Raw genomic sequence first — 115,343 nt, forward strand, 5'->3', positions numbered from 1 at the left:
TTTTGGTTCTGACCCGAAAAGCAGTATTCAACTCCCGGTCCGGAGAACCGCACCGGGACGAGAACACTGTTTTAGACGTCCGCTACCTTGCGGCCCTTGTATTCAAGGAACAGCGCGGTACCAGCTGAGTCGGTCACGACCTTGGCCTGGTGAGGCAGGCTGTAGGTAACGCGGCCGTTCTCAACGGTCTTCACCAGGTTGGGGGCAGTTGCCTTCCACTGGGACCGGCGTGCACGCGTATTCGAGCGGGACATTTTCCGCTTGGGAACAGCCACGACTAACTCTCTTCTCTCTCGTCTGACTCTGTACTTGTTGCCGCAGAATTGTCTGCGGCGCTGCCAGCCAGCCCGGAGAGGGCTGCCCAGCGAGGATCCACTGTTTGGTGGTGGTGACCCGGATCCTCCTCAAGGCGCGCTCCGCATTCGGAGCAAAGGCCTTCGCAGTCTTCCCGGCACACCGGCTGGAACGGCAGGGTGGTGACCACTGCGTCCCGCAAAACCGGTTCAAGATCGATGACATCTCGCTCGATCCGGTGTTGCTCTTCTTCCTCTTCTGTTCCGAAAGACTCAGCGTCCTCGTAGTAGAAGAGTTCCTGCACATCGACTTCCTCGTCGTACGCGATGGGCTTCAGGCACCGTCCGCATTCTCCCTGAACAGGAGCAATGACGGTTCCGGATACCAAAATCCCCTCGTGCACGGCTTCGAACCTCAGGTCCAGATCAAGATCTGATCCTTCCGGTACGCCGATAAGCGCAACACCGAAGTCCTTCGGTGCCGGAACATGTTCCTGCATTGTCCGCATAACCCCCGGGCTGCGCCCGAGATCCTTGACGCTGATGGTCAAGGGCGACGAACCCGGATAAATCCGCGACTGAACGCTAATGAGAACTCCTGTAGAACATAGACCGACATATCATCTTAGCCTGATACGGCCGATTCTCTCAAACGGCGGCGCACCAAGCCCCAAATCAGGGCAGGGCACGAGCTGCTCCTTCCAGTTTACAGGCCAAGCGCCCGCTGGTTTACCGGCGGGCATCCTGCTCGCATAGGCTGGCTTGATGCTTTCCTTCCTCCGTGCCCTGCCGCGCCGCCTGGTGCTGCGGCTCCAGCGCGGAGTTCCGCGGGGCGTGGACATAGCAGTGACCACCATTGTTTCGGTCCTGCTGATCTGGCTTTTTGCCGCCGCCAATCTCTTCTTTTATCCGCAGGCCGCCGGACTGGCAGACATTGAAAACCCGGCGCAGGCGGGCGGCCCCGGAACGGCCGACGCCGTGGTGGTCCTCGCCGGCGCGGCCGCCGAGCGCTTTCCGGTGGGACGCGAACTGGCCCGCGAAGGCCGAGCCCCGGAGCTGGTGCTCTCCAGCACGGAGACGCCCGGCAACGTGATCACTGATCAGTACTGCGACTTCATGGCCGGCGACACCGTGAGCGATGATCCCGCCAGCGCCGCCGTAACCTGCTTCTTCCCCGAGCCCATGACCACGCGCGGCGAGGCCCGCGCGGTCGCCCGCCTTGCCGCGGACAACGGCTGGGACGAGCTCATTGTCGTCACCTCCCGCTACCACCTGCTGCGCGCGGAAACCAACATCAGCCAGTGCACGACGGCGAAGATTACCATGGTGGCTTCGGAACCGGATTTCTCGGCCAAGCAGTGGCTGGACAGGTTCGTGGAGGAGACCGGCGGTCTGGCAGCCGCTCTGCTGCGGCCGGCCTGCGCCAGCGCGATCTAAAGGAGCGAAACCAGCTTTTGCGCTGAGAATCACCGACAGCAGTCGCTGACCCGTCCCACAAGTCCTTTCCCTAGTCCACTCGGGGTGCTGTTTCGATGATGACCTCGCTTCCAGATCACCGCTTCGTCGAACGGGATCCGGGACTCCCTACCCCACCCTAGATACACTCCGACACCGCATTTGCCTCTTGAATAAAGCGTTTTCTGTATGCGCCCTGACCCCAGCCGGAAGATTGATCCTGATCCAGCGCGTCACCTCCGGCCTGCCGGTCGCCCACGTCGCCAAAGAAAGAGGCATCTCCTTGCCCGCCGCCTGCCAGTGGGCGAACCAGCACCAGGATGAAGGTCTGCTCGGGCTGAAGACCGTTCCTCCCAGCCCAAACCTGCCCACATGCCACGAGCCCGCAGAAAACCGCCGAAGTTATCTAAACCCGTATTGAGCACCGTTCTGGCCCCTCGAACCTTGCAGCACGCACCGTGGTTGGGTCCCGGAAAATCTCAAGGATCCTATCCCGCTCCGGGATGCCTAACCTCTGGGATCTGGACCCGCTCACCGGAATCCGAATCCGCGCCGCACGTGCGACTGACGGCAGGCATGAACGCGACGCTCCCAGAGACTTGATCCACATTGACGTGATGAAATCCCGGAGAATCCCTGACGGAGACCGTTGGCGGGCGGACCCAAACCAGTCCGCCCACAACCATACTGCGGGACATGCCCGGGCTGGTTTCGATTACGTGCCGCACGGTACAGGAAGGCTGGGCCTACCTGCAGGTTTTCGCTTCGCACCAGTCTCTTACCGATGCCCTTCAACCTTGGTTAGACTTCTATACCCTTCAACGTCCGCACGGCAGCCTCGGAGGAAAAGCACCCATCACCCGGCTGTGATCAACGTGCTGTCTGAGCACACCCAGCGGACACGGTCGTGCGACGGGGCCCACTGCCACCCGGCACTGCACTCGGTGAAGTTTGGTGCCGACCGCATTTTCATGGAGGCACGCTCAGCATCGTCCATCTTGGCTATCGATCTAACTCGGCCGAGGTCCGCTCCGGGGTGCCATCGCATTGTTTCCATGCGCCAAAGCGAAACCGCCCGCCGTGTCCCTTGGACGCGGCGGGGCTTTGTCGTCCGTCGGGCATAGAGTTGACAGTTGCAGCACCGGACAACAGAGACGCTCGATAGAAAGTGAAGTCCTCAAATGGCTCTTGGCGTGAACATTTGGTCACCACCCACGGCAGAGGCTGCCCATGATTACTACCAATTCTCAGTCGAAAACCCAGTGGAAAAGATCCTAGATCTCTACGCTTCGGAGGAGAATGGTGGCGTCCTTAATTCCGACAATAAGGCCAAGGAGATAACAGGCCGCATCGTTGAGGCGATTCAAAACCGGGCCAGCTTCAGCATGATACGAATGGGTGATGGCGAGGGTAACTGCCTTTTCGACTTCGATCAGTACCCGACCCTAAAAAGCTACATCCTCGACCGCATCTCTTACATGCACTTCGGTGAAGGCTCCATCGTCCCAGCGCACGACGAAGAGTTCCTCCGTATGATGATCCAGGCGATTGACTCGTCCGACGTTATAGGCGTTCCGGAGCGTGATGCGGTGGCGAAGGGCTTCAAGACAGTTGACGATGACTTGGACGTCCGAGCTGTTGTCGGCAACCGTACCGCCGCCCTGAAAGTCGCCGCTAGGGTTGGCCTTCAGACGACCGCTTCAGCATGGACAAACCGCCAGCTACTCCCTCATTACGAGGAGATACTCACTGGCCGCGACGCCGTTGGCGTTATCAGCAGCCACCCGAAACTGGGAGATCTCATGAAGAAGCGATTCGGGATCGGTAAGGTAGTGGAGCATCTGATCCCACGGCAGGCTGTCTTCCTAAAGACCTCAGACCGGAAAGACTCCGGACATTTCCCCGACGTCTTCCGCGATATCGTTGACAGTATCTCCCCAACCCCAGGTATGCCCTACTTGGTATCGGGGGGGCTGCTGGCAAAACATTACTGCCACGTCATCAAGTCCCGAGGAGGCGTCGCTATCGATGCCGGCTCCGTCCCAGAAATTTGGTTGAACATTCCGAACCGTGGCTTGTCTCAGGACTTCCTTGATCGGTGGAAGCTGGTTTAGACCCCAGCGTGCTACCGCGAGGTCAGGTTTGCTTAAAGGTCCGGGTCGAGACCTGGACGGGCGAGCGAAAGCGCTGGAGCGCGAGCGGCAGCGCACATGTGGTCGGCGGATACTGGGCCACGTCTCTGGCTTGGGCCAGCTTGTCCTAGCTGGCCCGCGGCCCGAAAACCGTCATTTCGGAGGCGAGTGGAAGTTTGCCCACCCCGTTACCTAATGGGAGGTGAGGGAGCTAGACGGTGAGCGTGGTGGTCCATGCGCAGGATATTCGCCAGTGCGCGGCGTCTTGGGGGTCGGATTTCTTGCGGGAGACCCTGTGTCGTTCGCGGTATCGAGCCACGGCCATCGAGTTGATGGCGTAGACGTCCCCGCCGCTGGAGCGCAGCGCCGCAACGAGGAGCCCGTGTGTTGTTTCGATGGCCACCGGAATGCGGTCCTCAATCCGGACCCCGTCACAAGCCACCGCCGTGACCGGGTCCCGGGTGCGACGGATCCTGCTCAAGTCCGGCCGAACCCGGAACATCGAGGCCACCGTGGCCCGCCTCCCCCGATCCGCCGCGAAGCCGCGAAGCATCAATTACCAAGAGTGGAAGTCGCTTTCGGCACTCAGCTCACCGCCTTGCTTGGCCAGCTCGACGCAGCCTGCGCCAGCCTTGATACCCTGGCTCGGGCCGTCGAGGAGCTATTTGGCACGCACCGCGATGCCGGAATCCTCACTAGTTTCCTCGGCCTCGGATGGATCGCCGGGGCGGGTCCTGACCGAGATCGGTGATGACCGCCCCAGGTTCGCTACCGCAGGCTCGCTCCGGACCTACGCAGAGGCGGCCCCGGTGCCCCGTGCCAGCAGCAAGTCACGAACTGTCTTGGCAGGACGGGTGAAGAACAACAGGCTTGCCGCAACCGGCTACGTCTGGGCCTTCTCCGCACTGACTCCTTCACCCGGTGCCCGTGCCCACTACGATCGGGAAAAAGGGCCGGCGACAGACACACTGCAGCTCAGCGCAACCTCTTCAACAGGCTCCTCGGCTGCCTCTAGTACTTCCACCGAACAGGGCACGAATACAATGAGGCGGCCGCATTCCCATCAACCGCCGCCAGCGCCGCACCTTGACCGCTTAGTCCCATCACATGTCTACTTCCTGGCCCAAACCAGCCCGGACGCAGCGATCATCGCCGGGACGAGACCACGTCCCAGCTTGAAGCCCTCGTGGATGCCCACCCCTCTTCACGATCGCCCCGGTCACTCGCCGTTCCAGGACATCCATCCCCGATGAGCATCGAGCCAGCGGGGCAATAAGACACCCAAACGCGCACTGTCCCTCTCGGCCTTCGCCGCACTACATCACGCACCATCGAAACCGTATTGCGACCGCAAACTTGCCGAGGGCAAACGCCCTAACCAGCCAACCTGGTACTAAACAACCTGCCCTCAGCTGTTTGACCGATACCATAGGGACACCCCCGGATTGGTTGCTTCGGGGCACTTCCAAGGCAAGGCAAGGCCCGGATGGCAATGCGTGCGTTTTACGTATCTGCTGGGATTACGTGATTCATGTCCAGTCCGATTCCCCAATCCGGACGGAACACCCGGAAAGGCACCCCGCATGCAACTCTCCCCCGGAGACTAGGCGAGTTCAATCGATCGACTCTTGTATGTCTGTCAAGCCCCATCGCTGTCGCTCAGGTGTTGAGCGTACGGTATGTACGGCGAGCCAGATAGCGTATGATTCAGCGTCGGATTTCCTTGTCGGTACGTCCTTCGGCGCATCGCTTTTCAACGTACTCGCGGGCTACGCCATCATGGGTCACCCTAGTGACTGCGACGAGGCGCAGGGCACTGTTCAGGTCCCTGCACCGCCCCGGTTCAACCGGCGTCTGACGTGTTGCCCGAGGAAGTAGCGATCGGATTTACCCCGGCCAGGGAAGCGAACGCCGCCTCGTTACGAACTCGGCCCCCGTGTGGCCAAGCGGAGAGGCACTTCGCGGCGCTGATCGCCCTGGCTGCCCCTTCTCCTCCAGCAACGGTGCAGTTTCGCTGACCCTGACCAGCTCGCTCAGCTGTTTCTCGTTGGCTGCCAGCCGCTCATCGAGCTCCACGGCGTGCTTGGCCAGCTGCACTGCCTCATCAGGGGCAATGGACAAGGAGAGTCCCTCCTCGCGGGTCACGTGGGCCGGCCGGGTGCAGGCTGGCCCACCACCGTGGACGGGCACTCAACCGAATGACACCTGAATGTCAGTTGCAACACCGTTTTTTGGACTGAGCGAATCTACTCCTCGGGGACTTCGTTCGGGGTTCTCCATCCGAGAATCTTGCGGGGCTGATTATTGAGCGTGAGCGCGACAGTTTCAGGGTACTCGGCGGACCACCTGGACAGGCCGATGTCTTTCGGGAAATGCTGCCGCAGGAACGCGCTCGTGTTCTCTTTCGTTAGTCACCAACGCCTCGAAACTGCGGGCCCGGATACCGCCAGCGGCAGGCGGCATGACAACCGGGAACATGGCGAAGTTGAAGTCCTCGATCCATACCGCCTCCCCTTCGGAGGGTATTTCTTGCGCCAAATGCTTCCACCCGTGGCTCGCGCCCCGAAATGAAGTCGCACTGATCACGGTTGATTAGAAAACACATCGACGATCCTTCGAAGCTCGCCGCTGTCGCGAAGATGTCGCCCTGTGAGATGGCCGCAGTCAAGCGGCAAAGTGCTTGAGTGGGCGGGCGCTCGATGTTAGAAGCGTGATGCTTGTCCACGGGATGCTGCGTCCCGAAGTAAGTCAGAAAGCCAGCACGCGGAAATTCGCCCGAAAGTGCGGAGCTCAAATCCAGGTATTGGGGCGTGTTCGTTGACTTCCAAATTCGGCAACCGAGTATCCGATTGGATGTACTCAACTTCGATTTCCAGTCCGATGCCATCCCCTGCGGCCCAGCGCATCCGGCTTTTCGATGTCATTAACGAATACACCTGCACAGCACTGGCGATTATCCCGCGGCGGTCGGTCAATGCCACCGATGTTATCGGTGCTGGAGGGCATCATCGCGGAGACCGGCGTCGAACCCAAATATGTCAGGTGCGACGAAAGGCCCGAGTTCAACCCCGGCGCCCTGACCTACTGGTGCGCCACTGCCGGGAGAAAACAGCGCTCGTTGACGTGGGATGACCGTGAGTGAACGGGTTCGCTGAATCCTCTAACATTTTAACATTGAGTTCAGAAGGGAGCAGCCTTCCCGAGAGACCATCGACATATAAGATCAAGGGAAATAGTTGGCTGGGTAATGGAAAGCTACTTACAACCCTGAACGGTATGACGACGAAACGCTACTGGGGAAATGGGCGCGCCGAAACCGATTAGCTAGCGCATAGGCACTCGTGACAACCGCTACACCCCCACAGGCACGCTTGTCTCGGCGGCCACCCCAGTCACGTCCTAGTCCCCGCATCTGTGGGCGGTCCCGCCGGACCGAGCAAGATCAACGGCCCATGATCCTGTCCAAACGGAAACGCTAAGGCACTTACTCATACACCAGGGCCACGGACCCTTTTGCCGCTAAAAACATAAACGCGATTCCGGGCACACTGGCAAGGTCGCCCAAACCACTACTGAACGGTGGACTAGAACGTTTATCAAGGACTGTTTCTAACTGTTGGCTTACCAGAAGACAAGTTCCCCGCCCCAATGGTAAAAGAGATTTTCCAAAAAATCCTTCGCCTGAGCGGTCAAGCGCATTCGGCTAAACCAAAATAACGTTGGGTCACTCCGTTGACGAGTCAGTGGACCTCAGTACGGACCAAGGTGCAACTGCTTCGATCATTTCCAAGTACTGATCTTGGTGAGAGAGGTCAGGCTCCTGCACTTCACTAGCCTCACAAACAAGTTCGTTTTTCCAAGACAAGAACCGATTGGATACCTCCTCAAAAAATTCAGTATCGGACTCAGCCACGCTAATTGTGGTTATTTCCGGATCAATCCCTTCAACACGCGTAGCCACAATAGGTACACCAACCGCTTTATACATATGCAACTTCATGGGATTCATATAATTTGAAACCTCATCGGAAACATGCGGCATTATCCCCAGATGCGCGCCAGTGAGGAGACGTAGTGAGTATCTTTCAGTCTGCGGTCCGTGATACACAACATTCTTCAACTGCAGAGTTTCGTAAAAACCCTCGGGGGCGCGCTCTGCTGCGCCTATCAAGTGAACGATAATATTCTCGTTCATCATAGCCACTGTTCGAATTATTCCCCAGTTAATGCGATCATTCATGTTACCGCTGTAGACAATATCGAAGGAATCTCTTGTTTTGGACTCTGAACTACCTGAAATTTCGACGCCCAAAGGTGGGCGATACCAGTTAGGCACCACACTAGCCGCGGTATCTTTCGTGATAAAACCGGCTTCAAGGAAGTACTGCATGTTGACCGCTGAATTGAACACAACTGCATCAGCAGTGGCCATCATCGCGTTGTACTGTACAGAAATTTGCCGACTTCGATCTGTACGTGCCACACTCCAAGAGAATTGATTGTCCACGACATCAACTATCTTAATATACGAAGACAAAAGATCCTGGATGACCTCATAGAACTGAATAAAGGGATACAGCACTAGCACGGAGTTGGATGGTAGAATTGCGCTATCAGTGAGATACTTGAATATCGATTCCTCCAAAGTGGCACTTGAACGAAACCTAATCATGTCGTAAGCAACGTCATCAGTCCCGCCTCCAGTGGAACTACGGAGCTTTTCAGATACTCCACCAAGAACATTTGTTGCATCGGAGAGATGGTTTATTGACCGCTGTACGTATTGTTCTTCCTGGCGCTCATGCAGCAATTCCAGAACTCGAACATGATGGTCCGGATAACGTGCTTTGTAGGCGCGTGCTACCTGGTCTATGCGGCGACCATATATAGAAGCATCATGCTGCTTCCATATCAGAAGCAGTGTGGGTCGTTTTGTGACCGCGTTGTCTCGCTCCTGCCAATGCACAGACCGCTCAAAGACTTCGGACGCACGAGGCTGTTGTCCGGCCTCAATTTCTGCTAGTGAAAAGTTGTCATATGCCCCACTCAGTGTGAATTCTTGGGGTAAAGAAATATCTTCCACCGGCAAGGCTAATGCTTCGATTAGCTTTTGTGGGAAGTTGGTCTCGTCAAACAAGAAGAGGCCCGGCACACCGGCTAGGTCCGCTACACTGGGCCCCATCGGAGTCAAGACTGGTTTTTTAGCGGCAAGACCGTCACCAATCTTCGAAGTGATTTGGTATTTTGTAACCTCGTTATCCATCTCATTTGATGAAGGAAATCCAGTCAGAACTACGTCCATATCAGACAGACACGCTTGTAGTTCCCGAGCTGGCACAATTCCTCCTAACTCAACTCCCTGCTCTACTAACTGCTTGCGTAGCGACTCAGGTTGCACATCCCCATAGACGTGAAACTTGACGTTGAGATTGTAGCGCCAATTAAATACAGAAATCGACTTGGCCGCTGCAAGAATATTCTTATGCGGTCTTACTGTCCCGATGAACGCAACGAGTTTTTCTGAATCGCTCGGCGTCACGGCGCTTAGCGTTTCTTCAATCAGTCTCGCGTGGCGAACCATCTCACCGCCGAAAGACTCTTGAAGGGTCGTACTGGCAACGGTTCTAGCGTGGACGCGAGCCTGAAAGTACTTGCTATAGCCAAGTCCTGTCAACCCGTAGATCTTAGTGCGCGAGGCTTGAGATCTTGAAAAGTAATCTTCATTATCATCGAAATCTAAAATCAACTTTGCGTCTTTGGAAGCTAGGTGCGACGCCAGTTCAAAGTTCGGCAGTCTTGGTTTACAAATCCAGACTGTCGGAAAATTAACGTTCATCTGACGCAATATTCGATGGTAACGAGCACGATCATCCCAGGGAATTGTCAACAGATCGATGTTACTGTCGCGTATGGGTTCCCACAGTTGCCCTCCGAACTCCTTGAAGAGATAGGTTATTAATGCCGTTGGTCGTCTAGTTTTAGCGATATCATAAAGCACTTTTGCTCGTCCAATAGGATTATGAGCACCGTCCCATGAGGTCACGGCTACTGAATCTTTTTCTCGGGCGATACTAGCAATGTTGTCGAGCTGTCGGAAGATATTCGTATCTGAAATTGCGTCTTCCAGACGCCGGTGGTGAGTCTTATAAAGCATTTGGCCATTTAGTGCGAAGAGCTCAATTTCAGCGCCCGAATCCGCACCATCCACTTGGAACTTGAACCCCGTATTATCAGCGACTCCTAGCGCTTTAGAAACATCTCCTCTTGCTGTCGGCCATTCAACAAGTCGAGCAGGGCGTCCGTCTACCATAAGAAATGGAGTTACATCCCGAGTTGGCGAGTACAACCAGCCCGAAATACTGTTCTGACTGATGGAATCAATACGCCCGTGGGCTATGTTGACTTCGGGAATTTCTCTTATTGAAGATAATTTATGATTTGGTTCCGTTGTCGACGACGACATGTTACATCCCTAGTATTATATTGATCAGGTCAAACTAATGATATCAATGATTTATGATGTACTGGTTTCGTCGTGGCGAGAGTCAACGCGAGTCGCGGAGGCAAATCGCTGAGAGTCTGTCCGATGATACTTCCGGCCTATGTGCCGCGTAGACCGTATGCAACGACGGCGGTTTGATGAAGGGGTCTGCGACAGACCCAATGTGTCCTTGGTAGGTTGCTTGGAAGGCAGTCCAGTCTGGGCCCAACGTCGTACGGAAGCAACTAGTTGGATATTATCTATTCAGCTCGCAGGAGCGAGGTGTGCTGCGGGGCCACTGCTCAAGGCCGCAGATCACTGCAGCGACTCGCCTCAAACTGCATAGGTCGGCCGATGATGCTGGCTAGACCGAGTTTGGCGGGATCTCGAGTTCCCCTTTTTCGTATCTGGTACCTGATTGAGGTCGCGTTCACAGAGAGGGTCCCCCAAGAGAGCCTCAGCCCGGGATGCGGTTTCGTCGCCCTGCCGGCGAAGGGCCAGGAGCTTCTACCCTTACGAAAACTCGCTGTGCCAGAGCCGCAACACCGAGTCAGATGGGCGGTCCGCGGTGCGTGGGTAGGAAGTAGACACGACACGTCCGGCCGCGGAACGACGAAGCAAATGTCCGTGATGTCCTTACTGTTGTCGCCACTGTTGTCGCCGTTCTGGTGGGGATCAGGGTCGTGCTACAACGAGCCCGACGATCGGCGCGCTGCTTGTAGCGGGCACCCTCACAGTCGGAGCACCAATAGGCGAGTTTTAGAACCCGGCGGCGCGCTGGATCGCTTACCTTCAAAGGCACCGCAGCCGACGCCAGAGACGCGACTATTATCCCTGAACCCGGACCATCCATGCCGCATACGCTGCCCTGGGGCACTGAAATATGCGATGGTCCCCTCAACTAGGAGCCTCTGCGCTTCGAGAGCCACTTTCACCTCCATGCCGCCTCCTGCCACCCCCGATCAGCCAGCAAGTCAGCAGGCATGTGGAGACATCACCACAACGCTACGGCAAGCCTTCATCACGCCGGCCCATCCGAGGCCCGGAACCGGGTCTGCGGCATCAGACCCGGGCATCGGCGCGCCTAAGAGCCTCAGGCAGAGCGGGACAACATTGACTTGGGCGACTCAGCCGAATCCGCACACCGACTCGAGCGGGCGTGGTTTACCAGCCCTAGGCTTGACCGCGGCGCTTTCCACTAAGAGCGTCCACCGTTATTGGACCACCGCGGGATCCCTATCAGCAGGCGACCTGGTCCTAAGCCAACGCGTCATAGCTATGGTCATGCTTTCAGCGAGCGTGCCACCCCAATATGTTCAGCAGCCCCGACGCCCGGCCTGCTCCTAGACGAGACGTGGGCAGCTGCAGGAGCAGGTGCAGGGGCAGGTGCAGGTGCACCCAGCTTGCGTAGATGTGCTGCCAACCCAACCTGAGACTCTGGATCTTCGAAAATCACTGCAAGGTCCTTTGCTAGTGTATGACGTTGCACTGTTCACACTGAAAGGTAGCCGGTGACCTCCACCACCTTCGATCACATGTCCGATCTTGATCTTCTAATCGAGTCGGGAATATTCAACCGCTACTGGTATTCCGCTCAGAGTGACCGTTACTTTTCGAACGATCTCGCGGCTGGGGAAGATTTTCTCAAATATGGTATGTCGAAGGAGATGTCACCGCATCCCCTGATGGACTGCAGGTCGTGGCCATCTCACCTGCGCCAGGAATGGAAACAGGGAAAGTTTAAGGCTGTGATGAAATGGTTTAGAAAGCCTCTCAATCTACAGCCCGCAATCGGCCCACTCCTTTCACCACAAAGCATGCTTGCAAAGCCCGATATATTGTTGTCTGTTGACGCGATAAATCATCCAGGTGGAACACTTGGATGGCTTATCGAGCATGCTTCAGATGACTTCGTAGTAGAAACCAAATTTGGCGATCTACTATGGGGCAATCTTTGTCGCTCTTGGAAGACTGTTGTGGACACGATCAAGGTCCAAACATTCAAATCCCGTCCCCGACTCACGACGACATGGGACTCGGATAAGGAAAGAGTATGGCGCCGGCGGGTTAATGGCGTGCTTCTTCCTGAGGTTTCGGAGAGTGAGCCGTTAGTAAGCGTCATCATGCCCGCTTGGGACCGATCTGACGTCATCGCACAAGCGATAAGATCTGTTCAGCGTCAGTCCATTGAAAATTGGGAACTGATCGTCGTTGACGATGGTTCAACCGACTCTACCTGCGAAGTTGTTCGGCTTCTCGCGGAGGCAGACAAAAGAGTTAAGCTTATCCAGGCTCGTCATCAGGGTGTATGCGCCGCACGCAATCTTGGATTACAGCAGGCGAACGGTATATGGGTTTCCTTCTTAGATACAGACAATTTGTGGCCCTCAGATTATCTGGAACTTTCGGTAAAAGGAGCAATGGAGTCAGGTGCACGCGCTGTGTACGCCGGGCTTGAGCTGCACAACGCAGGCAATGTCACCTATAGAGCACATGCGGGCTCTATTGAAGATTTGATGATCATCAATCATATTGATCTCAATGTTTTAACTGTGGAACGCGAGCTGGCCCGCACAGTTGGCGGGTTTGACGAATCTCTAAAGCGCTGGGTTGATCATGACTTTGCTATTCGTTTAGCTAGTGTTACGGAACCCGTGCTCCTGCCCTTTATTGGATGCCGATACTTCGATGATCGCAATGAAACCGACCGAATCACGACAACCGAATCTGATGCATGGCAGTGGGTCGTTCTGGGAAAGAACCTCGTTGACTGGGAGAAGATGAGGAACCGAGCGTCCGTTCCCGGGCGGGTAACTATTTCCATACCTGTTTACCAAGACTGGTCGATGACAGCACGTGCAGTGCATAGCGTCCTAGAGTGTTCAGGGGACATGGATGTTGAAGTCGTCATAGTCGACAACGGGTCCGCTTACTACTACAGCGCTGCCCTAGGCCAATTATTCCACGGGAACCCAAGGGTTCAGTATGTTCGATTGCCTCGAAACCTAAACTTTAGCATTGGGTCGAATTATGGTGCGTACCTGGGGACAGGCGAGTACACATGTTTTCTAAACAACGACACTGTCGTGCGCGAGGGCTGGTTGCAACCGCTTGTTGATCGGCTGAAAGATCCTGCTGTTCTAGCTGTTCAGCCGCTGTTGCAGTACCCCGACGACTCGATCCAGACGGCCGGTACGATTTTTATGGCCGAAAACGCGCTTCCGGGTCATTTCCTCGCCAACCACCCAATGGAAGATGCTCACGCCGCGGGCCAAGAGCATTTTTCCGCTATCACGGGAGCCTGCATGGTGTGGAGGACGAGTGACATAGCACGTCTTCAGGGCTTCGATCCGTTTTTCATCAACGGCATGGAGGATATTGACCTCTGCCTGCGAGGCATTCGAGATCTCGGCGGACACTTTGAGGTTGAGCCCGCGTCGAAGGTCACGCATTTTGAGAGCAAGACTCCTGGTCGTGGAATGAACATCGCTGCAAACCGGCGCTCCTTCATGCAACGCTGGAACGGGCTTCTCCCCTGCTCTGAGGCTGACAAGTATGAGCGTTCGGGTTTCAGCCTCGCGCACATTGGTGGAGACAATCATTTGATCCCAGCCCCTCGTCCCGTCGTCGTGCGCTCTCAGGCAGCTCAACTCGAACGCTGGGGGATCCGGTACGCTTCAACCGGCGGGGACGCGGGAGACCGGTGGGGTGATACCCACTATGTCGGATCACTGGCAGGTTCACTCCGCCGTCAGGGCCGGGAGGTGGTTAGCTACCGACATGGTCACAATATGGACCGAAGCCAAGTTTTTGATGACGTTAATCTTGTTATCAGAGGGCTCGATATGGTCTACCCAATTCCCGGTGCTGTCAATGTTCTCTGGGTCATAAGCCATCCGGAACTTGTGACGATAGAGGAAATACGAGCCTTTGACCTCGTTTATGCCTCATCCCACACCTGGGCTACAAAGATGTCAGCACTCAGCGGGCGGGAGGTGAAACCGCTCTTGCAGGCCACCGACGTCACGCGCTTCCATATGGCCTCACCGGAGTCAAAGAATCGATGGCGTCCGACTACATTCGTTGGTGCTAACACCCCCAACCGAAGCCGGCCTGTAATTAGTGATGCTCTGCGTTCCGGCGTAGATTTGCGGATTGTGGGACATGGGTGGGAAAACGTACTCGAACCCCGCATGCTTGAGGCAGAGGGTATAAGAAACGAAGACCTCGGCGACTTCTACCGTTCATCAAAACGCGTACTGGCGGATCATTGGCCTGAGATGGCAGAACAGGGGTTTATTCAGAACCGAATATTTGATGCCGTCGCGTGTGGAACGCCCGTGGTAAGTGACGAAGTGACTGGCCTCCACGACGTTTTCGGAAGCATGGTACAAGTTTACAAGTCCGTAGATGAACTTCGATGGCTTTGTAGTCCGGACGGGTTGTCCGCTTTTGGTACGGCCGAGGAACGATTTATCCAAGCTCAGGAAGTGGGCAAACTTCATTCATTTGATGCCCGCGCCGAAGAACTTCTACGCGATGTTGAAGTCTGGCGAAGCTCTCTCTCCATGCCGCGCGCGCTAGTGGTCTAAATCCGAAATCCGAGGACCCGTTCCAACCGGATTTCGTGCAGCCCGGTGAGTGAGGACTGAACTCTCACTCACCGGGCTCTACGGCAGGCCGCTAGGTGTACTCAGACAGGAGTTGATCACACCGAGTGACGGGTGCTTTGCCTCCGAGGCTGCCCTGCGGGAGGGACGGTTGTAGAAGTCTAACCACGGTGGCAGGCATCGATGCGCACCTGGTTCGAGGTGAAAACCTGCCGGTAGGCCCAACCTTCCTGCAGGGTCCGGTTGAACCGTTCGGCTTTACCGTTCTGCCAAGGAGGGCGGGGTCTGATCAGGATGTGCTTGGCTCCAAACCGGCCAGCACGGACTGGAAATCTTTGGAGAGCCGGTAGGCGAACGCGTTACCGGTCATGACCTGTTTCACAGGGGCACCGTGGGAGGCCATGAATGCTGCCGCCCAGGCGAGGAACCCGGCGCAGGTGGCACCTTTCTCACCCGGATGGACTTCGACGAAAGCGAGCCGGGAGTGATCATCCACGGCAACATGGACGTAGTCGAAACCGACTTTCTGGTGACCGATGTTGTGGTTGCGGGCCGATTGATTCGGGTCTGCCCGCCAGCCGCCTCCGTCGGGGATTCTCCCGAGTTCTTCACATCAATGTGGACATGTCTCCAGGAGCGTCGCGTTCATACCTGCGGTTAGTGGCAGGTGCGGCACGAATCCGGATTCCGGTGAGCGGGTCCAGATCCCAGACGTTGGGCATCGCGGCGCTGGCAAGGATCCGAGAGATCGTGCGGGCGCCGAGCTCGGTGCGTGCTGCCAGATCCGGTCCGGTGCTCCGTACGGGCTTGGATGACTTCGGCGGTTGTCTCCGGGCTGGTGGCGTGCGGGGAGCTTTTGGGTCGGGAAGAACAGTCTTCCAGACCGGGCAGGCCATCAACTTTGTAGCGGTTCACCCATCGGCAGGCGCTGGGCCGGGAAATGCCCATTTCTTTGGCGACGTGGGCCACCGGCCGGCCTGCGGTGACGCGCTGGACCAAGATCAATCGTCTGGCAGGAGCCCGTCTGGGATTACGGTGAGACATGAAGGCCTCCTAGTTCTGGGTGTGTGGTAACCACCAAATCTAAGAGGTCTTCATCTATTTCCCGTGTAACTAACGTCCTGTCTCAGTAAAGCTAAGCGCCCTGTTCCTGGTACAGCCGCCGGTACGCGGCCCGTGGCACGAGTTCCGAAACGTCACCGCCCAGGGAGGAAACTTCCTTGATCAGGGTGGAGGACAGGTGAGTGTAGCGGCTTTCGGCAGGGAGAAAGACGGTTTCGACGCCGGTCAGGTGACGGTTCATGACGGCCATCGGCAGTTCGTACTGGTAGTCCTGCACCGACCGCAGGCCCTTCACAATGGCGTTGACGCCGTGCTCCCGGCAGAAGTCCGCCAGCAGGCCCTCCCCCATCGGCACCACCGACACGCCGCGCAGGCCGCCGAGCGTCTCACGGGCCATGGCCAGCCGTTCCGGCCCGGAAAACCGGTATTTTTTGGCGTAATTCGTGGACACGGCAACGAGGACTTCGTCGAACAGGCTGGCAGCCCGCGCGATCACCTCCACGTGTCCGTTGTGGATGGGGTCATAGGATCCGGGGCATACCGCGCGTCGCATAGGTCGAATCTACCCGGTTCGAGCGTGAATACTGGAAGGCATGAGTTCACCCGACCGCACCAGTCTTCTCCGCTCCGACTCCGCCTCGGTCCCTCCGCCCTGGCAGCGCACCGCCGCGGGCGCCAACCTGCTCGGGGCGGACGGTGCACTGGGCGTGACCATTTTCGAGGAGATCACTCTCCTGTCCGGCCGGCACAACGCCATCAACCTGGGCCAGGGTTTCCCCGATGAGGACGGTCCGGCGGTCATTCGGGAAGCTGCCCGCGAGGCGATCAGCGCCGGAGCCAACCAGTACGCTCCGGGTCAGGGCCTGCCGGTGCTGCGCCACGCCGTCGCCGCCCATCAGGAGCGCTTCTACGGCCTGTCCCTGGATCCGGACACCCAGATCATTGTCAGCACCGGCGCCACCGAAGCCATTGCCGCAGCCCTGCTCGCACTCACCGGTCCGGGCGATGAGGTCCTGACCTTCGAACCGTTCTACGACTCCTACGGTGCCGTGATCGGTCTCAGCGGCGCCACCCACACCACCGCACCGCTGCGGGCTCCGGACTTCCAGCCGGATTTGGCCACCCTGGAAGATTCCTTCTCGGAGCGCACCCGCGTGGTGCTGGTGAACAATCCGCACAATCCCACCGGCGCCGTCTTTCCGGCCGAAACCCTGCAGCGGATCGTGGAACTCGCCGCCAAGTACAACGCTGTGATCGTCACCGACGAGGTGTACGAGCACCTCACTTTCGGTCCCCGGCATGTTCCGGTGGCCACCCTGCCCGGGGCAGCGGAGCGCACCCTGACGATTTCCTCGGCGGGCAAAACCTTCTCCTTCACCGGCTGGAAAATCGGCTGGCTTTCCGGTCCCGCGGACCTGGTGGCTGCCGTCCGTGCCGTGAAATCCTTCCTCAGCTACAGCTCCGGCACCCCGTTCCAAGGCGCCATCGCTCTGGGTCTGGGCATGGAGGACGAGTTCTTCACCGGCATCGCCAAAACCCTGCAGGCCAAGCGAGACGTCCTCAGCGAGGGACTGCGGGCCGCGGGGCTGACCGTCTTTGAGCCGCAGGGCACCTACTTTGTGAATGCCGACGTCGCACCCCTGGGGATCACCGACGCCACCGCGCTAGCCCGCCGGCTCCCGGAACTGGTGGGGGTGGGCGCCATTCCGGTGGCGGTCTTCTGCCACGACGACGGCGCCCGCCGGACCCGCTCACTGCTGCGGTTCGCGTTCTGCAAGAAAGCTGAAGTGCTGCAGGAAGCGGCCGAGCGCATCTCGAAGTTGGGGCAGGTGCTCTGATGGGGGCTCAGGACAAGACCCCGTCCCGGCTGCTGCGCGGCATCGGCGCCCACGCCACCATTACCGAGGACGGTTTCACTCCAGGAGCCTGGGTGCTGAGCATCGGCGGCGCGGAGCAGTCGCATGTGAATCTGGCCCACCCCGAGGAGATCTTCTACGAGTACCTGCGCCGGATCGGAAACGTGCTGGACCTGGCCGCCCCCTCCGGGCAGCCGCTGCGGACCCTGCATCTAGGCGCCGGCGCGCTGACCCTTACCCGCTATCTCCAGGCCACGCGACCCGGTTCGGAGCAGGCTGCCGTGGAGCTCGAGCGGGAGCTGCTGGACTTCGTCCTGGCGCATCTGCCGCTGCCGGAGGGCACCGTCCTGGAGACCGTCATTGGGGACGCCCGCGACGCCCTGTCCCGCTGGGAGCCGGGGTCCTTCGACGCGATTGTGCTGGATGTTTTTGCCGGTGCGGACGCCCCGGAGCATCTGACCACCCCGGAGTTTTACGCCGAGGCCGCAGCCCTGCTCTCCCCCTCCGGGGTGCTGCTGGTGAACGTGGGCGATGACCCCGGGCTGGCGTTTTGCCGGCGGCAGGTCCGCGCCCTGCAGGACGGCATGGCAGGCATTCCCGGCGCCGGGCTCGCGGCACTGGCCGAGAAGTCCATGTTCACCGGCCGCTTTCCGGGCAACATTGTCCTGGCCGCCGCCGCGTTCCCCTGGCCCGAGGAGTGGACCGCACAGCTGCTCGCCGCGGGCCCGCATCCTGCCGATGTCCTGACCGGCGAACGGCTGGACGTCTTCGCGTCGGGTTCCTAGCCGTTCGGCTCTGAGGAGGCCCCGGCGTCGTCGGCTTCTTCACCCTCGGCCTGCGCCGGCTCGGCGAACCACAGCGTGGTCTCCCCGTACTTGCGTTCACTGAAGCGTTCCATCCCCGCCGGCCACACCGGTTCCGGTGAGCGGGTGGAGCGCTCCAGGACGACGACGGCGCCCTCGGCCAAGTGCCGCGGCAGGGCACGCAGCACGGAGTTCAGGTCCTCTTCGTCCAGGTCATAGGGCGGATCCAGGAAGACCACGTCCCAGGTGACGTCGGCGGGCACGCGCAGCAGGTAGGTGTCAGCCTTGGCACGGTGCACGTTGACCACGGACCGCCCTGCGGCGTCGTTGATCAGCTTGGCGTTCTGTTTGCAGGTGCCGGCGGCCTTGTCGGCCAGCTCCACCAGGTCCACGGAGACGGCGCCGCGGCTGGCGCTTTCCACGCCCAGGGCGCCGGAACCGGCAAAGAGGTCCAGCACGCGCGCCCCGGAGAGGACGTCGTAGGACTCCAGCCGGGAGAACAGTGCTTCCTTCACGCGGTCCGTGGTGGGGCGGGTTCCTGTTCCGGGAACACTGGTCAGGGAGGTTCCGCCGGCAGTTCCGGCAATGATGCGGCTCATGGGTTCACTTTATCGGCCTTTGGCCGGTCCCCCGGCCGCGGGCGAGACCGCCGCCGAGCCCGATGCCCGGTGCCAGGCGGCTCAGCCGCGGTCCAGGAAGGCTTCCTTCTCCGGGTTCAGGTAGTCCTCGATCGCCTCGTTGAGCGCCGGGTGCTCCGTCAGGTCCGGATCCTCCGCCACCAGGGCCGAGGCTGCGGCACGGGCCTTTTCGATCAGCGGCTCATCCTGGATCGCCCGCAGCAGCTTCAGCGTGGAACGCCCGCCGGACTGCGAGGCGCCCAGGATGTCACCTTCACGGCGCAGCTCCAGGTCCCGCCGGGAGAGCTCAAACCCGTCGGTGGTTGCCGCCACGGCTTCCAGGCGTTCCCGGCTGGGATGCCCGGGTTCCAGCCGGGTGACCAGCAGGCAGGTGCCGGGCAGGCCGCCGCGGCCCACCCGACCGCGCAGCTGGTGCAGCTGGGAGATGCCGAACCGGTCGGCGTCCATGATCACCATGAGGGACGCGTTGTGGACGTCCACGCCCACTTCGATGACCGTGGTGGAAATCAGCAGGTCAATGTCGCCGCGGGTGAACGCCGCCATGGTTTCGGTCTTCTCCACGGGATCCAGCCGCCCGTGCAGCACTCCGATCCGCACCCCGGCGAGCGCCGGCACCTCGGAGAGCTGCTGGTACATTTCCTCGACAGATGCCAGATTCGGTTTGTTGGCTTTGCCCGGGGGCGCTCCGTAGTCCAGCAGGGCCAGATCGGCTCCCGCTTCTTCTTCCTTGTCCCCGATCTTGGGACACACCACGTACACCTGCCGCCCGGCGTCGATTTCCTCCCGGGCGCGCTCCCAGATGCGCCGTCCCCAGGCCGGCTTTTCCGCCAGCGGCGCCATGTAGGTGGAGATGGGGGCGCGGCCGGCGGGCAGCTCGGTCAGCGTGGAAACTTCCAGGTCGCCGAAAACGGTCATGGCCACGGTCCGCGGAATGGGTGTGGCGGTCATGACCAGCAGGTGCGGGGTGCTGCGGCCCTTGGTGCGCAGCACATCGCGCTGTTCGACGCCGAACCGGTGCTGTTCGTCCACGACGACGAGCCCCAGGTCCGCGAACTGCACGTGTTCCGAGAGCAGGGCATGGGTGCCGATCACAATGCCGGCGGCGCCGCTTGCGGCATCCAGCAGGGCGGCTCGGCGGCCGCCGGTGTCCATGGAGCCGGTCAACAGCGTGACCCGGGTGGCGTCGTCGTCGCTTCCCAGGCGGCCGCCCTGGCCCAGGGGACCGAGGGTCTTGGTGATGGATTCGTAGTGCTGGGCGGCGAGCACCTCGGTGGGAGCCAGCAGCGCGGCCTGGCCGCCGGCGTCGATCACCTGGAGCATCGCGCGTAGGGCCACCAGGGTTTTGCCGGAGCCCACCTCGCCCTGCAACAGCCGGTTCATCGGATGCGGGCGGGCCAAATCGTCGGCGAGCTCACGGCCGACGGCAAACTGGCCGTCGGTGAGTGTGAACGGCAGGGCGGCGTCGAACTTGTCCAGCAGCCGGCCGGGCTTAGGCGGGCGCGCGGTGGCGTCTTCCTGGGCGGCGAAGCTGCGGCGCCGGGCCAGCGCCGTCTGCAGGACGAGGGCCTCCTGGTAGCGGAACCGGTGGCGGGCCTTGTACGCCTCGCCGATTTCCGCCGGGCGGTGAATCTTCTCGTAGGCCTCGGCCAAGCCCAGCAAGTGCTCCGTGTTCCGGATGGGCTCCGGGATGGGATCGTGCAGCTGTTCGGTCTGCATGGTGTCCAGCAGCATGTCCACTGCCTTCTTGATGTCCCAGCTGTTGAGCTTGGCGGTGGCGGGATAGACGGGGATGGGCCGCTTGGCGATTTCCTCGTCGTCGGCCTCGTCGTCGAGCACCACGTAGTTGGGGTTGGTCAGCGTGAGCTGCTGCTTGTAAACGCCCACCTTGCCGGAGAACATGGCGCGGGTGCCCACGGTGAGTTCCTTCTGTGCGTTCCAGCCGTTGAAGAAGGTCAGGTGCAGCTGGCCCAGGGCGCCCGAGGCGTCATCGGTGACCACAACTTCGAGCAGGGTACCCTTGCGGGTCTGCATGCGCCGGGCGTTGGCGCTCTGCACCCGGGCAATGAGGGTGACGTCCTCGTCAAAGGGGATTTCGGCGATGGGCGTGAGCTCCCCGCGCTCGAGGTAGCGCCGCGGAAAATGGTGCAGCAGGTCGCCGACGGTTTTCAGGCCCAGGTGTTTCTCAAGCTTGGTGGCGGAGGGCTTGCCGATGCGCCGTTCGAGCGGGAAATCCAGTTCCGGCGGAACGTTAGACTTCATGGGCCTCATGGATTTCGCTGACGATTTCCTTGGTTTCGTGGCCGTCGGCGGACAGTTCAGTGACGGTCAGATTCATGGGCTCACCCACGGTGCGCAGCAGGTCGATGGCGGTGCCCGCGTCGGGCGTGTGGACGTGCACCCGCCAGCGGTACCCTTCCCCCACGGCGTTGACGGCACTCATGATCACCGAGTCTCCCACCTCGTCCAGCTGCAGGCGGAGTGTGGCGGCATCCAGCGGGCTCAGCGTGATGGTGCACATGACTTCCACGCCCTCCATCCGGGGCATGGCGCTGTGGATGTGCGGGGCCTGCACGTCATAGCCGTGCAACCCGTCCAGCAGCTCTTCCTGCAGTTCCTCGCCCAGGGCCGACGCGCGCAGCGCATCCAGCACCAGCAGGAAGCCGACTCCCCCGGCATCCACCACCCGGGCCTGCGTCAGGGCGTCCAGCTGGAGTTCGGTGTTGACGACGGCGGCGAGTGCGGCATTCATGACGGCTCGCAGGGTGGCGGCCAGGCCTACGTTGCTGTCATCGCCGGACTGTGCGGCTTCCTCGTCCATGGCGGCGCGGGCCGCTTCTTCCAGGACCGAGAGCATGGTGCCGGGCACAGGGTCGCTCAGGACGGACCAGGAGCGCAGCTGAGCACGGTGCAGAGCCGTGGCCAGCAGGGGCGCTGAGAGGCGGGTGCTGCCCTGCAGCGGTTCGGCCATGGCCGTCAGGAACACGGAGAGCAGTGTGCCGGAGTTGCCCTTGGCGTCCTCCATGGCCGCGCGGCCGGCGATGCCCAGCAGCTCGCCGATGTCCGTGGTGTCGACGTCGGCGATGGCGCGGGAGGCGGAACGAAGCGTGAGATACAGGTTGGTGCCGGTGTCGCCGTCGGCCACCGGGAAAATGTTGATCGCGTTCAGCCGGTCACTGTGGTTGCCCAGGGACACTTCAGCGTTGCTCAACCATCGCTTCAGCGCTTGTGCGTTCGCGGTGATTTTGGTCTGCAAAGTGATCCCGTTTCCGTGCTGGCGCCTTGATTCGGCTCGCGGCGTCATTGCCTGCGTGCCGGTTTGGTCAGTAGGAACTCTACCGCAGGCACCTTGGCGGCGCCGATAACGATTTGCATAAATGTGGGAAAGTTGAGGGATGGCCAACAAGCGGTACGCGGATATTGCCGCGGCGAGACACATGAGCGATGCGCCCCTTGCAGCGGAGCCGGAGGCCGGCACCGGGAAGCGGGTTGACGGAGCACCGAAGCCGTCGAAGGTTCGCCGCGGACATCTGTCCGAAAAGGAAAGGTCCTACCGGAAGAAGCGTCTCATTGCTGTGACCTTGACCACACTTGTGTGCCTGACGGTTCCCACACTTATCGCGCTTCTAGTGTTCTTCGGCTAAGTAGCAAGGCTCGAAAGCGCGGCCCAATTACTCACGGCCCTACTCTTAAGACTTTTCCAATTTCACGGTTCCGCTAGACTCGACCCAGTTAGCGGTCCTTTTTGTCAAGGTTTTGTAGGGGAATCTCATGCCAGTCATCATGCCAATTTATGGAACTCGTCCCGAGGCCATCAAGATGGCTCCCATCGTGGCGGCCCTTCAGGAATCGAAAACCCTGGACTGTTTCGTAACGGTCACCGGACAGCACCGATCGATGCTGGATCAGGTGAACAGCCTCTTTGACATCGTTCCGGACCACGACCTGAATATTTTCGCCCCCGGACAGACCCTGAACGGAATCCTCACAAAGACCATCGATGGCTTGGACAAGCTGTTCAGCGTCAACAAGCCGGACGCCGTGATTGTCCAAGGAGACACCACCACGTCCACCGCCGGCGCCATTGCGGCCTTCTACCATGGGATTCCGGTAGTCCATGTAGAGGCAGGGCTGCGTAGCCATGATCTCTTCTCGCCGTTCCCCGAAGAAGCCAACCGCAAGATGACCTCCCAGATCGCCAGTCTGCACCTGGCTCCCACCACCACCAGCCGAGACAACCTCCTCGCGGAAAACGTCACCGCGGAAGACATTGTTGTCTCCGGCAACAGCGTCATTGACGCCCTGTTCATGACGGTGGACAAGGAAATCCCGTTCACCGACCCGAAGCTGGAAGAACTTGCCGCAGCCGACCGACGCATCCTGCTCTCCACCACCCACCGCCGCGAGAACCAGGGCGAGGCCATGCGCGGCGTCGGCCGGGCACTGGCCCGGATCGCCGCTGCCGAACCTGAGCTGACCATCGTGCTCCCCCTGCACAAAAACCCCGTGGTGCGCGACGCCGTCATGCCGTTCATCGAAGGCATCGACAATATCGTGGTCACGGAGCCGCTCGCCTACGGCGAGTTCACCCGCATGCTCTCCCTCTCGCACGTGGTCCTGACCGACTCCGGCGGAGTTCAGGAAGAAGCCCCGAGCCTCGGCAAGCCTGTGCTGGTGATGCGTGAGAACACCGAGCGTCCCGAAGCCGTTGTTGCCGGCACGGTCAAGCTGATCGGCACGGACGAGGACCGCATTGTCTCGGAAGTGGACCGGCTGCTGAATGACCAGGCGTACTTCGATTCCATGGCCAATGCCGTGAACCCCTACGGTGACGGCAAAGCTGCCGAGCGTACGGTTGCCGCCATCGAGCAGTTGCTCGGCCTTGGTGAGCGTGTTTCGGACTTCGCCAGCTAGCCCCGAGCCGTGTCGAAGAATGCTGGCCCTGTGAACGTCATCACATATGGCTCCGGAGCTGCATGGGAATTAGTCCATACTTACAGCCTCGGCTCAGTCCACCCACTCGGACACATCGGTCGGCAATCCCTGATCAGTGCCATGAACGGCGCGAGCCTGGATCTCAACCAGACGGCCGATAATGCAGGCTCCCGCATCGACCGTGTAGTCCGAGAAGACATTCAAGCGTCGCTTATGGAACGCATCCGCCAGCAGGCAGAAGCCACTGACCTTTTGATCTGGGACATCAACGATGAACGCTTCGGCGTAGTGGGGACTGGGAACTCAACCTACGTAACCCGTTCCCCGCAGCTAACTGCCGCGCACCTATCATTGCCTCGCGAAACCACCGTAATAGTCTTTGGATCGGACGAACACTTCGCTCTGTGGCAGCAGGCTAGCAATGAGTTCGTCAGCTTCCTCAAAGAGCAAAATCTGCTGGAGAAGACCGTCCTTCTGGATATTCCTTGGGCATCCCATGATGAGAGGGGCAATGACATCGCCCTCTCCTATGGCCTGTCACCCTCGGAAGCAAATTCTCACTTTGAGCGCTATCACAGGCATCTTGCAGACCTCGGCGTTCAGATTCTCTCAGAGAGCAAGACGGTATCGGCAGCCGACCACCGGTTTGGTCCGGCCCCGTTCAACTTTCACGACACGGTCTATCACTCCGTAGCACAGCGGCTCCACCAGAGCCTTGCCGAGACGGGACGCTCGACCGGCACCCCGGGCTGGAATTGGGATGAACAGCATAAGACTGAGATCAAGATCTGGACATCTCCCCAACACGCCAACTTCGGAGCGCCAGGACGAACCGAACACCTGATTCGTCCCCGCACGAAAAAAACAGAGGTCTTTCCAGCACGGCTTCTGGTAGAAAACACGGGTTCGGACACACTTTTGGTCATTAGCCACGGAGCCCTCCCCCGTTCCAAGTACACCCTCCCCCGGTTCGAGTGGATGGCTACACTTGCCGCCCGCGATGAGAACAGAATCTTCCTAAGCGACACCGCCCTTGAGGGAGATCGCGACTTCGAACTCGCCTGGTTCACCGGAAACGCGGCAGATGACCTGACTTCCCGCTATGCAGATTTAGTTCGGAAGGCGGCAGGGGAACTGGGTGCTACCAAAATAGTCTTTATGGGGGGATCGGGAGGAGGCTTCGCGTCCTTATCTCTAGCCGCCAAGGTTCCTGGATCTCGCGCTTTGGTCTTCAATCCACAAACAATCATCCGGAACTATTGGCATAAATCAGTAGATAAGTATCAAAAAACACTGTTCCCGGAGTTGAATGACCGAACCCAATTGGCATCCTTCGGAACCCGTGTTGACGTCACACGCGTCGTCACGCCTGCAGCCAATCAGATTATCTACGTGCAGAACGATAACGATACCCTGCACGTAGAAAAGCACCTTTCCCCCTATGCTGCAAGGAACGGATTGCCGGCAGAGACCGGGGTTTCCTCCACTGGAAACGTCTCAGTGGTAATGGAGCACTTTGCCGAAGGTCACAATATGCCCTACCGTGAGGTGCTACTCGATTTTGTCGACATCGCTGTCTCCGGGTGGAATCAACCGCTACTATCTTGGGATAACTTCCCGGAATCTTCCTTGACCCGAACCTACCGTACCGTCTCATAGGTCACGCTGGTGCCTGGCCATAAACGTCACACGCTGATGGATTTCGAATAGAACCAAGCGAAGGGGCGATTCTCACCGGGGCACCTCCGGAAGATCCTAAATCGTACTTCATCACCCGGAACGACAGAAAAAGTAAATTCCTCACGCTTTGAGTATGCCTTTTTTCCAACTAACTTGGAGCCCTGGTATAAATGGCATGAGATAAGCTCACCTTTCGGCTTCCAAACTTTGATCCGCAAAAGGTTCCCCTCAACGTTCTCAATTACATGCGGAAGGACATCCTCAGTTCGAGAACGAGGTTTCTGATCGACGACGTTTCTCAAATAGTGGCGATACACGGACCCAATATCGCTGTGAGTAAGGTCTGGCAGAGTCAGAGCCTGAAAGTCTGAATCATGGGAATCCACCAACTCGAGCAAGGGTCGAATATGTCGCTTCCAGTGATGGTCTTTCTCTCCAACAAGAATCCGCACTGAGGTTTCAGCCGGCGGGCGGCTTATTCTCGATACCACCGCGTTGTCCAGCCATTTCTTCGCGCCGCTATCCCGGCCACCCGCAATGAATTCCAAGACCGCCGGGGCACTATCTTGGAGGTAGCTGCCGGGAAACACCTGCGGTGCACCTACGATAATTTTTCCCACCCCTAGGCCAACGCCGTGAATCAAAGCGCCGGTACCGCCTTTTGATGACCCTGCAAAAGTCACTCGGTCCATCGCAACTCCAAGTTTTTCGATAATTTCAGTGAGAAACTTTTGGACCTCCCGATGGATTGTCAGGTCCCTATGGTTGGAAAAGTAATACGAGCCCCGCATACCGAAGTCATCCAGCAAAAAAAGTCGATAAGAATCGCTTCCCTGCAATGCGGATCTGTAGTTGTAGGTGAAGTCATACTCCCTGCCCAATGAAGAGAATACAACAACCAGATTCTTGCGACCTGCCGCAGTTTGGGGAACGTCTAGCAGATAATTGAGGTGGACAATGTTCTGCCAGGACATCCAACCGAGGTCTTCGCGTCCCACGCTCCGTTCAACGAGTTGAAACTGTGAACGCCGGACGTTTATCGATACACCACCAGCACCCCCCGCGACTCTAATTTGCGGATAGGGGCGCTCATTCCCACTTGCCACGAGACGGATCGTTGACGGACCATCCGAAGTAACTTCAAGCTCGGCAACTCTACGGTTACCTTCGAACGCGGCGATGAGTTGGCCATGAACCTCAAAGCGATTAGTCCCTGCAGGCGCCCATCTTGCTTCAAGCGTGCCGGAGAACTGACGTCCTCCAAGAATCCTGTAATAGTCTCTATACGAGCTTCGGCGGACCCCCAATGTGGACGTTCCGACTCCGTTGCCTTCATACTCGAATTCCAACTCGGAAGCATGGCGGCCGTTTGGTCTTTCGTATGCTTCGGACAGGCGCACGACCGGCTGGCCCATAGGCAGCCGGTCCGCGAGGCGAGTAAGAAGCGGACCTAGAATTTTTGATACTCGCGTCGAGAGACGGGGCTGATTGCAACGAATCCGATTGACAAATCGGTTTGAGATCACGGCTTGGTGTACCACAGCAGCATGGAATACACAGCGTATAAGTGCCGTATCTGAGGCCGTGTTCTCAGCGGTCGCTTTGCTAGAAGACGCACATAATCCGGGTTGACCGCCTCCCCCAAATCCGAGATATCGAGGTCGCGCAGTAGATCAGCAAGTCCAGCCTGGGTAGCTGCCATCGATTCAATTTGCCAGAAATTTACTTTTAATTTTCGTGAAAGGACCACATGCTTCTGACGGAGTTCCGGGTCAACGACCGCCGCAACTGGACCCCGCGCCTTAGCCGCGTGACTCTCAAACTTGGCCGAACTCGAAACAAAAGATTTAACCGCTGGAATTCGGCGCAGATTGCCGTATTCACCCCCGAAGCGGTACTTATCGAATGGGTAGGCAAGAAGGTCAGGCTGCATCGAAGCCATGACATCAAACCCTGCAACGTTAGTTTTACGAGAGTTGACAGGAAGCATTCTTGCCAAGCGAGGTCCGTGGAGGGAATACAGCGGGTCGTATCGACGGCCGACTTTACTCCAGAGCATGGACGTCTGACCAAAATGGTACCGATTACGCCCAGTTAGATAAAAGGCATCAGCGAGATAGTCATCCTCGTATCCATCGTCCTTTAATTCACGGAGGGATTCGCCGAGCCGCGCAACGATTCCCTCTTTGGAAGACTGCGTCATGAGCCCGTCGGTGGCCATCGCTGTGGCTCCCCATAGTTTCTCTGCGATCAGATCGGGGGCAATTTGATCGAGACTGCTCGACACGTATGTTGAGTATACGGATCGCAGGAGTCCCCCGTACCCACCACCTGCAACAACACGTCCGGAATATTCTTCGCCTCCCAGGGGCCCTGAACTGGTGAGCCCAGCGGAATTAGTCATGGGGGCAAGGAACTTTTCCTCCACGGAACCGGGTGTAGCCATGCTTAGCCCGGCATCGTGAGTCCTTATGATTCCCAGCGAAGCAGCGAGCCCGTCTGCCGTGTCACGGTCCACCGTACCCACGGGCCCTGAGCAGAAGTACCGAAAGCGTGACTCAAGTTGCCCGTTCATGATCCCGGCCAGTACGAGTCTGGAATCAAAACCGCCGGTAAGATGAGCAATTCTATACTCATCTATCGCGGCGATGGCCTCCAGGGACTCCAAAATATCGTGCCTGTAGTCGTCCAATACTGCTGAGTAGGAAGAACCCGGGGAGAGAAATTCCCGTTTCACCGGGTAGGAAAGAGAGCCGCTGCCTCCGAGATCTAGTTGGAAATAATCCATCATCTGCAGAGCCTCGACACCGGCGTAGCTTGCGGGCGTCAAACCACCGTTTCCTATGACACTGCGTTCAAGTTGGTAGGTGAGACTTTTTTTGGGTTTCAACCCGCGTGAATCGGCTGCCTTGACCAAACTTTCCAAGTCAGGTGAGACAAATTTGGTTCCGCCAGACTCATAAGTAAAGACGATGCACCCGCCCAAAGGATCCGGCAGCACCAATACTCGTCCGCCGGAATGATCAGCTATGATGCTCGCGCTGGGGTTCTTGGCCCGCCGCCCCCACGAGTCGACGAAACGGTCTACACTCCCAGATTGCTCTATCGCAGATACTAGTTGCGAAGCAGATAAGAGAGCTTCGTTGCCGTAGATTGCATTGCCCACGAGGGAGCAGGAGAATTTTCCGAGTTCAGTCCTGCCAACGGCCATGTCAACTGCATTATCTACGACCAGTCCTGGGCGTATTACAAGCGCGCTTGGGCTATCAATCATTGCGGCCGGTCCCGCGACAGCAACGGGAGCGAGGCGCATTGGGCTATTCACAGTTTAGTTTCCTCTTACATATTGTTTGGCATCATTGTTGCCCACGATCAGGCTTGTGATGGCGGGCAGCACGGTAGTGGAACAAAAGGAAGACCTGACGTAGGCGCGTGCATCGAAAGTCAGTTGGTCATAGAGGGCTTCTTCTTGGGTGCCCCTCCGAATTCCGTCTGCCAGCTCCGGGATCGACGCAGAAATCCATGATGCTGGGTAAATATGATCCGATCCTGGCCATCCCAAGACTGCAGGAAGGGCGCCATGCGCGGCCCCGTCGGCAATCGTGAGGTGAAAGGACTCAAAATCGCTGACCGAGAGGACAACGCCGATTTTCCCGTACCAGTCCGCCATGTCGTTGCCGAACCCGTCGAAAGCCACTGCCCCCACAAGGTTAGGGTCGGTTCTTAGCCGCGCGTACTGTTCCTCGTAGTAGGCCATTTCCTCAGGCCGGTGAGCCATCCATGAGTAGTCTTCGGGCTTTTTACCCTTGATTGAAAGGGTGTAGCGCCGGTCATTCGCTCTCAACATGCTCAGAAGATCAAGAGCCCGGTCCAGATGTTTCTGGGCAGGGACGATACCTACCATGCCGAGCCGGAACCGCGCCGAGTTATCCTTCGGCAGCGTCTCAAGCGGCACGTCAACCGAATTGGGAATTAGGACCAGTCTGTTTCGCGGTACTCCGTGGTCCCTCACTGCGATATCCGCTATGTGTCGGCCTACCACCATGATCTGGTCAACACGCTCATGTTTCAGCATCTTGAGGTACGGCGTAAACACTTCCTGCGAGTGAAGTCGGGTCACCAACCGCTGGTGCGGGCCGACATTTTCCGCATACCAGACCGCGTTTCCTAGGGTCCACTCGCAGAAGATCGTGTCAGCCTCAACAAGGAGCTTCCGGCTCCGCTCTTCGTCGTGCTGGGCATGACCGTCCCATTGGTCCACAAGCACCCTATGGCCTTGGTTTTCCATCTCCGCAATGATTCCCCGTGCAAACTTCAGGTCGTGCCCGGCAACAAGGATCGTCCTGGCGCAGAAGCCACTCGTGCGCGCCACTTCTGCAGTCTGCGCAGGGGCTTGAGCGCCGGTAAAGGAAATGCTCCGGCGCATCTGGAGGCGGTCACCTTGCCCTGCAGTAGCTTCCGCATGGATTCTGCGGAGAAGAGGGATAGCTGAATTTAGGTGAGAGATCTGCCCCTCCCCCGGTACAGCCAAAGTATGCCCGGGTACGTCCAGCTGCTCGTCAGTAAACGAGAGTTCATCCCACGTTCCGAAGCTCTCTGAGGTGAGGAGATCCTCGTATGCGGTGCGATCATCAAGATCAGCGACAAAGGGGCCCATCCATGAAACCCCGTTGCTGGACAAGACATCGTGCGTCAACTGCGAGCTGTCCACGCCAACCGTCCCCGCCGGCAAAATGACGCCCTCATCGGCCCTGTCGTACACGATTACGTTCGGCAACACTGTCAGCTTGCTGACGGAGGCAACCGCCGCCGCCGTCAGAGCATCCAGTTGGAGGGCATAGCCACTATGCTGCGGAGCTGTGACGGTCAATCCCGCGGTCCGCAGAACATAGGCAAGCCGGTGCGCGGCCGTATGCCCGCGGTGCACCAGACGGTAGGCGAGCCAGGCATCATGTATTCGCGCCTCTTCATCATTCATCCATCGGTCTGCGAGGATGGCGGCTTCACTTGAGGACTTGACCGAATATACAAGGCCCGCCATAACATCCTCGACACCACGGCCGCGCCCGCTAATGATCGTTGAACCCGATGCCGCCAACTCGACCACGCGGCGAGAGAACATTGTGGGAGATTCAGCCACGGAGTTCACATTGATATGGACAGGATGCGCCTTATAAGCCTCCACCATCTCAAGGTACCCAAGACCTTCGGACACGTACCGGTTCAGCTCAGCCGGGAACCTGTAGGGACTGTTGGGGTTGAGCAGCTGCCGGTCATAAATCGTGAGACCAAAGGGCTTGACCGCGTCCAGAAGCTGCCCCAGTTCCTGCGAGCGTTCCTTGTAGCGCTCTCCGTAGAAGGTCCCGGCGTACGCTACGGAATGGCTGTATGCCCGTCTCGAGGGCAAGGGATTGTGGATTTTAGGCTGAGCGTAAAACGGCAGGGAAGAAATGCTCTTGACGTTCGGGCCAGCGAGCTCCGCGTAGTCATTGATACAGTCTGCGTCAGTCGTGAAGATGTGATCGAAATGTTTGGCACTGTTCTTAAACCGGTTGAAGTGCACCGGGTCTTCCTTGTTCCAAAAGATTGTCGGGATTGCTCGCTCTCGACAATACGCCAGGAGATCCCGCATAGTGCTAAATTGCTCATCGCTGTAAAAGCCGACCCGCTGGTTCCATTCGTTGTCGATGCCTTCCCAAGCGGATTCCACCAGCAACGCGTCCGCAGGGGCGTCTTCCAGCTGTTCGCGCCAGGAGCCGGGACGGAGTTCCAGCAGGTCCGTTTCAGGGCGCAGACCTTCGGTTGTAAAGGTATCCGCGACGATGGCCAGCCGCATTTGTCGAAGCGTAGGAGCCGCATCGTCGGCGTGGCGGTAGCCTTCCAGGACGTTTCCATATGCCTCTATGGCCAGTTTGCCGGAAAGGTCCCATGTACGTTCCTGCACGGTCCAGAGCCGTGCACGCCGTCCTAGTACGCTCTGCAGCTCCGGATCGTCGAGTAGCCGCAGTATCCCTTCTGCCAGGGAATTAGGGTTCGAGGGTTCCACGAGGATTGCCCTGTGTTCATCCTGTCCTGCAAGGTCAATAAGTGGAGCAACCCTGGTGAGGACCAGCGCTTTGGCACATGCCATTGCTTCCAAGGGCTTAAGTGGGGACACCAGTTCCGTAACCGGCAGGCTGAGGCGGGGGCAGGGCATGACATCGAAAATACTGATGTAATTGGAGATGTCTTCGGCAGGAACGCGTCCCGTAAAGGTGACAGTTTCCGTGAGTTGGAGAGCCTCTGACTCAGCTTTCAGGCTGTCGAGCTCAGGTCCGTCTCCCACCAGCACGACGCGGAGGTCCCGCCCGGAGTCGACCATTCTGCGTGTGGCCTTCAGGAGGGCGGACAGCCCCTCGTAATGGACCATGCTCCCGGCGTACCCGATCACCGGCACATCGGCAGGCAGGTTAAGCTTCGCCCGCAGAGGAAGGTATGGCGGCATCGGGGTGAAGTCAGTTGTGTCCACTGCGTTAGGCAGCAAAGTGATCTTGTCTGCGTCCACTCCCCTGCGGACAAGCTCTTCCTTGATCTGAGCCGTGATGGCGAACACGTGATCAGCATGACGAGCAACGAGGGTCTCCATGCGTTCCGAGAATTTGTATCGCTCAGACTCTTCCCACCCGGGGCGTCCCGATGCACCGGTGACTTCCCAGAGTCCGCGCACCTCATAAACGAAGGGGATACCCAATCGGCGTGACGCTATCAACGCCGGAAGTGCGGTCACATAGTTGGATGCTGAGTGGATCAGTGACGCTCGCTGACGCTGTGCCTCCCGAACGTAAGTATCGATTGCGGCAAGAAGGTAGTGGTCGAGCCTGTCGTCGGTCCAGCTGAGGCAGGGGTTGTAAACATGTTCCACGCCGTTGATGGTCTTCGTGAAGCGACCGACCACTGGTTTCTTCACATCAACCTTGACGTCCCATGGGTATCCCGGACGGGCCATGGTCACCACGTCTTTCCCTTGGCCGGTGAGGCCGCGGATGACGCCGGCAGTTCGGGTCGAATAGCCGTTGCTGTTGAAGTGGCCGGTGCTGTGGGCACAGTAAAGTACCCGGTTCCTTTCCACTTGATATCCTGCGTTTGGCTGCCGGGGCGGGATCTGAGGCTCGTTCCGGAGGAGCTCATCAAACCCCATGATGACCCGCACCAGTCTGGCATCCTTAACGGATAGTCCGGTTAGGAGTTCGCTGTTGGCTCGGATCACCGCGGCTGGTTCGGAGATCTTCCCAAGGACGAAGTAGGAGTGATTGGCGAACCGCAGGATGTTCTCCAGTGTGCCGTTTGTTTCAATTGCCTCACGATACGTTTTATTGAGCATTACAGGGTCCACCGGCGGCGCAGCCACGATCGTGTCCCCCGCCACGCCGCCACCTACCGGTTGTGTGGCTGAGGTACTGTCAACGCTCGTCGGCAGTGCCGGCCCTGTCGGCGAAGCTCGGCGTATCGCTTTCACGACAAGCCGTGCAGGCAAAGTTACGGCCCGGCCGGCTTTGACGCTTGTGGAATTCCTTAGCGCCGTCAGAGTTTTTTTCAGTTTCAGGTTTTCCGCACGGAGCTTGTGCTCGCGCGCTTCAAGAGCAGCCAGTTGCTGTTTGTACTTCGCGAGCTCACTTCGAAGCTGGACAACTTGTTGGGAATCACGTCTGCTTCGAATCAGCAGGTGCTCGTAGTCGCTGACCAACTGATCGAAGTTTGGCATGTACTTTGCCCGCTGAGCTTCCTTCTGCGGAGAGAAGGCCTGCTGTTCATCCTGGTGCTTCATTAATAACCCTGCCGTTACTTTGCCTGCCTGTACTGACTGCTTTTAGCGCCAGATGCCGCGTGTATCGATGACCTTCTTGTTTCGCAGCAGTTCCATATCCAGCTGCTTGAACGAATCATGGTCAACAAGCAAAAGAACGACGTCAGCTGCCTCTATGGCATCTTCCGTGGAATGGAGCTCGATGGCTCCATCCTGCGAGAGCGCCGGTGGAAGGTGGTCGACGTGGGGCTCTGCAACGAGCACACGGACGCCTTCCATCTGTGCCAGATCACGAACGATGGCGATGGCCGGCGACTCGCGTAGGTCATCGATGTTCGCCTTGAAGGCCAATCCGAGTGCGGCAACCGTTGGCGTCGGTTTTTCGGCGGGCAGGTTTTTCCGCACCTGGTCCAGGACCCACTGTGGCTTGGCATCGTTGGATTCTCGTGCCTGCCGAATGAGCTTTGCTTCTTCAGGAGCACTGGCCACGATGAACCACGGGTCCACAGCGATGCAGTGTCCGCCAACTCCCGGGCCGGGCTGCAGGATATTGACGCGTGGATGATGGTTAGCCAACTCGATGAGTTCCCAGACATCTATGTTTAGTTTCTCGCTGATGACCGAGAGCTCGTTGGCGAACGCAATATTCACGTCGCGGAACGAATTTTCCACAAGCTTCGCCATTTCCGCTGTGACAGAATCCGTCAGGTGCATCTCACCCTGGCAGAAGGATAGGTAGAGATCCCGAGCCATCTCTGCCGCGGTCCGAGTCAGACCGCCGATAATACGGTCATTAGTCACCAGCTCAATCATCACCCGCCCCGGGAGAACCCGCTCAGGGCAGTGCGCCACATGAATGACCGGCAATTCCGATTCCGGATCCAGAGACAGGTCGGGGCGCAGGGAGATAAGGTAATCGCCCAAGTGCTTGGTGGCCCCGGGAGGCGAGGTTGATTCGAGAATGATCAGTTCGTCGCCGATAAGCTGCGGGGCGATATTCCTGGCCGCTGCCTCAATGTAAGAGAGGTCTGCGCTTCTATCTGATTTGAAGGGCGTAGGTACTGCCACTATGTAAGCATCTGCCACAGGAGTGTCCAACGTTGCCTTGAGTTTTCCCTGGCTAACCGCCCCGGCAACCTGTGTAGCCAAGTCTGGCTCAACGAAGGGCACTTCGCCGCGGTTGATGGCCTCGACGGACGACGCCTTGACGTCCACGCCTATCACGTTAATCCCGTTGGATGCCAGCACAGCCGCTGTGGGCAGGCCTATATATCCTAGGCCGATAACGGCCACAGTCTCGATGGTGCGCATGTGGTTTTCCCCTATATACCTACGTGATCCTTCGGCGAACCGAAGAACACGACATTTCCCGACGCCGTGATTTTTGCATCGGGGATTTTCCATGTGTGATCCGCGTTGCCGCGGTACTGAAAGTAATTGAAGCGGTCGCCCGAATAGATTCGGCCGCCGTTGCTCCTAACCTCGCGGAGAAAAGCAGTGTCTTCCCCGAGCGAGAGTCCCTGAAATTGTACATTCTCAAAAACATCTCTACGGCCTGTAATAGTTGGCCCCATCACGGCGCTCGTGAACCGGTGCTCACGATCGGCGTACCGGAGGACGGTGACGTCGGATTCTGCGACAAACACATAGTGAGCTTGTTTGCCGACAACATCCGCCTTCGAATAGGACAATGCGTGGACCATGTCCATCATGTAGTTGGGCGCATAGAAATCATCATCATCCATTTTGGAAAGCACTGATCCCGACGAAGCAGCCACACAGTCATTGAGGCAGTCACCTAGAGGAACGGTTCGTGGCCGTTCCAGTACTTGGACCCTCTCGACGCCAAATTCACGTTGCAGGTCCCGCACTTCATACGCTGGCAGGTGGAACCCGTGTGTGGCCAGAATCAGTTCAGTCTCCACGCCGGCCAGGTTGCCTATAGATTGAAATAGACTGCGCATTTGGTGCGGTCTGATCGTGGAAACGAGCAGGGATACGTCCGGCACGCTGACCGGAATCGTATGGCTTGGCAGCACCGCTGAAATGACCTGCTCCGCTCTATGCGCGTAGGTGTGATCAGACCAGATGCGCCGCTGCGCTCTGTGGAGCTGGCGGTCCGACAGCTCTGGATTCCGAATTATGGATTCCATTACCTGTTCAGCGTGTTCAGCTGTCTCAACAATGAACTGTTCACCTGCCCCCCATGTCTGACCCAAAGCGAGGCTTGGTGTGCTGACCACTGAAGTTCCTGCAGCGGAGATCTCGAAGATCCGCCTTGCGCACATCGTCGGTGAATCCACAACGGAATTGACATTTAGGAAGACCTTGAAGGCCTTATAAGCGGTCAACATCTCGGTATAAGAGAGTGACCCCCTGACAAATTGTTCCAGGTCGCCGGGGAAGCGGTAATCAGCGCTCTTGTCCGCATGGCGCGAGAATATCTCGAGGCCAGCAGCGCTCTTGGCCTCCAGCCGCGTGGCCGCTCTGAGCAACAGTTCGAGTTGTTCACGCCGTTCAGGAAATTTGTGGGCAAAGTACATTCCGGCGAAGGCCACGCCGCGTTCGTGCCAACCGTTTCTGGGACGGACCGGGTTGTGCAGAGCGGGCTGGGCAGCAAACTGTAAGACACCTACGCGGTCGTGTCCCAGATCATTTCGATAATGAGGAAGCCGATCGGAATCGCTGGTGAACACGTAGTCAAAAAGTTTCGCAGCCGCCAGGAAATCCCGGTAATGGGGCGGATCCTCCTTGTTCCAGAAGACAGTTGGGATGCCCAAAGCTTTGCACTTCTCAAGGAGCGCTACAAAGTTCTTCTTCGGACCGGACGATCCCGCTAGCTCATACTTCCATTGCCCGCTGTTGCCGTTCCACGCCGATTCAACAAACAAAATGTCCGGCTTACTGACTTCGAGCTCCGACTCCCAAGTTGCCCGATGGAGAGAGACTTGGTTCCATTCGTATTGGAAGGCCAGGCTGGAAAATTCGTCCAAGATGACGGCGACAGTCAGGTCGCTGCGTCTGACACCGCCTATACCTACGTCGTAGGGTTCAAACGTCAGCTGCTTGCCCTTGCCGAAGAACGAAACACGGTGTCTCTTGACAGCCGCCGAAGCACCGTGCGCCACATTCGAACCCTGGTGCTTGCGCAGTTGTTCGAATCCGCCGGTCCGAAAGTGCCACAGTAGAGTTCGTAGCCTTCGTAGGTCGATTGTCACGTTGTTACCTGCTTGCGCCGACCGGCAACTTTGGGCTGAATGTCAAGTATCTGTAGGTCACGAAGCATCCTCCGCCGAATTTTCCCGGCGGCAAACCGGTCCTTTTTGGCCAGCTCCGCTGTGTACTTCCGATACCAGTTAATTCCTTGCTCAGGCTCCCCGTCGTACAGCAGGTCTCCCTTGTCCAACCAAACCAGCCGGGTGCACAGATCACGGATCGTATTAAGGCTATGGCTCACCAGGAATACGCAACCTGCTTGAGCACGGACTTCGTCCATCCTCTTTTTTGTCCTGTCCTTGAATTCATCGTCACCGGTATTCAGTGCTTCATCGATAATAAGGATTTCTGGCTCGATGGAGACGGCGATGGCAAATCTGAGGCGTGAAGCCATGCCAGACGAGTACGACCGCATGGGGAGATGGATCGATTCCTCTAAACCCGAAAGCTCCATAATGGTGTCATACTTGTCCAAAATCTCTTCGTTGGACATTCCCATGGCTAGGCAGCCGAGCATGATGTTGTGTGCACCGGAAAGATCTGGCACAAGAGCCGCTGAAACACCCAGCATCATGGGTACAGATGACGCAAAAACCTGCCCTTCCGTCGGCTTCACTTTGCCGCATATCAGCTTCATCAACGTGCTCTTACCCGAGCCATTGAGCCCGATCACGCCAATCACCTCGCCCTGCATGGCAACGAGAGAGAGTTCCTTCAAGGCCTGAACTTCTGTTCCTGAGCCTCGGCCAATTATCCGGGCAGCATTAGCTTTTATACCTCTACGACTGACGGGACCGGAGGAGTCAACCTTATAAGTCATCGAAACCTTATCGATGACAACTGCAGGCGTCCCTTGCTGAAAGTCCAAATTACTCGTCCCGTCCATACGTCTCTTCACCCCGCCAAAAGAAGAAAATACCCACACAAAGAGATCCAAGTGACCATGCCAACAATGCCGCCCAATCCTGCCAGCGCGGCGCTTGGGCATACAGTAAGCAGTCCCTCACCATCGTGATGATGATGTACATAGGATTACCCTCGACAATTCTTAGAATCACGGGCCACTGCTCGTACCGGGTGATAGAAAACATCACGCATGAGGCGAACATCCAGAAGCGCATTAGGAAAGATATAACATGAACCAGATCATTAACTTTCGCGACCATCGGGGCCAGGAGCAACCCCAAGCCGAGGTTGAAGATGACCTGAAACACAATTACGGGCAGAATCAGGACCCATAGCCACGTGATCTTTTCTACTGGAGGCATAGCAATGATGAGCATGAGCATCATAAGGATGACAGGAATATTAGCTATGAACTCTCGTATATTCACCGCCAATGCTAGTGTGGCACGTGGAAAATTGAACGCCTGGATGACATTCTGGTTCGAAGAAATAATTCGAGATGTCGACACTATGGATCGAGTACTGAGCTGAAACAGAAAGATACCAATAATCAAGTATCCGAGAAAATTCTCAATTCCTCTGCTTGAGTCGAGGAGCAGCCCAAAAATTATCAGGTAGCCTAAGCCATTAAGCAGCGGGTCCAGCAGAAGCCAGGCGCTTCCCAGGCGGTCGCGCCGATTGGCCGATTGCACGCGTGCCTTCGCGTCATAGAGAACGAAATGCCTGTAGCTCCACAGAGATACCAAGTAGTCGGTCAGCGTCGGCCTGGCACCTACTCGGGTCAACCCTTTCAAATCCAGGAGCACGGTCCGCTTGCGCGGGAGTTCTGCCGTACCTGCAGGCCGGGCGTCTGTCACTGACTTACCTTCAATCGTTCGTACATTACTGTGGTTTGAAACGCTACGGCGGTCCACGTTCGTTCGGCCAGGATCCGCTCCCTGCCGGCAGCGCCCATCCGGTGACGGAGTCGGGCATCTTCTGCAAGAGAACCAAGGGCACCAGCTAATTCACTCCGGTTGCTGGGTTCCACAGCGATCCCCTCGACTCCATCCCTGATGGTTTCCTGCAGCGCAGGCAGAGCGCTAAACACCACGGGGCGGCTCGACGCCAGTGCTTCGACAGGCTTCAACGGGGTCACCGACCGCGTGACGTGGCTGTCTTTGCGCGGGACAACAAAGATATCCAGCGCCTGGTGATACAGGTGAGCCAGTTTCCTGTCGACTCTGCCCGTGAAAATGATCCTGTGGGTGAAGCCGGATTCCTTGGCCTGTTGTCGCAGGGATGCCTCCGCTGCACCGCCGCCGACAATCAGACACATCAGGGCATCGTTGCTCTTGGCCAACTCGGCGAATGCGCCAATGAGATCGTCCAAGCCCTCATAGTCGACCAAGCTGCTCACCGTCCCGACAAAGACTCCTTCGACGGGGAGACCGAGTCGCTGGCGCGCGGCCATTGCCTTCATGGGCGCGTCAAGAAACGCTTCTCCGACCCCATTGGGCAACAGCTCTATCTCAGGGCCGTCCGATTCACGAACAATAATCGCGGATTTCATCTCGCTACCCAAAGTCGCACATTGGTCTGCTCTCAGCGTGGCTTCCGACTCCCTGGCAACGAAGGCCAGATACCGCTCGCTCGTCCTCGCTTCCGCACCCCTGGGTGAGGCCCAGGTATCCGCCAGCTGTCCCCGCACTTCATACACCCACGGGATTCCCAGTGCCTCAGCCACTGCAGCGGTGACCACAGCATTCACAAAGTGGGTTGTGGTGTGCAACACAGACGGGCGAACCGTCAGAGCCAGCTGCAAGGTTTGCTCTGCTTGATACTGCAGACGTGCCGCCATTCCTTCCGGAAGCGTGGCAGGGAGTATGCGGTGGTACACCACATCGTCGATGACATCGCTGCTCCTGGCTGCAAACATCCCCAGCTGGACCGGGTATCCCGGACGCGTTACAGCATGAACGTTCCAGCCGGACTGCCGCTGAGCCTTCAGGACCGAGTGGGAGCGCTGGGCGTAACCGCTGCCGGTGTGCGGCAATGAGTTCGTGAGGACATGCAGGACAGTTTCGGCCGTGGGCTTGTAACCCTCAACACTGCTGAGGGAAGGCTGCCACCCGTGAAAAACTTGACGTTCGCTCTCCAGCCTGTTGCGCATGTGAAGGGCACGCCTGCCGGATATGTCCTTCAGGGCCTCCACTGCGCCCTGCATGTCGCCGTTGTACCAGCGCAGGCGGGCGATGGACGGGGCCACACTTGCCTTGGTCGGGGAAGCGCCGCTCAAAAGACTCGATGCAGCATCAGGCAACCCTGCGGCAAGCGCAATGTTGGCCAGCCGAACTTTATGCGCAGATCGCGTATCGGGCTTGTTTTGCGCAGCTGTGAGTTGCGCTTGCAGCTCCTTTTGATCACCGGCGACCAAACTCAAGAGCGACCGTAATAGTAGCTGGCGAGGCAGCAGCCGGGCCACGGGGCCAATTTTGGACATCCAGCTACTCGGGAGGCGTTGCGATGCGAGTGCCAGCAGGACAATTGGATCATCAGTGAAGTGCTTGGCCGCGGTCGACGCCATAAGGCGGGCGTTGCGGACCAGTTGCGGGGAGCTCACTTTACGAGCCCTTTTTCGCTAACCATGGTGATCAGACGACCATATTCAGAAGACAATGCCGCGATATTCACGGTTGTTTCCACCCAGTCCCTCCCCGAGGTTCCCGTCAGGAGAAGGCTGCGGTCTGCTTGGAGCGCACACCACATCTCGGCAACACTTTTGGCGTTGGAGGGAACCACGGTACCGGCTCCTGATGCTTCAATAATGTCTCGGGCTTCGCCAAGAACGATCCCGGTAACATGGCGACCTACCGCCAGCACTTCGTACGTTTTCGAGGGGACTGTGGTTTCGAATGACTTCCAGTCGTCGCGCAGCGATACCACACAGGTATCCGCTGCACGATAGTGCTCCATGACTTCCTGACCGAGTGCCGGCTCATGAAAGGTGACCGGCGCATCCAACTTCCGTGCCAGTTCCATGAGGGCCCTGCGCTGAACGCCGTGCCCCACCATAGTGAGGTGGACATGGTCTCTGGCCAGGGAGGCGGCATGGATGATCGTATCGAGGCGCTGACTCTCACCGTGATTCCCCAAATACAAGACTTCGAGCCGATCAGACTCTGCCGGCGGCGGGGGCAACAATTTTCGAGTTGCGGTATCTATGCCGTTGCTGATTGTTGCAACATGCGACATGCCCCGATTGCGAAGGGTCTTCGCGAACCCCTCCGTCACGGTCACCACTAGATCAGCTTTTTGCTGAATGGCTACGATGACGGTCTCCGCGAGGCTTTTAGCACCGCCGTGCACCAGTCGGGCGTCCCGTGCAATATCGGGCCAGGCATCACGCATATCGACGATCAGCGGGACGCGTCGGAGCCTCGAGACTATGAACGCGGCTCCCATGATCGGCAAGCTGGGAACAGTGACGATCAGTACATCCGGCCGTTTGGTGCTGAGGCCGGCCAGAATGCTGGCAGCGGCTGAAAAACAATGGTCGAGCAGTCGACCCAAGCGGGTGGTTCTGTGCCACAGGAAAGGCACCCGAAGTATTCGCTCTCCGTACTTACCCATATCGGGTCGGAAGGCGCGGCCAGAAATATGTTTCGGCAATACGCGGCGTCCATGAGGTGCATGTGCAACGGGGGCGACGACATCCACGTCCCATCCGTCTGCGCGGAACATGCGGATGAACTGCGTCCATCGTCTTTCCGGGGGGCTGTGCTCCGGCGAATACGAATGCGTGAGCAAGAGTACCCGCAAAGCTGTTCCACCCCCATCATTCGGCGCATAGGTACGCCGAGACAAAATTACCTGCCAAGTCTACTCGCAAAAACGCTACGGCTTGGTCGTGATGTCAGGTGCGGGACGGCGCAGCTTCCGATAGTAGAGGACGCCAAGGCCCAGCAGGAGCAGAATGACGCCTCCGCGGACAGCCCAGTCCTGTCCGCCGGAATTGTCGGTTGCAGCGGTTTGGTCCGCTGCAATCGCAGTGTTGCTGGGGGTCGGAGATGGGCTGGGTGTGGCTGATGCGCTGGGAGAAGACGTAGATGTAGACGGAGCGGGTGTCGCCGTTGGTTCTGGTGTCGGTTCCGGTGTCGGGGTGCTCGGCTCTTCATCTGCAGACAGCTCTGTCACCAGTCCGGTCGCAGGATCCCAGCGGAAATCTGTGTACAGCATGCTTCCGGCATCAATGAGGTACCCGGTGCCAGCTTCAATTAGCCATCCAGTGCCCGGATGAATCAAAAAACCCGTGCCGCGGTCAATGACGTATCCGGTGGCGGGATCGATGGCCTGGGCCAGCGGCGCAGGTGCCGGTTGGGGCGCAGGCGCAGGTTGGGGGGCAGGCTGAGGTGCAGGCGCGGGTTCCGGCGCGGGTTCGGGCGCGGGCACGGGTTCCGGTACAGGCACCACGGGAGATGGCTCCGGTGCAGGCGTTTCAGGCGGCACAACGGGCACTTCGGGGACAGGGGTCTCCCCTGATGGAGGTGGCGTGGTCTCCACCGCAGACACGGGTGCAACGGTCGCCGACGCGACCAGAATGGCAGCCGCCGCAGCGATACCCGCGCGACGGCCCAAAGCAGCAAAACCCACGTTATTGTCCCCTATTGTTAGCGGCCAGGTATTCCCCCATGGCATCGTTGTCCAGCGCCTCCGCTATGTCCGCGATGGCTGCCTCGTCCTTGACCACAATAGACTGTCCGTCGGCGGACGTTCCCACACCGAGGTTCGGCAGAGTGAACATGGTTATGTCCGAGCTGCGGATGGTACGCAGCGAAACGGCAAGGCCGCCCACTGTTGCAGCGTTCAGGTCCTCGTCAACGCTGAGGTAGGGGGAGATCTCCGCCACGGAATCATTGATCTTGCCGGGGCTGGTCAGCGTCTCTCTGGCCAAGATGGTTCCGAGGAGGCCGCGGACAAAGGTCTGCTGGTTTCGGACCCGCTGATAGTCTCCGTCGGTAAAGGCGTAGCGCTCCCGCACAAAGCTCAGGGCGGACTCCCCCTCCAGCCGTATTTCTCCTGCCGGGAAGTACTCTCCGGTCTCACTTGCCGCAAAGGCCGCGGAGTTGTTGACCGTGACGCCGCCCAGGGCATCCGTCAGGCCCTGGAAGCCTTCAAAATCGATGATGGCCACATGGTCAATCGGCACGTCAAAGAGTGTTTGTACGGTGTCAACCACCAACGGAACCCCGCCAAAGGCCATGGCGGCATTGATCTTGTGCTCGCCGTATCCGGGTATTTCCGTCCAAGTGTCGCGCATGATGGACATGACATAGACAGCGCTTCTGTCCCCTGGCAGATGAACCAGCATCATGGTGTCGGAGCGCGCGTCAGCGCCGGCCGGATCACGGGTGTCGCTGCCAATCAGGAGGATGTTCTGAGACTCGCCCGCCGCGGGGTCCTTCAGCGGGCTGTTGGCCGGAAGCGCGTTATCGATGGTCGTGGTACCGCTGTCGAAGCTGCGTGCCAAGCTCCAGAGGTAACCGCCGGCCGCCAGGGCGGCGGTGAGCAGCAACACCAGAAGGACTATGACAGTGCTGCGGACAGGATGCCGGCGGCGGGCCGGGGGCTGCTCATAGTCCTGAAGATACTGCGTCACAAAAAACTCCCTGAAGTAAACGAGCTATGAGTTTAGCGGCCGGCAGCCGATTCTCCGATTCCAGCCGAGGGGCATTAGGCGGATAACCTTGAAGGCATGTTCCCCTCCCGCGTTGCCCTTTCGGCGGCGATTCTTGCCCTTGCCGCCGGCCTGACGGCCTGCACTCCCATTGCCGACGTGGAACCGGCTCCGGATGCGGCCAACCCGGACTGCGCCACCATTATGGTGGCCCTTCCCTCCGAGCTGGCGGACCAGCAGCAGCGCGAGACGGACAGCCAAGCCACCGCTGCCTGGGGAGAGCCGTCCAAAATCATCCTGCGCTGCGGAGTCCCCGTGCCTGGACCGACCACCGATCAGTGCGCCACCGTAAACGGCATTGACTGGATCCTGCGGGAAGACGAGTCCACCTGGACCGCAACGACGTACGGCCGCGAGCCAGCAGTTGAGGTTCTCTTCGATCCCAGCGAAGTGTCATCCTCCACCCTGCTGGTGCAGCTGGAAAACTCCATCTCGCGGATCGAGCCCACCCGCGAATGCATCAGCAGCAACGACCTTCAGCTGCCCGCGCAGTAGGTTCCCGGCGCCGGCAGCGAGGGAAAGCCGTCAGCGCAGTCCGGTTTTCCGCTCCAGCGCCAGAGAAATCAGTTCGTCAATCAATTCCGTGTACTGCAGGCCGGACTTGGCCCACATCTGCGGGTACATGCTGATCGGGGTGAAGCCGGGCATGGTGTTAATCTCGTTGATGATCAGGTTCCCGGCAGGTGTGTAGAAGAAGTCCACCCGGGACAGTCCCTCCCCGCCAACGGCTTCGAAGGCCAGGCCGGCCAAATCCCGCACCCGCGCCTCAATGTCCTCCGGCAGGTCGGCGGGGCAGCTCAGCTCGGCAGCCGCTCCGTCAACATATTTGGCTTCGAAGTCGTACCATTCGTGCCCGCCGTTCTGCACGGCAATTTCGCCCGGCGAGCTGGTGCGGGGATCCTCGGTGCCGCGGCCCTGCAGTACAGCCACTTCAATTTCACGTCCGACGATGCCGGCTTCCACCACCACTTTGGGGTCGTGCCCGCGTGCCGTCTCGATGGCGGCACGCAGGTTCGCGGGGTTGGTGACCCGGGTGATGCCCATGGAGGAACCGGCCCGGGCGGGTTTGACGAACAGCGGAAAGGCCAGCTGGGAGGCACGCTCCAGGCAGGACTCGGAGTCTTTTTCCCACTGCCGGTCGGTGATGACCTCGTAGGGGCCAACCTTCAGCCCGGCAGCCTCAAACACCACCTTCATGTAGTGCTTGTCCATACCGACGGCGGACGCAAGAACGCCGGCACCTACGTAGCGGATGTCAGCCATTTCCAGCATGCCCTGCAGGGTTCCGTCTTCGCCGAAAGGCCCGTGCAGCACGGGGAAGACGACGTCGATGCGGCCCAGGCTTCGCGGCAGCGTTCCGTCGGCGTGGGCCACCAGCTCCGAGCCGGTGCCGTCCGCGGACAGGACCACGCTCTGCTCGCCGGGAGTTACCTCCGGAAGGGATTCCGAGCGCAGCGACCAGGACGCCGGGTCAGCTGACACCAGCGACCACTGCCCGTTGCGGGCAATACCCACCGGAACGACGTCGTATTTGGTGCGGTCAATGGCCTCCAGCACACCGGCAGCCGTCACGCAGCTCACCGCGTGCTCACTGGAGCGCCCGCCAAAGAGCACGGCCACGCGGGGGCGTCTGCCGTGGGCTTCGCCGCGGGTTGTCTCGGAGATTAGGGGATTCTCGCTCACTGCGCGTGCACACTTTCGGATTTCAGTTCGCGGGACAGCAGGCGCGGTCCCAGTTCATCAACGGAGATGGCGCCCTGCAGGACGGCCACCACGTTTTCGGTAATGGGCATGTAGACCCCCAGCTGGGTGGCGCGGTCCAGGACGGCTTGGGCGGACTTGATGCCTTCGGCGGTCTGCTTCATGGACGCGTTGACCTCGTCCAGAGTGAGCCCCTGTGCCAGCAGCCGGCCGGCAGTGTGGTTGCGGGACAGCGGGGAGGAGCAAGTGGCAATGAGGTCGCCCATTCCGGCAAGCCCGGCCATGGTTTCGGCGTCCCCGCCCAGAGCCAGCGCCAGGCGGGTGGTTTCGGCAAGGCCTCGGGTCATCACCGATGCCTTGGTGTTGTCCCCCATTCCCTTGCCTTCACAGATGCCGACGGCCAGGGCAATGACGTTCTTGACGATTCCGCCGATTTCCACCCCCACCACATCGGTGTTGGTGTAGGGACGGAAATAAGGTGCGGTGCATGCCCTGGCTATCCAGGCAGCGGTCTCCAGATCTGCGCAGGCAACCACCGATGCGGTGGGCTGCCGGTTGGCGATCTCCATGGCCAGGTTCGGTCCTGAGATCACGGCGACCCGTTCCTTGGGCCAGTGCAGTTCCTCCTCGATGACCTGGCTCATCCGCGAGTCAGTGCCAACTTCTAGACCCTTCATCAGGGAGACGACGACGGCGCCTTCCGGAATCAGGTCCCGAACGCTGCGCAGCTGGGCGCGCAGGGTCTGAGCCGGCACGGCCAACACCACCAGCTCGGCGTCAGCCAGCACCTCGGCGGGATCCGCGGACGCCGTCAGGTTTGCCGGCAGGACGGTGTCCTTCAGGTACTGGGTATTGCGGTGCCGTTCGTTGATGTCAACGGCGATTTCCGGACGCCGCGCCCACACCCTGACGTCAGTGGCACGGGAGGCACCGGCGTCGGCCACAATCTTCGCGAAGGTGGTTCCCCAGCTTCCGGCTCCGAGGACCGCCACCACCTGCGGGTGTGTGTTGTTGCGCCAGTTCATTTCTTGTCCGTTCCGTCCTGCTCTAAGTCTCTGTGCTGCTCAAAATCCCTGCCGATGGCCGCCTGTCCGTGGACGGCCGGATCCCAGCGGGTGGCCGGCGGTGCTTCGTTCCGCAGTTCCGCAACCAAATCGGTCAGGGCGTCCATGATCCGATCGGTGGCGGTGTCCAGCAGCGTCTTGGTCATCGGCAGTCCCTTCAGGTCCGAGAGGTCCACGGGTTTACCCACGCGGATCCGCACCGTCTTGCGCGGAAACGGATGGATGCGCTTGCTGTAGCGCGGGAACACTGCTTCCGCTCCCCAGTGAGCCACCGGGACCACGGGGGCTCCGGTCTGCAGGGCAAGCCGGGCCGCTCCCGTGCGGCCGCGCATGGGCCAAAGATCCGGATCGCGGGTCAGTGTGCCTTCGGGGTACACAATCAGGGCCCCGCCGGCGTCGATCACTGTCCGGGCGCTTTTCAACGATGCGGAAGCGCCGCTGGTGATGCGCTCTACCGGCACCTGATTCGTTGCACTCAGTGCGGCGCCCAGCACTGGAACTTTGAAGAGCGAAGCCTTCGCCAGGTAGCGGGGCATGATCTTCTGGTTGTAGAAGAAGTGCCCCACCACCACGGGGTCGATCTCCGTCACATGGTTGGGACAGGCAATGAACCCGGTGTCCCGGGGAAGGTTTTCCAGTCCCTCCCACTGTTTGCGCATCAAGAGGTTCATAATCGGCCGCATAGTTCCCGCCAATAAGGCGAAGGCAACCCGTGACTTGACCGACTCCGACATGGCGCCGGCTACTCGGCGCCGGCCGGAACCGCCGCGGCGGCCGGTTTGCCCGATGCGGAGGTGACGTCAAAGTCGGCGCCGAGGCCTTCGAGCTTCTCCAGGAAGTGCTCGTAGCCGCGGTTGATCAGTTCGATTCCGGTGACGCGGGACGTCCCTTCGGCAGCCAGGGCCGCGATCAGGTGGCTGAAGCCGCCGCGAAGATCGGGAATATCGATGTCGGCGCCCTTGAGTTTTGCCGGACCGGAGATAACCGCCGAGTGCAGGAAGTTGCGCTGCCCGAAACGGCAGGGCACGCTGCCAAGGCATTCCCGGTGGACCTGGATGTTGGCACCCATGCGGATGAGGGCCTCGGTGAAGCCGAAGCGGTTCTCATACACGGTCTCGTGAACAATGGACACGCCCTTTGCCTGGGTCAGAGCGACCACCAGCGGCTGCTGCCAATCGGTCATGAAACCCGGATGGACGTCGGTTTCCAGGACCAGCGGGTTCAGTTCGCCGCCCGGATGGTAGAAGCGGATGCCGCCGTCGTCGACGTCAAAGGCGCCGCCGATCTTGCGGTACGTGTTCAGGAAGGCCGTGAGGTCCTGCTGGGAGGCGCCTTCCACATAGATGTCACCCTTGGTAACCAGTGCGGCGGAGGCCCAGGAAGCAGCTTCATTGCGGTCCGGCAGGGCCCGGTGGTTGTACCCGGTCAGCTCGGTAACGCCCTCAATGCGGATGACCCTGTCGGTCTGGACCGTGATGATCGCGCCCATTTTCTGCAGGACGGCGATCAGGTCCAGGATTTCAGGTTCAACCGCGGCACCGCGCAGTTCGGTGATGCCGGCGGCCTTCACCGCGGTCAGCAGCACCTGTTCGGTGGCGCCGACGCTCGGGTAGGGCAGCTCCAGTTTGGCGCCGGTAAGCCCCTTGGGCGCGGAAATGGAGATGCCGCCGGGGCGCTTCTCCACCACGGCGCCGAAGTTCCGCAGCATCTGCAGGTGGTAGTCGATCGGCCGGTCGCCGATTTTGCAGCCGCCGAGGTCAGGAATGAAGGCCTCGCCGAGGCTGTGCATCAGCGGACCGCAGAGCAGGATCGGAATGCGGGAATCGCCGGCGTGGGCGTCAATGTCCTTGGACGCCGCCGTCTTGGCGTTCTGCGGATCCATGGTCAGGTCGCCGGTCACGGGATCCTTGGTCACTTCAACGCCGTGCAGCTTCAACAGCGCGGTGACTACCTCAACGTCCTTGATTTCCGGAACGTTGCGCAGCAGGGACGGACTGTTGCCAAGCAACGCCGCAACCATGGCTTTGGGAACGAGGTTCTTCGCCCCGCGGACGGGAACTTTTCCTGTGAGAGGAACTCCACCACGGATGGTTAGAACGCTGCCCATGAACACCTAATTTCTTTTTCTGGATTGCCCCAACAGCAAAGAGAGACTGCACTCAAGCATAGGAGCAAGCGTCCACATACTGAAATATCGCCGCCCGGCCGCGGGGGCTTTTTCCCGCAGTCGAACACGTGGTGCCGGCCTGAGCAAAAGGTGCCGGTCCCCCAGCGGAAAACGCGATAGGCCCCCGTTTGGGGGCCTATCAATAATACTGAGCGTCCAATGCGGACACGAAACCGGGAGGCGGCGGCAGATGCCGCCGGAATGCAGTTTAGGTGCGGGCCGGAAGCGTTGTTGGCTTGAATGCAGGGCGGAGCGACTCGAAACGTGTGATGTCCGACTCGGTGCGCAGTGTGAGGGAAATGTCATCCAGCCCCTCCAGCAGCCGCCACCGTGTGTACTCATCGATGGAAAAGGGAGCAGTGACCGATCCGCAGACCGCTGTGCGGGCTTCCAGGTCCACCGTTACTTCAGTGCCCGGTGAGTGTTCCAGCACTTTCCAAATGAGTTCAATATCATCCTGTGCCAGCTGGGCGGCCACCAGGCCCTGCTTGCCCGCGTTGCCCCGGAAGATGTCCGCGAAGCGGGAGGACAGCACGGCGCGGAAGCCGTAGTCCTTCAGGGCCCAGACGGCGTGCTCGCGGGAGGAGCCGGTGCCGAAGTCGGGGCCGGCCACCAGGACGGACCCTGCGTTGTATGGCTCCCTGTTCAGGATGAAGTTCTCATCCTTGCGCCAGCCGGCAAAGAGCGCATCCTCGAATCCGGTCCGGGTGATCCGCTTCAGGTACACGGCGGGAATGATCTGGTCGGTGTCCACGTCGCTCTGGCGCAGCGGCACGCCAATGCCGGTGTGAGTGGTGATCTTTTCCATGGCGGACTCCTAGCGGGCTGACTGGATGGAGGCGGGAGCGGCGGTGCCCGGGGCACTGGCGCCGGGAAGCGGATCAAGGTCCGAGGGGGAACTCAGTGTTCCGCGGACGGCAGTGGCGGCGGCGACCACCGGAGACACCAGGTGGGTGCGTCCACCCTTGCCCTGCCGGCCCTCGAAATTGCGGTTGGAGGTAGACGCGCAGCGCTCCCCCGGGGCCAGCTGGTCCGGGTTCATGCCCAGGCACATGGAACAGCCGGCAAAGCGCCACTCGGCTCCGAAGTCCTTGAACACCCGGTCCAGCCCTTCTGCCTCCGCTTCCAGCCGCACGCGGGCGGAGCCGGGGACCACCATCATCCGGATGTTCGGGTCCTTTTCCCGTCCGCGGATGATGTCCGCGGCAATGCGCAGGTCCTCGATCCGACTGTTGGTGCAGGAGCCCAGGAAGACGGTGTCCACCCGGATATCCTTCAGCGGCGTACCGGGGGCCAGATCCATATAGGTCAGGGCGCGTTCCGCGGCGGCACGGGCATTTTCGTCATCAAAGTCCGCGGGGTAAGGAACGGATTCCGAGAGCGAGACCCCCTGGCCGGGGTTGGTGCCCCAGGTGACAAACGGCTCGAGCGTGTCTGCGTCCAGGAACACCTCGGCGTCGAACACGGCGTCGTCATCAGTCTGCAACGATTTCCAGTGCTCGACGGCGGCATCCCAGTCCGCGCCCTGCGGGGCGTGCGGCTTGTCCTTCAGATAGGCGAAGGTGGTGTCGTCCGGGGCCACCATGCCGGCACGGGCGCCCGCTTCGATGGACATGTTGCAGATGGTCATGCGGGCTTCCATCGACAGGGACCGGATGGCGGATCCGCGGTACTCAAGCACGTAGCCCTGTCCCCCGCCGGTGCCAATCTTGGCGATCACGGCCAGGATGATGTCCTTGGAGGTAACGCCGGGGCGCAGCGTTCCCTCTACGGTGATGGCCATGGTCTTGAAGGGCTTCAGTGACAGCGTCTGAGTGGCCATGACGTGTTCCACCTCGGAAGTGCCGATGCCCATGGCCAGGGCGCCGAACGCGCCGTGGGTGGAGGTGTGGGAGTCGCCGCAGACCACGGTCAGGCCGGGCTGGGTAAGGCCCAGCTGCGGACCCACCACGTGCACGATGCCTTGCTCGGCGTCGCCGAGGGGGTGCAGCCGGACGCCGAATTCCGCGCAGTTTGCGCGCAGGGTCTCAATCTGGGTGCGGCTAATGGGATCGGCAATGGGCTTGTCGATGTCCAGGGTGGGGGTGTTGTGGTCCTCGGTGGCGATCGTGAGGTCCGGACGGCGCAGTTTACGGCCGGCCAGGCGCAGTCCTTCGAAGGCCTGCGGGGACGTCACTTCATGGATGAGGTGAAGGTCGATGTAGAGCAGATCCGGTGCACCGTCTTCGCCCTTGACGACAACATGCTCGTCCCACACCTTCTCCGCCAGCGTTTTGCCTGCTGCGTGCTTACCCATGCCAGATACTCCTTGTGAAGTGTCCTCCGCGGACCCTAAAAAATGCAGCCGCGCAAAGCCGATGGTTTAAGAGAACCAGCCGCTGCGGCCGGGGCGCCAGTTTTTCAATTTGCATCTCAAATATTGAGACGGCAGTATCAACTTATGGACATAACTGAAAGCGCGGCCAGCGGCGTCGGCGTGATTGATAAAGCGGCTCTGGTGCTGGATGCGCTGGAAGCAGGACCCACCACGTTGGCCCAGCTGGTTGCCGCCACCGGACTGGCACGCCCCACGGTGCACCGCCTCGCCGTCGCGCTGGCACATCACCGACTGGTGGGCCGGGACATCCAGGGGCGCTTTGTCCTGGGCGGCAGGCTCGTGGAACTGGCCTCCGCCGCCGGGGAGGACCGTCTGATCGCCGCCGCAGGTCCGGTCCTGCTGGCCCTGCGAGACGCCACCGGCGAGAGCTCGCAGGTATTCCGCCGGCAAGGTGAATGGCGGGTCTGCGTGGCGTCGGCGGAACGGCCGATCGGCCTTCGGGACACCATTCCCGTGGGCACGCAGCTGTCCATGAAGGCCGGATCCGCCGCCCAGTGCCTGCTGGCTTGGGAAGACCACGACCGGCTGCTGGAGGGCCTGCACAACGCCCGGTTCACGCCCACCGTACTGGCCGGGGTGCGACGCCGCGGCTGGGCGCAAAGTCTGGGTGAACGCGAGCCCGGCGTGGCGTCGGTGTCCGCCCCCGTGCGCGGCCCGTCCGGTCGCGTTATTGCGGCGGTGTCCATTTCCGGCCCGATTGAACGCCTGACCCGCCAGCCGGGACGGATCCATGCAGAAGTGGTGGCCAAGGCGGCCGCACAGCTCACCGAAGCGCTGCGGAAGACCGCCGACTAGCCCTAGTCTGGGACTCTTCCAACGCCGAGGAGTTTCCATGAAACGGCTGCGCCTGCTGTGGAACATTGTCCGGATTATCAGCGCTGACTATGTCTTTTACGGGTTCCTGACGGTCCTCTCTGCGGCGGCCCTGCTGTTGCCGCGCTTCGAATCCGGCATACCAACCTTCGGCGACGCCCTCTGGTACCTCTTTGTCGCTTTCACCACCATCGGGTTCGGCGACTTCGCGGCAGTGTCGACGGCGGGCAGGCTGATCACCGCTGCGGTGTCCCTGTACGGGATCGTGGTGGTGGCGCTGCTGACCGGCATCGTCGTGGGTTTCTACAACGAACTCCTGAAGGTGCGGGCCAACACATCTCTTAATGAGTTCATTGCGGAACTCGAACATCTGCCGGACCTTTCCCGGGAGGAGCTGCTCGCTTTGGCCGAACGTGTCCGGAACCGGCACATCCTGCGGTAGCGCCCTGTAACCCTGGTTCCAAGGCCAGCGGCCCATCAGAAGACGATAGAGTATTTTCTAAGCAAAATATTCGAAGTGCGTTTCAGTTACAACGAAGGAAGTGGACCCATGCAGGGCCGGCATCGGGATATCAGCAAGAGAGCTGAGAAGAAATATGAATATGCGAGCAAAGAAGAGTTTCTCGCCTCTAGCGTCCTGGACGGCCTCCACACCATAGATATTGGCGGACTTCCTCTCGATATCCTCTATCGGCATCGTTCCGCGGCTACAACCCTAGTAACTTTCCATGCCGCAGCAACTTCTCAAGCAAGCATTCCGATTTTCAGCGGAACTCGCATGACCGAAGAAATAAACGCTAACGTTGTTTTCGTTTCGGACCCCAGCCTCGTTATCGATGAGAAAATAAAGCTTGGATGGTTCGCTGGAAATAGGCACCAACCGCTCCAGTCGGTACTGCCCGAAGTCATCCGCCATATCGTCAGGGACACGGGAGCACAGCACCTCATATTCTTCGGTGCCTCAGGGGGCGGGTTCGCGTCGCTCTATTACTCCTCGCTGTTCCCGGGCTCTCTTGCCATCGGGGTGAACCCCAGAACAATCGTTGACAGGTCATTTCCAACTGCGATTTCCCGCTATGCGCAACTCTGCTGGGGTCTCTCGGAACAGCAGGACATCTCAAACCTGCTCTCAAAGACAATCCATTCTGATCTCCGGATCCATACGCCCCTGCCACCAGTGAACACTGTCGCGTACGTTCAGAATTCTCAGGATGAGCGCTATATCAATAGTTCCCTTCTCCCGTATCTGGATGCATTCGAGGACACTTCCCACATTCACCTTCTCATGAAGGACTGGGGCAAAGGCCACGTACCTGCGGACCGGAAGTTCCTAATTGAGCTCCTAACGCTCTCTACGGCACGGGCACCTAGGTGGATTGATGCACTCGAAGAACTAAATTTCCTCCCTTCACCCGACGCTGCTCAGGTTGCAGCCATTCGAACAGAACTCAAGACCCGGCGCTCCCAGCGTGAAGTGGTTGTTAAACGCCGCTGGTCGCAATTGAAAACTGATCCGGCCTCCGCACCTGTTCGCCTCTTGCCTTTAGACTCTATCCGCTCTCTAATCGGTAACAATCCAATTATCCAGTCAAAATCCGAGCAGGGGCTCCAAGTGCGGTGGGACCCCTCGGAATCCCGCCGACTTTATCTGACGACCTTCGGTGGTGGCTTCAGCTCTCCGCCTACTGGGGCAGGATCCGACGTCATGAATTGCTCCGGTGAGGATCTGATTCAAGTCCAATTCGCGACAGAAGGGACAGAAGGGACAGGCGTAAAATCTACACCTATAACGCTATTCGTTATTCAATACGCCGGGACGGAACGCCGGCGTACTGACACATGGAGGTTCGAGGTGGACGCTTCGCAAAGTGTGCATTCTGCCTTCGTGCCGATACTTGCTGGTGCTGATTCATTTCGATTAGCTTTCCTCGTGCATTCGAAAACTGACGGAGCCTTCTCTCTCCGCAACCTGCAGACTAGGCATTACCGTTGAGTTACGGCCAAGCACCGGGGCGCACCGTTCGGCTCTCATTCCTACTCCAGTGATCACATAGCGGGCATGGCACTCGCACAGCCCATGGACCTAAAGCAGTCAAACTCCAAGTACGGCTCTGTGAAATTGCAACTGATCTCTGTGGTTACTGGTTACTCCTGGAAAGGAAAACCACGAAACCACAGACTTTGACGTCCGCCTGTGTGTAACGCTATACGGTGGTTGTGAACGCGGTGGCAAGGCTACATAGACAGGGTTCTCCGGTTCGATCGGGGGCGACCACGCTTGACCCACCCAGGCGTGACCCACACCCAAGCAGGACGACTCGCCTGGGTGGAACTCGTACTCCAGACCCGATGGCAGCCGCGCTGGGCAGCAGAGTGAGTCAGCTGTCCACCGGGAACAACGAAGATCGGACGGAACGACGGATCGTAGCCCTGCGTTTCCCGACTCTCACCTGGACCATGAAACCGCGCTGCCGGTTCGCCGGCCCAAACCCGTCCGCTATGAACGCGAGCATCCCGGGGACCTGATGCACATGGACATCGAGAAATTCGGCCGGATCCCGGGCTGGCGGCGGACACCGGATGATCGGCCGAGCTGCCGGGACCCGGAAGAAAGAACCGGACCGAAGCTAATCGAAAGCCCGGCTACGCCTACCTGCATCACTCCGTGGATGACCACTCCCCCGCTGGCCTACTCCGAGATCCTCAGCGACGAGAAGAAAGACACCTCCGCTGGGTTTCTCGCAGCGTGCCCGGCTTTAGTTCGAAGGCGGCAGCATCCCGTGCCGCGTCGACAGCGGTTCCTGCTAGCGCTCCCACACCTTCGCACAGGCTTTTCTAACGCGTTCACAAATTCCGTGAGAGTCAGAGCTGGCCCGCGAAGTGATCCCAGCCCGTCGCCGGAGGGACGGCGCCGCCGAAAGTCACCGCTTCACCGGCAACAACTTCTCCGAGGCGGACAAAACCCTGCGGCAACACAGCCTCCGGCGGGAACGCCGCCAGCAATCCGTGGTCCTCTCCTCCACCCAGCACCCAGGTGAGCGGGTCAGCTCCCAAACGGGCGGCCGCCGGTGCCAGGGGCGACGCTTTGGCACGGAGGTAACCGGCGTCGAGGTCGATGCCGACACCGGAGGCACGGGCGATCCGCCCGGCGTCGCGCACCAGCCCGTCGGAGACATCCAGCATTGCGGTGGCACCGGCATCCGCTGCCGCCGGACCGGAGTGGGCTGGTGGCAGCTGCGGCCGGCACTGGGCCATGGCCAGAGCGGCCAGTTCCCGGTCATCGTCTTTCTCGGGATCCGTCATGTCGAATCCGCTTTCCAGCACGGCGAGGCCTCCGGCCGCGAGCCCCAGCGCTCCGATATGAGCCAGTACATCGCCAGGGCGTGCTCCTGAGCGAAGCACCGGCGCCCTACCCTCAAGATCCCCGGTCACGGCCGCAGTGACGACAATCTGGTTGCCACGTCCCAGGTCCCCGCCCACCACGGAGCACCGTTCGGAGGCGAGGGATGCGATGGCGGCTGCGAGTCCGTCGGCTAGGTCCTCTACCCACTGCACTTCCGTGCTGCCGGGCAGCGTAAGACTGACCACAAGGGACGTCGGGACGGCACCCATGGCCCGGACATCGGAAACGTTCTGCGCAATGCACTTCCAGCCGACGTCGAACCCGGTGGTGCGGTACCCCGAGGGCCAGACGAGGCGGAAGTCGGCGTCCTGGACGAGGGTGTCGATGGAAATTACGGTGCGGGAATCAGGCGCGGCAATAACTGCGGCGTCATCTCCCGGACCCAGCAACGCGGTATCCGGTCCCAACCGCGGAAAGATCAGCGCGAGGAGGGATTTTTCGTCCAGGTCCGCCACTGTGGGCGCATTCGTAGGCACGGGACATTCCTTTGAATTAACGTCGCGGAACACATCCGGTTCCACGCTGGAAAGCTACTACGGTCCGGTTGATGATTCTTCGTGGAGGTTTTCCATGGTGCCACACCCGGGCAATAAAAAAGCCAGCCCCGGAGAACTCCGGAGCTGGCTTAATGGTGACCCCAGCGGGATTCGAACCCGCGTTACCGCCGTGAGAGGGCAGCGTACTAGGCCGCTATACGATGGGGCCATGTACAAGCAGTCTGCCCCTGAAGGCGTCTTGCTTCCTTTTGCTCAATCTCAAATTAAGCTCAATAAGTTTTTCACACTTACTGCTGATCTTCAAATTGATAATTCCTTATCAATTGAGAACCGCTGGGATACCAGGACTCGAACCTAGAATGTCGGTACCAGAAACCGATGTGTTGCCAATTACACCATATCCCACTGTGCTGTTTTGGAGAACTTTTTCCCCGCTGCAATCCCTCAGCACGAGATATAACTATACACGGGTTCCGGAGGAAGTACAAAACGGGTGCGCCCGGCCGCGGAGACAGGCACACCCGTTCAGCAGCTCTTAGACCGCCGCCGCGCTGAGATCAGAAGTCTTCTGCCCGAGCGCCTGGAAGACCCAGCCCGCGTTCTCCCAATCGGTGCGGTCCAGCACATTTCGACCGTCGATGATCCTGCGGGTTTGCACATGGCCCTCAATGTCACCGGGCTTCATGTCCCGGAACTCCCGCCACTCAGTCAGCAGAAGCACGACATCTGCGCCGGCGACAGCTCCCTCCAAGCTCTCCACGAACGTCAGCCGCGGAAACCGCTTCGCGCTGTTCGCGTTTGCCTTGGGGTCATAGACACGGACATCCGCCCCGCTTCCATAGAGCCGGCCGGCTATGTCCAGCGCGGGAGAGTCCCGGACATCGTCGCTGTCCGGTTTGAAGCTGGTTCCCAGGACCGCGATCCTCTTCCCTTCCAGCTCACCCAGCATTTGCTCAGCCAGAAAAACTACCCGGTCACGGCGTCGCAGGTTAATCTCGTCAACCTCATTGAGGAACCGCATGGATTTCTCCAGACCCAGCTCCCCAGTCCGCGCCTGCAGAGCCCGAATGTCCTTGGGAAGGCAGCCTCCGCCGAAGCCCGCCCCGGCGTTCAGGAAGCGTCGACCAATTCTGGCGTCATAGCCGATGGCGTCAGCCAAGGTCCGAATATCGCCACCTACGGTTTCCGTGACTTCAGAGAAGGCGTTAATGAAGGAGATCTTTGTTGCCAGAAAGGCATTAGCGGCGACCTTGACCAGCTCCGCGGTTTCAAAGTCAGTGGAGATGTACGGAGTTTCCCTGGAAAGGGCATCTGCGTAAACCTGCCTTAGCTTTTGGTCTGCAACGACCGAATCCGTACCCACCACGAGGCGGTCAGGTCGAAGCGTGTCTTCCACCGCAAAGCCTTCGCGCAGGAATTCAGGATTCCAGGCGAAATCAATGTTGATCCCAGGTCGTTTGTGTTGCTGTGTGAGTTCTTTAAGTCTGCGAGCCGATCCCACTGGAACGGTCGATTTTCCCACGATGAGCGCATCACGGGTCGATGCAGCGGCGATTCCCGATACGGCGGCGTCTACAAAGGTCATGTCTGCAGAAGTCTCACCGGCCTTTTGCGGTGTTCCGACGGCGATGAAATGGACGTCCCCAAAGGCGCCGGCTTCCTCAATCGATGTAGTGAAGCGAAGCTGCCCCGTAGCTGTGTGTTTGAGCAGGAGTTCAGGGAGTCCCGGTTCATAAAAGGGCAACTCCCCGCGGCTCAAGGCTTCGATTTTGGTGGGATCAACGTCCACACCAAGGACCTCGAAGCCCAACTCGGCCATCGCCGCTGCATGTGTCGCACCCAAATATCCGGTGCCGATAACTGTAATACGCATTTCTTGTTCCATGTTCATCGCTTCTGATTCTCGTCTGATAAGTAACTCCGTGAAAACGGCTTAAATCCTTGTGCAAGAAACTACGGAACACACCGTATCCCAAGCCGACACGCACCCAGTAAGTGCACGAGAGTGACCCAATCTTCACTCGCTGTGTCGTAGTTTCCTCGGATCTGGATGGTGTCAGCCTCTAGGTCGTCGGCGTAAAGTACGGCAGCAGCGAGATACGGAAATATCTCCTGCAAAGCACCTAAGTCCGTCCTACAATGTACCCAAGCATTTGACGCAACCCGCAAGGAGTCGATTGACCGTAGGGACCCGGAGCTCTTATCTGACCTATCGACGTGCAGAAATGCGGTTTTAGAAGGAGCTGACGTTATATGCTCGGCTGTCTCTATGCCGGTCCACGAGACGTGTAAAGTACGCGTTCCATGGGGAAGACCCGTTGCATAATACTCAACGGGCCCAAACGCGGTTTCTATCCCTGATGCCCGACGGAAAGCGGACTCTAATGCGGGCGAGAACTTCTGCGGCAGCTGGGTAAAACCACCCATGTACCCGCCATAGATCAGGAATGCAGCCAGGGCAACCCTGTCACCATGCCGGCTCTTGGGCGTAGCATCAAGCCAATAGCTCGAAAAACGCGGAACACCGTCATAGTCCTCAGCTGTAGCACTAAAACCAATGTGTCCTATACGTTCGCTTTTCCATTCCACGATCATTGCTGACCAGCCATCCTGACGGGTTCCGTTGATCCAGTATCTGGCAACGCTTCGGAAACAGTTGAATTAATAATGATCTCCTGTACAGAGAAACCCTTTGACTCTGAGAGCGAAAGCAGCTGTGGAAGATCTACCCCCGCAAGGAACGTGACCTTCCTTTTACTTCCCGAGACATTGAAAACACGAAGTTCACGGGCTGTTCCCACTTCACCCATGTCAAGGTGTCCGCGAAGGGCGGCAACGGATGAACCCACTCCGCCCGCATAATCCACTGCGAAGGCCTCAAGGCTGCTATGCACGGCACTTCGGAACATAGCTTCGGGACCAAGTCCCTGACTGCGGCCACTATCGTGGCTGGAACGCAGGCTAGCTTTCACTTCATAGCCGATACCGGCCCGTGACAGTTTAGCCAAGTCCTCGCTGAGTGCATCGCCGAGGCTCCCTGTGGAGGAGATGAGAGCACCCTCCCCGTCAAATTCCTGAACCACGCTGCTCTGGGGTCCGATATGTGCTCCCTCAAAGGAGACATCAGCAGCAGTCTGGTTGGAGAAAAGCACGGTCCTGTGGACGAGATGGTCCGGTAAGTAAGGGATGAGCTCGTTAAGTTGTTTAGCCAGCCTCACAGGGACATAGTCATCGACGCCCCTTTCCGCCTCCAGTTTTTTCCCTGCCCACTCAGAGGTCTGGTGCGCGAACATCTGCCGAGTCTGACGGGCCGACGTCTGTTGCGCTTCCTCTTCCTCGACGGTTATTTGTCCATCATGAATTCTGCGCAGCATCATAATTTCACCCGTGTGGTGAAGAACTGCACCGGAACGCACCAATCTCAGGGCCATGTTGTTGTCAACGCCGCTTGTCAGCGTCTCATCGTAGCGAAGGGTGCGCAGCAGGTCTGTCTCGACCATCCATGTTCCGTGCCCTGGGGCTCCCCCGGTACTGAACACCGTTCCGTCGTTCAGCTTCTTTGACGCATAGAGCTTCATCTCTCCGGAAGAGTTATCGAAATTTACAAACGATCCGAATGTTCCGTGAGACCCGAATGAGAGATGTTCGAAGTGCTTTTCCAAGCGCCAAGGAGTCATGAGATCGTCGTCGTCCTGGACCACTGTGTAGGCACCCCTTGACGCATCTGCTGCCGCATTCCTAGCAACCGATATTCCGGAATTTGGTTGATAGATGTATCGAATCCGTTCGTCGTCAAAACTTTCCACGACTTTGCGTGTATCGTCTGTCGATCCGTCGTCCACAACAACAATTTCAAAGTCCTGCATAGTTTGCGCGAGCACGGAAATGATGCTTTCCCGCAGGTATTGAGAACGGTTGTAGGTTGAGATCGCAACAGTAACCAAGGGTGCGGCATCGCTTGGGCGATGGACCCATTTTGGCGTATTGCGCACAAAAGTTCTGTCATTATAAACGATGTCTTTATTAAACTGAATAGCTGCAGCAGCGGACGCGGAGTGCTCATGAACTTTCCGGGTCGGCGGATGCCACATGTGATACATGCGGATATCTGGGTCGTCTATCCAAAGAAGACGCTGCCCTGACCGGCGAGCACGTGTGGCAAAATCGATATCCTCGCCACCGTAGGTGTGCATCCGCTCGTCAAGACCTCGTATCCGCATGAATACGGTCCTTGGGACGGCCATCATCCCGCCCATTCCCCAGCGTGGCCGCAGCCGGGCCTCTTTTTCAAAGACCTCCCACATCATGCCCTTTTGGGCGATCGATTCGTCGGACCACTCTTCCGGCAGGTCACGGCATTGAAGCAGGATACACAGGGTAGGGTCGCGTAGTATTTTGGAGGCGATAAGTTCCATGGACCGGGGACTGAACACCATGTCAGCATCGGTCGATATGAGTACTCTTCCGGAGGACACGGCGAATCCAGCATTGAGCGCACGCGACCTGGACCACGTTCCGTCGGTGGAGGTGCGGACATACTTTACTCCAAGCTCCTCCATCCGCGCCTTCGTGCTTTCCCATATTAGGGACCCGTAGTCCGAAACAATCACCTCGCCCCGGAGTTTACCAAACGAGTTTTGGATAGATGTCACGGCGAGAGACAGCCGATTTAAACCCCAGTCCTTGAATCCAATAACCACCGAGACATCAACGTCATTCTCCATGGATTTGTCCCCCCTTGGCAATCAGAATACATGTTCTCGGAGTCAGACCATCTGTCAACGCTTGTAGGCGGTGGGCAGAAATTACGTTAGCGGCAGATGTTGACGCAATAGGCTGTTTCGTCTTCCAGTTAATCACACGTATCGACAAACTGGCGGCCGGAGATGGAAACTTCAAGTCAGCAAAGTTTACAACCTTATTCGCCTCGGTGGGCGGAATATACCGGAACATTGCCTGAAGTGCCGTGGAGTAGTGCAGACCTTCTGTTTCCGTGGCAATGCCTTGACCATCGGCGTCTTTAACGTCAATGATTGCAACAAGTTCCCGATCGGCAGCACTCCATGGCAATTGGATTGCTAACCTCGCAGCATCAATTACTTCCGGATATTCGAAAGCGTAGTTCTGGTCATGAATGCCAATCGATCCCATAGATCGGTCCATAGAGAAATTCCTGATTTTCTAATCCGGTCCGCTAAAAGCGTTGCCGCGGAGGTTTGTCCTTTGGGTGCCTGATATTATTCGGCTACTAACGGAGGGCTGTTTTGCGCCCTACTATACTGCACTTCGAACCGAATTTCATAATAAGCATTTGACAGTGCGGACATCTGATCATTTACCGCGTTTGCCCTTGCCGTCATGACCGCAGAGAAGCTCGGGTCGGCGGCAGCCGGTGTTTACGCTTTTTGCTTTTTGTTCGCCCGAAGGTCCACGAGGGTCTCATCGATGTCGAAGAGCACCCCGCGGACCTGCGGGCGTTGGGTCATGTTGCTAGCCTGCGTTGCGGAAGGCATTCAGGCGCGCGAGCGAGGAGTCCTTGCCCAGGATGACCATGGATTCGAACAGCGGCGGCGAGATGCGCCGGCCGGAAACGGCTGTGCGGACCGGACCGAAGGCCAGCCGCGGCTTGATGCCCATCCCGTCCACCAGGGCCGTGCGCAGCGCTGCCTGAATGTTCTCCGCTGTCCAGTCGGACACCGGCTCGAGGGCGGCCAGAGCAGCGTCCAGGACCTCGGTGAGGTTGGCGGGCAGGCCCTTCCGGGCGTCGTCGGCCACGTCGATGGCGTCGTCGGCCTTGAAGAGGAAGCCGAGCATGTCCGGAGCCTCCCCCAGCAAGGTGATCCGCTCCTGGACCAGAGGTGCTGCCTCAGTGAGGATCTCTTCTTCACGGTCGGTCAGGGTCTCCCCCACCAGCCGTGCTTCCTGCAGGTAAGGGATCAGGCGGTTGCGGAAGTCCTCGGGATCCAGCATCCGCACATGGGTTCCGTTGATGGCTTCAGCCTTCTTGATGTCAAAGCGTGCCGGGTTGGCCAGAACATCGTGGATGTCGAAGTTTTCCACCAGCTGGTCCACGGTGAAGATGTCCTCGTCCGCAGACAGGGACCAGCCCAGCAGCGAGAGGTAGTTGAGCAGGCCCTCGGGGATGAAGCCGCGTTCGCGGTGCAGGAAGAGGCTGGACTCCGGATCGCGCTTGGACAGCTTCTTGTTGCCGCCGCCCATGACGTAGGGCAGGTGCCCGAAGAGCGGCATGTACTGGGCGACTCCGACGTCGATCAGGGCGCGGTAGAGCGCAATCTGACGCGGGGTGGAGGACAGCAGGTCCTCGCCGCGCAGCACATGGGTGATGCCCATCAGCGCGTCGTCCACGGGGTTGACCAACGTGTAGAGCGGCGCACCGTTGGCGCGGACCACCACAAAGTCCGGAACGGTGCCGGCCTTGAAGGTGATTTCGCCGCGGACCAGGTCGTTGAACGTGATGTCCTCATCCGGCATGCGCACGCGCAGGACGGGCTGCCGGCCCTCGGTCTTAAACGCCTCAATCTGCTCGGGGGTCAGATCTCGGTCGTAGTTGTCATAGCCGAGCTTGATGTCGCGGCCGGCGGCACGGTGGCGGGCCTCGATCTCCTCCGGCGTGGAGTAGGACTCGTAGAGGTGCCCGGCGTCCTTAAGCTTGGCGATGACGTCCTGGTAGATCTCGCCGCGCTGGGACTGGCGGTACGGCTCGTGCGGGCCGCCGACGTTGACGCCTTCATCCCAGGTGATGCCCAGCCAGTCCAGTGCGTCCAAGAGCTGCAGGAAGCTCTCTTCGCTGTCGCGGGCGGTGTCGGTGTCCTCGATACGGAACACCATTTTTCCGCCGGTGTGCTTGGCGTAGGCCCAGTTGAACAGGGCGGTCCGGATGAGGCCCACGTGCGGGGTTCCGGTGGGTGAGGGACAGAACCGCACGCGCACTGGCGTGTTGTCATCGACGGTGGGCAGGTCGGCAAGTGAAGGCAGGTTAGTCATGATGCTTCCAGTTTAGTCTCTTGCCGCGTCCGCCCGGACGGTTACAGGCTGTAAGCCAGCAGCCAGAGGAAGACTCCGCCGCCGGCCAGCACACCCACCGCTCCAGCTGCTCCCGTTTTTCCTGTAGCCCGGCCGCCGCTGAGCAGGGCGGAAACACACAGGATGGCTGCGGTTGCGGCCAGTAACACACCCACAGCGCCCTGAAACAGCAAGTAGAGAAGGACAGGAAGCACGACGGCGGAGGCTGCGTAGGTAACATCCGCCCATTCCAACCGGGCCGCCTTGGTGACGGTAATAGTCAGGGCATACGCCGCGATCATCCCGAAGACGACGGCGGCCAGGGCCAGAGGACCGCCGGTCCAGCGGATGAGGCGGAGCACCATGAAAGCGGCTCCAAAGGCGCCGAGGATGATCGGTGAGGCGCCGAGGCGGTTGATGCCGCGGCGCAGATCTCCGCGCTTGTCCAGGACCGTCACCAGCACCCAGGGGAACAATGCGATCAGCACAACTGCCCCAATACCCCAGATCAGGGCGGTGGCGCCGTCGTCGTTCAGGAAGGGCGCGGTGAACAGCGCAGCCGCCCACACGGCCCCGGGCGGCGAAAAGCGCCGGACCAGGGCGAGATTGCGCACTGGTCCGGCGCTGCGGTTGCTCATGCTCAGCTGCGGGCTGTGTTCGAGAGCCGGCCGATGCCTTCGATGGAAACCTCGTAGCGTTCTCCGTCGGAAATGAGGCCCACGCCTGCGGGGGTTCCGGTGAGGATGACGTCGCCGGGCAGAAGGGTAAAGGCCTGGGAAACGTAGGAAACGAGTTCCTTGACGCCCCAGATCATGGCGCTGGTGTTGCCGTCCTGGACCAGCTCGCCGTTCAGGTAGCCGCGGACGGCAACATCGTCAGTGTCCAGGTCCGTTTCGATCCAGGGACCGAGCGGGCAGGAGGTGTCAAAGCCCTTGGCGCGTGCCCACTGGCCGTCGGTGCGCTGGGCATCGCGTGCAGTGAGGTCATTGGCACAGGTGTAGCCGAAGACAACCTCGTCCACCCGATCCAGCGGCACGTCCTTGCAGATCCGGCCGATGACGACGGCGAGCTCTGCCTCGTAGGAAACCTCGTCCGAGAAGGCAGGCAGCACAATGGGATCGTTGGGGCCGATGACCGAGGTGTTGGGCTTGAGGAACATCAGCGGCGCCGGCGGAACTTCCCCGCCCATTTCGGCTGCATGGTCGGCGTAGTTTTTGCCGATCCCCACCACCTTGCTGCGCGGGATGATCGGTGCCAGGAGGCGGACGTCTTCAAGCTTGTGGCGCTCCCCCGTCAGCTGGACGCCGGAGAAGAAAGGATCGCCCTTGATGACGGCAATCTCTTCCTGGCCCTCGTCTCCGTCCACGACGCCGAACGCTGGGTCACTGTCTTGTACAAATCGAGCAATACGCATGCCCTCAAGCCTACGGCACGTTCCGCGGAGGGACAGCGTCGTATCAATGAACTCTGGCATTGCTCCTCAACAGAACAATCACTACCTAACGAGACTCGGTGTCTTCGGAAGGCCGTTCGCATCAAGATAGCTGTTGAAATTGTCAAACAGACCATTAATATGGTCAAAAAAATCATCGTAGTTAATGCTCTTGATGATTTGTTCGGGCTCCATCTCCAAGCATTCCTCCTGCGTCAACGATGGAAGATGCATAAAATCAACAAGTTCCCGCGTTCGCGCATCGTGTGTAATCCAGAGCGCTGGCTTGCCACTCAGGATGGAAGCCATGTTCACATGAAATCTAGTCCCATATGTATGAGAGACCGACTCAGAGTTGAAGTCATACCAACTATTCACATTGCGGAACAGTTTATAATTCCGGGCAAAGAAATCTGAAAGAACGCCGGATTTATGCATCTCATGGGAACGAAGGAAGTAAGGCGCCTCCGTGCCCTCGACACCCTTACTGACATCAACAAAATACTTGTGATTGAACTTGTTAACTGGTTCCATAAGATAAAATCCCGCAGAGACAGCTTGGTGCAACAGGAACTTTTCCTCTGCGAGATGGTATTTCGTCCCGCTGAACGCCGGCCTGCCAGACGGCTCTCGAAGGTTCTGTGCAACTTTCGCAAGTTGCGCTGGTCTGGAAAACAGCGATGGGCACCCTGTGATAAACGCATTGCGAACACCACATAATTCCTCCAGCACAGTTTTGGTCATACTGCCTCTGACTCCAAGTGCCTCAGCTCTAGTGCTCAGATGCTGCATAAGGCTGACGGCCTCCTCAGGGAGCGTTGCCCCGGAGAGGTCATCGGTCTGGGACTGTACTCCCAACCCGAAAACAACTACGGGCTTCTCGATGGCCTCGAGTAAGTGTTGGAGCCTGGAAAAACGCGACCCATTCTCATCTCCAAGCCTCAAAGTATTGGCCATGGTGAGCACAAGGTGACTACAGTGCGAGTTTACGAAATCAACAAAGTCACGACTACCGGATGCCTTGATCGCCGCTCTATCCGTAGAGTGAACGGCCAAATCAGGGAACATTTCGAATGGAGCATTCCCATGGATCATATTCCCAGCATTCTCCGGACTGCCCACCGGAAATGAGGATGGAAGTTCCCTCACGCAGCCCATTACTCCAACTGTCATCGCCAGAACCTCCATAAATTGTGCACTGATAAAAATAAGCGCATGTAGCCCTTCAAACACCGAAGGTGGCATTATCAGACACATCCGCACTCAAAACAACTGTCTCACACCCAGCCACCAGATACACAGATCAGGCTGCGAATACAAGACGAACGCAAGCCAGCTATCACGGGGCCCTTGACCTGCAGAATGGTTGCCGGGTTAAACAAGTTGGGCCCCGCAACCATGCGGGGCCCAACTCTCTTCACCAACAATTTGTCCGGCGGTGACCTACTCTCCCACATCCTCCCGGATGCAGTACCATCGGCGCTGTGGGTCTTAGCTTCCGGGTTCGGAATGGGACCGGGCGTTTCCCCCACGCTATGACCGCCGTAACCCTACCACCCGCACCACCAGCCAAAACTCCTGGTGGAGGGGAAAACATGGGTCACAACCAAACACACCTTTTACGGGGTGCCTGTCATGAAAAAGATGTTCACGCGTAAGAATGAACACTTCCTTTATTCTACGGCACCAAACCACCCATAACAGATGATTCAGTACCAGTTCCCTCGGTGACAAACCTCACGGGTTTGTTATCCGGGAACCACATAGTGGACGCAAGCAGCATGATCAACACGATCCTTCTTTGGCGGGAACGTTTGAAGTCGTTTCCTGCCCAGATCATGGTGTGGTGTAAGTTATCGGCCTATTAGTACCGGTCAGCTTCACGGGTCTTTAGTCCCCGCTTCCACATCCGGCCTATCAACCCAGTGGTCTGGCTGGGGGCCTCTCACACACAAGGTGTATGGAAATCTCATCTCGAAGCGGGCTTCCCGCTTAGATGCTTTCAGCGGTTATCCCATCCGAACGTAGCTAATCAGCGGTGCACTTGGCAGTACAACTGACACACCAGAGGTTCGTCCGTCCCGGTCCTCTCGTACTAAGGACAGCCCTTCTCAAATTTCCTGCGCGCGCAGCGGATAGGGACCGAACTGTCTCACGACGTTCTAAACCCAGCTCGCGTACCGCTTTAATGGGCGAACAGCCCAACCCTTGGGACCTACTCCAGCCCCAGGATGCGACGAGCCGACATCGAGGTGCCAAACCATGCCGTCGATATGGACTCTTGGGCAAGATCAGCCTGTTATCCCCGAGGTACCTTTTATCCGTTGAGCGACGGCCATTCCACAATGTACCGCCGGATCACTAGTCCCGACTTTCGTCCCTGCTCGAGATGTCTCTCTCACAGTCAAGCTCCCTTGTGCACTTACACTCGCCACCTGATTGCCAACCAGGCTGAGGGAACCTTTGGGCGCCTCCGTTACTCTTTAGGAGGCAACCGCCCCAGTTAAACTACCCATCAGGCACTGTCCCTGACCCGGATTACGGGCCGAAGTTAGATATCCAGTATGACCAGAGTGGTATTTCAACGATGACTCCACCCGAACTGGCGTCCGGGTCTCACAGTCTCCCACCTATCCTACACAAGCCACACCGAACACCAATACCAAACTATAGTAAAGGTCTCGGGGTCTTTCCGTCCTGCTGCGCGTAACGAGCATCTTTACTCGTACTGCAATTTCGCCGAGTTTATGGTTGAGACAGCGGGGAAGTCGTTACTCCATTCGTGCAGGTCGGAACTTACCCGACAAGGAATTTCGCTACCTTAGGATGGTTATAGTTACCACCGCCGTTTACTGGGGCTTAAATTCCCAGCTTCGCCCGTAAGGGCTAACCGGTCCTCTTAACCTTCCAGCACCGGGCAGGAGTCAGTCCGTATACATCGTCTTGCGACTTCGCACGGACCTGTGTTTTTAGTAAACAGTCGCTTCCCCCTGGTCTCTGCGGCCCCGATCCCCTCCGGACAGCAAGTGTCCATCAAGGTTGGGGCCCCCCTTCTCCCGAAGTTACGGGGGCATTTTGCCGAGTTCCTTAACCATAATTCTCTCGATCGCCTTAGTATTCTCTACCTGATCACCTGTGTCGGTTTGGGGTACGGGCGGCTAAAACCTCGCGCCGATGCTTTTCTAGGCAGCATAGGATCACCGGATTCCCCCCTAAAGGGGTCCCATCGGATCTCAGGATCGTCATCAAAGACACAGCAACGGATTTACCTATCGCTGACCCTACATCCTTAGACCAGGACAACCATCGCCCGGCCCGGCTACCTTCCTGCGTCACACCTGTTAATACGCTTACCTCCCGGGATCAGGTCCCGCGCTCCACCAAAAACCGGGTCGCCACAAGGGCGGCCGGTCAGGTATTGGGCGGTTAGTATCCCCCGCTTGGTATTGGCGGTTTTTCGCCGGTACGGGAATATCAACCCGTTGTCCATCGACTACGCCTGTCGGCCTCGCCTTAGGTCCCGACTTACCCAGGGCAGATTAGCTTGACCCTGGAACCCTTGATCATTCGGCGGACGGGTTTCTCACCCGTCTTTCGCTACTCATGCCTGCATTCTCACTCGTGTAGGCTCCACCGCTGGTTTACACCGCGACTTCACTGCCCACACGACGCTCCCCTACCCATCCAAACGCTTGAACGAAAATGGATAAACCATCCGCTTGGCTAATATTTGAATGCCACAACTTCGGCGGTGTACTTGAGCCCCGCTACATTGTCGGCGCGGAATCACTTGACCAGTGAGCTATTACGCACTCTTTCAAGGATGGCTGCTTCTAAGCCAACCTCCTGGTTGTCTGAGCAACTCCACATCCTTTCCCACTTAGCACACGCTTAGGGGCCTTAGTTGGTGGTCTGGGCTGTTTCCCTCTCGACTATGAAGCTTATCCCCCACAGTCTCACTGCTGCGCTCTCACTTACCGGCATTCGGAGTTTGGCTGACGTCAGTAACCTTGTAGGGCCCATTAGCCATCCAGTAGCTCTACCTCCGGTAAGAAACACGCAACGCTGCACCTAAATGCATTTCGGGGAGAACCAGCTATCACGGAGTTTGATTGGCCTTTCACCCCTACCCACAGCTCATCCCCTCCATTTTCAACTGAAGTGGGTTCGGTCCTCCACGCGCTCTTACACGCGCTTCAACCTGGCCATGGGTAGATCACTCCGCTTCGGGTCTAGATCACGCCACTGCATCGCCCTGTTCAGACTCGCTTTCGCTACGGCTTCCCCTCACGGGTTAACCTCGCGACGTAACACTAACTCGCAGGCTCATTCTTCAAAAGGCACGCTGTCACAAGCACAACACCACAAGTGGCATCGCCCTGCTCCAACGGATTGTAGGCACACGGTTTCAGGTACTGTTTCACTCCCCTCCCGGGGTACTTTTCACCTTTCCCTCACGGTACTTGTCCGCTATCGGTCATCAGGGAGTATTTAGGCTTACCAGGTGGTCCTGGCAGATTCGCACGGGATTTCTCGGGCCCCGTGCTACTTGGGATCCTCTCCAAGCGGCAGCATACATTCCGGTTACGGGGCTAACACCCTCTACGGCCGGGCTTTCAAACCCGTTCACCTATGCACCTGCACTCACTTCACCGATCCGGCAGAATCGATACGGAAAGTCCCGCAACCCCAGTGATGCAACGCCCGCCGGCTATCACACACCACTGGTTTAGCCTCTTCCGCGTTCGCTCGCCACTACTAACGGAATCACTGTTGTTTTCTCTTCCTGTGGGTACTGAGATGTTTCACTTCCCCACGTTCCCTCCACGCACCCTATGTGTTCAGATGCGGGTCACCCGGTCACTCGCGCGCCGGGCGGGGTTTCCCCATTCGGACATCCTGGGATCAACGCTCGGTTATCAACTCCCCCAGGCTTATCGCAGATTCCTACGTCCTTCTTCGGCTCCTGATGCCAAGGCATCCACCGTGTGCCCTTAAAAACTTGACCACAAAGATCAATATATTATCGCTATCGAGAAAACCATGGAGGCCGGAAACAAATCCGGTCACCAGGTTTATCTGAAATTGCACTTAATAATTTAAGATGCTCGCGTCCACTATGTAGTTCTCAAACAACAACCCCGTCACACCCCTCCACCACCACGTATTCACCGTGGACAGTCTCAGGCCTGCGCAGGAACAATCAGAAACAACACGAAACCCGTGCCCTTCCCAACCCTTCCAAAAAAGGCTTGAAAATTCTTCGGTCCTGTTATTTCAGGACCCAACAGTGTGCCAAACGGAAAAACCCGGTACTTGAAGACACCGGACACCATTTCCAACCATCCCCCGTGGACCGCCCTTTCCGAAGAAAAGAAGGACCAGGAGTACGGCGTACTCTGCTGCCGGGCTCAACGCCGGGCACCTGCCTATTGATATTCCACCCTTGAGCACCCACCGGAAAACAAACGTTTCCGACATGGGCATCTCCTGCAAAGCACACATCCAACACTGTGGAAGGACGGGCCACTTTGAGGTGCTCCTTAGAAAGGAGGTGATCCAGCCGCACCTTCCGGTACGGCTACCTTGTTACGACTTAGTCCCAATCGCCGGTCCCACCTTCGACGGCTCCCTCCCACAAGGGGTTAGGCCACCGGCTTCGGGTGTTACCAACTTTCGTGACTTGACGGGCGGTGTGTACAAGGCCCGGGAACGTATTCACCGCAGCGTTGCTGATCTGCGATTACTAGCGACTCCAACTTCATGAGGTCGAGTTGCAGACCTCAATCCGAACTGAGACCGGCTTTTTGGGATTAGCTCCACCTCACAGTATCGCAACCCTTTGTACCGGCCATTGTAGCATGCGTGAAGCCCAAGACATAAGGGGCATGATGATTTGACGTCGTCCCCACCTTCCTCCGAGTTGACCCCGGCAGTCTCCTATGAGTCCCCGGCATAACCCGCTGGCAACATAGAACGAGGGTTGCGCTCGTTGCGGGACTTAACCCAACATCTCACGACACGAGCTGACGACAACCATGCACCACCTGTAAACCGGCCACAAGTGGGGGACCTGTTTCCAGGTCTTTCCGGTTCATGTCAAGCCTTGGTAAGGTTCTTCGCGTTGCATCGAATTAATCCGCATGCTCCGCCGCTTGTGCGGGCCCCCGTCAATTCCTTTGAGTTTTAGCCTTGCGGCCGTACTCCCCAGGCGGGGCACTTAATGCGTTAGCTACGGCGCGGAAAACGTGGAATGTCCCCCACACCTAGTGCCCAACGTTTACGGCATGGACTACCAGGGTATCTAATCCTGTTCGCTCCCCATGCTTTCGCTCCTCAGCGTCAGTTACAGCCCAGAGACCTGCCTTCGCCATCGGTGTTCCTCCTGATATCTGCGCATTTCACCGCTACACCAGGAATTCCAGTCTCCCCTACTGCACTCTAGTCTGCCCGTACCCACTGCAGACCCGGGGTTGAGCCCCGGGCTTTCACAGCAGACGCGACAAACCGCCTACGAGCTCTTTACGCCCAATAATTCCGGATAACGCTTGCGCCCTACGTATTACCGCGGCTGCTGGCACGTAGTTAGCCGGCGCTTCTTCTGCAGGTACCGTCACTTTCGCTTCTTCCCTGCTGAAAGAGGTTTACAACCCGAAGGCCTTCGTCCCTCACGCGGCGTCGCTGCATCAGGCTTTCGCCCATTGTGCAATATTCCCCACTGCTGCCTCCCGTAGGAGTCTGGGCCGTGTCTCAGTCCCAGTGTGGCCGGTCACCCTCTCAGGCCGGCTACCCGTCGTCGCCTTGGTGGGCCATTACCCCAACCAACTAGCTGATAGGCCGCGAGTCCATCCAAAACCGCATCAAGCTTTCCACGAACCCCCATGCGGGGATCCGTCGTATCCGGTATTAGACCCGGTTTCCCAGGCTTATCCCGAAGTTAAGGGCAGGTTACTCACGTGTTACTCACCCGTTCGCCACTAATCATTTTGTGCAAGCACAAAAGTCATCGTTCGACTTGCATGTGTTAAGCACGCCGCCAGCGTTCATCCTGAGCCAGGATCAAACTCTCCGTAAATGTGTTACAGACACAGCACCGGAGCCAAGGAAAATTGGCTGCACAGTCCTGCACTAAATTCGAAACCAGCTAAAAAAGCTGTCCCATACCCACGGGGTGGGCGGTAACAACCAGTTCAACCAATTAAAATAATTGGTATCAATAAACTTGGCACACTATTGAGTTCTCAAACAACAGATGCATCCGAAATACTCGGAAAAACAATAAATGTTTTTCTTTTCTCTTCGCTGCAGTGTTTCTTTATTCTATTCCATTCGGATTGTTTTAGCAATTCCGCGGTATTCGCGGAACCGGGCTGAAACAACCGGATGAGCCCGTCACGAAGTGTCCGGATTTTCGTCCGTTGCTTTGTTGTGGGCTGTTGCCGGATCGGGAGTCTTGCCTGCGAACCTTGTCCGCCAGGCACTCACCGGGGCAACTCACTAAACTTTACACAGTGTTCCCGGTCCGCGCAAACCGCTGGAGTGTGACCTCCTGCACTCTGCTCAACCGGCACTCCGCAAAGTGTGTGCGCCGCCGGAAACCGAACGATTAACAGTCTGCGACGCGGGTCCAGCAGCTCGCAAGTTCGCGGGCCGTCGTCTCGCTCACAGCGGGGCGTTGCCCCGCAGATACTGCAGCTGGGCGGCCACCGACAGTTCCGCTGCTTCGCGCACGTTGGCCGGCACATCTGCGTAGACGATGTCCGCCACTGCGGAAACAGGAGCACCGGCTCCGGCTTCCTCCAGCGCCGCACGGATTTGCTCCAGCCGTTCCTCGCGGTGGTCCCGGTACGTAAGGACCACGGTGCTGAGGTCAGAAAGCACCGGGCCGTGCGCCGGAAGCACCGTGGCGTGGCCCAGCTCGGACAGCCGTTCCAAGCTGGCGAAGTAATCCCCCAGCGTTCCGTCCGGAAAGTCCAGCACTGTGGTGCCCCGGCCAAGGATGGTGTCTCCGGTCAGGACGGATCCGCCGGGTCCGTCGGCGGGCAGGTGGAAGCAGACGGAATCGGAAGTGTGGCCGGGGGTGTGCAGGACCGTGATGTCCACTCCCCCTGCGTGAAGCTCTTCGCCGTCCGAGAGCGGGTCCCCGCCCACACAGTAGGCAGGGTGGAAAGCGCGGACCGGTGCGCCGGTCATTTCGGCGAAACGTTCGCTGGCCTCCGTGTGGTCCGGGTGGCGGTGCGTGACGAGGACCAGTTCCACAGTGCCGGCGGAGGCCAGCAACTGCAGGTGTTCCTCGTCCAGGGGACCCGGGTCCACCACCACCACGTGTTCAGATCCTTCAGCGGCGATGACATAGCTGTTGGTTCCCTCCAGGCTCATGGGACCGGGGTTCGGTGCCAGGGCGAAGCGGGTCAGCGGGCTGCTGCGGACCAGGGCGGTGGTGGACATCGGGTTCCTTTATTAAGCAGGCGTTAGGCCAGGCGCGTCAGCCAGCCGTGGGTGTCTTCCACAGTGCCGGTCTGAACACCCAGAAGCTGTTCGCGGATGGACATGGTGACGGGACCGGCAACGGCGTCAGCCGAGCCGATGGTCTCGGTTTCAGTCTTCAGCTCACCCACCGGGGTGATAACCGCGGCGGTGCCGCAGGCAAAGACCTCCGTGATGTCACCGGAGGCCACGCCGTCGCGCCATTCGTCCAGGGTGATCTTGCGTTCCTGGACGTCCAGTCCGCGGTCGCGGCCCAGCTGGATCACGGAGGAGCGGGTGACGCCGTGCAGGATGGTGCCGGACAGTGCGGGCGTGACCAGGCTGCCGTCCTTGAAGACAAAGAACACGTTCATGCCCCCGAGCTCTTCCACGGCGTTGTCATTGGCCGCGTCCAGGAACAGCACCTGCTTGCAGCCGTGCGCCTCACCTTCCATCTGGGCGATCAGGGAAGCGGCGTAATTGCCGCCGCACTTTGCTTCGCCGGTGCCGCCGATGCCGGCGCGGGCGTACCTGGTGGAGAGCCAGATGGATACGGGCTTCAGTTCGCCGCCGAAGTAGTTGCCTGCAGGCGAAGCAATGACCCGGTAGGACACCTCACGTGCCGGACGAACACCCAGGAACGCCTCGGTGGCGATCATGAACGGGCGCAGGTACAGGGCGGCGCCGTCGCCTTCGGGGATCCAGTCCACGTCCACGGAGACCAGCCGGCGCAGCGATTCCAGGAACAGCTCTTCGGGCAGTTCCGGCAGTGCCAGGCGGCGGGCGGAGAGATTCATGCGGGCGGCATTTGCTTCCGGGCGGAACGTCCACACCGAGCCGTCGGCGTGACGGTACGCCTTGAGCCCCTCGAAGATTTCCTGGCCGTAGTGCAGCACGGCGGCTGCGGGGTCCATGGCGATGGGACCGTACGGTTCGATCCGGGCGTTCTGCCACACACCGGTGCCGCTTTCATCCGCCTTGTAATCAATGACGGCGGTGTGATCCGTGAAGTAGTCTCCGAATCCGGGGTTGGCCAGGATGGCCGCACGCTCCTCGGCCGGTTTCGGGTGGGCAGAGAGCTGCTGGGTGAATTCCAGAGCGCTGACAGACATTTTTCCTCCACGGTGGGCGGCGCGGGCCGTCCGACGAATTGGTTATTGATACTTCCCGAGCTTATGACACCGCTGCGGCTATCGCATTGCCGACTTCCGCCGTCGTGCGCGGTTTGCCGGTTCGTGCGGCGACGTCCTCCTCCACCGCGCGCTCCACGCGGGCGGCCTCTTTTTCGAGACCCAGGTGGCGCAGCAGCAGGGCGGCGGAGAGGATGGCGGCGGTGGGGTCGGCTTTCTGCTGACCGGCAATGTCGGGGGCGGAGCCGTGCACCGGCTCGAACATGGAGGGGAAGGTGCCGTCCATGTTGATGTTGCCGGACGCCGCCAGGCCGATGCCGCCGGTCACCGCGGCGGCGAGGTCGGTGATGATGTCGCCGAAGAGGTTGTCCGTGACGATCACGTCAAAGCGTGACGGATCAGTCACCAGGAAGATGGTGGCCGCGTCCACGTGCAGGTAGTCGTGGCTGACTTCGGGGAATTCGACGGCGACGTTCTCCACGGTGCGCTTCCAGAGCCGGCCGGCGTAAACCAGCACGTTGTGCTTGTGCACCAGGGTGAGCTTTTTGCGCGGCCGCTCACTGGCGCGCCGGAACGCGTCCCGGACCACGCGTTCCACGCCGTAGGCCGTGTTCAGGGAGACCTCGGTGGCAACTTCGTGCGGAGTTCCTTCGCGGAGCACTCCCCCGTTGCCGGTGTACGGGCCCTCGGTGCCTTCGCGCACCACGATGAAATCCACAGTGCCGGGGTTGGACAGCGGGCTGGCGACCCCGGGGTAGAGCCGGGAGGGCCGCAGATTCACGTAGTGGTCCAGGCTGAAGCGCAGCTTGAGCAGCATTTCCCGTTCAATGAGCCCGGAGGGAATGCTCTTGTCTCCCGGAGCGGCTCCGACGGCGCCGAACAGGATGACGTCGTGGCCCTTGAGCGCCTCCAGGGTGGAGTCCGGCAGGGTTTCGCCGGTGGCCAGCCAGTGCTCGGCGCCAAGCGGATACTCGGTCAACTCGAACTGCACGGGGCCGCCGTCGGTCACGGCAAGGAGCACCTTCACGGCCTCTGCGGTGACTTCAGGGCCAATGCCGTCACCGGGAATGACGGCCAGGGAAACGGTGGAAGACTCTTCGCTCATGCCGCCATTCTAGGAACGGGGTCCACATCCCGGGCAAACCGTTCCATATGCTGGACTATATTAAGCCGGCGGGATAGATGAGCGTGAGGTGGCTGTCTGCGTCGTTGCCGCTGGCGCCGTCCACGTGGACCAATTGCCCCAAGTACGGCGGTCCGGGCCGGGGGCCCGGTTCCACTGCTGCCAGCGGACTCCAGCCCTCCCCCGTGTCCCGAACGATCCGGATGCTCTGCCAGTCCCCGAAGGCCGCACCGCTCAGCAGATCCTCCAACAGGGTGCGCGGCTGCCCCGGACGCCAGTCGCAGATCCAGTCGATGCCGCGCTGGCGGAGGTCCTCGGCGTCGGCGTTCCGTGTGCGTTCCAGCGGAATGCCCGCCTGCGCCAGCAGATCCGCCTCAGCATCCTCAGCGGTCTCGGCGAGCACGAGCGCCGGGCGCACCGACTGGCCCCTGAGTTCACGGGCCGTGTCCCCGGTGAGCCGCTCCACGTGCACCGCTGCGCGGGCAGGCTGCGGTGCGGCCGCGGGAATGCCAAGGGTCCGGAACAGGACGGCCAGGGCATGGCCGGACAGATGGGCACGGTAGACGGTGCGCAGCTGCGCCCAGGCCGCCGTTTTGCGGGCAGCCTCGTTTCCCATCCAGCGGGCAAGGTGCGCGCGGTAGACATCCTCATCGGCCGAGACGGGAAAAGCATCGCCGAGGCAGCTGCGGATGCCCTGTCCGTCAGCGCTGTACACCACGGTGCCGCTGGCGGCGATCTCCACCACCCGGCGCGAAAACATGGTCTCGGACCAGGGGGCGGAGTTGAAGTTCAGATGCACCGGAAAGGCCTTGTACGCCTCAAGCGTTTCCGTGTAGGTCAGGCCGCCGCGGATCCGATCCCGCAGTTCCTCCGGGTAGGCCTTGCGGGCGGCGGGGTCATTGCTGTGCCGATCGAAGATCACCGGTCCGTGCGGATGGCTCGACGCGAACAGCCGGAGCATCTGCCGGGACCGTTCCGGGAATCGCGAACCGTAGTACGTGCCCGCATAAGCCACGGCTGTTTCCCGTGCCGCAGTGCCCGGCAGCGGGTTGTGAAGGGCCGGGTCCGCGAAAAAGGTCAGCGAGGAGTGCGTCAGTCCCCGGGCGCGCGGGTTCTCCTGATAGTGCGGAAGCGACCCGTGGTCGGTGGTCAGCACATGGTCAAACAGGCCGGCGACGCGGCGGAACCGGCGGTAATGGATGGGATCTTCCTTATTCCAGAAGACGGTGGGGATGCCGCGGGAACGGCAGGCCGCCACCACCGCCGCCAGGTTTTCGTAGCCCTTTTGATCCGTGTAGTAGTCCGAGACTTCCCAGGCGCCGGCGTTTCCCAGCCAGGCGGATTCTACGATGAGGGCATCCCACGGCTCGGCATCCAGCTGCTGCTGCCAGCCGTCGGGGGTGACGGCGGTGGTGTGCAGGGAGTTTTCCAGCAGCCGGCCGGTGAATTCGTCGCAGATGATGCCGGCGTGCAGGTCCTGCAGCGCGCGCAGCGGCGCGGTGGTCCGGCCGGGCAGCGCTTCCAGCGTGACGGGATCCGCGTCGGCTTCTTCGTCCCACACTGCGGAATCGGGCAGATCCGGGGCCGGTTCAAACGCGACAGCGATGCCCAGCCGGCGCCCGGCCACCAGGACCGCCAGACGGGTGGCTTCCCCGCCGTCGGCCAGCAGCACCGCAGGGCGGCGCAGCCGCGCCTCGCGCACAATCGCGTCAGCGGCGCGGTCCACAAAGTGGTGCGGATTCGCGGCCCGGATGTCGGCGTCCGGGCTGTGGACCGCGACAAAGCCGGCGGGGTCTTCGGCGCAGATCCTGCGCGGATAGCCGAACGGCTGGCCGGTGTCCCAGGGAAAGCCCGGGCGGAAAAGGACGACGACGTCGCTGCCGCGTTGCGCTGCCCGTCGCGCGGCGTTGAGGTGCTCCTCGGAATCGGCGACCACCAGGACGCGGTTGGGTTCACGGGTGTAGGCCGGGGACAGGGTCCGGGGCGGAACGGGATAGCCGGCCAGCGGGGCTTCGGGTTCGGCGGACGCGGCAGCGGGGGCGGGCGCGGAAGCGCCCGGCATGGAAGTGGCCGGCGTGGCGGCGGTGTTTCCGCGCAGTTTCCTTGCCAGTGCCTTGGCTCGCCGGGTCAGGGGTGCCGGAGCGGCGGCGGCGCGCTGCTTCAGGGCTGCATTTTCTTCGCGGAAGGCCCGCAGCGAGCCGTTGGCAGAGGACAGTTCCCGGTGCAGGTCATTTTTGGCGGTGAGCATGTCCTCGTAGTCGCGCTGGTAGGCGGCAGCCTGCTGCTCCGCCCAGGCCAGGCGGGAGGCAAGGTAGGATATTTCCGCCTGTTCGCCGTCGGGCGCGGGCAGCGAGGGGTCGCCCTGTTCATCACGGTGGGGCATTTAGTCCTTCTCCAGTTCCAGCACGGACTCGAAGATGCGCGCACAGTTGCCGGCATCGCGGTAGGCAAAGGTTCCGGCTGCCCGTCCGGTGTAGACCGGGCTGCCGGCGAATCCGTTCCGTTCCAATGCCTCGAGGTTTTCGAGAAGCTCATCGACGCTGCCCGCAACGGGGCCAAAGCCGTCGCGGCGATAGTCGAAGTAGCCGGGGCGGGCCGGGTGGTCGCCGCGCAGGAAGGTTGCCGCATCGAACTGGAAGTAGAGCACGTTGCGGTCGATGTACGCGGCGTCAAAGGCAGTGGAGGAATAGTCGGTGACAAACGCGGCCGATTCCAGCACCAGGTCATGCAGGCTGACGCCGGGCCGGGGATACAGCTCCACGTGTCCGGGCAGGGCGTCGCCGGTGAGTTCCGCCGCCAGTGACGGATGGACGAAGAAGGCCAGCCGGAAGCCGGTGCGGCGCAGCAGGGCGAGCAGGCGGGGATCCGAGATGAACGCCATCCACTGCCGGTAGAACGCGCTGTCCAGCAGGATGGCGCGGCGCTCCGCGGCAGTGGCGGCCCGGCTCATGTCCTCCGCCACGTTCATCCGCCAGGTGGGCATGACCGTGATGGTGGTGGGGGCCGATCCCTGCCGCTCCAGCTGTTCCGCCCGCTGGTGCAGGGCGTCGAAGCGGGCCAGCCCGGTCAGCCGCACCTCGCGTTCGGTCACGGTGTAGACGCTGCCGTCCGCGGTCAGTGAGGCATATTCGGCCGGGGTGCTGGTGATGAAACGGTCCAGGCGTTTGTCATTGAGCCACCGGGAGAGGTCATTCCAGATCACTCCGTGCTGCAGGAACACAAACCTGCCGGCGCCGCCGCCAAAACGCCTGCGGTCAATCGGAAAGTAGGACGGCAGAGCCGCGTCGGAGGAGATCCGGTACTTTGCGTTCAGCGCCAGGAGCACCAGTTCGTCGCTGCCCCAGGGCACGAGCCGGAAGCCTTCGTCCTGCAGCCGGGACCAGTCCGGTGAATCGCTCTTGAGCACAAACCAGGCGTTGATGTCCGGCTGGTGGCGGGCGAGGTACCGGTAGAAGTGCTCGCCGTTGTCGAAACCGTGGTCAGGGCGGTCCATCACCAGCCAGGCGTCCTGATACCGGGCGCGGACTTCGGGAGTTGCGGCGCGCAGCTTCAGTTGTTCGTCTGCGGCAGCCTGTCCTTCCTCCGGGGGCGAGACGGGCGTGATGCCGAAGCGGCCGAGGTCCGGCGTCGGACCCGCCGACGTTCCTGCGCCCGGATGGAAGGCGCGGCGTACCCGGGACTGAACCCGGCGGCGGAGCCCGGCGGCGGGAATGAGGCGGGCCGCCCGCAGCGCGGTGCGTTCCGGCAGCGCAATGTCCAGGCGCAGATCCGCTGATGTGTCCTTGGGCAGATAGCGTGCCTGCGGGGGTCCCGGCCGGGACCGGGTTTCGAGCGTGCTGCCGTCCAGGTCGCAGCGCGGCTCTTCGGCGGCCGGGAAATGGACCACCCGCTGCCAGGCGAACACCTCGCCGAAGAATTCGTGGGTAATCCGCTTGGCGGTGGCGGGAGTCAGCGGTGATCCGGCCGGATCGAGATACTGCTCGGCGGGCGCATCTCCGCGGTAGAAGTACGCGTACCTGCGCACGCTGCTCTGCGGCGAGGGCGAGTCGACGTACCAGACGGCGGGAGCGTTCCCCTTGAAGCGCAGGGCCACCGCGGTGCGGATGTCGATGCTGACCGGCACCAGGGCAAAGTCCAGGATCGCTTCGGTGTCGATGAAGGAGAAGATGCGTTCCAGCCGCTGCAGGAAGTCCCCCCGCTGTGCAGGGGTAAGTCCGGCGACGGGGTGGCGCATGGCGCGGTCCGCCAGGAAGTACCACATGACGTCGTACAGCACCGTGTTCTGCGCCCACCGCGGGGCGGAACCGTGTTCCTCGGCCAGCGCCTGCAGCAGGGCCAGGTATCCGTGGTCGAGGACGGAGGTGTAGCGGTGGTCCGAGGCCCAGCCCGACTGGGCCAGCGACGTGCCCGCGGCGCGCTGCCGGTAGTAGTACCGGGCGTCGGGAACCAGTCCGATGGTGGGCCGGGGGCAGCTGTTCAGGTAGCGGACCACCAGGTGCGCGTCCTCGAAGGTGGGCCGGATCCGCTCGTCGAACCGCAGCCCGGCGGTGTCCAGCACTGCCTTGCGCAGGAACACGGTGCCGGCGCTGAGGTGAACGTAGTGGGGTTCCCGGTTCAAATCCACGATGCGCTCGCCGGAGAGGAATTTCCAGGCCAGCGCGTGGGTGTCCCGCAGCTCCCCCGTGTCTTCGAAGAACTGGATCAGGCGTCCGGTCACCGCTGCCGCCGTACCCCTGCGGTCGCGGCGGATGAAGCCCGCTACCCGGTCCAGGTATCCGGGATCCAGCACGTCGTCGGGGTCGCAGAACGTGATCCAGGGGTTGCGGGCAAGGTCCAGTCCGCGGTTCCGGGCTGCACCGGGGCCGCCGTTGGCGCCGGTCAGGATTCGGATCTGCTGCGGATATTTGCGCTGCCAGGCTTCCATCCGCGCCAGGGAAGAGTCGGTGGAGCCGTCATCGACGAGGATGATGTCCAGCCGGGCGAACGGATAACGCTGCTGCTCCAGGGATTCCAGAAAGGCATCCAGGTACGCCTCAGCGTTGTACACGGCGGACACGATGGAGAACAGCGCCTGCCCCTTTCCTCCCGGTCCGCTCATGCCCGGCCCGCTTCCAGCAGGTTCGTCCAGCGCGGGAGCACTGCTGCGGCGTCGTAGGTTTTGGCCAGGTCCAGCGCCGCGGCACTTTCCCGTGCCAGGGCCTGCGGATCCGTTGCGGTGGCATGGATGAAGCCGGCTGCGGCGGCGGGGTCTTGGAAGACCCAGCGGGAGTCGAAGATGTCTGCCGCTCCGGGCCGGTCCAGCAGCACCGGCACAGCGCCCGACGCCGCACCCTCCAGGGGTGCCACATGGAACGTTTCGCGGTGGCTGGGTGAAAGGCAGAACCCGATGCGGCGGAACCAGGACGCCATGTCCGGTCCGAACTGCTCAAAGGCCACGCGGGAGCGCAGCCTCGGATCGGCCTGCAGACGGGCGAAGAACTCGCGGTAGGCTTCCTGCTCGCCCACGCGGCCGTTCCAGAACCAATCGTATTCCCAGGGGTAGCGGCTGCGGATGTGTAGCGAGTACCGGTCATCGTGTTCCAGCAGGGCTTCCAGAATGTCCAGTGCACGGTCCGGGCGCTTGAACCAGGGAACCATGCCCGCCAGGCCGAGCCGGAATTCGGCGCCGCTTTCCTTGGGCCGGAGGAAGTCCTTGGCGTCCACCATGTTGGGAATGACGAGCGTCTTTTCGCGGGGCCATCCGGTGGCGGCCAGGACCTGTTCCCGGAAGAACTCCGAGACCAGGACCACCGTGTCCACGGCGTCCATCTTGATGTCCTGCAGCCAGTCCCCCCGGACTTCAAAGCCGTGGAGGCGGATGATCAGCTGCTGATCCGGACGCACCTGCTGCGAGTACCAAACGGCGTTGCCGCCGGCCCATTCGCAGATGACGGTGTCCGCGTCCGCGAGCGCCCGCCGGGACGCGGCCTCGTCGTGGGCGTGCAGGGAAGTCCACTGGTCAATGCTGAGCGTGTACCCCGGATGTCCCTGCAGATGGTTCGCCAGCTCACCGGTGAATTTCAGATCGTGACCGGCAAGCAGCACCCGGCGGGCGACAGCACCCGGTGCAGCCGGCGCAACCGGCGCAGCCGAAGCTGTTGCCGGGCCGGCGTCGTCGAACACGGCAGCCCCGGCTATCCGCACCTTCCCGGCGCTGGCGGGCACAAAGGCTTCCAGCAGGCTTCGCTCATCTTCATCTGCGGCGAGCAAGAAGCGCGACCCCTGTGCAATTTCCCCCAGTTTGGTGCGCACCCCCGGGAACGGCAGCTTGTCCTCACCGGGAGCATCGTAAACAAACGGCACGAGCCTGCCGGCAAACGACTCATCCGAAGCCAGCGCATAGGCGAGCGAGAAGCCGTGGCAGATGACGGCGTCGTACTCCCGGGCGGAGTGCTTGGCGCGGGCCGCCGTGATCAGGGCAGCGCGCGTTCCGGCGGGAACGTCAGCGGCACGCAGCACCTCGGCGCCGGGAACGGACGCCAGGATGCGGGCCAGGACCGGCGGAATGCCGGCATCGGCGCGGAGCAGCTGTTCGCTGACCACGAGGATCCGCTCACCGGACATGCGCGGCCTCCGCGGTGGACCAGTGCTGGAGTTCAGTGAGCAAGCCGGAACCGGCCGTCCCTTCCGGATTCAGGTCTTCGTCAGCCAGTGGCATCACGTTGCGGCAGAGCTTGCGAAGCGTGGAGGTGTAAAAGCGGTCGGGGTCGCCGGATTCCAGCAGGACGGTGGCGATGTGCAGGTCCTGGCACCGGCGGATCAGCTCCGCGAGCTCGCGGAAGAGGACGCTTCCGGCGCCGGTCTCTGCGTGTGCCCACAACCCCGTGTCCAGGGCATGGCGGTCGATGACCAGCATCCGCGGAGTGCCCCGGCGAATCTGCTCGGTTGCTGCTCCCGGCAGCAGCTGGACCACCGGTCCGTGCGTCTCCAGCCGCCGGAGGAGCTCCGGTCCGGCGACGGCGAGGATGGCCGGACGCGGGTCGGAAGAATCCGCTGCCCGGTCCAGGATCAACTCTCCCAAGTACATCCGGGGGTCTTCCGCCGGGGTTTCAGCCAGGGCGGCCGCGCGTCCCACGGCAGGTACGGCGCGCGGCGATGACGCCTCAGCGGCCGGAGCGGCGGGGGGAACCTTGTTTCCGCGAATCCTTGCCGCCAGTCCCGAGAGCTGACCCCGCAAACCAACTCTGCCGTGCTGCACCAATACCGTCCTTGCCTGCGCTGATAGTCCGTGCTCATCCTAGCCGACCCCCTCCGCCTCCCTGAGATCAGCCCCTGGCATGAGGACCTGCAGGCGGGGCAGGCCCTAAAGTTGTTGTCCATGCTCGTGCACCGCCGAATCCAAGCCTGGCTGCAGGCCAATCCCTTCAAGGTAGACACCACTCTCATGCTTTTCGGTGTCCTCTTCTTTGTGCTTTCGGCAACGGCGGTCGGAAGCCCGCATCCGGTATTCGACATCGTCGTGTCCCTGGGCATTGTGGTGCCCCTGGCATGGCGCCGGACCCGGCCGGTGCTGTCCGGCAGCATCACCGCCTTTTTCTGTTTGATGCAGGTAATTTTCAGCGGTTTCCCCCTGCCGGCGGACATCGTGGTCCTGGCAACGGTCTATGCGCTGGCCGCCTATGCACCGCGCTGGGCGAGCCTGGGCGGACTGGCCCTGGCGCTGATCGGCGGGATGCTGTTTGTTTTCCGCTACTTCGCCAACCCCTTTGAGGGCCTGGGGACCATGACCGCGGCCATGTTCGTCTTCAACGTCATTGCCTTTGACGCCGTGATCCTGGTGGCCTGGACCTTCGGCGACCTGGCCCGCACCCGCAGATTGGCCCTCCAGGCACTGGAGGACAGGGCACGACGGCTGGAGACCGAGCGGCAGCAGGAACGCGATCTCGCCGCCGCTGACGAGCGCTCCCACATTGCCCGGGAAATGCACGACATTGTGGCCCATTCCCTTTCGGTCATCATCACCCAGGCGGACGGCGCCCGGTACGCGAGCGCCCAGGATCCCGAAATTGCCGTCAAGACTCTCGGTACCATCGCGGAGACGGGCCGCGGATCGCTGCGTGAAATGCGGCGCCTGCTCGGGGTGCTGCGCGGCGACGAGCTGGCTTCCACGCGCCCGCTGCCCTCGCTCGCCGACGTCGATTCCCTGGTGGACGCGGTCAAACGCGCCGGCCTGGAGGTGAGCGTGCATCGGACGGGAGCCATGCGGCGCCAGCTTCCCGCCGGAGCGGAGCTCACCGCGTACCGGGTCATCCAGGAGTCGCTCACCAACGTGCTCAAGCACGCTGGCCCCTCAGTGCGGGCGGACGTGGAGCTGGAGTGGACGTCCCGCGGCCTGGAGGTCCGGGTGTTCGACGACGGACGCGGCGCCGGAGCGGATGCCCCGCCGCCGGCTCCCCCGGCCGCGGGCTCCGGCCAGGGCATCAATGGCATGACGGAACGGGTGGCCCTCTACGATGGAAAACTGGTGGCCGCACCCGCAGTCGGCGGAGGATTCCGCGTCACCGCATTCATTCCCTATACGGAGGCCTGAGCATGACCGGCACCCTGTCCAACCCTTCCGGCAGCGACATCCCCGACAATTCGGGACCCGCGCCCATCCGGGTGGCCCTGGTCGATGACCAGCAACTGGTCCGCGGCGGCTTCAAGATGCTGATCAATTCCCAGCCCGATCTGACCGTGGTGGCCGAGGCAGGCAACGGCGAGGAAGCGGTGCGTGCGCTCTCCGCCGTGCGCGCCGACGTCGTCCTCATGGATGTGCGCATGCCCGGGATGGACGGCATTGAGGCAACCTCCCGGATTCTGGAGCGCGCCGCGGCGCAGCCCAAAGGATCCAGCGACGCCGATCTCAAGGTGGTGGTACTGACCACCTTCGACCTGGACGAGTACGCGCTGTCCGCAATCCGCGCCGGAGCCAGCGGTTTCCTGCTCAAGGACGCCCCGCCGGAAGAACTCCTCGACGCCATCCGCACCGTGTACCGCGGCGACGCGGTGATTGCGCCGTCGACCACCCGCAGGCTGCTGGACCATGTGGCTCCCCTGCTCCGCGAGCCCACCGCCGAGGTCAGCCGGCATGCGGCCGACGTCGAACGCCTCACCCCCCGCGAGCGCGAAGTCTTCGGACTGATCGCGCTGGGACTCTCCAATCCGGAAATCGCCGCGCACCTGTTCCTCTCTGACGCCACAGTGAAAACGCACGTGGGCCACATCCTGGCCAAGCTCGGCGCCCGGGACCGCGTGCAGGCTGTGGTGATTGCCTACGAAACCGGTATTGTCGCACCATAGTTCCTTCGTGCCCTGCCGGCGGCAGACCCCCACCAGGAGGTGACCATGGCCAGTGAAGACGATGTCCGTTCCTTCTGCCTTGGGCTGCCCGGAGTCACCGAACGCCTCAGCTGGCAGCAGCCCGCGTGGTTTGCGCGGACCCTGATGGCGCGTATCTGGGATGACGGGGTCCTGACCGTCAAGTCTCCGGAACGGGAGGCGCTTGCGGGCACCAGCCCGGACACCTTCTTTTGGACGCCGCACCACGACCGTTCCCCGCTCTTGGTGCTGGTGCGGCTGGACCGGGTGGACCGCGGTGAACTGGAGGAACTGCTGCTGGAGTCCTACCAACTGGCCGGTCCCCTTCCACCCACGGTATGAGACGGAGCCGGATATCGGATCGTTGGCGACCTGGACGGGCATGTGCCTATAGGATTGTAGAATGTCGATTGCAAATTTCATCCGCCTCCACGATGTTGAGTCACTCATTAGGGAAAAGTGGGAGGCAAAAGCTCCTTTTTCTCTTGTTCGTGTCGGCGACGGTGAATTGTCTGTCCTGAAGTTTCCTCACGATGTTGATGACACTCGCATCCAGCATGTTTTCCGTCGGGCGATGTCTGACCGGGCGTATACCGACGAGGAAATCAGCGCGGTTCGTTCTGGCATGACCGAAGCTGTGGATTCCGCTGACATAGTGGGAATGTATGACTCCTACGAGCCGAATGAGCTGTGCTTGGTTCATGAAGAACACCTGGAACAAGCCGAATTGCAACCAATGACGGCTTGCCACCCCAGCGTGCACATCTTTCTGCAGAGTTCCGGCGCTCTGGATAGGCTTCTGCGTGTGGCGCAGCGAGTGACGCTCGTAACGGGAAGGGACATCCTCGATGAATTCAAAAGAACATACCCGCACCTAAAGGTGAATCAGCACTTGATTCCCGTTGAGCGACAGTACCGCTTATCCGATAACGGCGAAAACCAAGAGCAGCACTACCCTGATGTGTACAACCGAATAAAAAACGAATTGCGCCCGGAGGGACGCTGCCACCTGTACTTGGTTGGTGCCGGCATTCTGGGTAAAGAATACTGTTCCATCATCAAAGGACGAGGCGGATTCGCCATAGACATCGGTAGCGTTTTCGACTATTGGGCGGACGTACCAACCCGAGAAGGTAAGCAAGCGATTAAAGACGGTAAAGCAGTCTTGGCTGGGGAGTCGCGATGGCCTGGGATTTTCCTGGGTTCAGCGCCGGCGCAAGGAGCCTTGGAGCGCACCCCGCACAGAGGAATGTTTCGGCCTCTTGAGATCATCGCTAAGCCTTAGCGTATGGCTAACAGGAAGTAGGACCGACATCGGCTTCGCGATGGCTGGCTTTTGTACCAGAAACCATACTTCGGCTGACCGGTCCCCGTCCGCCCAGGGTATGAGAAGTTCCTGCCGGATACCAGCCCCTCCTCCGATGCTCCGGCAGCCGGCCGAAGCATAACGTAGTGGGTATGACAACCCTTACTGAGAAATCTTCCGTGCCCGGCGGCACCACGGCCGCCGCTGCCGCACGGTCCCTGAACAAGACCTATGGCTCCGGCGACACCGCCGTCCACGCGCTGGCCAACGTTGACGTCACCTTTGACGCCGGCACCTTCACCGCCATCATGGGACCGTCCGGATCCGGCAAATCCACCCTCATGCACTGCCTCGCGGGACTGGACACGGCGGACTCGGGCAGGATCTGGATCGGGGACACGGAGATCACCTCCCTGAAGGACGCCGAGCTGACCCGCCTGCGCCGCGACAGCGTGGGCTTTGTGTTCCAGTCCTTCAACCTGGTGCCCACCCTCACGGCCGAACAGAACATCACGCTGCCCGTGGCCCTGGCCAACGGCACAGTTGACCGGGCCTGGCTGGATTACATCACGGAGACCCTCGGACTCACTGGCCGGCTCAAGCACCGCCCCCACGAGCTCTCCGGCGGCCAGCAGCAGCGCGTCGCCGTCGCCCGCGCCCTGCTGACCCGCCCGCACGTGGTCTTCGGTGACGAGCCCACCGGCAACCTGGATTCGAAGTCCGGCGCCGAGGTACTCTCCCTGCTGCGCCGCTCCACCCGGGAAATGGGCCAGAGCATCATCATGGTCACCCACGATCCGGTGGCCGCTTCCTACGCCGACCGTGTGGTCCTGATGAACGACGGCGCGCTGGTGGGCGAACTGGCCAACCCGACGCCGGAGACCGTGCTCGCAGCCCTGACCAAACTGGGAGCCTGAGCATGCTGCAGGTAGCCCTGGCGCAGGTGCGCCTCAACGCCCGCCGGTTCATCGCCGTCTCACTTGCCGTGATGATCGCCGTCGGATTCCTGACCGCCACGCTGGTCATCAACTCCTCGTCCAAGGCCTCGCTGACCCAGAGCGTGGGCGAGGGGTTCCGGAACGCGGATCTGATCCTTAACGGCGACATGTACCGCGCCGACCCGGTGGTGCTGAACGAAGACACCCTCGACGTCGTCCGCGGCCTTCCCGGGGTGGAGGCCAGCTACGCCGTTCAACAGGGGTACGCACAATTTGGTACGGGCCGGGACACCGTGTTCGCCCAGCTGGACAGCATCCCCGAGTACACGCCTCTCTTCCCCGGGGACGTCATCGACGGTTCGCTGCCTTCTTCCGACGGCGAAGTTGCCGTGGACAGTGACACCGCAGAGCGGCAGGGCCTCTCGAAAGGCTCGGTGCTGAGCCTCACCGGCGGCGCGGACGAAGCTGCGGCAGAGCTGACCGTCACTGCCCTGGTTGCACCCTCCAGCGATCCGAGCAGTATGGGCACTCCCCAGCTGTATGCAACCGGTGCCACCGCGGCGTTGTTCGCCAACACCGAAGACGGGTTCGACACCATCCAGCTGGCACTGGCCGGCGATGCCAAGGCGGACGAGGTACGGGCCACCGTGGAGCAGGAGCTTTCAGGCGCCGGCATGGACGAGGTTGTTGTCCGCACCGCCCCGGAACAGACCGACGCCGTCGTCGCCATGTACACCGGCGGAGACGACGCCCTGACCCTCATCCTGCTGGCCTTCGCGGCCGTGGCCGTGCTGGTCTGCGCCCTGGTGGTCTCCAACACCTTCTCCGTACTGGTGGCCCAGCGCACCCGGGAACTCGCCCTGCTGCGCTGCATTGGTGCGGAACGTTCCCAGATCCGCCGCTCCGTCCTCGTGGAAGCCCTGATCGTGGGCATCGTGGCATCAGTTGCCGGTGTCGTGGCCGCCGTGGCCCTGGTGGGCGGCATCATCGCCTACCTGCAGACCATTCCCGAAAGCGGCTTCGCCACGCTGGCGGTCTCCCCTGTGTCGGTTGTCGTTGGGCTGGTGGTCGGCGTCCTGCTGACCGTTCTGGCCGCACTGGTTCCGGCCCGTGCCGCCACCGCGGTTGCCCCGCTGGCTGCCCTGCGGCCTGCCGAAGACGTGCGGGCCGGAACAAAACGCGGCCGGGTCCGCCTGATCGCCGGGCTGGTGCTGCTGGCCGGCGGTGCTGCCCTCCTGGCAGCCGGCGCGATGTCCGCGGATCTGCTGGTGGCGCTTCCCGGCGGCATCCTCAGCTTCGTGGGCGTGCTGATGTGCGCCACCCTGTTTGTTCCGTCGCTGGTGCGGACCGTTGGTTCGCTGGCCGCACCGCTGGGTGTGCCCGGAAAACTCGCTGCTGTCAACGCCGTCCGGAATCCCCAGCGCACCTCGGCCACGGCGTCCGCCCTGCTGATCGGCGTCACTCTGGTGACCATGATGATGACCGGAGCCGCAACCGTACGGACTTCCCTGGACAGTATGCTGGCCGGGGAGTTCCCGGTGGATGTGAGCGTCTCCGGCCAGGACCGTCCGTTTACCGCAGCCGATGCGGATACCGCCCGTGCCGTGGACGGAGTGCAGGACGCCGTCCTGGTACCTGTGGCAGGAACCACCGATACAAAGGACTGGGGGGCGTACGACGTCTACGCGCTGGACCCTGCCGACGCGGCAAAGGTCCTGCAGGATTCCAACCTGGTCCTGGCGGATGACACCATCCTGATGCCGCAGGGCATCAAGGACGAGACCCTGACGGTTGCCGGGGCCACCTCCAGCGTGGAGCTGAAGGTCTTGGTCTCGGAGGACAAAATGCTGCGTCCGCTGATCACGGCCGACACGGCCGCGGCCCTGGGCGGCCCCGCACCGGTGGCCGATTCCGCGGACTACGTTCCGATGCCGCAGATCTGGCTGTCCGTGGAGGACGGTTTGACCACCGGTGCCCTGATCGACCTGCGCGCCGATCTGGCCGAAAGGCTGGACGTGGAGGAGTACACCGTGAACGGTTCCGCGATTGAGCGCGCCGCCTACGAACAGGTCATCAATGTCCTGCTGATGGTGGTCACCGGCCTGCTGGGCGTCGCCGTGGTGATTGCCCTGGTGGGTGTGGCCAACACGCTGTCCCTGTCCGTCCTGGAACGTACCCGCGAATCCTCGCTGCTGCGGGCACTGGGCCTGACCCGCGGACAGCTGCGCGGCATGCTGGCGCTGGAAGCCGTCCTCATTGCAGGGGTCGCGGCACTGATGGGCAGCGTGCTGGGGTCGGTGTACGGCTGGCTCGGAGCACAGTCCGCGCTGGGTTCCTTTGCCTCCGTGGCGCTCTCACTCCCGTGGCTGCAGCTGCTCGGCGTCCTGGCCGTGGCAGTGTTGGCCGGACTGGCAGCGTCGGTCCTTCCGGCCCGCCGTGCTGCCCGCCTGTCCCCGGTGGCCGGGCTGGCCGCAGATTAACACGCAGCCGCGAGTTCCCTGGCCAGCCGGTACGGCTGACTCCGGCCCGGGAACTCGCGGCCGTCAGGGTGATCTGACAGGATAGTAAGCAACCTGATCAGCTCGAGTCGAAGGAGTACGCGATGTCCAACCCCGAATCCGGCTGGAAACCCCGGCACGCATCCCTGTCCGCATATCTGGATGACCATCTGCTGGGCGCGGAAACCGGTGTGCGGCTCTTCGGTGCGGCCCGCCGGACCTGGGAGGGCTCCGAGTACGAGCAGACCTTCGCTGACCTGGAATCCGAAATCGCCGGGGAACGGGACGAACTGGAGCAATTGATCCTGGCGCTCGGATACCGGCGGAGCAAATTCAAGAAGGCCCTGGCGATGGCCGGCGCCGTCACCGGAAAGCTGGGGCCGATCAATCCGCTCAGCACGGGAGGCGGCACCACGGGCCAGTTTGAACTGGAAACCCTGCAGTCCATTGTCCGGGCCAAGGAGTGCCTGTGGCGGACCCTGCTGGCACTGTCCGCGCACGACCGGCGGTTCAATCCGTCCCGGCTCCAGGAAATGATCGACATGGCCGGACGGCAGCAGGATGCTGTGGCCAGGGTAATGGAGGAAACGGCTCCGGAGCGATTCCTGACCGGCCAGGTCCGCGCCGGGTCGTAATACCCCTCCCGCCCCTCCCTCTCCCCTTAGAACCCGGGTGCCGCCAAGAGCCCCGTTTCTCCCAAGAGCCCGCGAAATAGCAGAAAGTGCCCTTCTGAGCGTTCAGAAGGGCACTTTCTTCAGTCGACGTCCTTTAGTTTTCGCCCAGGCGGCGGATGTAGGATTCCAGCCGCTTGTCCGCGGATTCGGGCACAAAGCCGGCCGCCTCAAGCTTGCCCAGGTCCAGGGTGGAGCGCAGCGGCCGCGGAGCCACGCCCTCCTTGCCCGCGAAGTACTCCGCCGTGGACACGCCCGTGACGGACTCCGGCGAAGCGCCGCAGAGGCGGAACACATCGCGGGCGATCTCAGCCCACGAAGCCTCGGGCCCGGTGTTCGTGAGGTTGTACGTACCGTACGGGACACCGGATTCCAGCAGATACCGGATACCCGCGGCCAGATCCTCGGTGAACGTCAGCCGGCCGATCTGGTCATCCACCACCGACGGGGCGATCCCCCGGGCGGCCAGTGAGGCCATGGTCTTCACGAAGTTGCTGCCGTCCCCGATCACCCAGGACGTGCGCACGATGTAGTGCGCCGGCACGGCCCCCACCACGGCGTCCCCGGCAGCCTTGGACTGCCCGTACACGCCCAATGGGGAAAACGGCTCATCTTCCGCATGCACATCCGCCGTGCCGTCAAAGACATAGTCGGACGATACATGGACCAGCGTGAACCGGTGTGCGACGGCGGCCCGCGCCAGCTGCACAGCCGCACCGGCGTTGATGGCCCAGGCCGCAGTCCTGCCCTCCGGCGTTTCAGCAGCATCCACGGCCGTGTACGCCGCAGCGTTAATGACCGCTGAGTAGTTCTTCCAGTTCCGTGACGCGAAGGACGCCGGATCAGTGAGGTCAAAGTCGGTGCGGGCAGCGAACTCAACGTTTCCGGCGCCGTCGTACTCAGCGCGCAGGGCCTTGCCCAGCTGCCCGTCAGCGCCCAGGACCAGGATCTTCTTCGGCGGCATCGGCACCACATCCGCCAGCCGCGGATGGGCCTTGTCCTTGTCCGAGAGCTCCGCCTTTTCCAGCGGGATCGGCCACTGGATGGCCGCGGTCTCGTCAGCGAGGTTCAGGAACGTGTACTGCCCCTGGGCATCGGCGCTCCAGTGGTCATTGACCAGATACGTGTAGGCGGTGTTGTCCTCCAGGGTCTGGAAGGCGTTGCCCACCCCGCGCGGGATGAAGATGGCCGTGTCCGGGCCCATCTCGGCGGTGAAGACCGTGCCGAAGGACGGGCCCTCGCGCAGATCCACCCACGCCCCGAAGATCCGGCCCGTGGCCACGGAAATGTACTTGTCCCACGGCTCGGCGTGGATACCGCGGGTGGTGCCGGCCTTCTCGTTGAAGGAAATGTTGTTCTGCACCGGCCCGAAGTCCGGCAGCCCCAGCGCAAGCATCTTTTCCCGCTGCCAGTTTTCCTTGAACCAGCCGCGGTTGTCGCCGTGGACCGGAAGGTCATACAGGACGACGCCGGGAATGGGCGTGGGACGGGCAGCCAAGGGCTTGGAGAATTCTACGGTCATGGCGTTACTGGCCCTGGACCTTGTACTTGGCTTCGGTGGCGTCCTTCTGGGGGCGCCACCATTCCTCATGTTCCCGGTACCAGGCAATGGTATCGGCCAGTCCCTGCTCGAAGTTGGAGAACTGCGGCGCCCAGCCCAGCTCGGAGCGCAGCTTGGAGGAATCAATGGCGTAGCGCAGGTCGTGGCCGGGACGGTCGATGACCTGGTCATAGGCGTCCGCGGGCAGCCCCATGTGCGTCAGGATCAGTTCCACGACTTCCTTGTTGTTCTTCTCCCCGTCAGCGCCGATCAGGTAGGTCTGGCCGATCTCGCCCTTTTCAATGATGGTCAGCACGGCCGAGGAATGGTCGTTGGCGTGGATCCAGTCCCGCACATTCTCCCCGGCACCGTAGAGCTTGGGCCGCACGCCGTCGATCACGTTGGTGATCTGCCGCGGAATGAACTTTTCCACATGCTGGTACGGGCCGTAGTTGTTGGAGCAGTTGCTGATGGTGGCCTGCAGCCCGAAGGACCGCACCCAGGCGCGCACCAGAAGGTCCGAGCCGGCCTTCGTGGAGGAATACGGGCTGGAGGGGTTGTACGGGGTGGCTTCAGTGAACCGTGCCGGGTCATCCAGTTCCAGGTCGCCGTAGACCTCGTCCGTGGAGATGTGGTGGAACCGGGTGCCGTGCTTGCGTGCCGCTTCGATCAGCGTGTAGGTGCCGATGATGTTGGTGTCCAGGAACGGGCGCGGGTCATGCAGCGAATTGTCGTTGTGGGACTCAGCGGCGTAGTGCACCACGACGTCGGCCTCAGCCACCAGCGGATCCACCATGGCGGCGTCGCAGATATCGCCCACGACCAGGGTGAACCGTGCCGGGTCCAGGCCCTGCAGGGAGGCACGGTTGCCGGCATACGTGAGCTTGTCCAGCACCGTAACCTGCGCATCGGTGTGCTCCAGGACGTAATGGACAAAGTTCGAGCCAATAAAACCGGCTCCGCCGGTAACCAGAAGTTTCTGCATGATTTTAACCCTACCAATTTGGTGCGAAACATTTTACCGGCGATAATTCCAGGATGCGCGGAATTATTTTAGCCGGCGGTACCGGCTCGAGACTTCATCCGATTACCCTCGGTGTCAGCAAACAACTGGTGCCAGTCTATGACAAGCCAATGATCTACTATCCGTTGTCCACGCTGATCCTGGCGGGGATCAAAGATGTGTTGATTATCACAACCCCGCATGACGCCGACCAATTTGTAAGGTTGCTTGGTGACGGCAGCCAGTTCGGCATCAACATCACCTACAAGCAACAGGCCTCCCCCGATGGGTTGGCGCAGGCTTTCCTGCTTGGGGAAGAGCATATCGGCAACGGTCCTGTCGCCCTGGTACTGGGTGACAACATTTTCTACGGCACCGGAATGGGTACCCAGCTTCGGCGGTTTACCGACATTGATGGTGCTGCGGTCTTTGGTTACTGGGTTGCTGACCCGACAGCCTATGGAGTGGTCGAATTCGACTCTTCGGGAAACGCCATCTCCTTGGAAGAAAAACCGGCGCAGCCGAAGAGCCACTACGCCGTTCCCGGCTTGTATTTTTACGACAATGATGTCGTGGAAATCGCCCGGAATCTCGAACCTTCCCCACGCGGCGAACTCGAAATTACAGATTTGAATCGCGTGTACATGGACAAGGGAAAGCTGCAGGTTGAGATCCTTCCCCGCGGCACGGCGTGGCTTGACACCGGAACATTTGAGTCGCTAAATGAAGCGTCAGAGTTTATTCGCACTGTCCAGAAACGTCAGGGATTGTCTGTCGGCTGCCCGGAAGAGATTTCATGGCGGATGGGCAATATCAACGATGAGGAACTTCGCGCGCGTGCAGTTCCCTTGATAAAAAGCGGTTACGGACAGTATCTCCTGGAGCTGCTGAACCAACGGTGACCGCCCCCGAATAACGGCGATGTACAAAAGGTGCTCCTCTGAAATTCCAGAGGAGCACCTTTTGTTTTGAGGAAGAAGGCTGGAAACCCCCGATCCTGCTACTCTGCGGGTTCCTCGTACTTCGGGAAGATCGGTGCCGGAGCCGGCAACGGAGTGCCCGGCACCAGCGGGGTGCCGATCGCGCTGAACCGGCGGGCGGCGTCGTCGTCCTGGCCCAAGACCGTCAGCAGCTTGGCGGCACTGTCCGGCATCACCGGCTGGATCAGGATGGCCACAATACGCAGCACCTCCAGCGTCACGTAGAGCACGGTGTTCATGCGCTCGACGTCGGTCTTCCGCAGCACCCAGGGTGCCTGCTCGGCGAAGTAGGCGTTGGTGTCGCCGAGGACCTTCCAGGTGGCTTCGAGCGCACCGTGGAAGTCCTGAACGTCGTAGGCCTTGCGGGAGATCTCCAGGAGTTCGCCGGCGGCGGCCAGGATGGCCTTGTCCTCGTCGGTGAATTCTCCCGGCTGAGGAACTGCGGCGCCGCAGTTCTTGGCCACCATGGACAGCGAGCGCTGGGCCAGGTTGCCCAGGTTGTTGGCCAGATCCGAGTTCATCCGGCCCACCACGGCCTCGTGGCTGTAGGAGCCGTCGCCGCCGAAGGGCACCTCACGCAGCAGGAAGAACCGCACGGAGTCCAGGCCGTACTGGTCCGCCCACTCCTTGGGCGCCACCACGTTGCCCAGGGACTTGGACATCTTCACGCCCTTGTTGTGCAGGAACCCGTGGATCATCACGCGCTTGGGCAGTTCCAGATCCGCGGACATCAGGAACGCGGGCCAGAAGATGGCGTGGAAGCGGGAGATGTCCTTGCCGATGACATGGACGTCAGCCGGCCAGTACTTCTGAAAGGACTCCGACTCGGTGTCGGGGAAGCCGACGCCGGTGAGGTAGTTGGTGAGGGCATCCACCCACACGTACATCACGTGCTCCGGGTTGCCCGGAACCGGAACGCCCCAGTCGAAGGTGGTGCGGGAAATCGACAGGTCCTCGAGTCCGCCCTTGACGAAGCTGATGACCTCGTTGAACTTGGACTGCGGCGCGGCGAAGGTCGGCTGGGCCTCATAGAGTGCCAGCAGCTTGTCCTGGTACGCGGAGAGGCGGAAGAAGTAGCTTTCCTCCTCGGTCCACGTCACCTCGGTGTCCGTCTCCTTCGAATACCGGATGCCGTCTTCGCGGACTTCGGTTTCGTCGTCGGTGTAATAGGCCTCATCCCGGACCGAGTACCAGCCGGCGTACTTGGAGAGGTAGATGTCGCCCTTCTCCTCCATCCGCTTCCAGATGGCCTGCGCCGCGGCGTAGTGGTCCTTGTCCGTGGTGCGGATGAAGCGGTCATGGGAAATGTTCAGGTCCCGGCTCATCTGCTGGAAAGCCGCCGAGTTGCGGTCCGCCAGTTCTTTGGCGGTGATGCCTTCCTTGTCCGCCGACTGCTGCATCTTCAGGCCGTGCTCATCGGTGCCGGTCATGAAGAAGACGTCGTAACCGTCCAGGCGCTTGAAGCGGGCCATGGCGTCGGTGGCGATGGCCTCGTAGGCATGGCCGATATGGGGCACTCCGTTGGGATAGGAGATGGCCGTGGTGATGTAGAACGGGGTCTGGGAATCGGAAGAAGTCACATAAGAAAATTACCCTGTTTGGCCTGCGCTTGTCGCTTCGGCCCCATCAGAGCCGTGCTCTCCCCGCGGAGCCCGCCGTTCTGCACGTGTTGCGTATTCAGCCGTGTCGAACCGGGCAAGGTAGCCCAGACCCAGCAGCACCCCGAGCAGGATGATCACCAGAAGCACCGGAAGCCCCCAAATGACGGCACGGAGCCGAAGTGCTGATGGACGGACGGGAAGAAATACCGCAAGTCCCGCCAGCGCGGCACCGCTTGCATAGATCAGAGCGGCACCCGGCTCGAGCCCTCCGACGCTGCTCCCGCCACCGGACGATGAGACCAGGGCAAACGCGCGCAGCGGAACACCGGTTTGGGTTCAGCGTAACGGGAGCTGTGTTTGTCCCCGGGGGCCGGAGCCGGCTTCCAATACACCCGTCAGGACCGGGCCCGTCGCCGCGAGTCCTGCACGCACCAGCGCCACCCCGGCAGCAACCGACACCGCCAGGAAGATCATGGACACCGGCGCGAACAGCACCGCGGCTCCGGTGAGCGGGAAGAGCAGCAGTGCAGGCACTGCCGTGGACACCACGCTCACCAGCAGAAGCGGCTGCATGACCGCCGCGATGCGGGCACCGTCGATGACTCCGCGCGGCATTCCCATCCGGTCCAGGCTCCGGTACAGGTCGGCACGGTCCAGCACGGTGGCGGCCTGATTGATGCCGGCCGAGCAGGCGACCATGAGGAATCCGGCAACCACGGTAATCAGAACACCCGTCATCACGTCCCCGGGCAGGAAATCCTCGGATCCCTCTGCCTGCACGCCTTGCAGGACCGAGGCACCGGCTCCGGCAACGACGGCGGTGAAACACACCATGGACAGCGCGCTGACCTGCCGCCAGGCCGCTTTGGGCGCGTCCAGCACAATCCGGGCGGCAAGCAGGGCCTGCGGCGTTGCCGCCCGGCGCAGCCGACGGCGGGCCGAGACAGCCACCAGCCACGGCCCCACCAGGTTCAGCACCGCCAGCCCGGCGGCAAAGGCACCGAACAGGACGGCCAGGGCTAGGGCAGCCACAGCGATGGGGGTCATCAGGGCGAGGACACTGCCGGCGATGATGATCACCGCTGCGACGGCCCGGCGCCCCCGGACCTTTTGCGGAACGGCACGGGTGCGGACGCCCAGCGGCGAAATCGTCACCCGGCGCAGGCCGACGGCGGAGCTGACCGCCGCCAGGAGCACCACCGCCAGCACCGTTGCGGCACCGGCCACCGGGTGCAGCCAGTAGGCAGCCCCCAGCGCCGCACCGCGGAAATGAATCAACTGGACAAACGGCGCGAGCACCAGATAACCGGCCGCGCCGGCCAGGGTTCCGGCGAACGCCTGGGCACTGGCCTCCAGGACCGTCACCCGGCGGACCGTCTTGGCGGAAGCCCCGAGCAGGCACAGCGTCGAGAGGTGTTCGTCGCGGCGGCGGGCGGAGAGGCGTGCGGCCGATCCGCCGAGGCTGATCAGGGGCAGCACCAGGAGGATGAGCGCAAAGCACGCCAGCAGCAGGTAGAGGTCGCCTTCCTCGTCTCCCCACTGCAGGAAGGACAGGGCGCCGGCGAGGACCGTCAACAGCAGGGTGGTGACCACGGCGAACGACGCCGCTGGCAGCAGAGCCGCTGTCCGCCCGGCGGCGCCGGGGCGGTTCAGGAGCCAGGCGATGCGCAGCGGAACGGCAAGCGGAGAGGAATCCACCGCACGGACCAGGGCGGAGGCAGCGGCGTTCATCGGCGGATTCCCGCGGCGCCGGCGGTGTCCGCCACCACGACGCCGTCAGCCAGGGTGATGATCCGGCCGCACCAGCGGGCAACGTCGGCATCATGGGTGACAACCACCAGGGCCCGACCGGTTCCCTGCACCGTTTGCAGCAGCTGCCCCATGACTTCTGCCGAGGTGCGGGAATCCAGGGCGCCCGTGGGTTCGTCAGCGAACAGCATCCGGGCGCCGGTGACCTGTGCCCGGGCAATGGCTACCCGCTGCCCCTGTCCCCCGGAAAGCTCACCGATCCGCCGTTCCTCCATGCCGGACAGTCCCAGGGCGGCCAATGCGCCGGCTGCAGCTTGTTCCGCCTGCCGGCGGGCCGTGCCGTCAAGCATGAGGGCCAGGGCCACGTTCTCCCCGGCGGTGAGCTCGGGTATGAGCAGCCCCTGCTGGAACACGAAGCCGAACTCCCGCCGGCGCAGGGCCGACCGGGCGTCGTCGTTCAGGGCTGTGACCTCGATCGGCAGGGCCGTGTCCCGGAACAACCGGACCCGTCCGGCGTCGGGCGGGATGATGCCGGCCAGGCAGTGCAGCAGGGTGGTTTTTCCGGAACCGGAGGCCCCCATGACGGCCAGGGACTCACCGGGCCGGATGGTGAGGCTGACACCGGCCAGGGCGGGCGCGCCGTCGTACGTCTTTACAAGGTTTTCGGCCGCCAGCAGGGGCGCACCGGACATGGATGCAGTCATGCCTCCATGCTTTCCTGCCCAGGGTGGCGGCGCCTCGGAGTCCGGCATGAACTCCGTGTCAGGCGCCTCCTACCCTGGGCGGATACGGCACAGCGGTTAGCCCTGCAGGTCAACCTCGCGAACCACGGTGGCACTGATTTCGGTGCGCAGGGTTTCCAGCACGTCCTGCGGAACGGAGGAATCCACCGTCAGCAGGGACAGGGCCTGGCCGCCCTCGGAATTGCGGGCCACCTGCATGCCGGCAATGTTGATGTCCTTTTCGCCCAGGATCCGGCCCAGGGCGCCGATGACGCCGGGGCGGTCGGTGTAGATCAGGACCAGCAGGTGTTCGCTGATCGGGATTTCCACCTCGTAGCCGTTCACGCCCACGAGCTTTTCGATCTGCTTCGGTCCGGTCAGTGTGCCGGCGACCTCCAGCTGGGTTCCGTCCGACAGCGCGCCGCGGATGGTCAGCACGTTGCGGTAGTCGACCACCTCGGAGGTCTTGAGCAGGCGCACCTCGATGCCGCGCTGCTCGGCCAGGACCGGAGCGTTCACGTAGGAGACCTGCTCGGAGACGATGTCCGTGAAGATGCCCTTGAGTGCTGCCAGTTCCAGGGCCTTGACGTCCAGCGCTGCGATCTCGCCGGCCACCTCAATGTCGATGGCGGTGACGGAATCGGAGGAGAGCGCGGTGAAGATGCGTCCCAGCTTTTCGATCAGCGGGATGCCCGGGCGGACGTCCTCGGCAATGATGCCGCCGGCCACGTTCACGGCGTCGGGCACCAGTTCGCCGGCCAGGGCCAGACGGACGGATTTGGCGACGGAGACGCCGGCCTTTTCCTGGGCTTCGGCGGTGGAGGCGCCCAGATGAGGGGTGACAATGACGTTGTCCAGGGCCTGGAACGGCAGGTCGGTGGAGGGTTCCTTCACGAAGACGTCCACGCCGGCACCAGCGATCTTGCCCTCGGTCAGCGCGGTGTAGAGGGCATCCTCATCCACGAGGCCGCCGCGGGCCACGTTCACTACGTAGGCGGTGTCCTTCATCTTGTCGAAGGCCTCGGCGCCGAGCATCCCCACCGTCTCGGGGGTCTTGGGCATGTGGATGGTGACAAAGTCAGCCTGCTCCAGCAGCTCGTCCAGCGTCACCAGGCGAACATTCAGCTGGGCGGCGCGGGCCGGGGTGATGTACGGGTCATAGGCGAGGATTTCGGTGCCGAAGCCCTGCAGCCGGGCAGCCACGAGGGCGCCGATGCGGCCCAGGCCGATGATGCCGATTTTCTTTTCGAACAGCTCAATGCCGGAGTACTTGGAGCGCTTCCACTCGCCGCCCTTGAGGGCTGCGCTGGCCTGGGGAATGTGGCGGGCCAGTGACAGGATGTGGCCGACGGTCAGTTCCGCGGCGGAGATGATGTTCGACGTCGGGGCGTTGACCACCATGACACCGGCCTGGGTGGCGGCCTTGATGTCCACGTTGTCCAGGCCGACGCCGGCCCGGGCAATGACCTTGAGGTTCTTCGCGGCGGCGATGGCTTCGGCATCCACCTGGGTGGCCGAGCGCACCAGGATGGCGTCCACGTCCGCAATGGCGGAGAGCAGCTGCGACCGGTCCGCTCCGTTGGTGGAACGGATCTCGAAGTCCGGGCCCAGGGCCTGGACCGTGGCCGGGGAAAGTTCTTCCGCAATAAGTACGACGGGCTTGGTGGCTGTCACCGGTGACCTCTTTAGCTGTGGTGGATTCTGGTGGGGATCTTGGTGAAACCCTTTTCTGCGCAAAGAGGCCGGACCCGTTCAACCGGGCCCGGCCTCCTTACCGAAACGGCTTGCTCTTGCGAGCTTATCGTTTCGCTGTTGGGCGCACTCAATCGTGTGCCCTGTGTTACCGGCAGGTTACCGGCCTCCTGTGTCGCGGGGATCCGTCTAGCGGGAGACGGAGCCTTCGGTGTAATCGTCGTCGGACTTGATCCAGGAGAAGAGCTTGCGCAGTTCGCGGCCGGTGGCCTCGATCGGGTGGTCTTCACCCTTCTGGCGCAGTGCCTTGAACTCCGGTGCGTCGGCGTCCTGGTCATCGATGAAGCGCTTGGCGAAGGCACCGCTCTGGATGTCCGCCAGGACGGCCTTCATGTTCTCCTTCACGCTCTCGTCAATGACGCGCGGGCCGGAGACGTAGTCGCCGTATTCGGCGGTGTCCGAAACGCTCCAGCGCTGCTTGGCGATGCCGCCTTCGACCATCAGGTCAACAATCAGCTTCAGCTCGTGCAGAACCTCGAAGTACGCGACCTCGGGCTTGTAGCCGGCTTCGGTCAGGGTTTCGAAGCCGTACTGGATCAGCTGCGAGGCGCCGCCGCAGAGCACAGCCTGCTCGCCGAAGAGGTCCGTTTCGGTCTCTTCGGTGAAGGTGGTCTCGATGACGCCGGCGCGGGTGCCGCCGATGGCCTTGGCGTAGGACAGCGCCAGTTCCTTGGCCTTGCCGGACGGGTTCTGCTCGACGGCGATCAGGTCGGGAACACCGCGGCCGGCTTCGAATTCGCGGCGCACAATGTGGCCCGGACCCTTGGGGGCAACCAGGGCGACGTCGACGTCGGCCGGCGGCTGGATGTAGCCGTAGCGGATGTTGAAGCCGTGGCCGAAGAACAGGGCGTCGCCGGCCTGCAGGTTCGGGGCGATTTCCTCGGCGTAGACGAAGCGCTGGACCTGGTCCGGGGTGAGCACCATGATGAGGTCGGCTTCGGCAACGGCGTCCGCCACGCTGAGGACGCGCAGGCCCTCAGCTTCGGCCTTGGCGCGGGACTTCGAGCCTTCCTTGAGGCCAACGCGGACGTCGACGCCGGAATCGCGCAGGCTGAGGGCGTGGGCGTGGCCCTGGCTTCCGTAGCCGATGACCGCGACGGTGCGTCCCTGGATGATGGACAGGTCGGCGTCGTCGTCGTAATACATGTCAGTCACAGTGTTCTCCTACTGAAGTTTGTTTCTGGGTTCTTGGATAAAGGTTTTGGGCGGAACTGCGGCGAAAGCCTAGGCGCTGCGCAGATGCGCGCGGTCGCCCATGGATTTGGAGCCGCGGCCGATGGCCAGCGTTCCGGATTGAACTATTTCGCGGATGCCAAAGGGTTCAAGCACTGCAAGGAGTGCGTTGAGTTTATCGGCGGTGCCTGTCGCTTCAACGATCAGCGAGTCTGTGGACACGTCAACCACTGAAGAACGGAACAGCTCGGCTGCCTGGGTTACCTGCAGCCGGGTTGCGGCATCCGCGCGAACCTTGACCAAGATGTGGTCGCGTTGCACGGAAGACTCTGGAACCAGCTCAACAATCTTGATGACATTGATGAGCTTGTTCAGTTGTTTGGTGACCTGCTCCAGCAGGTCACCCTCGGCCTCGACCACCACGGTGATGCGGGACAGGCCCGGCACCTCCGAGGGGCCAACGGCCAAAGAATTGATGTTGAATGCCCGGCGGGCAAACAGGGACGCAACCCGGGTCAGGACACCGGGAACGTCTTCAACCAGTACGGAAAGGGTGTGGCGTGCCATGGCCCTAGTCCTCCTCTTCCCATTTGGGTGTCATATTGCGGGCAATCTGGATCAGGTCATTGGAAACGCCGGAGGGAACCATGGGCCAGACCATTGAGTCGCGGCTGACCACGAAGTCAATGACCACGGGGCGGTCATTGATCGCCAGGGCCTGGCGGATGGTGTCGTCAATGTCCTCTTCGCGCTCGCACCGCAGTCCGGCACAGCCGTACGCATCGGCGAGCTTCACGAAGTCCGGGATCCGGACGGTGTCATGGCCGGTGTTCAGGTCCGTGTTGGAGTAGCGGGACTCGTAGAAGAGCGTCTGCCACTGCCGCACCATGCCCAGGGACGAGTTGTTGATGATGGCAACCTTGATCGGAATCTTGTTGATCAGGCACGTGGCCAGTTCCTGGTTGGTCATCTGGAAGCAGCCGTCGCCGTCGATCGCCCAGACCACGCGGTCCGGGTTGCCGACCTTGGCGCCCATCGCTGCGGGCACGGAGTAGCCCATGGTGCCGAGCCCGCCGGAGTTGAGCCAGGCGCGGGGGCGCTCGTATTTGATGAACTGGGCGGCCCACATCTGGTGCTGGCCCACGCCTGCCACGTACACGCCTTCCGGTCCGGTCAGCGCACCGATGCGCTCGATGACCTTCTGCGGGGCAACGTGGCCGTGCTCGGGTTCGCTGTAACCCATGGGGTAGGTCTCGCGGAGCCGGTTGATGACCTCCCACCAGGGCGCAATGTCAGGACGCTCGACGGCGAACTGAGCGCGCACGGCGTCGGACAGCTCAGGAAGGATTTCCTTGACCGACCCGACGATCGGCACGTCCGCCGGCCGGTTCTTGGAGATCTCGGCGGGATCGATGTCCGCGTGGATGACCTTCGCCCCGGGAGCGAACGAGGACAGGACACCGGTGACGCGGTCGTCAAAGCGGGCGCCCAGCGTGATCAGCAGGTCCGACTGCTGCAGGGCGGTGACCGCCGAGACGGAGCCGTGCATGCCGGGCATGCCCGCGTGCTGCGGATGCGAGTCCGGGAAGACGCCGCGGGCCTGCAGCGTGGTGACGACGGGCGCGCCCACCAGCTCAGCCAGCTCCAGCAGTTCTGGCGAGGCATCGGCCTTCAGCACGCCGCCGCCCACGTAGAACACCGGGCGGTGGGACGCTGCGATCAGGCGGGCGGCTTCGCGCACCTGCTTGGAGTGGCCGCGCACCACGGTGCGGTAGCCGGGCAGATCAATTCGTGGCGGCCAGGAGAACGTGGTCTTCGCCTGCTGGGCATCCTTGGAGATGTCCACCAGCACCGGTCCGGGACGGCCCGTGGTGGCAATGTGAAAGGCCTCGGCCAGGACCCGGGGGATGTCATCCGCGTTGGTGACCAAGTAGGAGTGCTTCGTGATGGGCATGGTGATGCCCACGATGTCCGCTTCCTGGAAAGCGTCGCTGCCGATGAAGGCGCTGGAAACCTGGCCGGTGATGGCCACCATGGGAACCGAATCCATGTGCGCGTCGGCGATCGCGGTGACCAGGTTCGTCGCTCCGGGACCGGACGTGGCGATGCAGACCCCGGCGCGGCCGGTGACCATGGCATAGCCTTCGGCGGCGTGCCCGGCACCCTGTTCGTGGCGCACCAGGATGTGCCGCAGCTTGGTGGAATCCATGAGCGGGTCATAGGTCGGAAGGATCGCGCCGCCGGGCAGCCCGAAGATGTCTTCAACACCCAGCTCTTCCAACGCCCGGACGATTGCCTTGGAACCGGTCATCTCGGTGGGCGGAACAACGTTGTTGGGGCCCTGTACCCGGGTGTCTACGGCTTCGGACGGCACTGTAACGGAAGAGGCAACATCACGTGTCTTGGCAGCGGCCGTCTTGGCGGCAACGCTGGCTTTGTGGGCCATCAGCGACGGGCTGATTGGCGATCCCTTACTCATAAATTCTTCCTTACGGATACTTATTCATGTGATCTGTCGCGGCGGCCGTCCGGACGATTTGCCCGGGGCGGCTTTTGTGCTTTGTCTGAAGCCAATAAAAAAACCCCTCGTGCCGGTTGGCTCCGTAGGGGTTCGCGCGTGACGCTCTTGCAAGCTCGGCGGTTAGGCCACGCGCTTGATAAGGACGACGGGTACGATCTGCATGCCCCTTAGTCTTCCCGCCCCCTTGCGGGGTGTCAAACTTTTGAGACTGCCGTCTCACTATCTGGACATCCGATCCCGGCTGACAGGGCCTCCCCAACGACGCCCGCCGAGAGCGGACGTCGTCGGGGCCCCTCAGGCCCTTACAGCCTTATTAAGCCCTGCCGCCTCGGCTGTTCATGGGAAAACCGAGGCCACAGATTTCAGCCGCAGTAGGCGCCGGTGGAGGCCGAGTTGACCAGCTTGGTGTACTTACCCAGGACGCCGGTGGTGAACTTGCCCGGCAGGGGCTTCCAGCCAACCTTTCGCGCCTCGAGCTCCTCGGGGTCCACGAGCAGGTCGAAACTGCGGGCCGCGATGTCCACCCGGATGCGGTCGCCGTCGTTCACGAAGGCGATGGGGCCGCCGTCGACCGCTTCCGGAGCAACGTGGCCGATGCACAGGCCGGTGGTGCCGCCGGAGAACCGGCCGTCAGTGAGCAGCAGGACATCCTTGCCCAGGCCGGCACCCTTGATGGCGCCGGTGATGGCGAGCATTTCGCGCATGCCCGGCCCTCCCTTGGGACCTTCGTAGCGGATGACGACGACGTCGCCGGCGTGGATGTCTCCGTTGTCGAGGGCATCGAGTGCGCCCTGCTCCCGCTCGAACACGCGGGCGGTGCCCTCGAAGACGTCGGCGTCGAAGCCTGCGCTCTTGACGACGGCACCCTCGGGAGCCATGGAACCGTGCAGGATGGTGATGCCGCCGGTCTTGTGGATGGGGTTGTCCATGGCACGCAGGACCTTGCCGTCCGGGTCCGGCGGGTTGATGCTCGCCAGGTTCTCGGCCACGGTCTTGCCGGTGACGGTGAGGCAGTCGCCGTGGATCAGGCCGGCGTCGAGCAGTGCCTTCATGATCACCGGCACGCCGCCGATCTTGTCGACGTCGTGCATCACGTAGCGGCCAAAGGGCTTCAGGTCGCCCAGGTGCGGAATGCGGTCGCCAATGCGGTTGAAGTCCTCCAGCGTCAGGTCCACCTGCGCTTCGCGGGCAATGGCCAGCAGGTGCAGGACAGCGTTGGTGGAGCCGCCGAAGGCCATGGTGACGGCAATGGCGTTCTCGAAGGCCTTCTTGGTCATGATGTCGCGGGCGGTGATGCCCTTGCGCAGCAGGTTGACCACGGCTTCGCCGGACTTGCGGGCAAATTCGTCGCGGCGGCGGTCTGCCGAGGGCGGGGCGGCGGAACCGGGAAGGGACATGCCCAGGGCTTCGCCGATGCAGGCCATGGTGTTGGCGGTGTACATGCCGCCGCAGGCACCTTCACCCGGGCAAATGGCGCGTTCGATCGTGTCCAGGTCCTTGAGGCTCATCTTGCCGGCGGCGCAGGCACCCACGGCTTCGAAAGCATCAATGAGGGTCACTTCCCGCTCGGTGCCGTCTTCCATTTTGGCGAAGCCGGGCATGATCGAACCGGCGTACAGGAAGACGCTGGAGAGATCCAGCCGTGCGGCAGCCATCAGCATGCCGGGCAGGGACTTGTCGCAGCCGGCCAGGAGGATCGATCCGTCCAGCCGCTCGGCCATCATCACGGTTTCCACGGAATCGGCGATGACTTCGCGCGACACCAGGGAGAAGTGCATGCCTTCGTGGCCCATGGAAATGCCGTCGGACACCGAGATGGTGCCGAACTGCATGGGGAACCCGCCGCCGGCGTGGACGCCTTCCTTGGCGCCCTGGGCCAGCCGGTTCAGGGACAGGTTGCAGGGGGTGATCTCGTTCCAGGAACTGGCGACGCCGATCTGCGGCTTTGCAAAGTCGTCGTCCCCCATCCCGACGGCCCGGAACATGCCGCGGGCCGGGGCTGCATGGATCCCGTCGGTGACTACTCGGCTTCGGGGTTTGATGTCAGGGGTATTCTCCACACTCATGTTCCGATCTTAGGACTTTCCATTGCCGCCCCGGGGCATGTGACGGAGGCGCGTCCCGCTTGTTACGGCGGGTGAAGGTTGCGTGACAAGTAGATGTCCAAACGTGTGTTGCCGTGCGGGGCTTCCATTGTGCGGGGCGGTTGTTCATAGACTGGGCCAATGACTTCGGCACCAGAGTTCCGTGACCAGCCCTCCAGCGATGACATCAAGGCTGTGCTCCGTCATGTGTTCGAATCGCAGATCCCCAACTACGGCGACTACAACCTGGTCTGCGCCGGACCCGGCGGAGACGGTGCTGAAACCTACTATGTGGTGGGCTACCGGTGGCGCCCCGCTGAACTGGTGTTCGCTCCGTTCGACCCCATGACGCTTGCCGGCCTCGAGGCCCCCACCGCGGTCAATTCGACCAACCTCTCCCACACGGAAGAGGTGCGTTCAGGAGACTACGAAGTGGGAACGAACACCGGACGCCTTTTCCGGTTCCGGGTGCTGGCCACTGCTCCGCTTCCGGAAATCGGCGACGGCGGGGACCTCCGGATTATCGAGCAGGCCGGAGACCTTGAGGACTACAGCGCCTTCCTGGACCATTTCCTGACGCTGGCCTGAATCCTGTACTGATTCAGGCCCAGGGCCCGCGTATCACCAGGTTCATCGGCTCCTCACCGCGGGCCAGCCTGCCGACCTGCTCTTTGAGCAGCTTTTGGATCCGCGGCACAAAGGCCTCCGTGTTTCCCCCGACATGCGGGGTGATGATCGCATTGGGTGCCTTCCACAGCGGATGGTCCGCCGGCAGCGGCTCCGGATCCACGACGTCGAGGGCTGCCGACAGCCTGCCGGAGCACACCTCCGCCGTGAGCGCCTCAGTATCGACGACGGCGCCGCGTGCCACGTTCACCACCAGCGCGCCGTCCGGCAGCGCCGACAGGACCTCGTGGCCGATGAGGTGCCGCGTCTGCTCGTTCAGCGGTGTGATGACCACCAGGACATCGGCTGTTGCAGCGAGCCCGGCCAGCTCCTCAGGTCCGTGCACCGTCCCGTACTCGTCGGTCCGGGCCCGGCTCCCCACACGGGTCAGGTCAACTTCGAACGGCTCAAGACGGCGTGCGATGGCCGCTCCGATGCCGCCCACGCCCACCATCAGCACCCTTCGGTCCGCCAGTCCGCGGTAACGCCGGCTGCCCCAGGTGCCGCTCTGCGCATTGCGCACTGCATCATCCACTCCGCGCAGGCTGGCCAACATCAGGGTCAGCGCGAGCTCCGCGGTTCCGGCCGCATGAACCCCGGCAGCGGTGGCCACGGCAACGCCGGTGCCGGCCAGCTCGGGCAGACCGTCGTAGCCGGTGGTCTGGGCCTGGATCATTTTGAGGCGGGGGACCCGATCCAGGGCTTCCTGCCAGTCGTTGCCCGCAGCGTACGGCAGGACGACGGCGTCAATCTCGGCGTAGTCCAGATCCCGGGGCTCCCCCACCAGATCCCAGATGCCGGCGCGGAAGCCGTCCGGAAAAGGTTTCAATGCCTCGAGGAGATCTTCGCTGGGGACAGTCATGGTCAGGACGGGGCATAATTGGTCGTTCATGCCTGACAGCCTAGCGCCGGAGTCCCGTTCACCGGCGGCCTCTGGACACCTCTGCGGCACCGCCGTAACGTCGAAGACCGGGCCAGTGCGTAGTGCTGCGGGCCAGGGCCATGCCGGCCGCGGCATCGGTGGAAGGGTGGTTGGCATGAAGCGTTTACCCCGGCTTGTTTCAGCGGCTGTTGCCGCTGCTGCGGGACTGAGCGCCGGCGCCGCTTTTGCCGTGCTGCGGCGGCTTCTGGATAACCCGATGGTGGGCCTGGCGGCAGGAACGACCCCCGCAACCACCCCAGCCGGCACCCCTGTGAGAATCAGTTCCGGGAACGCGGCCACAGGCGCCCTCCCGGTGCTTCGCGCCGGTCCGGATGCCACACCTGCCAGCGCCCTTCCGGGCTGGCGGCAGAGCCTGCCTGTCACTCCGGTGCCCCGGGACACTGTTTCGGCCACTGCTGCGCAGGAACAGGGAAACCCGGATGAGCGGACTTTCAACACCCCGGGGCTTCCATCCCGAACATGGATGGTCACCAACGGGTCTGACTGGGACGGCAGCCCGCTGGAACTGGTGGTTCCGCCAGGCCGCGGCGGAAGCCACCGGATGCCGGAAGAAGGTACCTCCAACCCCTGAATTCCCGGCGGATTTTTCTTTTTCCAAGAAGTACTGGTAATGTTTCATGTCGTTGCGGAGAGCAAATCGAGCAGAAATGCGCGGCTGATACTTCAAGACAAAGGCACCTCTAGCTCAATTGGCAGAGCATCTGACTCTTAATCAGAGGGTTCCGGGTTCAAGTCCCGGGGGGTGCACAATACAGACCCCGTCTGGCCAGGAAGAAATTCTTGACCAGGCGGGGTTTTTTGTTTGGCTTCTTTGGGTTCGGCGGGCCTCGGGCACTTGGGATGAGCCTTGCTTGCGGTGGACCGTTAAAGGGCATTGGCCATCGAGAGAGGGGCCTTAGCCTCCCGTTTGGCCCCATTACCTGCACTATGCATGGCTTGGGCGGACCGTTTTCAACGCACCATTCTCAGTTGGAACCGAATGCGATTGGCATCCGCACGGGGATGGTCCCCGTGCCACGGATGGATCCGCGCGAAGGGTGAAACAAAAAGTTCCCCTCGTTGTTACGTGCCCGCAATGCCTGAGTCCAGAAACCGAAACGTGGCGGTCCCAGACTGGAACCACCGCGAGGTAGTTGGGGAAGCCACCTTGACTCCCCCGCGGTACCCGTCCGCACAGCGGTAAAGATTCCAGGTTCCACGCAGCTCCTGAAACAGGGTTGGGGCTCCTCCGAAGCAGGAGGCGCCCCTTGCGCACCACGACCCCGAGAAGATCAGGAGCCGACGTGCCCTTTACCGTTGCATCGATTGATCCCGAAAAGACCAGGGCAGCCCGATTCCTTGCCGGTGACCCGAAACAGTTGTTGATCGACGGCCGCTGGGTTTCAGCTGCAGCCGGCGCAACTTTCGGCACCAGCGACCCTGCCAGCGGCCGCGGTTTAGCGCTGGTTGCCCGGGCCGGGCGGGAGGACGTCGACGCCGCAGTCACCGCTGCCCGACGCGCGCTCAATCACGGGCCCTGGGCAGGCATCACGCCCGCGGAGAAGGGCAGGCTGCTCTGGCGCATCGCTGATGCCATCGAGGACCATGCCGATGAACTCGCCGAGTTGGAAACTCTGGACCAGGGCAAGGTGTACGCCACCGCCCGCTTCGGCGAAATCCCGGCCGCCGCCGCCCAGTTCCGTTATTACTCCGGGATGGCCAACCAGTTGCACGGCACCACGATCCCCACCTCCATCACCCGGCAGGGCCCGGCGAAGCGGATTTTCGCCTACACCACTCGGGAGCCCGTCGGCGTCGTGGCTGCGATCGTTCCGTGGAACTCTCCGCTGCTGATGGCAGCCATGAAGCTCGCACCCGCTCTCGCGGCCGGTTGCACAGTCATCCTCAAACCCGCTGAGAACACCCCTCTGACCGCCCTGCGGTTGGGCGAACTGCTCGTCGGGGTCGGCGTTCCGGCCGGCGTAGTGAACATCCTCACCGGGTACGGGACAGAGGTCGGATCCGCCCTATCCACCCACCGCGACGTCGACAAGATCGCCTTCACCGGATCCACCGCTGTCGGCAAGCAGCTGATCTCTGATGCGCGCGGCAACCTTAAACGCCTCACCCTGGAACTCGGAGGCAAGTCGCCGGCAATTATCCTGCCGGACGCCAACCTGGAGATCGCCGTTCCCGGAGTCGCCAGCGGAATCTTTGACAACGGCGGCCAGGTTTGCGTGGCCGGCTCCCGCATCTACGCCCATCGCGATATCTACCAGGAGGTCGTGGAAGGCCTGGCCGACCGCGCCGCAGCCCTCACCCTCGGACACGGATTGGATCCAGACTCCGACATGGGTCCGATGGTCAGCCGGGGGCAGGCGGAACGGGTCCACTCATTCATCACCCAGGGCCGGTCCGACGGTGTGGAAGTCATAACCGGCGGAGCCATCGAAGGATGCCAGGGCACCTTCTACCGACCCACAGTGCTGACCGGCGCCGACCCCGGCTCCCGGCTCATGCGTGAGGAAATTTTCGGCCCGGTGGCCGTGGTGACACCCTACGACAGCCTCGACGAAGTCCTCGCCTGGGCCAATGACTCAGAGTACGGGCTGGCCGCCAGCCTCTGGACCGAATCCCTTTCCAACGCGCATCGCCTCGCCGCCGATTTGAACGCCGGCACCGTATGGATCAACTGCCACTCGTACTTCTCTCCCGAGCTACCCAAGGGCGGCCACAAGGAATCCGGATGGGGATACGAAAACGGCGCACCCGGTCTGGAGAACTACCTCGAATCAAAGACTGTCTGCGCCGTTATCTGACTCCGCAGCCCGCCGGTCCGGACGCTCCCCCCGGATCACACCCACGTCAGGAATGCCATGAAACAGATTTCCCTGGGCGTCTTTGAGATGCTCAACCCAAACAACGGACTCCCCACCCTCTCCCATCCGCAGAACAGAACCGCGACCTGGGACAACGTCGACTACTGGACCTCACTGGCCACAACGCTCGACGACGCCGGCTTCGACTTCCTGTTTTTCGCTGACACCTACGGCTATCCGACGATCGAGGGCGCCCTGCCCGACGCCGTCGTCCGGCACGGCATCCAGTTCCCCGGCTTGGACCCGATGCTGATGATCTCCGCGTTGGCCCGCGCCACCCGCCGCCTCGGCTTCGTGGTGACCAGCCCCACCACCGTGGAGCGCCCCTATGCCACGGCCCGCCGCTTCGCGTCGCTGGACCAGTACACGGCCGGGCGCATCGGGTGGAACATCGTGACGGGAAGTTCGCAGGCGACCACCGATGCCCTCTTCGGCACCGGAACCGAACAGAGCCACGATTCGCGGTATGACGTCGCTGACGAGTTTGTGGACCTCTGCCTGAATCTCTGGGAAGGCGGCTGGGACGACGACGCCGTCGAGCGCACCTCCGCCGCCTACGCCAACCCGGCGAAGGTTCGTCCCACGGTCCACGCCGGCACCCACTTCGCAGCCTCCGGTACCTTCGCTGTGGCCCCGACCCCGCAGCGCACCCCTGTGCTCTTCCAGGCCGGAACCTCCGCCCGCGGCCGTGCCTTCGCTGCACGCAACGCCGAATGCGTGTTCATTCAGGGACAGTCCATCGCCCAGGCGGCAAAGGTCGTTGCGGAGATCCGCGCCGAAGCCGTCAGCGCCGGCCGGGATCCCGCCGCCATCAAGATCATCTCGGGAGCCACGGTCACCGTGGCCGGCACCGCTGAGGAAGCCGCGGAGCGCCGCGCCGAGCTTGAAGCGCAGTACTCGCTGGAGGACGCGGCGGTGATGTTCGCCGGCTTCACGGGGGTCAACTTGGTGGGCGTCGACCCTGCCCTGCCCCTGACCGAGATCGGCGGGCTCTCCTCCAACCAGGGCCAAACGCTGCTTGACCGCTATGTTCGGGACGGCGCGCCGGTCCCTACCGTGGGTGAGATCCTTGGCCGCTTCCGGCTGACGGCGCTGCGCGGCTTCCAGATCACCGGCGGCCCGGAACAGGTCGCCGACGAACTCGAAGCGATCATCGCCGGGACCGGGCTGGACGGTTTCATGCTGGAACCGACGTTCGGCGGCCCCGAGGCATTCACGGACTTCATCGCCCTGGTCCTGCCGCTGCTGCGGAATCGCGGCCTCTATCCGCCGTTGCCGGTGGGCGGCACAGATGGGGAGGCGACGACGGCACCCACCTTGCGCGAACGCCTCACCGGCGGTGCCGCACGCCTGCCGCAGACCCATCCGGGCAGCCGCTTCCGGGGCGGTCCGCTTGCCTCCACCTCCCAGTCCCCTTCCCCCGCGCGAGAGGCATAGTGCCATGAATAAAGAATCCGTCGACGCCGTCATCAGCGGCCTTAAGAAGGCCGGCGTCAGCGTGGTCTGCTATCTGCCGGACTCCCTGCTCAAAGAGCTCTATCCAGCGTTGGACGCGGACCCGGATATTCGCACCATTCCGGTCACCAACGAGGGTGAGGGTGCCGCAATCTGCGGCGGAGTGTTCCTTTCCGGCCGGAAGGCCGCGCTGATCATGGAGAACTCCGGGCTGCGTGCGTCAGTCGAGCATCTGGCCCGATTGGGCCTGGGCTCCGGCATCCCGGTAATCATGCTCATGAGCCACCGGGGCGATCTGGGCGAGAACAACTGGTGGGCCATTCCGCACGGCATCACCATGGAACCCATCCTCGATGCACTGCGCATCCCGTACCGGATTGTCAAGGACGCCGGGGAGATCGGGCAGGCCATTTCCGACTCCTATGCCTGGTCCCATACCGCCTACCACCACTCCGCCGTCGTCCTGTCAGGAGGCATCGTCCGATGATGAAGCGCTACGAATGTATGGAACGCCTAGGCTCCCGCCTAGCCGATGAACTGGTGGTCCTCTCCCTCGGCGGAGCCGTGGACGAGTGGTTCAACGCTGCACCCCACATGCGGGAAGCCTCGCTTTTCCAGCAGCAGCTTGGCTGTGTCACGGGAGAAGCCTTCGGCCTGTCCGTGGGCCTCCCGCACCGACGCATAGTGTCCCTGGACACCGACGGCGGCCTGCTCTTCAATCTGGGTATCCTCGCCACACTCGGCAATGAGCAGCCGGAGAACCTCTTCGTCGTCGTCTGGGACAACGAGTGCTACCAGTCGATCGGCGGCCCGCGCACCCACACTGCCGCCGGCCGCGTGAACCTAGCCGAGATCGCCCGAGGCTGCGGAGTGGAGAACGCCTTTGTGGCGGACAACTACGACGACTTTGAAACCCACTGCGAGCGCGGCCTGGCGGCGAAGGAACCGTATGTCGTCATCGCGAAAACCGACGGCGTCCTGGAGCCGGGGATCAAGCGCAAGCACTCGGACGGCCGGGAAGACAAGTACATCTTTGTCCGCCACGTCGAAAAGACCGAGGGCATCACCATCATGGGGCCAAGTGAACACAACTAACGGCACATTCACCAGTAACAGCTCCGACACCGTTTACGACTTCATTGTCGTCGGCGGCGGCTCAGCAGGCTGCGTGCTGGCCCGCCGTTTGGCTGAAAATCCTGAGGCCAGCGTGCTGCTGCTCGAGGCCGGACCGGACGACGCCGGCCTGGACGCGATCTCGACCGCGTCCGGCTGGGCCGGCCTGCTTGGCGGATCGTACGACTGGGGTTACTCGTACGATCCCGCCCCTGCCGCCGCGAACCGATCCATCCCCATTCCGCGCGGCAAAGTCCTGGGCGGTTCCGGCAGCATCAACGCCATGCTCTGGTACCGCGGGCACCGTGACGACTACAACCGCTGGGCGGCGGGCGGTGCCACCGGCTGGGATTATGAGTCCCTGCTGCCCTACTTCAAGAAGAGCGAGGACTGGCAGTACGGCGAAACCGAGTACCGCGGTGCCGGCGGGCCGCTGCGCATCGAAACCAGCCCCGACCCGCATCCGGTGGCCGCAGCCCTGCTTACCGGCGCCGCCGAACTAGGCCTGTCTGTCCTCGAAGATGCGAATGCAGCCTCGAACGAAGGCGCAGCACTGGCCAATTTCAACGCTGCTACCGGCCCCGACGGGATTCTGCGCCGAGTCAGCCCCTCGGCCGCGTACCTGCGGCCGGCGGCCGGCTGGCCGAACCTCTGCATCCGCACCAACACCAGCGCTCGCCGCCTGGTGATAGAACGCGGCCGCGCCGCCGGCGTCATCATCTCGCCGACCGCGACTCCCGGCAGCCGTGGCAACAGCAGCGACACGGCGACGATCCGTGCGCGGGCCGGCGTCGTCCTCACCCTCGGTGCCATCGATACACCGCGGCTGCTGATGCTCTCCGGCATCGGCGATACGCCTCAGCTGCGCGCTGCCGGCATCGAACCGCTGCTGCACCTGCCCGGCGTCGGCGCCAACTTCCAGGATCATCCGCTCCTGATGGGTGTCAACTTCCGGCTTCGGGCACCGCTCGATCCAATCCGGGACAACGGCGGCGGCGCCATGCTGAACTGGCGCAGCCAATCCGCTGACCACCGGCCCGATCTGCACGCGTTCGTGGTACAGGGACGGCACACCAACCCTGCGCTGGCAAAGCAGTACGGCGTTGACGGCGACGTTTGCGCGGTCTCCCCCGGGCTGATGCGGTCACAGTCCATCGGCTCCATCCGGCTGCTCGACGCCGCCGGGAAACTGTCCATTGATCCGAACTACCTCGCGGAGCAGGCCGATTTGGATGCCCTGGTCGAGTCCCTGGACTGGATGCTGGACCTCGCCGCGACCTCCGGCTACGCCGGACTTCTCGAGCGGCCGCTGTCGCCGCCACGTCGGCTGGACCGCGCCGAGGCCGTTGCTTTCGTGCGGGCCAGCGTGGACACCTTCTTCCACTGCTCCGGCACGGCGAAGATGGGCGCCGACGAGGCCTCAGTGGTCACTCCAGAGCTGGCGGTCCGCGGCCTCGAGGGGCTGTGGGTGGCTGATGCCTCGGTCATCCCGGAGATTCCCACCTGCAACCTCCAGGCCCCGGTGGTGGCCATCGCCGAACGGGCCGCCGAGCTCATCGCCACGGCGTCCGGAATCCGCCCGGCGAGCGCTGCGTCCATCGCAACGGCCACACCGGCAACACCGACAGCAACAAGGTGAAAGGAAACACCGTGGGAGAAAATGTGGAAACCCTGTGGTCGGCGGATTTCGTCGTCACTATGAATGCGGACCTTGAGGTCCTGACCGACGCGGCCGTGCTGGTATCCGGCCAGGACATCCTCGAGGTAGGGCCCACCGCCGAGCTGAAGGCACGCCACCCCGGCGCAAAGCGGGTGCACCTGGCCGACCGCCTGCTGATGCCGGGTCTGGTCAACGCGCACCACCATTCCGGGGTGCTCCGCGGAACCGCCGAGCACCTGCCCGTCTGGGAATGGCTTCGCCTCCACATCGACCCGATGCACCGTGTGCTGCGTCCCGACGAAGCGGAGGCCGCCGCCTGGCTTTGCTACGCCGAGGGCCTGCTCTCCGGGACCACCACGGTTGTGGACATGTGGCGCTTCATGGACGGGGCTGCGCGCGCTGCCACCACGTTGGGCAACCGGCTGGTCAGCGTCAATTACGTGGGTGAACACCCGGACCACAACTACTTCGACACGCTTGATGACAACGAGCGGATGCTGGAGCGGTGGACCGGTGCGGCCAACGGGCGGATCGTACCGTGGGTCGGTCTGGAGCATCCCTTCTACGCCGACGCGGCCGGTCAGCAGCGGGCCATCAGGCTGGCCGGCAAGTACGGCACCGGCCTTTACACGCACTGCAGCGAATCCGAAACGGAGCTGGCGCTTTTCGACCAGGAGTACGGGCTGCGTCCGGGCTTTGCGCTCGAGAAGCTCGGTTTCTTCGACACGCCCCGCACCATACTGGCGCACGCCGTCTGGCTCGATGACGCGGAAATCACCCTGCTGGCAAAGCACCGCGTCGGGATCTCGCACAACCCGGTCTCCAACATGAAGCTGGCCTCTGGGATGGCGCCGGTGCAGGAGATGCTGGCGGCGGGCCTGAACGTGGGCCTGGGCACCGACGGGGAGAAGGAAAACAACAATCTCGACATGTTCGAGGAGATGAAGACGGCTTCCCTGCTCGGCAAGCTGCGTTCCATGGACGCCGCGGCCATGGATTCCTGGACGGTGCTGAAGATGGCCACCCTCGGAGGAGCTGCTGCCCTGGGCTTGGAAGACCGCATCGGCTCGCTGGAGAAGGGGAAACGGGCCGACTTCATCGCTGTGCGCACCGACATCCCGCGCATGGTTCCACTGATCGGTTACGGACCGTATGCCAACATCCACCACAATCTGGTCCACGCCGTGCGCGGGTCGGACGTGGACCTGGTGGTGGTCGACGGTGATGTGGCGGTCAAATCCGGCACCCTCGTCGCCTCGGACCTGCCGGAACTCATCGCCCGGGCACGCGCCGTCGTGCCCGGGCTGTTCCATCGCCGCAGCGAGTGGCTGGCAGACAACGATGACCCGACTGGACTGTTCAGCGGCGTCAGTCAGCCACCCGTTTACTCGCCCGTAACGAACGGCGCCCCGCGGTGAAACATACCGTCCATAGGGTCTTCCCAGAGCCTCCATCCGCACCAGTACCCATGCGCCATCCATCCCGAGCCACTCGTCGTGGGCTCGCATCCTGCAAGGACTCTTTATGACCATCTGTTTCGCCACTCCCGCTTCCGCCCGACGCACCCGCCGGGCCGCCGCCCTGTCAGTGCTGACCGTTTCGGCCCTGGCGCTGAGCGCCTGTGGCAGCTCCGCCGCATCCTCGGACCCAGGCGCTGGGGACTACGGCACGCTGAACTACAACCAATCCTGGGTCAAGACCACCGAGTTCGCCGGCGAATTCTTCGCTGACAGCAACGGCTACTTCAAGGACGCCGGTTTCAGCGGCGTCAACCTCATTTCCGGCGGGCCCAGCGGCACCTCCTCGGAATCGATGGTCCTTGCCGGCAGCGCTCTTGTAGGCACAACCACCCCGATCGCCACCGGGTCGATGGTGTCGGAAAGCGAGGCGCCCCTGAAGATCATCGGTGCCAAGTTCCAGAAGAACCCGTTCACCGTTTACTCGCTGGGAGACAATCCGATCAACACACCCCAAGACATGATCGGCAAGAAAATTGGGGTGGCCTCCGGCAC

Annotated in this window: 79 protein-coding genes, 3 tRNA genes, 3 rRNA genes and 6 pseudogenes (1 of these 91 running past the window's edge); 33 read left to right on the forward strand and 58 right to left on the reverse strand. The window is 61.3% G+C overall.

Features of this window, described 5'->3' with window-relative positions; translation table 11 throughout:
* Positions 1 to 71: 71 nt before the first annotated feature.
* Both rpmF and MUG94_RS11265 read right to left on the reverse strand, forming a co-directional pair.
* On the reverse strand, positions 72 to 275 hold the full coding sequence (rpmF, locus tag MUG94_RS11260; RefSeq protein ID WP_055240805.1) for a 50S ribosomal protein L32: 204 nt from the start codon (positions 273 to 275) through the stop codon (positions 72 to 74).
* A gap of 2 nt (positions 276 to 277) precedes the next feature.
* Positions 278 to 844 (reverse strand): YceD family protein, encoded by a 567-nt coding sequence (locus tag MUG94_RS11265; protein WP_227890253.1) that lies wholly within the window; start codon positions 842 to 844, stop codon positions 278 to 280.
* Between the two features lie 214 nt (positions 845 to 1,058).
* Here MUG94_RS11265 and MUG94_RS11270 point away from each other — a divergent pair, with 214 nt between their 5' ends.
* Together MUG94_RS11270 and MUG94_RS11275 are read left to right on the forward strand one after the other, a co-directional pair.
* Positions 1,059 to 1,730: a YdcF family protein gene (locus MUG94_RS11270; RefSeq protein ID WP_227908248.1), complete on the forward strand. Its 672-nt coding sequence runs from the start codon at positions 1,059 to 1,061 to the stop codon at positions 1,728 to 1,730.
* Between the two features lie 1,199 nt (positions 1,731 to 2,929).
* Positions 2,930 to 3,862 carry a GT-D fold domain-containing protein gene (locus tag MUG94_RS11275; protein WP_227908245.1) on the forward strand — a complete coding sequence of 311 codons (933 nt, stop codon included), beginning with the start codon at positions 2,930 to 2,932 and terminating at the stop codon, positions 3,860 to 3,862.
* Between the two features lie 221 nt (positions 3,863 to 4,083).
* Here the strand turns inward: MUG94_RS11275 and MUG94_RS11280 are convergent.
* Positions 4,084 to 4,289 (reverse strand): annotated as a pseudogene (locus MUG94_RS11280) (IS110 family transposase); the annotation flags it as partial.
* Between the two features lie 800 nt (positions 4,290 to 5,089).
* Here MUG94_RS11280 and MUG94_RS11285 point away from each other — a divergent pair.
* A pseudogene (locus tag MUG94_RS11285) lies at positions 5,090 to 5,262 on the forward strand (IS110 family transposase); the annotation flags it as partial.
* Between the two features lie 328 nt (positions 5,263 to 5,590).
* Here MUG94_RS11285 and MUG94_RS11290 read toward each other — a convergent pair.
* A pseudogene (locus tag MUG94_RS11290) lies at positions 5,591 to 6,019 on the reverse strand (transposase); the annotation flags it as partial.
* A gap of 107 nt (positions 6,020 to 6,126) precedes the next feature.
* A pseudogene (locus MUG94_RS11295) lies at positions 6,127 to 6,288 on the reverse strand (IS30 family transposase); the annotation flags it as partial.
* Between the two features lie 566 nt (positions 6,289 to 6,854).
* Between MUG94_RS11295 and MUG94_RS17340 the strand changes: the two are divergent.
* On the forward strand, positions 6,855 to 7,022 hold the full coding sequence (locus MUG94_RS17340; protein WP_423724392.1) for a hypothetical protein: 168 nt from the start codon (positions 6,855 to 6,857) through the stop codon (positions 7,020 to 7,022).
* Between the two features lie 582 nt (positions 7,023 to 7,604).
* Here the strand turns inward: MUG94_RS17340 and MUG94_RS11305 are convergent.
* A complete protein-coding gene (locus MUG94_RS11305; RefSeq protein ID WP_227908244.1) occupies positions 7,605 to 10,343 on the reverse strand; it encodes a glycosyltransferase in 2,739 nt (912 codons plus the stop codon).
* A 1,529-nt stretch (positions 10,344 to 11,872) separates the two neighbouring features.
* Between MUG94_RS11305 and MUG94_RS11310 the strand changes: the two genes are divergently transcribed.
* A complete protein-coding gene (locus MUG94_RS11310) occupies positions 11,873 to 14,953 on the forward strand; it encodes a glycosyltransferase (RefSeq protein ID WP_227908243.1) in 3,081 nt (1,026 codons plus the stop codon).
* Between the two features lie 91 nt (positions 14,954 to 15,044).
* Here the strand turns inward: MUG94_RS11310 and MUG94_RS17345 are convergent.
* Positions 15,045 to 16,015: pseudogene (locus MUG94_RS17345) on the reverse strand (IS481 family transposase).
* A gap of 91 nt (positions 16,016 to 16,106) precedes the next feature.
* Positions 16,107 to 16,586 carry a pantetheine-phosphate adenylyltransferase gene (gene coaD, locus MUG94_RS11320; protein WP_227890256.1) on the reverse strand — a complete coding sequence of 160 codons (480 nt, stop codon included), beginning with the start codon at positions 16,584 to 16,586 and terminating at the stop codon, positions 16,107 to 16,109.
* A 40-nt stretch (positions 16,587 to 16,626) separates the two neighbouring features.
* Between coaD and MUG94_RS11325 the strand changes: the two genes are divergently transcribed.
* Together MUG94_RS11325 and MUG94_RS11330 are read left to right on the forward strand one after the other, a co-directional pair.
* Entirely contained in the window at positions 16,627 to 17,871 is a 1,245-nt protein-coding gene (locus MUG94_RS11325; protein WP_227908242.1) for an aminotransferase class I/II-fold pyridoxal phosphate-dependent enzyme, read from the forward strand.
* Positions 17,871 to 18,674: a spermidine synthase gene (locus MUG94_RS11330; RefSeq protein ID WP_227908241.1), complete on the forward strand. Its 804-nt coding sequence runs from the start codon at positions 17,871 to 17,873 to the stop codon at positions 18,672 to 18,674. The genes MUG94_RS11325 and MUG94_RS11330 overlap by 1 nt, the downstream gene beginning before the upstream one ends.
* Here MUG94_RS11330 and rsmD read toward each other — a convergent pair.
* The 3 genes from rsmD to MUG94_RS11345 form a co-directional block, all read right to left on the reverse strand.
* Positions 18,671 to 19,291 carry a 16S rRNA (guanine(966)-N(2))-methyltransferase RsmD gene (gene rsmD / locus MUG94_RS11335; RefSeq protein WP_227908240.1) on the reverse strand — a complete coding sequence of 207 codons (621 nt, stop codon included), beginning with the start codon at positions 19,289 to 19,291 and terminating at the stop codon, positions 18,671 to 18,673. The two genes, MUG94_RS11330 and rsmD, sit on opposite strands and share 4 nt — an antisense overlap.
* An 81-nt stretch (positions 19,292 to 19,372) precedes the next feature.
* Entirely contained in the window at positions 19,373 to 21,589 is a 2,217-nt protein-coding gene (recG, locus tag MUG94_RS11340; protein WP_227908239.1) for an ATP-dependent DNA helicase RecG, read from the reverse strand.
* On the reverse strand, positions 21,579 to 22,550 hold the full coding sequence (locus MUG94_RS11345; protein ID WP_227890321.1) for a DAK2 domain-containing protein: 972 nt from the start codon (positions 22,548 to 22,550) through the stop codon (positions 21,579 to 21,581). Before MUG94_RS11345 ends, recG begins: the two co-directional genes overlap by 11 nt.
* Before the next feature lie 172 nt (positions 22,551 to 22,722).
* On the opposite strand from MUG94_RS11345, the gene MUG94_RS11350 reads away from it, so the two are divergent.
* The 3 genes from MUG94_RS11350 to MUG94_RS11360 all read left to right on the forward strand — a co-directional run bounded on the left by MUG94_RS11350 (position 22,723) and on the right by MUG94_RS11360 (position 25,921).
* Positions 22,723 to 22,971 (forward strand): hypothetical protein, encoded by a 249-nt coding sequence (locus MUG94_RS11350; protein WP_247098811.1) that lies wholly within the window; start codon positions 22,723 to 22,725, stop codon positions 22,969 to 22,971.
* A 127-nt stretch (positions 22,972 to 23,098) separates the two neighbouring features.
* Positions 23,099 to 24,241 carry a non-hydrolyzing UDP-N-acetylglucosamine 2-epimerase gene (gene wecB, locus MUG94_RS11355; RefSeq protein ID WP_227908238.1) on the forward strand — a complete coding sequence of 381 codons (1,143 nt, stop codon included), beginning with the start codon at positions 23,099 to 23,101 and terminating at the stop codon, positions 24,239 to 24,241.
* 30 nt (positions 24,242 to 24,271) lie between these two features.
* On the forward strand, positions 24,272 to 25,921 hold the full coding sequence (locus MUG94_RS11360) for a DUF6270 domain-containing protein (RefSeq protein WP_227908237.1): 1,650 nt from the start codon (positions 24,272 to 24,274) through the stop codon (positions 25,919 to 25,921).
* 26 nt (positions 25,922 to 25,947) lie between these two features.
* Here the strand turns inward: MUG94_RS11360 and MUG94_RS11365 are convergent, their stop codons facing one another.
* From MUG94_RS11365 to MUG94_RS11410, 10 genes are all read right to left on the reverse strand, one after another.
* Positions 25,948 to 27,357 (reverse strand): hypothetical protein, encoded by a 1,410-nt coding sequence (locus MUG94_RS11365; protein WP_227908236.1) that lies wholly within the window; start codon positions 27,355 to 27,357, stop codon positions 25,948 to 25,950.
* 107 nt (positions 27,358 to 27,464) lie between these two features.
* Entirely contained in the window at positions 27,465 to 29,108 is a 1,644-nt protein-coding gene (locus MUG94_RS11370) for a hypothetical protein (protein WP_247098812.1), read from the reverse strand.
* Positions 29,109 to 29,270: 162 nt separating this feature from the next.
* Positions 29,271 to 33,746, reverse strand: a complete 4,476-nt coding sequence (locus MUG94_RS11375; RefSeq protein ID WP_227908234.1) for a glycosyltransferase — start codon at positions 33,744 to 33,746, stop codon at positions 29,271 to 29,273.
* A gap of 42 nt (positions 33,747 to 33,788) precedes the next feature.
* Positions 33,789 to 35,036, reverse strand: coding sequence for a UDP-N-acetyl-D-mannosamine dehydrogenase (gene wecC, locus MUG94_RS11380; RefSeq protein ID WP_227908233.1), 1,248 nt, complete (start codon positions 35,034 to 35,036; stop codon positions 33,789 to 33,791).
* A gap of 11 nt (positions 35,037 to 35,047) precedes the next feature.
* A complete protein-coding gene (locus MUG94_RS11385) occupies positions 35,048 to 36,853 on the reverse strand; it encodes a glycosyltransferase family protein (protein ID WP_227908232.1) in 1,806 nt (601 codons plus the stop codon).
* A gap of 86 nt (positions 36,854 to 36,939) precedes the next feature.
* Positions 36,940 to 37,878 (reverse strand): ABC transporter ATP-binding protein, encoded by a 939-nt coding sequence (locus MUG94_RS11390; RefSeq protein WP_227908231.1) that lies wholly within the window; start codon positions 37,876 to 37,878, stop codon positions 36,940 to 36,942.
* Positions 37,811 to 38,704, reverse strand: coding sequence for an ABC transporter permease (locus tag MUG94_RS11395; RefSeq protein WP_227908230.1), 894 nt, complete (start codon positions 38,702 to 38,704; stop codon positions 37,811 to 37,813). The genes MUG94_RS11390 and MUG94_RS11395 overlap by 68 nt, the downstream gene beginning before the upstream one ends.
* The gene (locus tag MUG94_RS11400) at positions 38,701 to 40,449 is read right to left on the reverse strand and encodes a glycosyltransferase family 4 protein (RefSeq protein ID WP_227908229.1); all 1,749 of its coding nucleotides are present in this window, start codon (positions 40,447 to 40,449) and stop codon (positions 38,701 to 38,703) included. The genes MUG94_RS11395 and MUG94_RS11400 overlap by 4 nt, the downstream gene beginning before the upstream one ends.
* Positions 40,446 to 41,693 (reverse strand): glycosyltransferase family 4 protein, encoded by a 1,248-nt coding sequence (locus MUG94_RS11405; protein WP_349292297.1) that lies wholly within the window; start codon positions 41,691 to 41,693, stop codon positions 40,446 to 40,448. The genes MUG94_RS11400 and MUG94_RS11405 overlap by 4 nt, the downstream gene beginning before the upstream one ends.
* A 787-nt stretch (positions 41,694 to 42,480) precedes the next feature.
* On the reverse strand, positions 42,481 to 43,485 hold the full coding sequence (locus tag MUG94_RS11410) for an LCP family protein (protein WP_227908228.1): 1,005 nt from the start codon (positions 43,483 to 43,485) through the stop codon (positions 42,481 to 42,483).
* Positions 43,486 to 43,581: 96 nt separating this feature from the next.
* Here MUG94_RS11410 and MUG94_RS11415 point away from each other — a divergent pair, with 96 nt between their 5' ends.
* Positions 43,582 to 44,058, forward strand: coding sequence for a DUF3515 domain-containing protein (locus MUG94_RS11415; RefSeq protein ID WP_227908227.1), 477 nt, complete (start codon positions 43,582 to 43,584; stop codon positions 44,056 to 44,058).
* Positions 44,059 to 44,088: 30 nt separating this feature from the next.
* Here MUG94_RS11415 and MUG94_RS11420 read toward each other — a convergent pair whose 3' ends face one another.
* The 6 genes from MUG94_RS11420 to leuC form a co-directional block, all read right to left on the reverse strand.
* Positions 44,089 to 45,228 carry a D-alanine--D-alanine ligase family protein gene (locus MUG94_RS11420; protein ID WP_227908360.1) on the reverse strand — a complete coding sequence of 380 codons (1,140 nt, stop codon included), beginning with the start codon at positions 45,226 to 45,228 and terminating at the stop codon, positions 44,089 to 44,091.
* 14 nt (positions 45,229 to 45,242) lie between these two features.
* On the reverse strand, positions 45,243 to 46,289 hold the full coding sequence (locus MUG94_RS11425) for an NAD(P)H-dependent glycerol-3-phosphate dehydrogenase (RefSeq protein ID WP_227908226.1): 1,047 nt from the start codon (positions 46,287 to 46,289) through the stop codon (positions 45,243 to 45,245).
* Positions 46,286 to 47,062 (reverse strand): lysophospholipid acyltransferase family protein, encoded by a 777-nt coding sequence (locus tag MUG94_RS11430; RefSeq protein ID WP_227908225.1) that lies wholly within the window; start codon positions 47,060 to 47,062, stop codon positions 46,286 to 46,288. The genes MUG94_RS11425 and MUG94_RS11430 overlap by 4 nt, the downstream gene beginning before the upstream one ends.
* Positions 47,063 to 47,070: 8 nt before the next feature.
* On the reverse strand, positions 47,071 to 48,435 hold the full coding sequence (murA, locus tag MUG94_RS11435) for a UDP-N-acetylglucosamine 1-carboxyvinyltransferase (protein ID WP_227890276.1): 1,365 nt from the start codon (positions 48,433 to 48,435) through the stop codon (positions 47,071 to 47,073).
* A gap of 268 nt (positions 48,436 to 48,703) precedes the next feature.
* Complete coding sequence (leuD, locus tag MUG94_RS11440; protein WP_227908224.1) at positions 48,704 to 49,303, reverse strand: 3-isopropylmalate dehydratase small subunit; 600 nt, start codon at positions 49,301 to 49,303, stop codon at positions 48,704 to 48,706.
* A gap of 9 nt (positions 49,304 to 49,312) precedes the next feature.
* Complete coding sequence (gene leuC, locus MUG94_RS11445) at positions 49,313 to 50,791, reverse strand: 3-isopropylmalate dehydratase large subunit (protein ID WP_227908223.1); 1,479 nt, start codon at positions 50,789 to 50,791, stop codon at positions 49,313 to 49,315.
* Positions 50,792 to 50,935: 144 nt separating this feature from the next.
* Between leuC and MUG94_RS11450 the strand changes: the two genes are divergently transcribed.
* The 4 genes and pseudogenes from MUG94_RS11450 to MUG94_RS11465 all read left to right on the forward strand — a co-directional run.
* Positions 50,936 to 51,667, forward strand: a complete 732-nt coding sequence (locus MUG94_RS11450) for an IclR family transcriptional regulator (protein ID WP_227890279.1) — start codon at positions 50,936 to 50,938, stop codon at positions 51,665 to 51,667.
* 37 nt (positions 51,668 to 51,704) lie between these two features.
* A complete protein-coding gene (locus MUG94_RS11455; protein ID WP_227908222.1) occupies positions 51,705 to 52,127 on the forward strand; it encodes a potassium channel family protein in 423 nt (140 codons plus the stop codon).
* Between the two features lie 108 nt (positions 52,128 to 52,235).
* The gene (locus tag MUG94_RS11460) at positions 52,236 to 53,678 is read left to right on the forward strand and encodes a hypothetical protein (protein WP_227908221.1); all 1,443 of its coding nucleotides are present in this window, start codon (positions 52,236 to 52,238) and stop codon (positions 53,676 to 53,678) included.
* A 457-nt stretch (positions 53,679 to 54,135) separates the two neighbouring features.
* A pseudogene (locus MUG94_RS11465) lies at positions 54,136 to 54,423 on the forward strand (IS481 family transposase); the annotation flags it as partial.
* A gap of 124 nt (positions 54,424 to 54,547) precedes the next feature.
* On the opposite strand, the gene MUG94_RS11470 reads toward MUG94_RS11465, so the two are convergent.
* The 20 genes from MUG94_RS11470 to MUG94_RS11565 all read right to left on the reverse strand — a co-directional run bounded on the left by MUG94_RS11470 (position 54,548) and on the right by MUG94_RS11565 (position 81,996).
* On the reverse strand, positions 54,548 to 55,564 hold the full coding sequence (locus MUG94_RS11470) for a thiamine-phosphate kinase (RefSeq protein WP_227908220.1): 1,017 nt from the start codon (positions 55,562 to 55,564) through the stop codon (positions 54,548 to 54,550).
* 153 nt (positions 55,565 to 55,717) lie between these two features.
* Positions 55,718 to 55,793, reverse strand: a tRNA-Glu gene (locus tag MUG94_RS11475).
* Between the two features lie 125 nt (positions 55,794 to 55,918).
* Positions 55,919 to 55,990: transfer RNA gene (locus MUG94_RS11480), tRNA-Gln, on the reverse strand.
* A 130-nt stretch (positions 55,991 to 56,120) separates the two neighbouring features.
* Positions 56,121 to 57,458, reverse strand: a complete 1,338-nt coding sequence (locus MUG94_RS11485; RefSeq protein ID WP_227908219.1) for a UDP-glucose dehydrogenase family protein — start codon at positions 57,456 to 57,458, stop codon at positions 56,121 to 56,123.
* A 718-nt stretch (positions 57,459 to 58,176) separates the two neighbouring features.
* The gene (locus MUG94_RS11490; protein ID WP_227908218.1) at positions 58,177 to 60,309 is read right to left on the reverse strand and encodes a glycosyltransferase family 2 protein; all 2,133 of its coding nucleotides are present in this window, start codon (positions 60,307 to 60,309) and stop codon (positions 58,177 to 58,179) included.
* Positions 60,299 to 60,748, reverse strand: a complete 450-nt coding sequence (locus MUG94_RS11495; RefSeq protein WP_227908217.1) for a hypothetical protein — start codon at positions 60,746 to 60,748, stop codon at positions 60,299 to 60,301. The genes MUG94_RS11490 and MUG94_RS11495 overlap by 11 nt, the downstream gene beginning before the upstream one ends.
* A 327-nt stretch (positions 60,749 to 61,075) precedes the next feature.
* Complete coding sequence (gene gltX / locus MUG94_RS11500; RefSeq protein ID WP_227908216.1) at positions 61,076 to 62,590, reverse strand: glutamate--tRNA ligase; 1,515 nt, start codon at positions 62,588 to 62,590, stop codon at positions 61,076 to 61,078.
* A gap of 41 nt (positions 62,591 to 62,631) precedes the next feature.
* Positions 62,632 to 63,246, reverse strand: coding sequence for a hypothetical protein (locus MUG94_RS11505; RefSeq protein ID WP_227908215.1), 615 nt, complete (start codon positions 63,244 to 63,246; stop codon positions 62,632 to 62,634).
* Between the two features lie 2 nt (positions 63,247 to 63,248).
* Positions 63,249 to 64,022 carry a fumarylacetoacetate hydrolase family protein gene (locus tag MUG94_RS11510; protein ID WP_227890285.1) on the reverse strand — a complete coding sequence of 258 codons (774 nt, stop codon included), beginning with the start codon at positions 64,020 to 64,022 and terminating at the stop codon, positions 63,249 to 63,251.
* Positions 64,023 to 64,103: 81 nt separating this feature from the next.
* On the reverse strand, positions 64,104 to 65,213 hold the full coding sequence (locus tag MUG94_RS11515) for a polysaccharide pyruvyl transferase family protein (RefSeq protein WP_227908214.1): 1,110 nt from the start codon (positions 65,211 to 65,213) through the stop codon (positions 64,104 to 64,106).
* Between the two features lie 257 nt (positions 65,214 to 65,470).
* Positions 65,471 to 65,587: ribosomal RNA gene (gene rrf, locus MUG94_RS11520) — 5S ribosomal RNA — on the reverse strand.
* Between the two features lie 296 nt (positions 65,588 to 65,883).
* Positions 65,884 to 69,048 (reverse strand): 23S ribosomal RNA (locus MUG94_RS11525).
* A 539-nt stretch (positions 69,049 to 69,587) separates the two neighbouring features.
* A 16S ribosomal RNA gene (locus MUG94_RS11530) occupies positions 69,588 to 71,115 on the reverse strand.
* The 16S, 23S and 5S rRNA genes sit together here, the layout of an rRNA operon.
* A 587-nt stretch (positions 71,116 to 71,702) precedes the next feature.
* Positions 71,703 to 72,488 carry an MBL fold metallo-hydrolase gene (locus tag MUG94_RS11535; RefSeq protein ID WP_227906206.1) on the reverse strand — a complete coding sequence of 262 codons (786 nt, stop codon included), beginning with the start codon at positions 72,486 to 72,488 and terminating at the stop codon, positions 71,703 to 71,705.
* A gap of 23 nt (positions 72,489 to 72,511) precedes the next feature.
* Entirely contained in the window at positions 72,512 to 73,618 is a 1,107-nt protein-coding gene (locus MUG94_RS11540) for a branched-chain amino acid aminotransferase (RefSeq protein ID WP_227906207.1), read from the reverse strand.
* Positions 73,619 to 73,679: 61 nt separating this feature from the next.
* Positions 73,680 to 74,741 carry a 3-isopropylmalate dehydrogenase gene (locus MUG94_RS11545; protein WP_227906208.1) on the reverse strand — a complete coding sequence of 354 codons (1,062 nt, stop codon included), beginning with the start codon at positions 74,739 to 74,741 and terminating at the stop codon, positions 73,680 to 73,682.
* 55 nt (positions 74,742 to 74,796) lie between these two features.
* Entirely contained in the window at positions 74,797 to 77,142 is a 2,346-nt protein-coding gene (locus MUG94_RS11550; protein ID WP_227906209.1) for a CgeB family protein, read from the reverse strand.
* Positions 77,143 to 79,857 carry a bifunctional glycosyltransferase/CDP-glycerol:glycerophosphate glycerophosphotransferase gene (locus tag MUG94_RS11555; RefSeq protein WP_227906210.1) on the reverse strand — a complete coding sequence of 905 codons (2,715 nt, stop codon included), beginning with the start codon at positions 79,855 to 79,857 and terminating at the stop codon, positions 77,143 to 77,145.
* Positions 79,854 to 81,362, reverse strand: coding sequence for a glycosyltransferase family 4 protein (locus MUG94_RS11560; protein WP_227906211.1), 1,509 nt, complete (start codon positions 81,360 to 81,362; stop codon positions 79,854 to 79,856). The genes MUG94_RS11555 and MUG94_RS11560 overlap by 4 nt, the downstream gene beginning before the upstream one ends.
* A complete protein-coding gene (locus MUG94_RS11565) occupies positions 81,352 to 81,996 on the reverse strand; it encodes a hypothetical protein (protein WP_227906212.1) in 645 nt (214 codons plus the stop codon). The genes MUG94_RS11560 and MUG94_RS11565 overlap by 11 nt, the downstream gene beginning before the upstream one ends.
* A gap of 120 nt (positions 81,997 to 82,116) precedes the next feature.
* Here MUG94_RS11565 and MUG94_RS11570 point away from each other — a divergent pair, with 120 nt between their 5' ends.
* From MUG94_RS11570 to MUG94_RS11600, 7 genes are all read left to right on the forward strand, one after another.
* Positions 82,117 to 83,328, forward strand: a complete 1,212-nt coding sequence (locus MUG94_RS11570; protein WP_227891851.1) for a sensor histidine kinase — start codon at positions 82,117 to 82,119, stop codon at positions 83,326 to 83,328.
* A gap of 2 nt (positions 83,329 to 83,330) precedes the next feature.
* On the forward strand, positions 83,331 to 84,080 hold the full coding sequence (locus MUG94_RS11575) for a response regulator (protein WP_227906213.1): 750 nt from the start codon (positions 83,331 to 83,333) through the stop codon (positions 84,078 to 84,080).
* 45 nt (positions 84,081 to 84,125) lie between these two features.
* Positions 84,126 to 84,440 (forward strand): MmcQ/YjbR family DNA-binding protein, encoded by a 315-nt coding sequence (locus MUG94_RS11580; protein WP_227891855.1) that lies wholly within the window; start codon positions 84,126 to 84,128, stop codon positions 84,438 to 84,440.
* A gap of 61 nt (positions 84,441 to 84,501) precedes the next feature.
* Positions 84,502 to 85,383 carry a GT-D fold domain-containing protein gene (locus MUG94_RS11585; protein ID WP_227906214.1) on the forward strand — a complete coding sequence of 294 codons (882 nt, stop codon included), beginning with the start codon at positions 84,502 to 84,504 and terminating at the stop codon, positions 85,381 to 85,383.
* 173 nt (positions 85,384 to 85,556) lie between these two features.
* Positions 85,557 to 86,321 carry an ABC transporter ATP-binding protein gene (locus MUG94_RS11590; protein WP_227906215.1) on the forward strand — a complete coding sequence of 255 codons (765 nt, stop codon included), beginning with the start codon at positions 85,557 to 85,559 and terminating at the stop codon, positions 86,319 to 86,321.
* Between the two features lie 2 nt (positions 86,322 to 86,323).
* On the forward strand, positions 86,324 to 88,822 hold the full coding sequence (locus MUG94_RS11595; protein WP_227906216.1) for an FtsX-like permease family protein: 2,499 nt from the start codon (positions 86,324 to 86,326) through the stop codon (positions 88,820 to 88,822).
* A gap of 122 nt (positions 88,823 to 88,944) precedes the next feature.
* Positions 88,945 to 89,475: a hypothetical protein gene (locus MUG94_RS11600; protein WP_227906217.1), complete on the forward strand. Its 531-nt coding sequence runs from the start codon at positions 88,945 to 88,947 to the stop codon at positions 89,473 to 89,475.
* A 133-nt stretch (positions 89,476 to 89,608) separates the two neighbouring features.
* On the opposite strand, the gene MUG94_RS11605 is transcribed toward MUG94_RS11600, so the two are convergent.
* Both MUG94_RS11605 and rfbB read right to left on the reverse strand, forming a co-directional pair.
* Entirely contained in the window at positions 89,609 to 91,033 is a 1,425-nt protein-coding gene (locus MUG94_RS11605; RefSeq protein WP_227906218.1) for a sugar nucleotide-binding protein, read from the reverse strand.
* Between the two features lie 4 nt (positions 91,034 to 91,037).
* Entirely contained in the window at positions 91,038 to 92,036 is a 999-nt protein-coding gene (gene rfbB, locus MUG94_RS11610) for a dTDP-glucose 4,6-dehydratase (protein ID WP_227906219.1), read from the reverse strand.
* Between the two features lie 53 nt (positions 92,037 to 92,089).
* Here rfbB and rfbA point away from each other — a divergent pair, with 53 nt between their 5' ends.
* Positions 92,090 to 92,956 carry a glucose-1-phosphate thymidylyltransferase RfbA gene (rfbA, locus tag MUG94_RS11615; protein ID WP_227906220.1) on the forward strand — a complete coding sequence of 289 codons (867 nt, stop codon included), beginning with the start codon at positions 92,090 to 92,092 and terminating at the stop codon, positions 92,954 to 92,956.
* A 98-nt stretch (positions 92,957 to 93,054) separates the two neighbouring features.
* Here the strand turns inward: rfbA and metG are convergent, their stop codons facing one another.
* From metG to ilvD, 8 genes are all read right to left on the reverse strand, one after another.
* The gene (gene metG, locus MUG94_RS11620; protein WP_227906221.1) at positions 93,055 to 94,614 is read right to left on the reverse strand and encodes a methionine--tRNA ligase; all 1,560 of its coding nucleotides are present in this window, start codon (positions 94,612 to 94,614) and stop codon (positions 93,055 to 93,057) included.
* Positions 94,615 to 94,971: 357 nt separating this feature from the next.
* Complete coding sequence (locus tag MUG94_RS11625; protein WP_227906222.1) at positions 94,972 to 96,366, reverse strand: FtsX-like permease family protein; 1,395 nt, start codon at positions 96,364 to 96,366, stop codon at positions 94,972 to 94,974.
* Positions 96,363 to 97,088 (reverse strand): ABC transporter ATP-binding protein, encoded by a 726-nt coding sequence (locus MUG94_RS11630; protein WP_227906223.1) that lies wholly within the window; start codon positions 97,086 to 97,088, stop codon positions 96,363 to 96,365. The genes MUG94_RS11625 and MUG94_RS11630 overlap by 4 nt, the downstream gene beginning before the upstream one ends.
* A gap of 96 nt (positions 97,089 to 97,184) precedes the next feature.
* Entirely contained in the window at positions 97,185 to 98,780 is a 1,596-nt protein-coding gene (gene serA, locus MUG94_RS11635; RefSeq protein ID WP_227906224.1) for a phosphoglycerate dehydrogenase, read from the reverse strand.
* Between the two features lie 207 nt (positions 98,781 to 98,987).
* A complete protein-coding gene (ilvC, locus tag MUG94_RS11640) occupies positions 98,988 to 100,013 on the reverse strand; it encodes a ketol-acid reductoisomerase (RefSeq protein WP_227891883.1) in 1,026 nt (341 codons plus the stop codon).
* A 69-nt stretch (positions 100,014 to 100,082) separates the two neighbouring features.
* Entirely contained in the window at positions 100,083 to 100,598 is a 516-nt protein-coding gene (ilvN, locus tag MUG94_RS11645) for an acetolactate synthase small subunit (protein ID WP_227891884.1), read from the reverse strand.
* Positions 100,599 to 100,602: 4 nt separating this feature from the next.
* Positions 100,603 to 102,510, reverse strand: coding sequence for an acetolactate synthase large subunit (locus MUG94_RS11650; protein WP_227906225.1), 1,908 nt, complete (start codon positions 102,508 to 102,510; stop codon positions 100,603 to 100,605).
* Between the two features lie 404 nt (positions 102,511 to 102,914).
* Complete coding sequence (gene ilvD, locus MUG94_RS11655) at positions 102,915 to 104,618, reverse strand: dihydroxy-acid dehydratase (protein WP_227891887.1); 1,704 nt, start codon at positions 104,616 to 104,618, stop codon at positions 102,915 to 102,917.
* Positions 104,619 to 104,777: 159 nt separating this feature from the next.
* On the opposite strand from ilvD, the gene MUG94_RS11660 reads away from it, so the two are divergent.
* Entirely contained in the window at positions 104,778 to 105,224 is a 447-nt protein-coding gene (locus tag MUG94_RS11660) for a hypothetical protein (protein WP_227891888.1), read from the forward strand.
* 13 nt (positions 105,225 to 105,237) lie between these two features.
* Here the strand turns inward: MUG94_RS11660 and MUG94_RS11665 are convergent, their stop codons facing one another.
* A complete protein-coding gene (locus MUG94_RS11665) occupies positions 105,238 to 106,194 on the reverse strand; it encodes a 2-hydroxyacid dehydrogenase (RefSeq protein WP_227906226.1) in 957 nt (318 codons plus the stop codon).
* Between the two features lie 145 nt (positions 106,195 to 106,339).
* Here MUG94_RS11665 and MUG94_RS11670 point away from each other — a divergent pair, with 145 nt between their 5' ends.
* The 9 genes from MUG94_RS11670 to MUG94_RS11710 form a co-directional block, all read left to right on the forward strand.
* Positions 106,340 to 106,816 carry a hypothetical protein gene (locus MUG94_RS11670; protein WP_227906227.1) on the forward strand — a complete coding sequence of 159 codons (477 nt, stop codon included), beginning with the start codon at positions 106,340 to 106,342 and terminating at the stop codon, positions 106,814 to 106,816.
* Between the two features lie 103 nt (positions 106,817 to 106,919).
* Positions 106,920 to 106,992: transfer RNA gene (locus tag MUG94_RS11675), tRNA-Lys, on the forward strand.
* A gap of 536 nt (positions 106,993 to 107,528) precedes the next feature.
* Positions 107,529 to 109,043, forward strand: coding sequence for an aldehyde dehydrogenase family protein (locus MUG94_RS11680; RefSeq protein WP_227906228.1), 1,515 nt, complete (start codon positions 107,529 to 107,531; stop codon positions 109,041 to 109,043).
* 57 nt (positions 109,044 to 109,100) lie between these two features.
* A complete protein-coding gene (locus MUG94_RS11685) occupies positions 109,101 to 110,540 on the forward strand; it encodes an NtaA/DmoA family FMN-dependent monooxygenase (RefSeq protein ID WP_227906229.1) in 1,440 nt (479 codons plus the stop codon).
* Positions 110,541 to 110,544: 4 nt separating this feature from the next.
* Positions 110,545 to 111,045, forward strand: coding sequence for a thiamine pyrophosphate-binding protein (locus tag MUG94_RS11690; RefSeq protein ID WP_227906230.1), 501 nt, complete (start codon positions 110,545 to 110,547; stop codon positions 111,043 to 111,045).
* Positions 111,042 to 111,653, forward strand: a complete 612-nt coding sequence (locus tag MUG94_RS11695) for a thiamine pyrophosphate-dependent enzyme (protein WP_227906231.1) — start codon at positions 111,042 to 111,044, stop codon at positions 111,651 to 111,653. The genes MUG94_RS11690 and MUG94_RS11695 overlap by 4 nt, the downstream gene beginning before the upstream one ends.
* Positions 111,640 to 113,310 (forward strand): GMC family oxidoreductase, encoded by a 1,671-nt coding sequence (locus MUG94_RS11700; RefSeq protein ID WP_227906232.1) that lies wholly within the window; start codon positions 111,640 to 111,642, stop codon positions 113,308 to 113,310. The genes MUG94_RS11695 and MUG94_RS11700 overlap by 14 nt, the downstream gene beginning before the upstream one ends.
* An 11-nt stretch (positions 113,311 to 113,321) precedes the next feature.
* The gene (locus MUG94_RS11705; protein WP_227906233.1) at positions 113,322 to 114,749 is read left to right on the forward strand and encodes an amidohydrolase family protein; all 1,428 of its coding nucleotides are present in this window, start codon (positions 113,322 to 113,324) and stop codon (positions 114,747 to 114,749) included.
* A 106-nt stretch (positions 114,750 to 114,855) separates the two neighbouring features.
* Positions 114,856 to 115,343, forward strand: the start of a protein-coding gene (locus tag MUG94_RS11710; protein ID WP_227906234.1) for an ABC transporter substrate-binding protein. The gene runs 589 nt beyond the window's last position; only the first 488 of its 1,077 coding nucleotides appear in the window; its start codon is at positions 114,856 to 114,858; the stop codon falls past the right edge of the window.

The sequence above is a fragment of the Arthrobacter gengyunqii genome, assembly GCF_023022985.1.
GTDB classification, from domain to species: domain Bacteria; phylum Actinomycetota; class Actinomycetes; order Actinomycetales; family Micrococcaceae; genus Arthrobacter_B; species Arthrobacter_B gengyunqii.

Bases quoted from the DNA above. Each gene is read 5' to 3' on its own strand.
- MUG94_RS11450 (WP_227890279.1), top strand. From the start codon at position 50,936: ATGGACATAACTGAAAGCGCGGCCAGCGGCGTCGGCGTGATTGATAAA.
- MUG94_RS11550 (WP_227906209.1), bottom strand. From the start codon at position 77,142: ATGCCCCACCGTGATGAACAGGGCGACCCCTCGCTGCCCGCGCCCGAC.
- MUG94_RS11330 (WP_227908241.1), top strand. From the start codon at position 17,871: ATGGGGGCTCAGGACAAGACCCCGTCCCGGCTGCTGCGCGGCATCGGC.
- MUG94_RS11305 (WP_227908244.1), bottom strand. From the start codon at position 10,343: ATGTCGTCGTCGACAACGGAACCAAATCATAAATTATCTTCAATAAGA.
- MUG94_RS11455 (WP_227908222.1), top strand. From the start codon at position 51,705: ATGAAACGGCTGCGCCTGCTGTGGAACATTGTCCGGATTATCAGCGCT.
- murA (WP_227890276.1), bottom strand. From the start codon at position 48,435: ATGGGCAGCGTTCTAACCATCCGTGGTGGAGTTCCTCTCACAGGAAAA.
- MUG94_RS11580 (WP_227891855.1), top strand. From the start codon at position 84,126: ATGGCCAGTGAAGACGATGTCCGTTCCTTCTGCCTTGGGCTGCCCGGA.
- leuC (WP_227908223.1), bottom strand. From the start codon at position 50,791: ATGGGTAAGCACGCAGCAGGCAAAACGCTGGCGGAGAAGGTGTGGGAC.
- MUG94_RS11590 (WP_227906215.1), top strand. From the start codon at position 85,557: ATGACAACCCTTACTGAGAAATCTTCCGTGCCCGGCGGCACCACGGCC.
- MUG94_RS11625 (WP_227906222.1), bottom strand. From the start codon at position 96,366: ATGAACGCCGCTGCCTCCGCCCTGGTCCGTGCGGTGGATTCCTCTCCG.
- coaD (WP_227890256.1), bottom strand. From the start codon at position 16,586: ATGCGACGCGCGGTATGCCCCGGATCCTATGACCCCATCCACAACGGA.
- MUG94_RS11575 (WP_227906213.1), top strand. From the start codon at position 83,331: ATGACCGGCACCCTGTCCAACCCTTCCGGCAGCGACATCCCCGACAAT.
- rfbB (WP_227906219.1), bottom strand. From the start codon at position 92,036: ATGCAGAAACTTCTGGTTACCGGCGGAGCCGGTTTTATTGGCTCGAAC.
- recG (WP_227908239.1), bottom strand. From the start codon at position 21,589: ATGAAGTCTAACGTTCCGCCGGAACTGGATTTCCCGCTCGAACGGCGC.
- MUG94_RS11510 (WP_227890285.1), bottom strand. From the start codon at position 64,022: ATGCGTATTGCTCGATTTGTACAAGACAGTGACCCAGCGTTCGGCGTC.
- rfbA (WP_227906220.1), top strand. From the start codon at position 92,090: ATGCGCGGAATTATTTTAGCCGGCGGTACCGGCTCGAGACTTCATCCG.
- MUG94_RS11350 (WP_247098811.1), top strand. From the start codon at position 22,723: ATGGCCAACAAGCGGTACGCGGATATTGCCGCGGCGAGACACATGAGC.
- MUG94_RS11430 (WP_227908225.1), bottom strand. From the start codon at position 47,062: ATGTCGGAGTCGGTCAAGTCACGGGTTGCCTTCGCCTTATTGGCGGGA.
- MUG94_RS11690 (WP_227906230.1), top strand. From the start codon at position 110,545: ATGAATAAAGAATCCGTCGACGCCGTCATCAGCGGCCTTAAGAAGGCC.
- MUG94_RS11630 (WP_227906223.1), bottom strand. From the start codon at position 97,088: ATGACTGCATCCATGTCCGGTGCGCCCCTGCTGGCGGCCGAAAACCTT.
- MUG94_RS11505 (WP_227908215.1), bottom strand. From the start codon at position 63,246: ATGAGCAACCGCAGCGCCGGACCAGTGCGCAATCTCGCCCTGGTCCGG.
- wecC (WP_227908233.1), bottom strand. From the start codon at position 35,036: ATGCGCACCATCGAGACTGTGGCCGTTATCGGCCTAGGATATATAGGC.
- MUG94_RS11460 (WP_227908221.1), top strand. From the start codon at position 52,236: ATGCAGGGCCGGCATCGGGATATCAGCAAGAGAGCTGAGAAGAAATAT.
- MUG94_RS11665 (WP_227906226.1), bottom strand. From the start codon at position 106,194: ATGAACGACCAATTATGCCCCGTCCTGACCATGACTGTCCCCAGCGAA.
- rsmD (WP_227908240.1), bottom strand. From the start codon at position 19,291: ATGAGCCGCATCATTGCCGGAACTGCCGGCGGAACCTCCCTGACCAGT.
- ilvN (WP_227891884.1), bottom strand. From the start codon at position 100,598: ATGGCACGCCACACCCTTTCCGTACTGGTTGAAGACGTTCCCGGTGTC.
- MUG94_RS11495 (WP_227908217.1), bottom strand. From the start codon at position 60,748: ATGGACCGATCTATGGGATCGATTGGCATTCATGACCAGAACTACGCT.
- MUG94_RS11425 (WP_227908226.1), bottom strand. From the start codon at position 46,289: ATGAACTGGCGCAACAACACACACCCGCAGGTGGTGGCGGTCCTCGGA.
- gltX (WP_227908216.1), bottom strand. From the start codon at position 62,590: ATGACTAACCTGCCTTCACTTGCCGACCTGCCCACCGTCGATGACAAC.
- MUG94_RS11375 (WP_227908234.1), bottom strand. From the start codon at position 33,746: ATGAAGCACCAGGATGAACAGCAGGCCTTCTCTCCGCAGAAGGAAGCT.
- MUG94_RS11670 (WP_227906227.1), top strand. From the start codon at position 106,340: ATGAAGCGTTTACCCCGGCTTGTTTCAGCGGCTGTTGCCGCTGCTGCG.
- ilvD (WP_227891887.1), bottom strand. From the start codon at position 104,618: ATGAGTGTGGAGAATACCCCTGACATCAAACCCCGAAGCCGAGTAGTC.
- MUG94_RS11695 (WP_227906231.1), top strand. From the start codon at position 111,042: ATGATGAAGCGCTACGAATGTATGGAACGCCTAGGCTCCCGCCTAGCC.
- MUG94_RS11485 (WP_227908219.1), bottom strand. From the start codon at position 57,458: ATGCGTATTACAGTTATCGGCACCGGATATTTGGGTGCGACACATGCA.
- leuD (WP_227908224.1), bottom strand. From the start codon at position 49,303: ATGGAAAAGATCACCACTCACACCGGCATTGGCGTGCCGCTGCGCCAG.
- MUG94_RS11490 (WP_227908218.1), bottom strand. From the start codon at position 60,309: ATGGAGAATGACGTTGATGTCTCGGTGGTTATTGGATTCAAGGACTGG.
- MUG94_RS11600 (WP_227906217.1), top strand. From the start codon at position 88,945: ATGTCCAACCCCGAATCCGGCTGGAAACCCCGGCACGCATCCCTGTCC.
- MUG94_RS11595 (WP_227906216.1), top strand. From the start codon at position 86,324: ATGCTGCAGGTAGCCCTGGCGCAGGTGCGCCTCAACGCCCGCCGGTTC.
- MUG94_RS11540 (WP_227906207.1), bottom strand. From the start codon at position 73,618: ATGTCTGTCAGCGCTCTGGAATTCACCCAGCAGCTCTCTGCCCACCCG.
- MUG94_RS11545 (WP_227906208.1), bottom strand. From the start codon at position 74,741: ATGAGCGAAGAGTCTTCCACCGTTTCCCTGGCCGTCATTCCCGGTGAC.
- wecB (WP_227908238.1), top strand. From the start codon at position 23,099: ATGCCAGTCATCATGCCAATTTATGGAACTCGTCCCGAGGCCATCAAG.
- MUG94_RS11365 (WP_227908236.1), bottom strand. From the start codon at position 27,357: ATGGGCCAGCCGGTCGTGCGCCTGTCCGAAGCATACGAAAGACCAAAC.
- MUG94_RS11650 (WP_227906225.1), bottom strand. From the start codon at position 102,510: ATGAGTAAGGGATCGCCAATCAGCCCGTCGCTGATGGCCCACAAAGCC.
- MUG94_RS11685 (WP_227906229.1), top strand. From the start codon at position 109,101: ATGAAACAGATTTCCCTGGGCGTCTTTGAGATGCTCAACCCAAACAAC.
- MUG94_RS11270 (WP_227908248.1), top strand. From the start codon at position 1,059: ATGCTTTCCTTCCTCCGTGCCCTGCCGCGCCGCCTGGTGCTGCGGCTC.
- MUG94_RS11415 (WP_227908227.1), top strand. From the start codon at position 43,582: ATGTTCCCCTCCCGCGTTGCCCTTTCGGCGGCGATTCTTGCCCTTGCC.
- MUG94_RS11325 (WP_227908242.1), top strand. From the start codon at position 16,627: ATGAGTTCACCCGACCGCACCAGTCTTCTCCGCTCCGACTCCGCCTCG.
- MUG94_RS11570 (WP_227891851.1), top strand. From the start codon at position 82,117: ATGCTCGTGCACCGCCGAATCCAAGCCTGGCTGCAGGCCAATCCCTTC.
- MUG94_RS11275 (WP_227908245.1), top strand. From the start codon at position 2,930: ATGGCTCTTGGCGTGAACATTTGGTCACCACCCACGGCAGAGGCTGCC.
- MUG94_RS11660 (WP_227891888.1), top strand. From the start codon at position 104,778: ATGACTTCGGCACCAGAGTTCCGTGACCAGCCCTCCAGCGATGACATC.
- MUG94_RS17340 (WP_423724392.1), top strand. From the start codon at position 6,855: ATGCCACCGATGTTATCGGTGCTGGAGGGCATCATCGCGGAGACCGGC.
- MUG94_RS11535 (WP_227906206.1), bottom strand. From the start codon at position 72,488: ATGTCCACCACCGCCCTGGTCCGCAGCAGCCCGCTGACCCGCTTCGCC.
- MUG94_RS11515 (WP_227908214.1), bottom strand. From the start codon at position 65,213: ATGACAGTTGGAGTAATGGGCTGCGTGAGGGAACTTCCATCCTCATTT.
- MUG94_RS11605 (WP_227906218.1), bottom strand. From the start codon at position 91,033: ATGACCGTAGAATTCTCCAAGCCCTTGGCTGCCCGTCCCACGCCCATT.
- MUG94_RS11555 (WP_227906210.1), bottom strand. From the start codon at position 79,857: ATGAGCGGACCGGGAGGAAAGGGGCAGGCGCTGTTCTCCATCGTGTCC.
- MUG94_RS11560 (WP_227906211.1), bottom strand. From the start codon at position 81,362: ATGTCCGGTGAGCGGATCCTCGTGGTCAGCGAACAGCTGCTCCGCGCC.
- MUG94_RS11585 (WP_227906214.1), top strand. From the start codon at position 84,502: ATGTCGATTGCAAATTTCATCCGCCTCCACGATGTTGAGTCACTCATT.